Source organism: Bradyrhizobium sp. MI1.4 (assembly GCF_055811315.1).
Window position 1 is genome coordinate 1 of sequence record NZ_JBVVPP010000025.1, and the last position, 92,893, is coordinate 92,893.

At 65.4% G+C, this 92,893-nt stretch carries 80 protein-coding genes and 3 riboswitches; of the genes, 52 read left to right on the forward strand and 28 right to left on the reverse strand.

The features are described from left to right. The first annotated feature begins 208 nt into the window (after positions 1-208). The 7 genes from AC0L23_RS24225 to AC0L23_RS24255 all read left to right on the forward strand — a co-directional run bounded on the left by AC0L23_RS24225 (position 209) and on the right by AC0L23_RS24255 (position 8,469). Complete coding sequence (locus AC0L23_RS24225; RefSeq protein ID WP_026233627.1) at positions 209-1,630, forward strand: amidase; 1,422 nt, start codon at positions 209-211, stop codon at positions 1,628-1,630. A 99-nt stretch (positions 1,631-1,729) separates the two neighbouring features. Next, positions 1,730-2,680 carry an ABC transporter permease gene (locus AC0L23_RS24230; protein WP_026233628.1) on the forward strand — a complete coding sequence of 317 codons (951 nt, stop codon included), beginning with the start codon at positions 1,730-1,732 and terminating at the stop codon, positions 2,678-2,680. Beyond that, on the forward strand, positions 2,677-3,570 hold the full coding sequence (locus AC0L23_RS24235) for an ABC transporter permease (RefSeq protein ID WP_018458640.1): 894 nt from the start codon (positions 2,677-2,679) through the stop codon (positions 3,568-3,570). Before AC0L23_RS24230 ends, AC0L23_RS24235 begins: the two co-directional genes overlap by 4 nt. 2 nt (positions 3,571-3,572) lie before the next feature. Further along, positions 3,573-4,586 carry an ABC transporter ATP-binding protein gene (locus tag AC0L23_RS24240; RefSeq protein ID WP_473357453.1) on the forward strand — a complete coding sequence of 338 codons (1,014 nt, stop codon included), beginning with the start codon at positions 3,573-3,575 and terminating at the stop codon, positions 4,584-4,586. After that, positions 4,583-5,587 carry an ABC transporter ATP-binding protein gene (locus AC0L23_RS24245; protein ID WP_473357454.1) on the forward strand — a complete coding sequence of 335 codons (1,005 nt, stop codon included), beginning with the start codon at positions 4,583-4,585 and terminating at the stop codon, positions 5,585-5,587. Before AC0L23_RS24240 ends, AC0L23_RS24245 begins: the two co-directional genes overlap by 4 nt. A 55-nt stretch (positions 5,588-5,642) precedes the next feature. After that, the gene (locus AC0L23_RS24250; RefSeq protein ID WP_247394413.1) at positions 5,643-7,139 is read left to right on the forward strand and encodes an ABC transporter substrate-binding protein; all 1,497 of its coding nucleotides are present in this window, start codon (positions 5,643-5,645) and stop codon (positions 7,137-7,139) included. Between the two features lie 355 nt (positions 7,140-7,494). After that, positions 7,495-8,469 carry a magnesium transporter CorA family protein gene (locus AC0L23_RS24255; protein ID WP_085352356.1) on the forward strand — a complete coding sequence of 325 codons (975 nt, stop codon included), beginning with the start codon at positions 7,495-7,497 and terminating at the stop codon, positions 8,467-8,469. A 42-nt stretch (positions 8,470-8,511) separates the two neighbouring features. Here AC0L23_RS24255 and AC0L23_RS24260 read toward each other — a convergent pair whose 3' ends face one another. Together AC0L23_RS24260 and AC0L23_RS24265 are read right to left on the reverse strand one after the other, a co-directional pair. Next, the gene (locus tag AC0L23_RS24260; RefSeq protein ID WP_247393837.1) at positions 8,512-9,138 is read right to left on the reverse strand and encodes an alpha/beta hydrolase; all 627 of its coding nucleotides are present in this window, start codon (positions 9,136-9,138) and stop codon (positions 8,512-8,514) included. After that, a complete protein-coding gene (locus AC0L23_RS24265) occupies positions 9,135-10,073 on the reverse strand; it encodes a ring-cleaving dioxygenase (protein ID WP_247455606.1) in 939 nt (312 codons plus the stop codon). Before AC0L23_RS24265 ends, AC0L23_RS24260 begins: the two co-directional genes overlap by 4 nt. A gap of 130 nt (positions 10,074-10,203) precedes the next feature. On the opposite strand from AC0L23_RS24265, the gene AC0L23_RS24270 reads away from it, so the two are divergent. Next, entirely contained in the window at positions 10,204-11,115 is a 912-nt protein-coding gene (locus tag AC0L23_RS24270; RefSeq protein WP_018458647.1) for a LysR family transcriptional regulator, read from the forward strand. Between the two features lie 52 nt (positions 11,116-11,167). Here the strand turns inward: AC0L23_RS24270 and AC0L23_RS24275 are convergent, their stop codons facing one another. The 6 genes from AC0L23_RS24275 to cobU all read right to left on the reverse strand — a co-directional run bounded on the left by AC0L23_RS24275 (position 11,168) and on the right by cobU (position 17,926). Next, positions 11,168-12,049: an alpha/beta fold hydrolase gene (locus AC0L23_RS24275; protein WP_018458648.1), complete on the reverse strand. Its 882-nt coding sequence runs from the start codon at positions 12,047-12,049 to the stop codon at positions 11,168-11,170. Positions 12,050-12,125: 76 nt separating this feature from the next. Continuing rightward, on the reverse strand, positions 12,126-14,801 hold the full coding sequence (locus AC0L23_RS24280) for a hybrid sensor histidine kinase/response regulator (protein WP_247370818.1): 2,676 nt from the start codon (positions 14,799-14,801) through the stop codon (positions 12,126-12,128). Beyond that, entirely contained in the window at positions 14,798-15,829 is a 1,032-nt protein-coding gene (locus AC0L23_RS24285; RefSeq protein ID WP_204510761.1) for an ABC transporter substrate-binding protein, read from the reverse strand. Before AC0L23_RS24285 ends, AC0L23_RS24280 begins: the two co-directional genes overlap by 4 nt. Positions 15,830-16,006: 177 nt before the next feature. Further along, entirely contained in the window at positions 16,007-16,639 is a 633-nt protein-coding gene (gene bluB / locus AC0L23_RS24290) for a 5,6-dimethylbenzimidazole synthase (protein ID WP_204510762.1), read from the reverse strand. Positions 16,640-16,643: 4 nt separating this feature from the next. After that, positions 16,644-17,426 (reverse strand): adenosylcobinamide-GDP ribazoletransferase, encoded by a 783-nt coding sequence (gene cobS, locus AC0L23_RS24295; RefSeq protein WP_473357455.1) that lies wholly within the window; start codon positions 17,424-17,426, stop codon positions 16,644-16,646. Further along, on the reverse strand, positions 17,423-17,926 hold the full coding sequence (gene cobU, locus AC0L23_RS24300; RefSeq protein WP_018458653.1) for a bifunctional adenosylcobinamide kinase/adenosylcobinamide-phosphate guanylyltransferase: 504 nt from the start codon (positions 17,924-17,926) through the stop codon (positions 17,423-17,425). The genes cobS and cobU overlap by 4 nt, the downstream gene beginning before the upstream one ends. Positions 17,927-18,047: 121 nt before the next feature. On the opposite strand from cobU, the gene cbiB reads away from it, so the two are divergent. Continuing rightward, positions 18,048-18,989, forward strand: a complete 942-nt coding sequence (gene cbiB / locus AC0L23_RS24305) for an adenosylcobinamide-phosphate synthase CbiB (RefSeq protein ID WP_026233631.1) — start codon at positions 18,048-18,050, stop codon at positions 18,987-18,989. An 11-nt stretch (positions 18,990-19,000) separates the two neighbouring features. Further along, on the forward strand, positions 19,001-19,963 hold the full coding sequence (gene cobD / locus AC0L23_RS24310; protein ID WP_446481939.1) for a threonine-phosphate decarboxylase CobD: 963 nt from the start codon (positions 19,001-19,003) through the stop codon (positions 19,961-19,963). Here cobD and AC0L23_RS24315 read toward each other — a convergent pair. Both AC0L23_RS24315 and cobO read right to left on the reverse strand, forming a co-directional pair. Then, entirely contained in the window at positions 19,952-21,400 is a 1,449-nt protein-coding gene (locus tag AC0L23_RS24315) for a cobyric acid synthase (RefSeq protein WP_377827570.1), read from the reverse strand. The genes cobD and AC0L23_RS24315 overlap by 12 nt on opposite strands. 10 nt (positions 21,401-21,410) lie before the next feature. After that, complete coding sequence (gene cobO, locus AC0L23_RS24320; RefSeq protein WP_247338640.1) at positions 21,411-22,046, reverse strand: cob(I)yrinic acid a,c-diamide adenosyltransferase; 636 nt, start codon at positions 22,044-22,046, stop codon at positions 21,411-21,413. A 40-nt stretch (positions 22,047-22,086) separates the two neighbouring features. Next, a riboswitch (cobalamin riboswitch) is annotated at positions 22,087-22,304 on the forward strand. Positions 22,305-22,399: 95 nt separating this feature from the next. On the opposite strand from cobO, the gene AC0L23_RS24325 reads away from it, so the two are divergent. Genes AC0L23_RS24325 through cobJ form a run of 7 tightly spaced genes read left to right on the forward strand, consistent with a single transcriptional unit; the run spans position 22,400 to position 30,331 of the window. Continuing rightward, positions 22,400-22,783 carry a DUF1636 family protein gene (locus tag AC0L23_RS24325; protein WP_018458658.1) on the forward strand — a complete coding sequence of 128 codons (384 nt, stop codon included), beginning with the start codon at positions 22,400-22,402 and terminating at the stop codon, positions 22,781-22,783. Next, a complete protein-coding gene (gene cobW / locus AC0L23_RS24330) occupies positions 22,780-23,829 on the forward strand; it encodes a cobalamin biosynthesis protein CobW (RefSeq protein WP_085352367.1) in 1,050 nt (349 codons plus the stop codon). Before AC0L23_RS24325 ends, cobW begins: the two co-directional genes overlap by 4 nt. Next, on the forward strand, positions 23,829-27,077 hold the full coding sequence (cobN, locus tag AC0L23_RS24335; protein WP_473357456.1) for a cobaltochelatase subunit CobN: 3,249 nt from the start codon (positions 23,829-23,831) through the stop codon (positions 27,075-27,077). Before cobW ends, cobN begins: the two co-directional genes overlap by 1 nt. After that, positions 27,074-28,237, forward strand: a complete 1,164-nt coding sequence (cobG, locus tag AC0L23_RS24340; RefSeq protein WP_377827567.1) for a precorrin-3B synthase — start codon at positions 27,074-27,076, stop codon at positions 28,235-28,237. Before cobN ends, cobG begins: the two co-directional genes overlap by 4 nt. Next, the gene (locus AC0L23_RS24345; RefSeq protein ID WP_018458662.1) at positions 28,237-28,866 is read left to right on the forward strand and encodes a precorrin-8X methylmutase; all 630 of its coding nucleotides are present in this window, start codon (positions 28,237-28,239) and stop codon (positions 28,864-28,866) included. Before cobG ends, AC0L23_RS24345 begins: the two co-directional genes overlap by 1 nt. A 2-nt stretch (positions 28,867-28,868) precedes the next feature. Then, on the forward strand, positions 28,869-29,600 hold the full coding sequence (locus AC0L23_RS24350) for a precorrin-2 C(20)-methyltransferase (RefSeq protein WP_026233633.1): 732 nt from the start codon (positions 28,869-28,871) through the stop codon (positions 29,598-29,600). Next, complete coding sequence (cobJ, locus tag AC0L23_RS24355) at positions 29,597-30,331, forward strand: precorrin-3B C(17)-methyltransferase (RefSeq protein WP_018458664.1); 735 nt, start codon at positions 29,597-29,599, stop codon at positions 30,329-30,331. Before AC0L23_RS24350 ends, cobJ begins: the two co-directional genes overlap by 4 nt. Here cobJ and AC0L23_RS24360 read toward each other — a convergent pair. After that, positions 30,307-31,053, reverse strand: a complete 747-nt coding sequence (locus AC0L23_RS24360; RefSeq protein WP_473357457.1) for a cobalt-precorrin-6A reductase — start codon at positions 31,051-31,053, stop codon at positions 30,307-30,309. The two genes, cobJ and AC0L23_RS24360, sit on opposite strands and share 25 nt — an antisense overlap. Here AC0L23_RS24360 and cbiE point away from each other — a divergent pair. From cbiE to cobT, 8 genes are all read left to right on the forward strand, one after another. Next, the gene (gene cbiE, locus AC0L23_RS24365) at positions 31,052-32,233 is read left to right on the forward strand and encodes a precorrin-6y C5,15-methyltransferase (decarboxylating) subunit CbiE (RefSeq protein WP_473357458.1); all 1,182 of its coding nucleotides are present in this window, start codon (positions 31,052-31,054) and stop codon (positions 32,231-32,233) included. The two genes, AC0L23_RS24360 and cbiE, sit on opposite strands and share 2 nt — an antisense overlap. After that, entirely contained in the window at positions 32,230-32,598 is a 369-nt protein-coding gene (locus AC0L23_RS24370; RefSeq protein ID WP_162496360.1) for a cobalamin biosynthesis protein, read from the forward strand. The genes cbiE and AC0L23_RS24370 overlap by 4 nt, the downstream gene beginning before the upstream one ends. After that, the gene (gene cobM, locus AC0L23_RS24375; RefSeq protein WP_018458668.1) at positions 32,595-33,377 is read left to right on the forward strand and encodes a precorrin-4 C(11)-methyltransferase; all 783 of its coding nucleotides are present in this window, start codon (positions 32,595-32,597) and stop codon (positions 33,375-33,377) included. Before AC0L23_RS24370 ends, cobM begins: the two co-directional genes overlap by 4 nt. Continuing rightward, positions 33,377-34,687, forward strand: coding sequence for a cobyrinate a,c-diamide synthase (locus AC0L23_RS24380; protein WP_018458669.1), 1,311 nt, complete (start codon positions 33,377-33,379; stop codon positions 34,685-34,687). Before cobM ends, AC0L23_RS24380 begins: the two co-directional genes overlap by 1 nt. Then, the gene (gene cobA / locus AC0L23_RS24385) at positions 34,684-35,415 is read left to right on the forward strand and encodes a uroporphyrinogen-III C-methyltransferase (RefSeq protein ID WP_018458670.1); all 732 of its coding nucleotides are present in this window, start codon (positions 34,684-34,686) and stop codon (positions 35,413-35,415) included. The genes AC0L23_RS24380 and cobA overlap by 4 nt, the downstream gene beginning before the upstream one ends. Before the next feature lie 45 nt (positions 35,416-35,460). Beyond that, positions 35,461-35,680: riboswitch (cobalamin riboswitch) on the forward strand. Between the two features lie 37 nt (positions 35,681-35,717). After that, positions 35,718-36,395, forward strand: coding sequence for an energy-coupling factor ABC transporter permease (locus AC0L23_RS24390; RefSeq protein WP_085395464.1), 678 nt, complete (start codon positions 35,718-35,720; stop codon positions 36,393-36,395). 45 nt (positions 36,396-36,440) lie between these two features. Further along, positions 36,441-37,190 (forward strand): precorrin-6A synthase (deacetylating), encoded by a 750-nt coding sequence (gene cobF, locus AC0L23_RS24395; protein WP_085395463.1) that lies wholly within the window; start codon positions 36,441-36,443, stop codon positions 37,188-37,190. A gap of 15 nt (positions 37,191-37,205) precedes the next feature. Further along, on the forward strand, positions 37,206-38,258 hold the full coding sequence (gene cobT / locus AC0L23_RS24400) for a nicotinate-nucleotide--dimethylbenzimidazole phosphoribosyltransferase (protein ID WP_473357459.1): 1,053 nt from the start codon (positions 37,206-37,208) through the stop codon (positions 38,256-38,258). Here the strand turns inward: cobT and AC0L23_RS24405 are convergent, their stop codons facing one another. Beyond that, entirely contained in the window at positions 38,259-38,831 is a 573-nt protein-coding gene (locus AC0L23_RS24405) for a histidine phosphatase family protein (protein ID WP_162496359.1), read from the reverse strand. Between the two features lie 72 nt (positions 38,832-38,903). Further along, positions 38,904-39,105: riboswitch (cobalamin riboswitch) on the forward strand. 117 nt (positions 39,106-39,222) lie between these two features. Between AC0L23_RS24405 and AC0L23_RS24410 the strand changes: the two genes are divergently transcribed. From AC0L23_RS24410 to AC0L23_RS24440, 7 genes are all read left to right on the forward strand, one after another. Beyond that, positions 39,223-41,580, forward strand: a complete 2,358-nt coding sequence (locus AC0L23_RS24410; RefSeq protein ID WP_473357460.1) for a TonB-dependent receptor — start codon at positions 39,223-39,225, stop codon at positions 41,578-41,580. Between the two features lie 11 nt (positions 41,581-41,591). Further along, on the forward strand, positions 41,592-43,028 hold the full coding sequence (locus tag AC0L23_RS24415) for a PepSY domain-containing protein (protein WP_473357461.1): 1,437 nt from the start codon (positions 41,592-41,594) through the stop codon (positions 43,026-43,028). A 469-nt stretch (positions 43,029-43,497) separates the two neighbouring features. After that, complete coding sequence (locus tag AC0L23_RS24420; protein ID WP_473357462.1) at positions 43,498-45,507, forward strand: hydantoinase/oxoprolinase family protein; 2,010 nt, start codon at positions 43,498-43,500, stop codon at positions 45,505-45,507. Further along, entirely contained in the window at positions 45,504-47,084 is a 1,581-nt protein-coding gene (locus AC0L23_RS24425) for a hydantoinase B/oxoprolinase family protein (protein WP_473357463.1), read from the forward strand. Before AC0L23_RS24420 ends, AC0L23_RS24425 begins: the two co-directional genes overlap by 4 nt. A 10-nt stretch (positions 47,085-47,094) precedes the next feature. Then, the gene (locus tag AC0L23_RS24430; protein ID WP_473357464.1) at positions 47,095-48,390 is read left to right on the forward strand and encodes an aminotransferase class III-fold pyridoxal phosphate-dependent enzyme; all 1,296 of its coding nucleotides are present in this window, start codon (positions 47,095-47,097) and stop codon (positions 48,388-48,390) included. A gap of 137 nt (positions 48,391-48,527) precedes the next feature. Beyond that, positions 48,528-49,460 (forward strand): N-carbamoyl-D-amino-acid hydrolase, encoded by a 933-nt coding sequence (locus AC0L23_RS24435; RefSeq protein WP_085395456.1) that lies wholly within the window; start codon positions 48,528-48,530, stop codon positions 49,458-49,460. A 5-nt stretch (positions 49,461-49,465) separates the two neighbouring features. Next, on the forward strand, positions 49,466-50,134 hold the full coding sequence (locus AC0L23_RS24440; RefSeq protein ID WP_201263835.1) for a flavin reductase family protein: 669 nt from the start codon (positions 49,466-49,468) through the stop codon (positions 50,132-50,134). On the opposite strand, the gene AC0L23_RS24445 is transcribed toward AC0L23_RS24440, so the two are convergent. Further along, positions 50,131-50,793 carry an aspartate/glutamate racemase family protein gene (locus AC0L23_RS24445; RefSeq protein ID WP_473357465.1) on the reverse strand — a complete coding sequence of 221 codons (663 nt, stop codon included), beginning with the start codon at positions 50,791-50,793 and terminating at the stop codon, positions 50,131-50,133. The genes AC0L23_RS24440 and AC0L23_RS24445 overlap by 4 nt on opposite strands. A 56-nt stretch (positions 50,794-50,849) precedes the next feature. Here AC0L23_RS24445 and hydA point away from each other — a divergent pair, with 56 nt between their 5' ends. From hydA to AC0L23_RS24510, 13 genes are all read left to right on the forward strand, one after another. Beyond that, complete coding sequence (gene hydA, locus AC0L23_RS24450) at positions 50,850-52,319, forward strand: dihydropyrimidinase (protein ID WP_473357466.1); 1,470 nt, start codon at positions 50,850-50,852, stop codon at positions 52,317-52,319. Positions 52,320-52,335: 16 nt separating this feature from the next. Next, on the forward strand, positions 52,336-53,310 hold the full coding sequence (locus AC0L23_RS24455; RefSeq protein ID WP_473357467.1) for an NAD-dependent epimerase/dehydratase family protein: 975 nt from the start codon (positions 52,336-52,338) through the stop codon (positions 53,308-53,310). 1 nt (position 53,311) lies between these two features. Further along, positions 53,312-54,061 (forward strand): SDR family oxidoreductase, encoded by a 750-nt coding sequence (locus AC0L23_RS24460; RefSeq protein ID WP_247404347.1) that lies wholly within the window; start codon positions 53,312-53,314, stop codon positions 54,059-54,061. Further along, positions 54,058-55,494, forward strand: coding sequence for an NAD(P)-binding domain-containing protein (locus AC0L23_RS24465; RefSeq protein ID WP_473357468.1), 1,437 nt, complete (start codon positions 54,058-54,060; stop codon positions 55,492-55,494). Before AC0L23_RS24460 ends, AC0L23_RS24465 begins: the two co-directional genes overlap by 4 nt. A gap of 119 nt (positions 55,495-55,613) precedes the next feature. Next, complete coding sequence (locus AC0L23_RS24470) at positions 55,614-57,233, forward strand: ABC transporter substrate-binding protein (RefSeq protein ID WP_473357469.1); 1,620 nt, start codon at positions 55,614-55,616, stop codon at positions 57,231-57,233. Between the two features lie 55 nt (positions 57,234-57,288). Continuing rightward, positions 57,289-58,323, forward strand: coding sequence for an ABC transporter permease (locus tag AC0L23_RS24475; protein WP_473357475.1), 1,035 nt, complete (start codon positions 57,289-57,291; stop codon positions 58,321-58,323). Next, positions 58,320-59,168: an ABC transporter permease gene (locus AC0L23_RS24480; RefSeq protein WP_377827554.1), complete on the forward strand. Its 849-nt coding sequence runs from the start codon at positions 58,320-58,322 to the stop codon at positions 59,166-59,168. Before AC0L23_RS24475 ends, AC0L23_RS24480 begins: the two co-directional genes overlap by 4 nt. Next, positions 59,165-60,835, forward strand: a complete 1,671-nt coding sequence (gene nikE / locus AC0L23_RS24485; RefSeq protein WP_473357470.1) for a nickel ABC transporter ATP-binding protein NikE — start codon at positions 59,165-59,167, stop codon at positions 60,833-60,835. The genes AC0L23_RS24480 and nikE overlap by 4 nt, the downstream gene beginning before the upstream one ends. A 141-nt stretch (positions 60,836-60,976) precedes the next feature. Continuing rightward, the gene (locus tag AC0L23_RS24490) at positions 60,977-62,578 is read left to right on the forward strand and encodes an ABC transporter substrate-binding protein (RefSeq protein ID WP_473357471.1); all 1,602 of its coding nucleotides are present in this window, start codon (positions 60,977-60,979) and stop codon (positions 62,576-62,578) included. 17 nt (positions 62,579-62,595) lie between these two features. Further along, positions 62,596-63,537 (forward strand): ABC transporter permease, encoded by a 942-nt coding sequence (locus tag AC0L23_RS24495; protein WP_085352392.1) that lies wholly within the window; start codon positions 62,596-62,598, stop codon positions 63,535-63,537. Further along, entirely contained in the window at positions 63,534-64,457 is a 924-nt protein-coding gene (locus AC0L23_RS24500; protein ID WP_018458693.1) for an ABC transporter permease, read from the forward strand. The genes AC0L23_RS24495 and AC0L23_RS24500 overlap by 4 nt, the downstream gene beginning before the upstream one ends. Positions 64,458-64,476: 19 nt before the next feature. Then, entirely contained in the window at positions 64,477-65,466 is a 990-nt protein-coding gene (locus AC0L23_RS24505; protein ID WP_247338679.1) for an ABC transporter ATP-binding protein, read from the forward strand. Beyond that, on the forward strand, positions 65,463-66,455 hold the full coding sequence (locus tag AC0L23_RS24510) for an ABC transporter ATP-binding protein (RefSeq protein WP_247474388.1): 993 nt from the start codon (positions 65,463-65,465) through the stop codon (positions 66,453-66,455). The genes AC0L23_RS24505 and AC0L23_RS24510 overlap by 4 nt, the downstream gene beginning before the upstream one ends. A gap of 179 nt (positions 66,456-66,634) precedes the next feature. Here the strand turns inward: AC0L23_RS24510 and AC0L23_RS24515 are convergent, their stop codons facing one another. The 11 genes from AC0L23_RS24515 to AC0L23_RS24565 all read right to left on the reverse strand — a co-directional run bounded on the left by AC0L23_RS24515 (position 66,635) and on the right by AC0L23_RS24565 (position 77,509). Beyond that, complete coding sequence (locus tag AC0L23_RS24515) at positions 66,635-66,922, reverse strand: YciI family protein (RefSeq protein WP_018458696.1); 288 nt, start codon at positions 66,920-66,922, stop codon at positions 66,635-66,637. An 80-nt stretch (positions 66,923-67,002) separates the two neighbouring features. Beyond that, positions 67,003-67,977 (reverse strand): sugar ABC transporter substrate-binding protein, encoded by a 975-nt coding sequence (locus AC0L23_RS24520; RefSeq protein WP_247393767.1) that lies wholly within the window; start codon positions 67,975-67,977, stop codon positions 67,003-67,005. Positions 67,978-68,019: 42 nt separating this feature from the next. After that, a complete protein-coding gene (locus AC0L23_RS24525) occupies positions 68,020-68,997 on the reverse strand; it encodes an ABC transporter permease (protein ID WP_204510789.1) in 978 nt (325 codons plus the stop codon). Then, positions 68,994-69,944, reverse strand: coding sequence for an ABC transporter permease (locus tag AC0L23_RS24530; RefSeq protein ID WP_018458699.1), 951 nt, complete (start codon positions 69,942-69,944; stop codon positions 68,994-68,996). The genes AC0L23_RS24525 and AC0L23_RS24530 overlap by 4 nt, the downstream gene beginning before the upstream one ends. Further along, positions 69,937-71,463 (reverse strand): sugar ABC transporter ATP-binding protein, encoded by a 1,527-nt coding sequence (locus AC0L23_RS24535; protein WP_018458700.1) that lies wholly within the window; start codon positions 71,461-71,463, stop codon positions 69,937-69,939. Before AC0L23_RS24535 ends, AC0L23_RS24530 begins: the two co-directional genes overlap by 8 nt. Then, positions 71,460-72,854 (reverse strand): FAD-linked oxidase C-terminal domain-containing protein, encoded by a 1,395-nt coding sequence (locus AC0L23_RS24540; RefSeq protein WP_026233640.1) that lies wholly within the window; start codon positions 72,852-72,854, stop codon positions 71,460-71,462. Before AC0L23_RS24540 ends, AC0L23_RS24535 begins: the two co-directional genes overlap by 4 nt. Positions 72,855-72,911: 57 nt before the next feature. Continuing rightward, positions 72,912-73,796: an intradiol ring-cleavage dioxygenase gene (locus AC0L23_RS24545; RefSeq protein ID WP_446481957.1), complete on the reverse strand. Its 885-nt coding sequence runs from the start codon at positions 73,794-73,796 to the stop codon at positions 72,912-72,914. A gap of 15 nt (positions 73,797-73,811) precedes the next feature. Then, entirely contained in the window at positions 73,812-74,714 is a 903-nt protein-coding gene (locus AC0L23_RS24550; RefSeq protein ID WP_377827547.1) for an NAD(P)-dependent oxidoreductase, read from the reverse strand. A 20-nt stretch (positions 74,715-74,734) separates the two neighbouring features. Beyond that, positions 74,735-76,105 (reverse strand): amidohydrolase family protein, encoded by a 1,371-nt coding sequence (locus AC0L23_RS24555; protein ID WP_473357472.1) that lies wholly within the window; start codon positions 76,103-76,105, stop codon positions 74,735-74,737. A 4-nt stretch (positions 76,106-76,109) separates the two neighbouring features. After that, complete coding sequence (locus tag AC0L23_RS24560) at positions 76,110-77,189, reverse strand: maleylacetate reductase (protein ID WP_085395449.1); 1,080 nt, start codon at positions 77,187-77,189, stop codon at positions 76,110-76,112. Beyond that, on the reverse strand, positions 77,186-77,509 hold the full coding sequence (locus AC0L23_RS24565; protein ID WP_018458706.1) for a Dabb family protein: 324 nt from the start codon (positions 77,507-77,509) through the stop codon (positions 77,186-77,188). Before AC0L23_RS24565 ends, AC0L23_RS24560 begins: the two co-directional genes overlap by 4 nt. A 108-nt stretch (positions 77,510-77,617) precedes the next feature. On the opposite strand from AC0L23_RS24565, the gene AC0L23_RS24570 reads away from it, so the two are divergent. From AC0L23_RS24570 to mdlC, 6 genes are all read left to right on the forward strand, one after another. Further along, positions 77,618-78,541 (forward strand): LysR family transcriptional regulator, encoded by a 924-nt coding sequence (locus AC0L23_RS24570; protein ID WP_018458707.1) that lies wholly within the window; start codon positions 77,618-77,620, stop codon positions 78,539-78,541. Positions 78,542-78,584: 43 nt separating this feature from the next. Then, positions 78,585-79,052 (forward strand): MarR family winged helix-turn-helix transcriptional regulator, encoded by a 468-nt coding sequence (locus AC0L23_RS24575; protein WP_018458708.1) that lies wholly within the window; start codon positions 78,585-78,587, stop codon positions 79,050-79,052. Positions 79,053-79,098: 46 nt separating this feature from the next. Continuing rightward, positions 79,099-80,808 (forward strand): FAD-dependent oxidoreductase, encoded by a 1,710-nt coding sequence (locus AC0L23_RS24580; protein WP_456652378.1) that lies wholly within the window; start codon positions 79,099-79,101, stop codon positions 80,806-80,808. Positions 80,809-80,896: 88 nt separating this feature from the next. After that, positions 80,897-82,222, forward strand: a complete 1,326-nt coding sequence (locus AC0L23_RS24585; RefSeq protein WP_456652377.1) for an MFS transporter — start codon at positions 80,897-80,899, stop codon at positions 82,220-82,222. A gap of 34 nt (positions 82,223-82,256) precedes the next feature. Then, entirely contained in the window at positions 82,257-83,705 is a 1,449-nt protein-coding gene (locus AC0L23_RS24590) for an aldehyde dehydrogenase (RefSeq protein WP_473357473.1), read from the forward strand. Between the two features lie 35 nt (positions 83,706-83,740). After that, positions 83,741-85,348 carry a benzoylformate decarboxylase gene (mdlC, locus tag AC0L23_RS24595; RefSeq protein WP_473357474.1) on the forward strand — a complete coding sequence of 536 codons (1,608 nt, stop codon included), beginning with the start codon at positions 83,741-83,743 and terminating at the stop codon, positions 85,346-85,348. On the opposite strand, the gene AC0L23_RS24600 is transcribed toward mdlC, so the two are convergent. The 3 genes from AC0L23_RS24600 to AC0L23_RS24610 form a co-directional block, all read right to left on the reverse strand. Next, on the reverse strand, positions 85,345-86,880 hold the full coding sequence (locus AC0L23_RS24600; RefSeq protein ID WP_473297385.1) for a glucosamine inositolphosphorylceramide transferase family protein: 1,536 nt from the start codon (positions 86,878-86,880) through the stop codon (positions 85,345-85,347). The genes mdlC and AC0L23_RS24600 overlap by 4 nt on opposite strands. Before the next feature lie 30 nt (positions 86,881-86,910). Next, on the reverse strand, positions 86,911-88,086 hold the full coding sequence (locus AC0L23_RS24605) for a glycosyltransferase family 4 protein (RefSeq protein WP_456652374.1): 1,176 nt from the start codon (positions 88,084-88,086) through the stop codon (positions 86,911-86,913). A 309-nt stretch (positions 88,087-88,395) separates the two neighbouring features. Then, positions 88,396-89,742 carry a lipopolysaccharide biosynthesis protein gene (locus AC0L23_RS24610; RefSeq protein ID WP_446481964.1) on the reverse strand — a complete coding sequence of 449 codons (1,347 nt, stop codon included), beginning with the start codon at positions 89,740-89,742 and terminating at the stop codon, positions 88,396-88,398. A gap of 433 nt (positions 89,743-90,175) precedes the next feature. Between AC0L23_RS24610 and AC0L23_RS24615 the strand changes: the two genes are divergently transcribed. Beyond that, positions 90,176-91,399 (forward strand): FAD-dependent oxidoreductase, encoded by a 1,224-nt coding sequence (locus tag AC0L23_RS24615; RefSeq protein WP_018458716.1) that lies wholly within the window; start codon positions 90,176-90,178, stop codon positions 91,397-91,399. Positions 91,400-91,429: 30 nt separating this feature from the next. On the opposite strand, the gene AC0L23_RS24620 is transcribed toward AC0L23_RS24615, so the two are convergent. Then, positions 91,430-92,566 carry a GNAT family N-acetyltransferase gene (locus tag AC0L23_RS24620; protein ID WP_204510800.1) on the reverse strand — a complete coding sequence of 379 codons (1,137 nt, stop codon included), beginning with the start codon at positions 92,564-92,566 and terminating at the stop codon, positions 91,430-91,432. Positions 92,567-92,893: the final 327 nt, after the last annotated feature.

Here is a 92,893-nt window from a genome sequence, read left to right on the forward strand (position 1 = left end):
CGCTGCTGGCGCGCGCCGGCGAGGCGCTGGCGCTGGCGGCCGACGGCATCGAGGCCGCGCGCGCGGTCGCGGCCGGCGAAGATCCATTGGCATACCGAAATCGTATGGGTTGGTGCTCAAAATCGTATTGGACGGCGAGTTAACAAAACTGTCATCCTGGCTGTCAATGCTATCGGCCAACGGCGGCCCGCTTCGGAGCGATGTGACGATGAACGGCGATCCTTGCCTGCTATCCGCAACCGTGCTGCGCGGTCTCATCGCGACAAAGCAGATCTCGCCCGTCGAGCTCACCCGCGCGGTGCTCGCCCGCGCCGAAGCGCTCCAGCCCGAGCTGAACTGCTTCATCACGATCTGCGGCGACGAGGCGCTTGCCGCCGCGCGCGAAGCCGAGCGCAAGCTGATGGCGGGCGAGCCGCTCGGCCTGCTGCACGGCATCCCCGCAACCGTCAAGGACATCGTCAACACCAGGGGTGTCACGACCAGTTTCGGCGCCATTCCCTACAAGGATAATGTTCCGAACGAGGATGCCGTCGCGGTTGCAAGGCTGCGTGCGGAAGGCGCCATTCTGATCGGCAAGACCACGACGCCCGAATTCGGCAGCAAATGCCTGACCGACTCGCCGCTGTTCGGCCGCACCCGCAATGCGTGGAGCGCCGAGCGCTCGTCGGGCGGCTCCAGTGGCGGCGCGGCGGTGGCGGTGGCGAGCGGCATCGCGCCGCTTGCGATCGCAACCGATGGCGGCGGCTCGACGCGGATTCCCGCCGCTTGCAACGGCGTGGTCGGGCTGAAGCAGAGCAATGGCGTCATCCCGCATAGCCAGGCGCTGGACGTGTTCGGCAACCAGACCTATGTCACGCCGATGACGCGGTCCGTCCCCGACACCGCGCTGATGATGCAGGCGATGGCCGGCGAGGATTCTTGCGATCCCTGGTCGATCGGCGTTCCCGTGCCCGACTTCATCGGCACGGCCGCCCCGCGTGGCGATCTGCGTGGGCAGAAAATCCTGTATTGCCTGTCGCCACCCGGACGCCCGGTATCTGTCGACGTCGAGGCCGGCTTCAAGGCGAGCCTCGATCGACTCGCGGGCCTAGGTGCCGAGCTCGAAGAGTTTTCGGGCGAGGGGTTCGACATCGAGCCGATCTGGCGCGCCATCAATCACACGGTCTGGCGGACGCGCTTTGCAAAATTCGCGGCCGAGCATGGGGACGCGCTGAGCGAGGCCTTCCTCAGGCAGCTTGCGCTCGCCACCGACTTCAGCGGCGTTGCCTATCAGGAGGCGATGTTCGCGCGCACGGCGCTGTTCCGCCGGGTGCAGTCCCTGCTTGCGCATGGGCATCTGCTGGCGATGCCGACCCTCACCCGCACCGCCCTGCCGATCGATCAGGACCTGTTCGGCACCATCGAGATCGACGGCAAGCAGTTTGACAGCGTCCGGCCGCACTGGTTCCCCTGGACCATGCCGTTCAACATGACCGGACACCCCGCGCTCAGTCTGCCCTGCGGCTTCGGCCGCGACGGCCTGCCGATCGGCTTGCAACTCGTCGGCCGCTTCCGCGCTGATGCGGACTTGCTGCGCGTGAGCGCGCTGTTCGAGGCGTCGCATGACCTCCTGTCCCGCTGGCCCGGCTGAGGTGAGGCACATGCCGCAAGGGACTTGTTTGCAAAGCACTTGCCTCCGATGCCCGGACATGTTGATCGTGCTGCGGATGAGCCCTGAATCCGAGCGCGCATGAGCGTATTTGTCCTCCGACGTGTGCTGACCCTGCTGGCGACGCTGGTCGGCGCGTCCGTGATCATTTTCCTGGTGCTGGATGCGCTTCCGGGCAACGCCGCGCAGATGCTGATGGGCGCCGACGCCTCGCCAGATGCGGTCCGCGCGCTCACCGTCAAGCTCGGGCTCGACCAGCCGCTGGCGGTTCGCTATCTGCATTGGATCAAAGGGCTGCTCGTCGGCGATCTCGGCAACTCCTATGTCTACGGCACACCGGTCGCCAGCCTGATCGTGGAGCGGCTGGTGTTGACCATTCCGCTCGCGATGATGTCCATGCTGATCACGGTGACGCTGGCGCTCTCGGCCGGCATCTACACCGCCGCCAACCACAACAAGCTCGGCGACGTCGGCGTGATGTCGCTGACGCAGATCGGCATCGCGCTGCCGAATTTCTGGTTCGCAATCCTGCTGGTGCTACTGTTCTCGGTACGGCTGCAATGGCTCTCCGCGGGCGGCTTTCCCGGTTGGGAGGACGGCGTCTGGCTCGGCATCAAGTCGCTGCTGCTGCCGGCGGTGTCGCTTGCGGTCGTGCAGGCCGCGATCCTCGCACGCGTCACGCGCTCGGCTGTGCTGGAAGTGCTGCGCGAAGACTTCGTCCGCACGGCGCGCGCGAAGGGCCTCGGCAAGCGCGAGGTACTGTGGAGTCATGTGCTGCGCAACGCCATGATCCCTGTGATGACGGTCATGGGCCTGCAATTCGCCAATCTGCTCGCCGGCACCATCGTGATCGAGAACGTGTTCTATCTGCCGGGGCTCGGCCGCCTGATCTTTCAGTCGATCGCCAACCGCGACCTCATCGTGGTGCGCAACTGCGTGATGCTGCTCGCGACCATGGTGGTCATCGTCAATTTCGTGGTCGACGTGCTCTATGCCTTCGTCGATCCCCGCATCAAGGTCCACGATCTGTGAGCGCGCCGTTGACCACCCTCGTCGACGCGCCGGCCGTAGCGCGCCCTCTGCCGGCCCGGACCTTCTGGCGCCGCGCGCTGCGTCATCGCAGCTTCGTGCTCGGCGGCGCGCTGAGCCTGCTGGTTCTCGCCTCGGCGCTGCTGTCGCTGGTGTGGACGCCCTGGTCGCCCTATGAGATCGACATCGCGTCAAAGCTCCGGCCGCCCTCGGCCGCGCACTGGCTCGGCACCGACGTCTTCGGCCGCGACATCGTTTCGCTGCTGCTCGCCGGCGCCCGCTCCACCATCATGGTCGGCATCATCGCGGTCAGCATCGGCCTCACCTTCGGCGTCTGTCTCGGCCTCATCGCGTCGGCCAGGCGCGGCTGGACCGAAGAGATCATCATGCGCTTCTCCGATTTCACCTTCGCCTTTCCGGCCGTGCTCTCGGCGATCATGCTCGCCGCGGTCGTGGGGCCCGGCATGGTGACCTCGATCGTCGCCATCGGCATCTTCCAGATCCCGACGCTGATCCGGCTGACGCGCGGCTCGGCCAACGCGATCTGGGCGCGCGAATTCGTGCTGGCCGCGCGCGCCGCGGGGAAAGGGCGCTTTCGCATCACCATCGAGCACGTGCTGCCCAACATCATGTCGATTCTGATCGTACAGGCGACGATCCAGTTTGCGCTCGCGATCCTTGCCGAAGCCGCCTTGTCGTATCTCGGTCTCGGCACGCAGCCGCCGCAGCCGTCCTGGGGACGGATGCTGAACGACGCGCAGTCGCTGCTGTTCCAGTCGCCGATGCTCGCCGTCTACCCGGGTGCTGCGATTGCAATCGCGGTGCTCGGCCTCAATCTGCTCGGCGACGGACTGCGCGATCTGCTCGACCCTCGACTGGCGCGGGAGCGATGATGATGAGCGAGCGCTCGTCCATGCCGTTGATCGAGGTTGTCAATCTCGGCGTGCGCCTCAACACCAGCCGCGGGCCGGCGCAGGCCGTGCGCGGCGTCAGCTTTGCGCTGAAGCGCGGCGAGACGCTCGGGCTCGTCGGCGAATCCGGCTGCGGCAAGTCGGTCACCGCGTTGTCGCTGATGGGGCTGCTGCCGGATAGCGCGTCCGTCACCGGCAGCATCAAGCTGGATGGCGGCGAACTCGCTGGTTTGTCGGACGCGGAATATTGTCGGCTGCGCGGCAATCGCATCAGCATGATCTTCCAGGAGCCGATGACTGCGCTCGATCCGATGCACACGATCGGCAACCAGGTCGCCGAGCCGCTGCGGCGTCACAGGAAATTTTCGGCATCGCAGGCGCGGCGAGAGGCGATCGCCTTGCTCGACCGCGTCGGGTTGCCTGATCCGGCCAGGCGCGTCGACGCTTATCCGCACCAGTTTTCCGGCGGCCAGCGTCAGCGCGTCACGATCGCGATGGCGCTCGCCTGCGAGCCCGACCTTCTGATCGCGGACGAGCCGACCACGGCGCTCGACGTCACCATCCAGGGCCAGATCCTCGACCTCATCGCCGATCTCATCGAGGAGCGCGGCATGTCGATGATCCTGATCTCGCACGATCTCGGCGTCATCGCCGAGAACGTGCAGCGCATGATGGTGATGTACGGCGGCACGATCATCGAGAGCGGACCGACCGACGAGGTGTTCCGCCGGATGGGCCATCCCTACACGCAGGGCCTGTTCCGCGCCCGACCGAAACTCGGCGCACGCAAGGGGACGCGGCTGACGACGATATCGGGCACGGTGCCGGAGCTCGCCGATCTGCCTTCCGGTTGCACCTTCGCCGATCGGTGTCCGCTCGTGATCGAGCAGTGCCGGGCTGCGCTTCCAGCAATGGTGGACGTCGGACCGGGCCATTTCGTGCGCTGCATCCGGACGGACGTGTCGATGGCCGAACGCGTCGGAGCGCTGACCGTATGAGCACGGCGCCTCTTCTCGACGTGAAGGATCTCGAGCAGCGCTACACGTTGCCGCGCGAAAGCGTGTTCCGCCCGCCCGGGCAGGTGCGCGCGCTCAACGGTGTCAGCGTGCGGGTCGACGCCGGCAAGAGCCTCGGCATCGTCGGCGAATCCGGCTCCGGCAAGTCGACATTCGCGCGGGTGGTGATGGCGCTGGAGCGGCCGACATCGGGGCAGGTCGCGCTGCTCGGCCGCGACCTCAACCGCATCTCCGCGGACGAGTTGCGCCGCGCCCGCCGCGATTTCCAGATGGTGTTCCAGGATCCCTACGGATCGCTCGACCCGCGCCAGACCATCGCGCGCATCGTCGCCGAACCGCTCACCGTGCTGGAGGGGATTGATCGCACGACGCTACGTGCCCGCGTCTCCGCAGTGCTACGGCAGGTGGGTCTGCGCGATGCCGACATGGACAAATATCCACACGAGTTCTCCGGCGGCCAGCGCCAGCGCATCGCCATTGCGCGCGCGCTGATCACCCAGCCGAAGCTGATCGTCGCCGACGAGCCGGTCTCCGCGCTCGACGTTTCCGTGCAGGCGCAAGTCTTGAACCTGATGCAGGACCTCCAGGAGCAGTTCGGCCTCAGTTACGTCCTGATCAGCCACGACCTGGCCGTCGTCGACTATCTCTGCGACGAGGTCGCGGTGATGTATCTGGGCCGGATCGTCGAACAGGGCAGGCCTGAGGATTTGTTCGAGCGTTGCGCCCATCCCTATACGCGAGCGCTGCTGGAGGCCGTGCCGCGGCTGCGCGCCGGCGGAGGCCGGCGGCGGCGCGGAGCCCAGGCGATCGCCTCGCAATCGGCGGCCGCGACCGGCTGCCCCTATGTCTCGCGGTGCGCGCTAGCCGACCAGCATTGCCGCGAGGTTCTGCCTGAGCTACGCAAGGTGGGCGAGACGCATCTGGCCGCTTGCCACAAGGCGGAAGCCGTGATGGCGTTGCCGCAATTGCCCGTGGAAGGTTAGCGTCCGCGGCAGGATTGGCGTAGGCTTGAGACAAGACAAGGCCGGGGAGTTACGCATGTTCAGGAAACTATCGATCGTCGCATTCGCCGCCGCACTTGCCGCTGCTCCGTTGCCGGTGCTGGCTCAGAGCAAGAAGGACAGCGTCGTCATGGCGATGGCGCTGGAACCGCCGGGGCTCGATCCCACCAACGCCGCCGCCGCCGCGATCGCCGAGGTCACGCTCTACAACATCTATGAGACCCTGACCAAGATCAACGAGGACGGCACCACCTCGCCCCTGCTGGCGGAGAGCTGGACTGCATCGCCCGATCTGAAGACCTATACGTTCAAGCTGCGCAAGGGCGTCAAGTTCCACAACGGCGAGCCGTTCGACTCCGCAGCCGTGAAGTTCTCGTTCGAGCGCAACGCGGTCCCCACCAGCACCAACAAGGACAAGAGCCTGTTCCAGAGCTTCGAGAAGGTCGATGCGCCCGACGCCGACACGGTCGTGATCAGCCTGAAAAATTCCGAGCCGAACCTGCCGTTCCTGCTGGGGCAGGCGAGCGGCTCGATCGTCGAGCCGAAGAGCGCTGCCACCAATATCACGCAGCCGGTCGGGACCGGGCCCTATCAGCTGGGCGCCTGGGCCAAGGGCTCCTCGATGACCCTGACCAAATGGGCTGACTATCGCAACGCCGCCGCGATCAAGCTCGCGAAGGTGACGATCCGCTTCATCTCCGATCCGTCCGCACAGACGGCGGCGCTGCTGTCGGGCGACGTCGACGCGTTTCCCCGGGTGTCGGCCCAGCGCACCATCGCGCAGTTCAAGGCGGATCCGCGCTTCAACGTTATGGTCGGCGGCTCCAGGGCCAAGACCATCGTCGGTATCAACCATCGCAAAAAGCCGCTCGACGATGTTCGCGTGCGCCGTGCCATCCTCGCCGCGATCGATCGCAAGGCGATGATCGACGGTGCGGTCGACGGTTTCGGCACGCCGATCGGAAGCTTCTACGTGCCGGGCGCGCTCGGCTATGTCGACACGACAGGCATCAACCCCTACGATCCCGAGAAGGCCAAGAAGCTGCTAGCCGAAGCCGGCGTTACCACCCCGCTCGAGCTGTCGTTGAAGCTGCCGCCGCCGTCCTATGCGCGCCAGGGCGGCGAGGTCCTCGCGGCCCAGCTTGCCAAGGTCGGCATCATCGCCAAGATCGAGAACGTCGAATGGGCGCAATGGCTGTCGCAGGTGTTCGCCGGCAATGGTCCGCATAATTTCGACCTCACCATCGTCAGCCATGTCGAGCCGTTCGATCTCGTCAAGATCACCGAGCCGGACTACTATCTCGGCTACAACAACGACGCCTTCAACGCGCTCTACAAGCAGATCGTGTCGACGCCGGATGAAGCCGCCCGTGCCAAGCTTCTCGGCGACGCCCAGCGCATGCTGGCCACCGATGCAGTCTCGGGCTATTTGTACCAGCCGCAGCTGATCACCATCACCAACAAGAAGCTGAAGGGCGTCTGGAAGGACGTACCCCAATACGAGAACGATTTCTCGACATGGGCGTGGGAGTAGGGCGCGCATGTCGATTGCGCGATGTCGGTGACGATCTCTCCCAACGGAAGAGATCGTCACGAGACCCGGTCCAAACAAAAAACCTGAAGAACAACCCCATGCACAGTAGCCGAGGGTAGTGATTTCAATGACTTGCGCGCGACGCGATTGATGAGTTGCGCGTCGCGCGATGCCGTTGACGCGTCGGGCAAAACACTGGCATGATGGCATCATCGAAGAAGGCCGCGCCCGCTTGGTTTGATTGGGTCGCTCGATGCTCCCCCGACTTTGAACGTTCGGAACCCTCATGCGTTAGCTCGGCGCAGGATGGCCGCAGGCCGTGCGATCCGGCGCGAGGGTATGCGGAGTTCGGTTCTTGCTCAAACTATACAGGTGGCCATCCGACGACTGGCAGAAGATCGGCGCGGAGATGCCCTCCGAGATCATCTGGGCTGATCTATTGGACGCAACCGCGGAGGAAAAGCAGTTCGTCGAACGATTGCTCGGGATACGCGTTCCGTCCGAGGATTCGCTCAGCGAGATCGAAGCGTCGAGCCGCCTGATCCTCGACAACGGCACGCTCTATCTCAGCTCGCCGGCGGTCCGGCTCAACGAGAACGACGAGGCCGAGATCACGCCGGTGGGATTCGTCATCGGACCGCACGTGCTGGTGACGGTGCGTTTCGCGCAGCTGCCGATCTTCGAGGACATCGGCAAGCGCATCGGTTCCGATGACAGCCTGGAGAACGGCATGTGCGTGTTCACCAGCCTGATCGAGGCCATGGTCGACCGCGGCGCCGATGTCCTTGAGCATCTCGGCGCGAAGGTCGACAGGCTCTCGCGGGACGTCTTCAAGGGCGGGCTCGTTCGCAGCAAGCGGCCGGTCCGCTCCAGCCGGCGGATGCGCGAGGCGCTGGAAAACATCGGCGAGTTGGCGGATCGGCTCGCCAAGGCGCGCGATGTCCTGCTTGGTGTTGGCCGCATCGCTTCATTCGCCGGCGATGTCGGGGGTGAATGGATCACCGCCGCGTCGAAGAAGCGGCTCGAAGCCGTCTCCAAGGATGTCGCTTCGCTCGGCGATTACGAGACGCGATTGTCGGACAAGATCCAGCTTCTGCTCGATGCCGTGCTCGGCTTCATCAACATCCAGCAGAACGAGCTGTTCAAGATCTTGACGATCGTCTCGGTCGTCGGCGTGCCGCCCACGATTCTGGTCGGCATCTGGGGCATGAACTTCAAGCACATGCCGGAGCTGGACTGGACCTTCGGCTATCCGCTGGCGTGGCTCGCCATCATTGCCAGCGGCGTGCTGCCGCTGATCTGGTTCAAGCGGCGCGGCTGGTTCGAATGAAGCCGCGGCGCACCGTTCGAAATCGATGCGCCGCTTCTTCTGTCAGGCGACTTCGGCGGCGAATTTGCCGATCCAGTCGCGGGCAAGCGTCACGTCGGCCTGCGATAATTGATGGCCCGCCGGCAGGACCTTGTGACCGACCTGCGCGCCCGCTTCGGAAAGCAGTGATGCGAGCCGGGCCGAATTGCTCGCCGGCACGATCGGATCAGCCTGCCCGGACAACAGCAGGATCGGCTTGCCTGCGAGGTTGACCTTGGGCGGATCCGACAGCGGCACCATGGCGCGGAGCAGGATCGCACCAGCAAGCGCGTCCGGCTTCAGCAACAACAGCGCGGCTGCGATGTTGGCGCCGTTGGAGAAGCCGACCGCGACCGGCGCGGCGAGGCCATATCGCTGCCGCGCTTCCGCAACGAAGTCGCCGAGCTCAAGGGCGCGGCGGCGCACGTCGTCCTCGTCGAACACGCCCTCAGTGAGGCGGCGGAAGAAGCGCGGCATGCCGTGTTCGAGCACGCGGCCGCGCGGCGATAGCAGGGCCGAGCCGGGCGAGATCATCTTGCCGAGCCCGAGCAGGTCGTTCTCGTCGCCGCCGGTGCCGTGCAGCAGCAGGAGAGGAGGAGAGCCCGCGTCACGCGCGGGCTCGAAACGATGGATGAATGAACTCTCGGTCACGACACCCTCTCTTCCAGGTTCGGCAACACGCCCTCGATCTGCTTGCGCTGTGCTTCGAGGAAGCTCGGCAGCTTCAGGTCGTGTCCCAGCGTTGCCACGGGCTCGTCGACGGCGAAGCCTGGGATGTCGGTCGCGATCTCGAACAGCACGCCGCCGGGCTCGCGGAAGTAGATCGAGCGGAAGTAGTTGCGGTCGCGCTGTTCGGTCGGGTGCAGGCCGTGATTGCTCACGAGCCTTTGCGCCATCTTGCCCTGCTCGGCGTCATCGGCCGCGCGGAAGGCGATGTGATGCACGGAGCCGCCACCTTGGTGTCCGCGCAGGAAGCCCTTGGCTTCGTAGATGTCGACGACGCTGCCTTCGGCATCGCCCGGTGCCTTGAAGCGGATCACCGAGCCTTCGCGCGCCGTCCCCTTGAAGCCGAACACGTCGGTGAGGACGGCAGCCGTTTTTGCCGCGCTGTCGAGCAGCAAGGTCACGCCATGGAAGCCGCGGATCGCATGCTCGGCCGGCACCTCGCCATTGCTCCAGCCGGGCTCGCTCTCGGCGCCGGGGATACCGACGAGCGCGAGCGCCATGCCATCAGGGTCTGTGAACGGCAGCACGGACTCGCCAAAACGCTTCTCCAGCGCCTCATAAGCGATGCCCTTCTCGACGAAGCGTTGCGTCCAATAGCCGAGCGAGCTTTGCGGCACGCGGAAGGCGGTCTGGTGCGTCTCGCCGACGCCGCGGCGCCCGGCCGGCACGCCGGCCCAAGGAAAGAACGTCAGGATGGTGCCGGGGCGGCCGGTCTCGTCGCCATAATAGAAGTGATAGGTGCCGGGATCGTCGAAATTGACCGTCTTCTTGACGAAGCGCAGACCGAGATCACGGGTGTAAAAGCCGAAATTCCTGATGGGGTCGCCCGCGATCGCGGTCACATGGTGCAGTCCAGACATTGTCGGTCCTCCAAAGCTCGGGGAGCGGTCTTGCTCTGCAGGGAAATATCGTTCCGCTTTGGATTGGAGACAATCCATGCAAATATGACGGCTATGTCTACGATTTGGAAACAATCGCCGGCGCCAGCCCGTGGATAAGGTCGCCAGCCTGCGAGCCTTCGTAAAGGTGGTCGAAAGCGGCAGTTTTGCCGAGGCGGGCCGGCAGTTGCGGCTGTCACGCTCGGCGATCAGCAAATACATCGCCGACCTCGAAGAAAGCCTCGGCGTGCAGCTCCTGAACCGGACCACGCGCCATGCGAGCCCGACCGAGAACGGCCAGCGCTATTTCGAGCGCGCGGTCGTGATCCTGTCGGAGATCGAGGCGGCCGACCAGGCCGTGGCGCAAGCGCAATCGGCGCCGCGCGGCCTGTTGCGCGTCAACGCGCCGATGTCGTTCGGCACCCTGCGGCTCGGGCCGGTGCTTGCCGATTTCATGGCGCGATATCCGGAGCTGCAGCTCCAGCTCGTGCTCAGCGACGACCTGCTCGATCCCGTGCAGGACGGTTTTGACGTGACCTTGCGCATCGCGGAATTGGAATCGTCGAGTTTGATCGCGCGAAAGATCATCCCGGTGGCGCGCATGATCTGCGCTTCGCCCGATTATCTGGCGCGTCACGGCACCCCAAAACATCCGCAGGATCTGCGCGAACATGTCTCGCTGACCTACGGCTTCCTGCTCACTGGCAATCAGTGGAAGCTCACGGGAGCGGGCGGCGACCACTGGATCCAGCCGGCCTGGTCGCTCTGCGTCAACAATGCCGAGGTGCTGCGCGATGTCGCGATCAAGGGCAGGGGGCTCGCGCTGCTCCCGGAGTTCATCGCCGCCGACGCCTTGAGGACAGGCGAGCTGCGGACGGTGCTGGACAAGTATTCTGCGCCGCCGCTTGCGCTCTATGCGGTCTATCCGCCGACCCGACATCTGTCGGTGAAAGTGCGGCTGTTCATTGATTTCCTGGTCGAGCGCTTTGGCCGGGAGGGCGAGGCGTCAACCCGATCAAAATGACCCGCGCGGAAGGGCTGAGCCGAGATATGTCGGCTCCGCGCGGCTCGCTGCTCTATTTTTTGGTATCGAGGAATTGGCGTAACGCCTTCACGGTCACCGCCGGTTGCTCTTCCATCAGCCAATGACCGGCGTCCGGAATGACCAATTCGGTGACGTCAGTCGCGGCGTTTCGCATCACGACCGCCTCTGTCGCACCGAAGGATTTTTCGCCCCCGACAGCCAGCACGGGAATGGTCAACTTGGTCGCGATCGCCTTCTTGTTGTCCTCGGCGTCGGTTCGGATCGACCTGAACTGGGCGAACGCAGCACGCATGGCGCCCGGCCGCGCATAGAGCGCTGCGTAATGACGGCGTGTTGCGTCCGCGATCCTGGAAGGCGTCCCCGCGAAGTCATTCCAGAAGCGGTCGAGGTAGATGCGCTCGCGGCCCTTGACCAGCCGCTCCATGTCCGGGCCTCCGAGATCAAAATGCCAAAGCTGCGGGCTGCGAACCACCTCGTCCCATGGCGGCACCCCAGGCACTGGGGCATCCATCACGATCAGCTTCTCGGCCAGGTCGCGATAACGGGCCGCGTAGGCATAGGCCACCATGGTTCCGATGTCGTGGCCGACGACGACGGCCTTTTCGATGCCGAGCGCTGCGAGAACGGCCCGCATGTCGGCAGCCTGGGTCCATTTGTCGTAGCCATTGTCGGGCTTGCTCGAGAGGCCCATACCGCGAAGATCGGGCACGACAACGGTGTGGTCGCGCGCGATATCAGCGGCGAGCTTGACCCACATGTCGCCGGTATCACCAAAACCGTGGATCAGGATCACGACAGGCCCCTGACCGCCGACGCGAACATGAATCTGCGTGCCGTTGGCCGCGATGGTTTTGGTCTTGAAGCCGGACGGAAACTGTTCGACCTCGGCGCGCGCGGCAGGGGCGAGCAGCATGAGAAGAATGGCGAGACATCTTGCGCGCACCGGCGCCTCCGATCATCTTGTATCTCAGTCCAGTGACTGAACGCTGTTAGGCCGGCCGGAGCAGATCGTCCAGCGCGCTCATCGAGGCCTCTCGAAGCGCGGCGAGTTCGCGGGCGGCTCTCTCGCATTCGGGCCGGGACATCGTGACTGCCGCCAGCTCGACCTCACGGCAGAATTCGAAAAGGCGGACGAGGCCGAGCGCACTCGCGCCGCTGCCGAGCTGGTGCGCGCAGCGCGCGAGCTGCGCGGGATCGTCAGTCGCCGCAGCCTTGGCAATCTCCTCGACCAGCTTTTCGCTCGTCAGTTCCAGCAGGTCGTGGAGTTTTGCGATCTGCGCCGCGCCCAGCAGCTCCTTCTGGTCATCAAGGAAATGCCGGTCGATCAATGCGCCTGCGGCGAGTTGCGGCGCGGCCGGCTGGTTCTGGGCATCGTCCTCGATCGCCTCGCGCAGCGCATTGATCAGGATCGGCTTGCTGACGATCCTGGCAATGCCTGCCCCCGCGAGCCGCTCGCGGGCGCGGCCCGACATGTCCGCGGTTACCGCGATGATGCGCGGCATGGTCGGCAGACCGAGCTTGCGGATCCGCGATGCCGCCTCGACGCCGTCCATGTCGGGCATGTGCAGATCCATCAGGATGATGTCGAACGCCTGATCGCGGGGGAGCGCGACGGCCGACGCGCCGTTCGTGGCGATGGTGGCGTGGTGGCCGAGCCTCTTCAACATCGCTTCACCGACCTCGCAATTGACGGGGTCGTCGTCGACCAGCAGCACGCGAAGCTGCCGTGATGGCGGCTGAACCGCGCCTTGCGCGATGTCGGTGGTGGCGAGGCCAAGCGGTACCTCAAGCATGAAGGAGCTGCCCGTACCCGGCGTGCTCGCCACCGTCAGCTCGCCGCGCATCAGGCGGGTGAGGCGCCGCGCGATCGCCAGTCCAAGGCCGGTGCCGCCGAACCGCCGCGCGATACTGTCGTCAGCCTGGACGAAATCCTCGAAAATCCGCTCGTGCATGTCGGGCGCGATGCCGATGCCGGTATCGCGCACGGTGATGCGCAGCAGGACATGATCGTCATGTCTCTCGGCGGCCGCGCTCAAGCCGATGCCGCCGCGCGGGGTGAACTTGATCGCGTTGCCGATCAGATTGAGCAGGATGCGATTGAGCCGCACCGGATCGCCGTGCACGGAGGTATTGACCGTCGCATCGCAGGCGAGATCGAAAGTCAGGCCCTTGTCAGAGGCCTGCGGACGCATCAGATCGGCGGCCGTCTCGATGAGCTGGTCGAGGCGGAAATCGCGGGTCTCCAGAGTCTCGGCGCTGGCCTCCAGGCGCGCATATTCGAGGATGCCGTCGACCAGCGCGATCAGCGTTTCGCCCGACGCGGCCGCGGTCGTGAGGTGGCGCCGCTGCGCTTCGCCGAGACTGCCGTCGTCGAGCAGTTGCAGCACGCCCATGACGCCGTTCAGCGGCGTGCGCAGCTCGTGGCTGACGACCGCGAGAAAGCGCGATTTGGTCTCGTTGGCCGCGACCGCCGCGCTGCGCGCACGCTCGGCGGCATCGTGCTCGGCAAGGGCCTGGTCGCGGGTCTTTTCCAGTTCGGAGGTGCGCTCGATCACCTTGCGCTCGAGCGTCGCATAGGATTCGCGCAAGTGAGCGGCCATCCGGTTGAATTGATCGCCGAGCGCCTCCAGCTCGTCGCCGGTCTTGATCGCGAGCCGCAGGCTGAGGTCGCCGCTGCCGATCCGCCGCGCGCCCTGCGTCAGGATCTGGATCGGCACGGTCATGCGCCGGCTCAGAAAGAGAGAGACCAGCACCGCACATGCCAGCAGGATGACCAGGAGAAAAGTCGAGCGCCCGATCGACGCATAGATCGGCGCATAGGCCTCGGTGAGCGGCAGCTCGACGAACACCAGCCAGCCCAACGAGGGGACCGTCGCATAGGTCGACAGCACGCGTTGACCGGACAGATCCTCCTTGACCAGGCCGCCGGAGGGCGGCCCGATGCCATCGAGCGCGGCTCGGACGTCGGGATGGCCGGAGAGATCGCTGCGGCGCAGCGCCCGCCACAAATCGGGATGCGCGATCAGGATACCCATGCGATCGACCACATAGGCCTTGCCGGTGTTGCCGACCCTGATTCCGGCGACGAGGTCCCAGATGAAGCGAAGATTGACCTCGGCGACAATCACATCCGGCGCCAGGCCCGTTCCGCGCGTGGCGAGTGTCATGAACGGCTCGGTGTCGCCGAGGAAGTAGACCGGCCCGTAATATGCGCGGCTTTCGTTGGCGCCGCGGAAGGCCTGCGAGGCGGAGAGGTCGGTCTTGCTGCCGATCCTGTCCGCGACACGGCGCGACACGCGCACCTGCTCGCGGCCTTGGGCGTCGAGCTCGGCGATGTCCGCAATCGCAGGCGAGAGGCGCAGGAGGCGGATGGCGTTCAGGCGCTGGTCCTCGTTCGTGGACAGCTCGGGGGGCAGGCGCGAGAGCCATCTGATCTGGTTTTCGATCTGGCCAATGAACTGGCCGATCTGGACGGCGGCGCTTGCTGCCTGCTCGCGCTGGGTCGCCGCCAGGAGTTGCTTCTGCTCGCGATAGGAGAACCAGACGTCGAAGCCGGTGTTGATGGCGAGCGCGGCGAAAGCGAGCGCGACGATCGAGTAGAGGTATTTGCGGAACAGCCGGCCGGGAGGTGGCCGCAAATCTCCCTGGTCGATCGTCTCGTTCACTCGCGGATCTCGTCGGCGCGCGCGAGCAGTGTGAATGGTATCGTCAAATCCAGCGTGCGAGCGACCGTGCGGTTGATCAGGAGCTCGTATTTTCGCGGCGATTGCACCGGCAGATCTCCGGCCTTGGTACCGCGCAGGATGAGATCGACATAGTCGGCCGAGCGCACTTCGAGCGTCGGCCCGTAGCTCATCAGCCCGCCCGCATCCATGAAATAATAGAACGGGTAAATCGCAGGGACGCGATATTTGGCCGCCGCCGCCACCGCCGCCTGCCGGTGGACCACCAGGAAGCTGTCGACCAGCGCAATCATTGCCGCCTTGGGGGGAGCGGAAAAGGGCCTGACGGCTTCGTCGATCTCCGTTGGCGCGCTGACGGGGGCGGGGATCACGGACACGCCGGCCAGTGCTGCCTCTTGCTCGATGGAATCGAGGAAGAAACGGCCGCCGCGAGGAGTGGTCGCCGGGTTGTACAGGATACCGACGCGCGCAAGATCCGGCACGGCCTCCCGGATGAGCTGAAGCCATTTGCCGCCCATCTCGGCGGTGCTGTTGGTGAAGCCGGTCACGTTGCCGCCGGGATGAGCAAGGCTTTCGACGAAGCCGTTGCCGACGGGATCGTTGGCGGTCGCGAACACGATCGGGATGGTTTTTGTGGCTTCCAGGACGGCCGCGGTTTCGACCGTCGAGCCGGTCAGGATCACATCCGGCTTGAGCGCCAGCAATTCCTGAACCGCGGTCTTCAGCCGATCCGGCGCGCCGAAGGTCGATCGGAGCTCGAGGCGGAAATTGACGCCTTCGACCCAGCCTCGCTGCCTCAAGCCCACGATGAGGCCACCCAGGCGGGAGGTCGGGCTGTCGATCATGCTCCTTCTGGTCAGCTCGTCGTCGAGCGGCAACGCCGTCAGCGATCCCACGACCCGCACGCGATCAGATGTTGCGCCGAGCGCCAGCCACCCCGCGGCGGTCGTGCTGGCAAGGCGAATGAACCCGCGGCGATCGACCGCGAGAGCGGAAGGCCGTTCGGTCATGACATTCTTTGCATGGTGGCTAGCCCCAGGCGCATGCTTAGCGCGAACGGCCGGCATCCACAATTGACGAAAAAATGCGCTTGTGACTGCTCATTCGCAGCGTTTGGCAGTCCGATACCGTATTCCTACGTCGGCAGTCGCTCGCAACACGGAAGATGGATATCCGGCGTGGCCTGATTAACGCTGCAGCGTGAATTCCTCTGCCCCCCGCCGCTGCTCCCACTTCGCCTGTTCCAGCTCGGGCCGGTCGCATTCGACTTCCGGATAGCCGATACAGAGATAGGCGATGAATTTCCAGGTGTCGGGCACGTCGAGAATGGCGTGGATGCGATTCGGATGGAGGATCGATACCCAGCCAAGCCCGATGCCCTCGGCGCGCGCGGCCAGCCACATCGCGGTGATCGCCGCAACCACGGAATATTCCGTCGTCTCCGGCATCGTCGCGCGGCCGAGGCCGTGACCGGTGTCGCTGGCCTTGTCCGCGAACACGGCGAGGTGGCCGGGGGCCTGTTCGAGACCCGACAGTTTCAGCGTGGCATAGCGTGCTGCGCGCTCACCGGCATAGGAATTCAGCGCGTCCGCGTTGCACGCTTTGAAGTCGTCGATCACGGCGCGACGCCGTGCGGCCTCATCGACGATGACGAAGCGCCAGGGCTGGCTGAGGCCGACCGAGGGTGAGAGACAGGCCGTCTCGATCAGGCGATCGATGGCGCCGTCCGGCAACGGATCGGCGCGAAAGCGGCGCACGTCGCGGCGCCACACGAACAGCTCGCGCAAGTGCTGGCGGAAGGTGTCGTCGAATTCGACCATTGCGTCACCCTCCGATCTGGAAAGCTGCGGCAACCAGCAGGATCAGAATCTCGCCGGTCTGCTCGAACGCGCCGAGGATGTCGCCGGTCTGCCCGCCGATCTGGCGGATGGCAAGTCGCGCCAGCATCAGGCCGGAGAGAGCGAGCAGGATCAGGCTCACCAGCGCCTTGCCCGGCCCAAGCGCGAGCACGAGCGCGAGGATTCCAACAGCGAATGCGATCGCAACGCTGCGGCCCGGCGGTGATCCCGCACTCGCCGACAGGCCGTCAGGTCGCGCAGGCGCGACCTGACACATGAAGGCCGGCAAGCCCGCGCGGGCCGCAGTGTGCGCAGCGCACAGTGCGAGCGCGACGACCCACGGATTGGCGATCGTCGCGAGCGCGCTCCAGCGCAGGCCGAACGACAGGATCAGCGCGCAGACGCCATAGGTGCCGATCCGGCTGTCGCGCATGATCTCGAGCTTGCGCTCGCGGGTGCGGCCGCCGCCGAGCCCGTCGGCGGTATCGGCAAGGCCGTCCTCGTGCAGCGCGCCGGTGACGAGGGCGGTCGCGGCCAGCGCGAGCAGGGCGGCAAGGTTCGGCGACAGACCCAACAGGCTCGCGACCTTGTAGACCAAGGCGCCGGCAAGGCCGACCAGCAGTCCCGCGACTGGAAGAGCCCAGGTCGCGCGTGCGACGGCGCCGTCAGCTGCGGGCTTCGACAATGCGACGGGGAGGATTGTCACGAACGATGCCGCCATCCTGAGATCGGCGATGACGTCTCGCAAAAATTGGTCGCGCGGCATCATTTCAGTTTCATCGGCAGGCCGGCGACGACGAACTCGGCCTCGTCCGCAACGGCCGCGATGGCCTGGTTCATGAAGCCGGCGGCGTCGCGGAAGCTCCGCGCCAGCGCATTGTCGGGGACGATGCCGAGGCCGACTTCGTTGGTGACGAAGACGACGGGGCTCTTCTGGCCGCGCAGGAAGAGGGCGAGCTTCATGACTTCGTGATCCCAGTTGCGCTGCGCAAGCATCATGTTGGAGAGCCACAGGGTCAGGCAGTCCACCAGTCTAGGCCCGCCGCCATCGGTCTCGATCAGCGCCTGCAGAAGATCGAGCGGTACCTCCCGCTCGATCCAATCGGTTGAGCGGCGTCTGCGATGCTTTTCGATGCGTGCTTCCATTTCCGCGTCGAGCGCCTCGGCCGTCGCGATGTAGACGGGTCGGCCCGGAAAGCTGCGTGCGCGTTTTTCCGCATGGGCGCTCTTGCCCGATCGCGCTCCGCCCGTGATCAAGATGACGGCCATAAAAATCTCCTGTGGGTCTGACTAATCACCAAACGCGGCCAAAAACAAAGCCGAAATCCGCCAGCCGGGGGCTTGCGCTCCGGCCGTCGTTTGCGCAACAGGGGCGGGACAGGAGGCGGGTGTGGGTTTTGCGGGTGCGATGGCGGTGGCGATGGTGGTGGATGCCCTGTTGGGCTGGCCGTTGTGGTTGTTCGCGCGGATCGGCCATCCCGTCACCTGGCTGGGCGGGCTGATCTCTGCCATCGACACCTCGTGGAATCGACCGTCCGATCCGCCGGCATTTCGCCGCGCCGCGGGTCTTGCCGGAGCACTCGTCGTGATCGCGCTCGCTGTCGCGCTCGGCTGGGTGCTGCAGTCTCTGCTTCCCTTGGGATTGATCCAGCTCGTGCTGGTCGGGGTTCTGGCCTGGCCGCTGATCGCCTTGCGCTCGTTGCACGACCACGTTGCTGCCGTCGCAAATCCCATGCGGGCCGGTGATATCGCCGCCGCACGCGAGGCGGTCTCGCGCATCGTCGGCCGCGATCCCGCCGCGCTTGACGAGGCCGGGATCGCGCGCGCTGCGATCGAGAGCCTCGCCGAGAATGCGTCCGACGGCATCGTCGCACCGGTGTTCTGGGGCGCGCTGTTCGGTCTGCCCGGCATTTTGGGCTACAAGGCGATCAACACGCTGGACTCCATGATCGGCCATCGCTCTGAACGCCACGAAGCCTTCGGCTGGGCCGCGGCGCGCATCGACGATGTCGCCAATTTCATTCCGGCGCGGCTGACCGGACTTCTGTTCGTGCTGCTGGCGCCACGGCGATCAGAGGCGCTGTCGTGCATGACGCGGGATGCACGCCGTCACCGTTCGCCCAATGCCGGCTGGCCGGAAGCGGCCATGGCGGGCGCGCTTAGTGTGCGGCTCAGCGGTCCGCGGATCTATCACGGCAGCATCACGAACGAGCCATGGCTGAATGAAGCTGCGCGCGATCCGCTTGCCGCCGACATCGATCGAGGTTTGACGGTTTACCGCCGCACCATGCTGCTGCTCGCCGGCATCCTTGCGATCCTGGCCTTCGCGTGAAAGAACAGCGCATGCGCGAGCACGGTGGAAATCTCGATCAGGCCCAGCAGCGCTTCGGCGGTCGCGCGGAGGACTGGATCGATCTGTCGACCGGTATCAACCGCCTGCCTTATCCCGTGGGCGAGGTGAGTTCGCGCGCGTGGAGCGCGTTGCCGTCGCGCGCCGAGATCGAGGCGCTGCATCAGGCGGCGCGGCACGCTTACCGCACGAGCGCGGCGGTTGTCGCGCTCGGCGGCGCACAGGCGGCGATTCAACTGCTGCCGCAACTTGCGCCACCCGGCCGCGCGCGCATCCTCGCCCCGACCTACAACGAATATGCCGGGGTCCTCTCGGCCGCCGGCTGGGAGGTCCAGGAGGTCGGGGACTTCGACGCATTGGCGGGCGCGGACCTCGCCATAGTCGTCAATCCCAACAATCCCGACGGCCGATGCCACCCACCAAGGGATTTGCTGACGCTGCTGCCGCGCGTCGGTCGTCTCGTCGTCGACGAGAGTTTCGCCGATGTAGCCCCGCAGCTATCGCTTGCATCCGGGGACCGGCCGGGGCTGCTGATCCTGCGCTCCTTCGGAAAGTTCTATGGCCTTGCCGGCCTGCGGCTAGGCTTCGCGCTCGGCAATTCGTCCGACATCGCCAGGGTCGCGGCGATATCGGGACCTTGGCCGGTCTCGGGAGCGGCGATCGCGATCGGCTGCCGCGCTCTGCGTGACGATGCCTGGGCCGAGGCCACGTCCGCGCGGCTCGCGCGAGACTGCGTTCGCCTCGACGGCATGGTGCAGTCGCAAGGCTGGACGCTCGTTGGCGGGACGCAGCTGTTTCGTCTCTACGAGACGCCTGACGCGCCTGCCGCGCAGGAGAAGCTGGCGCGTCGCCATATCTGGTCTCGCGTGTTCGCGCGAGAGCCGACATGGCTGCGCCTCGGGCTTCCGGGCAGCGAATCCGAATGGACCCGCCTGGCCGACACTCTAGCGCGCTAGAGCGAGCAGGCCGTCGACATCGAGATGGGCTTCGATGTGATCGGCGAGCGCATCGAGCGCGCTCTCGACCCTTGCGTGATAGGGCTCGTCGCCGGCGGGAATGTCGAGCTTCGCCAAAAAGGCCTTGCGGAAATCATCCGACGTGAACAGGCCGTGCAGATAGCTGCCCTGCACGCGTCCGTCGCGCGAGATCGCGCCTTCCGGTTCGCCATTCAGCCTTGCGAATGGCCGCGCGCGATCCGGCCCATCAGTGCGGCCGATGTGGATTTCATAAGCCTCGATCGGCTGATTGGTGGCGGCATGCAGCGCCGCGACGCGTGTCAACGTCTTCTCCGAGCTCATCACCGTTTCCACATCCAGAAGTCCGAGACCCGGTGTGTCGCCGGCGGGGCCCTCGATCCCCTCGGGATCAGCGACGCTGCGTCCGAGCATCTGATAGCCGCCGCAGAGGCCGAGCACATGGCCGCCTCTGCGGTAATGCGCCAGGAGATCGATGTCCCAGCCCTGCGCGCGCAGAAAGGCGAGGTCGCCACGAGTGGATTTCGAGCCGGGAATGATGACGAGGCGCACGTCGCCGGGAATGGCCTCGCCCGGCCGCACCATCACGAGATCGACGCCAGGCTCGAGCTTGAGCGGATCGAGATCGTCGAAATTGGCGATTCGCGACAGCGCGAGACAGGCGATCTTGCATTGGCCCGGTTTGCGCGCATCGCTCAGGCCCAGCGCATCCTCGGCCGGCAGCTCGCCGGCGCGCGCGAACCAGGGCAGCACGCCGAGGCCGCGCCATGCGGTCTTTTCTTCGATTAGTCTGTAGCCGTCGTCGAACAATGTGGGATCGCCGCGGAACTTGTTGATGACAAATCCCTGGATCATCGCGGCATCGTCCGGGTCGATCACCGTCTTGATGCCGACGAGTTGCGCGATGACACCGCCGCGGTTGATGTCGCCAACCAGCACGACCGGCACGTCGGCCTTGCGCGCAAAACCCATATTGGCGATGTCGGCCTTGCGCAGGTTCACTTCGGCCGGACTGCCGGCACCCTCCACCAGAACGAGATCGGCGCGCGCCTTCAGCCGCTCGAAGCTCTCCAGCACGGCGCCCATCAATGACGGTTTCATCGCCGCATATTCACGCGCACGCGCGGTCGCGATGCGTTTTCCTTGCACGATCACCTGCGCGCCGACATCGGTCTCGGGCTTGAGCAGCACCGGGTTCATGTCGGTGTGCGGCTCGACGCCGGCGGCGAGCGCCTGGAGTGCCTGGGCGCGGCCGATCTCGCCGCCGTCAACGGTGACGGCTGCATTGTTCGACATGTTCTGCGGCTTGAACGGGACCACGCGCAGGCCGCGTCGCACAAAGGCGCGTGCGAGGCCGGCAACGATGAGCGACTTGCCCACGTCCGAGCCGGCTCCCTGGATCATCAATGCGCGCGCCATCGCGAGTTTCTTAGAACTCGACGCCGGCTTGCGCCTTGATGCCCGAGCGGAAGGGATGCTTGACCAGCGTCATCTCGGTGACGAGATCGGCGATCTCGATCAGCTCGTCCTTGGCGTTGCGGCCGGTGAGCACGACATGCGTCATCGGCGGCTTCTGCGTCGTGAGGAATTCGACGACCTCCGCGATGTCAAGATAGTCGTAGCGCAGCGCGATGTTGATCTCGTCGAGCACGACCATGCGGAGATTCTGGTCGAGGATCAGCTCCTTGGCCTTCTCCCAGCCGGCGCGCGCGGCGGCGATGTCGCGGGCGCGGTCCTGCGTCTCCCAGGTAAAACCCTCGCCCATGGCGTGGAATTGGCATAGGTCGCCGAAATGGCCGGTCAGCATGCGGCGCTCGCCGGTGTCCCAGGCGCCCTTGATGAACTGCACGACCGCGCAGGGGAAGCCATGGGCGACGCAGCGGACGATCATGCCGAAGGCCGAAGAGGACTTGCCCTTGCCGGCCCCGGTGTGGACGATGATCAGGCCCTTTTCGCCGCTCTTGGTCGCCATGATCTTGTCGCGGGCGACCTTCTTCTTCGCCATTTTCGAGGCGTGGCGGGCGTCGGTTTCGTCGGCCGTCTGGGTATCCGGTTCGGGCGTCATCGGACGGGGTCCTTCGGCTTGACAAGAGGCGGTCGGGGGCAAATGGTGGCCCGGCGTTGGTTCCTGTCCTACGACAGGCGAAGAGGGAATGCGATAGGGTCCGAATCGGCAAGATTTGGTTCCAAAATGCAGCCGCCCCCGCGACCGTGACCGGAGAGATGCCCGAAGCCACTGATCCCCTGGGGATCGGGAAGGCGGGGATCGAAGGGGAAACCCTGCTCCGCAAGCCGGGAGACCTGCCAACGCGGACGATTTTGGACCGGCGGACGGGGTGTTCCGCGACGGGGAAACGGGCCTTCGCAAGAACGGTTCGTGGGCCTCATCGCTTCCCGCTGTTTATTCTGGAAGAAGCGATGACCGTCACACTTCATGTCTGCATTACCTGCCGCGCCGGCGAGACACTTGGCGAAGGCGAGACGACGCCCGGCAAGCGCCTGCATGGCGCGATCCTCGAGGCCGGCGTGCCCGACGGCGTCAGCGTGGTTCCCGTCGAATGCCTGTCTGCATGCAACCAGGGTTGCTCCGTCGCGCTCAGCGCGCCCGGCCGCTGGTCCTATGTCTATGGCCGTCTGTCGGATGCGAATGCGAGCGATGTGGTCGCGGGCGCCGCGGCCTATGCGGCCGCGCCCGACGGCCTCGTGCCCTGGCGCAGCCGCCCGGAGATATTCCGCAAGCAATCGCTTGCCCGCATTCCCCCCATTTCCCCCTTGGCCGTCGTGCCGGAGGCCGCCGAATGAATTCGCTCGCAAAAGTCCCGGTCACGGTCGTCACGGGCTTTCTCGGCTCCGGCAAGACCACGCTGATCCAGCATCTGCTTGCCAATGCCAACGGCAAGAAGCTCGCGGTGCTCGTCAACGAGTTCGGCAGCGAGGGCGTCGATGGCGAGATTCTGAAATCCTGCGCCGATGCGAATTGCCCGGAAGAGAACATCATCGAGCTCGCCAATGGCTGCATCTGCTGCACCGTCGCCGACGATTTTATTCCGACCATGGAGAAGCTGCTGTCGCGGGCCGTCAAGCCCGATCACATCCTGATCGAGACCTCGGGCCTGGCGCTGCCCAAGCCGTTGCTCAAGGCGTTCGATTGGCCGGAGATCCGTTCGCGCATCACGGTCGACGGCGTGATCGCGCTGGCCGACGCCGAAGCTGTCGCCGCGGGCCGTTTTGCGCCCGACCCTGACGCCGTCGAAGCGCAGCGCGCGGCGGACGGCAATCTCGACCATGAGACGCCACTGTCGGAAGTGTTTGAGGACCAGATCGCCTGCGCCGACATCGTGCTGCTGACCAAGGCCGATCTTGCGGGCGCGGCAGGCCTCGAAGCAGCCAAGGCGGCGATCACCGCCGAGATGTCGCGCCGCGTGCCGATGCTGGCGATCACCGACGGCGCGATCGACGCGCGCCTCATCCTCGGCCTCGGTGCTGCCGCCGAGAACGATCTCGCCGCGCGTCCCTCGCATCACGACGGCGAAGAGGATCACGAGCACGACGATTTTGCGTCCGTCGTGATCGATCTTCCTGAGGTCACCGATATCGAAGCGCTGGTTGCATCCGTTCAGCGTCTGGCGCGCGAGCAGAATGTGCTGCGCGTCAAGGGTTACATCGCGGTGCAAGGCAAGCCGATGCGCCTCTTGCTGCAAGCGGTGGGCGAGCGCGTGCGCCACCAGTTCGACCAGCCCTGGGGCGCGGGTGCGAGGCAGTCAAAGCTGGTCGTGATCGGCGAGCACGGCGATATCGACGAGGCCGCGATCAAGGCGGGACTCGGTCTTTCAGGATCCGGTATCTGATGCACGTCGTCTTCCGCGAGAGCCGCGGTCTCGAGGAGACCGCGATACCAAGGGACATTGGCCAGGACCCGGCCGATCTCGTGGTGCTCTCGTATTCGGATTCCGATCTTGCCGCGTTCGCGGCCGGCTGGCGCCGTGGCCGCGACAGCCTGCCGTCGCTGCGGCTCGTCAATCTCGCAGAACTTCGTCATCCGCTCTCGGTCGACACCTATGTCGAACGCACGCTTGCGCACGCGCGCGGCATTCTCGTGCGTTTGATCGGCGGGGAATCCTATTGGCCGTATGGGCTCGCGGCCCTGCAGCAGCTGGCGAAGGAGCGCGGCATCGTGCTGGCCGTGCTGCCGGCCGACGGCCGCGACGATACGCGGCTGGACGCGTATTCGACCCTGCCGGTCTCGACGTTGCGGCGGCTCAAGGTGCTCTGCGACACCGGCGGCCCCGTCCCATCGCAAGCCGCGATCGCGCAGCTTGCGCTGGCTTCGGGCCTCTATGCGGGACCTGTTATCGGCGACATGACCGTGCCCGAGATGGGCTTTTACGATCCCGCGCGCGGCGTCATTGCCGCGCCGGCGTCGGGTGAGGGCAGGCCGCGCGCGCTCGTGGCCTTCTATCGCTCCTATCTCACCGCTGCCGACACCGGCCCGGTCGATGCCCTGATCGCCGCATTGCGCGAGAAGGGGTTCGACGCGTTTGGTGTCTTCGTTACCTCGCTGAAGGCTCCAGGCGTTGCAGATTGGTTGCGCGGATATCTCGCGCAAAATCCTCCGGCCGCGATCGTCAATGCGACCGCGTTCTCGGCGATGGGCGACGACGGCACGACGCCGTTCGACGCCGCATCCTGCCCCGTGTTCCAGGTCGCGCTCTCCACGGCCCGCCGCGAGGACTGGGCGAGCTCGCTCCGCGGCCTGTCGCCCGGCGACCTCGCGATGCATGTGGTGCTGCCCGAGGTCGACGGCCGCCTGTTCGCGGGCGTGGTGAGCTTCAAGTCTGCCGCGATGCGGGATCCCGATTTGCAATTTTCGCATCTGGCACACAGGCCTGACGAGGAGCGCGTGAAGGCCGTCGCCGCGCGCGTTGCGGCCTGGCGGCGCCTTGCGGAGACGCCGGCCGCTGACAAGCGGATGGCACTCGTGCTCTCCAACTATCCGGGCCGTCCGCATCAGATCGCGCACGCGGTGGGTCTCGATGCGCTGGCGTCGGTCGAGGCTTTGGTGTCCGACTTCGCGGAGGCCGGATTTGATCTCGATCCGGTCCATGCCCTCGGCGAGACGCTGCTCGAGCGGACCTTGAGCTGGAGCGTCGCCGATTACCGTGCTGCACTCTCGCGCCTTCCGCAAGTGTTGCAGGATGATCTCGCGCAAGCCTGGGGCGCGCTGGAGACCGATCCGGATTGTCGCGACGGCGCGTTCCATTTCGCTGCGATTCAATGCGGCCGGTCGATCATCGCGGTTCAGCCGGAGCGTGGCGATGCGACCGCGCGCGATGCCGACTATCACGATCTCGCCCGCACGCCGCGCCATGCCTATGTCGCGTTCTATCTCTGGCTCCGCGAGCAGGGCTGTGATGCCGTCGTGCACATGGGCGCGCACGGCACGCTGGAATGGCTGCCCGGAAAATCCGTGGCGCTGTCGCAGGCGTGCTGGCCGGAAGCCCTGATCGGCGATTTGCCCGTCATCTATCCCTTCATCGTCAACGACCCCGGCGAGGCTGCGCAGGCCAAGCGGCGCCTGGGGGCCGTCACCATCGGCCATCTGCCGCCGCAGCTCGCAATATCAGCGGTGCCGGACGGATTGCGCAGGCTTGAACAGCTCCTCGACGAGTACTCGACGGCCGATGGTCTCGATCCCGTCCGCCGCCAGCGTCTGATCGCCGCGATCCGCGATGAGGCACGAGCGGCTGGCCTCGAAGACGATCTTGGCCTCGATGCAGCGGCCGCTCCGGCCGAAGCGATCCCGCGGATCGACCGCTTCGTCTGCGATCTCAAGGAAAGCCAGTTCGGCGACGGCCTGCACGTGTTCGGCCGCGGCGCCTGCGGTGAAGCAGAGCGCGACGCTTTGCGGGCCGCGCTTGCAGGCCGCCGCGTCGCGCCGGGGCCGTCAGGTTCGCCCTATCGCGGCCGCCAGGACGTGCTGCCCACGGGACGCAACCTTTTCGCCGTCGATCCGCGCGCGGTGCCGACGCCGTCGGCGCACGCGCAAGGCATCAAGCTCGCCGAAGAACTGCTACGTCGTCATTTGCAGGATCATGGCGACTGGCCAAAGGGCCTTGTCGTCGATCTCTGGGGCTCGGCGACGATGCGCACCGCGGGCGAAGAGTTTGCCATGGCGCTGCATCTGGCTGGCCTCGCACCGCGCTGGGATCATGCTTCCGGCCGTGTGACCGGCTACGACATCATCGCGCCCGCCGAGCTTGGCCGACCCCGCATCGACGTCACGCTGCGCGTCTCGGGCCTGTTTCGCGACGTCTTCTCAGGCCTTGCGCAATTGTTCCAGGCGGCAGCCGAGGCGCTGTCGGCCCGCGAGGACGAGGGCGACGAAAATCCCTATCGCCATCGCACATCGCGCGTGTTCGCGCCGCGTCCCGGGCAATACGGCGTGGGCCTCTCGGCAATCCCGGACGCCTTCACGCCCGAGACGCGCGAAGCCGCCGGCGAAGCGTGGCTCTCGGCATCGTCATGGGCGTTCTCGGCCGATGGCGAGGTCAAGCCCGATCGCGCCGGCATCGAGAAGCGGCTCTTGTCGGCCGATGCTTTTGTTCACGTGCAGGATCTGCCGGAAACCGATCTTCTGCTCGCGGCCGACTATGCCGCGCATGAGGCCGGCATTGCGGCCGCCGCAGCACATCTCGGCGCGGCAGGACCATCGCTCTATCATCTCGACGCGACGCGCCCCGAGCAGCCGCATGCGCGTACGCTGACCGAGGAAATCTCCCGTGTCGTCCGCGCGCGCGCGGCCAACCCGGCCTGGATCGCGGGCATGATGCGCCACGGTTTTCGCGGGGCGGCCGAGATCACCGCGACGCTCGAGCACATGGCCGCCTTCGCGCATCTGGCCGGCGCCGTGCCGCCGCATCTGTTCGACCTCTACTACGATGCGACGCTCGGCCATGACGACGTCCACGCCTTCATGGCCCGCGAAAATCCGGCGGCACTCGCCGCGATGGAAACGTGTTTCACGCGCCTGCATGAAGCCTCGCTCTGGCGAACGCGCCGCAACTCGATTGCGGCTGCGCTGCGGGAGGCCTCATGAGTGCTTCCGTGGTCAAGGGCTGGTGTCCCGGCGCGCTGCGCCCGATGCAATCGGGCGACGGGCTGGTGGCTCGCGTGCGTCCGTTCGGCGGACGGCTCGACGCGGCGCAGATCTCCGGACTGGCTCATCTCGCCGAACGCCATGGCAATGGCCTGATCGACGTGACCAGCCGGGCCAATCTCCAGATCAGGGGCGTCAACGAGACCAGCCACAGGCTGCTGCTCGATGGCCTCTCCCAACTGGCGCTGCTCGACCCGGATGCGGAGACCGAATCCCGTCGCAACATCCTCGTGACGCCGTTCTGGCGTAGCGGCGACGCGACCCAATCGCTCGCCGCCGAACTCGAGGAGGCGCTTGCCGACAGCCGGCTCGAACTTCCAACCAAGTTCGGCTTCGCCATCGATGACGGCACCTCACGCGTGCTGGCGGGCGCTTCCGCGGACGTGCGGATCGAGCGCGATCGTTCCGGCGGACTGCTGGTGCGGGCTGATGGCGACAAACTCGGCCGCTCCGTCGCCCGTGGCGAGGCCGTGAGCACCGCGCTCGCATTCGCCGGCTGGTTCGTGACCTCAGGCGGCGCGAGAGGCGGGCGAGGGCGGATGGCGGCGCATCTTGCGGCCGGTGCAATCCTGCCGGCGGAATTGCGCGGCGAGGCCGAGCCGGCGCCGATCATGGCCGCGGCGCGTCCCGGCCTCTATGCGCAAGGTGCGATGGTCGGGGTCGCCTTCGGACAGATGGCGCATGCAACGCTCAACCAGTTCGCCGGTTGCGGACATGCGCTGCGCATGACGCCGTGGCGAATGGTTTTGAGCGAAGGCAAGCGCGTGATGCCGAACGCGACCGGCCTGATCACCGAGGCCTACGACCCTGCGCTGCGCGTCATCGCCTGTAGCGGTGCGCCACGCTGTCGCGAGGCGCATGCCGATACCCGTGGCCTTGCCGCGGCCCTGGCGCCGAACATCGGCGCGGCCGCACGGCTACACGTCTCCGGCTGTGCCAAGGGCTGCGCCCATTCTGGTCCCGCCGCCATCACTCTGGTCGCGACCGGCGCAGGCTTCGATCTCGTGCGCGCCGGGTCGACGCGCGATGAGCCCATCCTGCGCGGGCTGAATCGCGACGACATCGTCAAAGATCCCTCCATCCTGATGGGAGGGCACTGATGCCGCACACGTACGAGACCGACGGCGCTGCGATCTACCGGCAGTCCTTTGCCACCATCCGGGCCGAAGCCGATCTTGCGCGCTTCACGCCGGACGAGGAGCAGGTGGTGGTGCGGATGATCCATGCCGCCGGCATGGTGGGCCTCGAAGCGCATATCCGCTTCACATCAGGCATGGCGGTCGCCGCACGCGCGGCCTTGCAGAAGGGCGCACCGATCCTGTGCGACGCGCGCATGGTCTCTGAAGGAATTACGCGGGCGCGGCTTCCCGCCGCCAACGCCGTCATCTGCACGCTGGGCGACGAGACCGTTCCCGCGCTCGCGCAGTCCATGCGCAACACCCGTTCGGCCGCGGCCCTGGAGCTGTGGCGGCCGCATCTCGACGGCGCGATCGTGGCGATCGGCAATGCGCCGACCGCGCTGTTCCATCTCCTCAACATGCTGGAGGACCGGGACTGCCCACGGCCCGCGGCAATCATCGGCTGTCCGGTCGGCTTCGTCGGCGCGGCCGAATCCAAGGCTGCGCTGATGGCCGTTTCCCCGGTGCCGGCGCTGACGGTCGAGGGCCGCCTTGGCGGTTCCGCGATCACGGTCGCCGCCGTGAACGCGCTGGCGAGCCGGAGCGAATAGCGATGGGACGCATCATCTGCTGCGGTCTCGGCCCCGGTGACCCTGATATGATGAGCGTGCGCGCCGATCGCACGGTGCGCGGCGCGAGGCATGTCGCCTATTTCCGCAAAAAGGGCCGGCCCGGCCAGGCGCGCCGCATCGTCGAGGGCATGCTGGCTGCCGACGTCACCGAATATCCGATGGAATATCCTGTTACGACCGAGATCGCCTTCGACACGCCTGAATATGTCCAGTTGCTTGCCGGCTTCTACGACGAATGGGCGGAGCGACTGGCGCGGCTGGCGCGCGCGGTCGACGTCGTCGTGCTCTGCGAGGGCGATCCTTACTTCTACGGCTCCTTCATGCATCTGCACATGCGCCTGCAGGGCCGCGTCGAGATCGAGGTGATCGCCGGCATTCCCGGCATGGTCGGCTGCTGGAATGGCGTGGGACAGCCGATTGCGCTCGGCGACGACGTGACGACGGTGCTCATGGGCACGCTCGCCGAGGACGAGCTCGAACGCCGCATGCGCGATTCCGATGCGCTCGTGATCATGAAGACTGGGCGCAATCTCGCGAAAGTGCGCCGCGCGCTCGCTGCCGCCGGACGGCTGGACGATGCGTGGCTGGTCGAGCGCGGCACCATGCCGGGCGAGCGCGTGGTGCGGCTTGCGGAGATCGACGCCGCCGACTGCCCCTATTTTGCGATCGTGCTCGTGCACGGCAAGGGCCGGCATCCGGACGCCGCCGAATGACGGGCACGCTGACCATCGCTGGCCTCGGCCCGGGCAGCGCTGCGCTGGTGACGCCCGAGGTCTCCGCCGCGCTTGCCGCCGCGACCGACATTCTGGGCTACGCGCCCTATGTCGCGCGCGTGCCAGCGCGGGCAGGGCTCACTTTGCATCCTTCCGACAATCGCGAAGAGCTGCAGCGCGCGAGCGAGGCGCTGCGGCTCGCGGCCGAAGGCGGCCAAGTCGTCATCGTGTCCTCCGGCGACCCCGGCGTCTTCGCGATGGCGTCCGCCGTGTTCGAGGCGCTCGAACAGGCGCCGCAATGGCAGGAGCTGCCGATCCGCGTGCTGCCCGGCGTCACTGCGATGCTGGCGGCTGCCGCGCGCGCCGGCGCACCGCTCGGCCATGATTTCTGCGCGATCAATCTCTCCGATAATCTCAAGCCGTGGGCGGTGATCGAGAAGCGCCTGCGGCTCGCCGCGGAAGCCGATTTTGCCATCGCGATGTACAATCCGCGCTCGGCGAGCCGGCCGGAAGGATTTGGCCGTGCGCTCGCGGTGCTGAACGAGGCCGGCTGTGGCGACCGTCTTGTGATTTTCGCGCGCGCGATCAGCGCCGCCGACGAAAAGATCGAGACCGTCAGGCTGAACGAAGCCCGGCCCGAGATGGCCGACATGCGCACGCTGGTGATCGTCGGCAACTCGCAGACACGCCGCGTCGGCCGCTGGGTCTATGCGCCGAGGCAGGCCCGATGACCGAGCCACTGCATGATCTCGGCCACGCTCTCGACCCGCAAGCGTTCCGGCAGTTGCGGCCGCGAGATCATGATCACGGGCAGGCCGAGCCTGCGGGCGGCGTCGATCTTGGCGCGCGCGCCGTCGCCGCCGGAATTGCGGGCGACGATCCGGGTGATGCCTCGCGCGCGCAGCATCTCCAGTTCGCCCTCAAGCGTAAACGGCCCACGCGACACGATGACGTCCGCGGCGAAGGGCAGCGGCGCATCGGGCGGATCGACGAATCTCAGCGTGTAGGCGTGCTGCGGCTTGGTCGCGAACGGCGCGATGTGCTGGCGGCCGATGGCGAGGAACACATTTGCCGGCATTTCAGGCAGTGCGGCGACCGCGGCGTCGACATCAGGTATTTCGATCCAGTTGTCGCCGGGCGCTTTGGTCCAGGGCGCTCGCTCGAGAGCGATCAGCGGCGTGCCGGTTTCCGCACATGCCGCGACCGCATTGCGGCTCATCTCGGCGGCAAAGGGATGCGTCGCGTCGATTACATGCGTGATGTGTTCCCGACCAATGTAATCGACAAGTCCGCTTGCGCCGCCAAAACCGCCGATCCGCGTCGGCAACGGCTGACCGGCGGGCGCACGGGTGCGGCCGCCATAGGAATACACGGCATCGACGCCGGCGCGCGCGATCTCCGCCGCGAGCAGGCTCGCGTCGGCCGTTCCGCCCAGAATGAGGGCGCGCGTCATGGCTGATCCCTGGCTGACCATCATCGGTATCGGCGAAGATGGCCTTGCCGGGCTGTCCCAGGCAAGCCGAAAGGCGCTCGATGATGCCGAAACTGTCTTTGGCGGTGAACGGCATCTTGCACTCGCCGGCATAACCGGGCGCGGCCGTCCATGGCCGGTGCCGTTCGATGCAGAAATCGTGTTGAGCTGCCGTGGTCGCCCGACGGCGGTGCTCGCCTCCGGCGATCCGTTCTGGCACGGGGCCGGCGCGAGCCTCGCCGAGAAGCTCCATGGCGACGAATGGATCGCGTATGCGGCTCCCTCGACATTCTCGCTCGTTGCTGCGCGGCTTGGCTGGCGTCTGGAATCCGTTGCCTGTCTCGGTCTCCACGCCGCGCCATTCGAGCGTCTCGTGCCACACCTGGCGCGAGGGGCACGCATCATTTGTCTCGTGCGCGACGCAAAGGCGGCAGGCGATCTCGCGAAATGGCTGACGGCGCGCGGATGGGGTGCCTCGGCATTCTGGACACTCGCTGCGCTTGGCGGGCCGCGCGAAAGGATCAACGCGCATCGCGCCGACAGCTTCGCAGGCGATCTTGCCGGAAATCTGGTCGCGGTAGCCGTTGAGGCGGCGGGCGCGCAGGGCATCCCCCACAGCTCGGGACTATCGGACGAACTCTTCGTCCATGACGGCCAGATCACCAAGCGTCCGGTCCGTGCGCTCGCGCTTTCGGCGCTGGCGCCGCGTCCCGGTGAACGGCTATGGGACATCGGTGCGGGCTCGGGCTCGATCTCGGTCGAGTGGACGCTGTGCGGGGGCACCGCGATCGCCGTCGAGGCGCGCGAGGATCGCGCAGCGAACATTCGCAGCAATGCGACGGCGTTCGGGTTGGCACATCGGATCACAGTCATCGCGGGAAAAGCGCCTGAAACCCTTGCTACGCTGGACGGGCCTGACGCCGTGTTCATCGGCGGCGGTCTCGACATCGCGATGTTCGACGCCATCTGGCCGCGGCTCTCGCCCGGTACGCGGCTGGTCGCGCATTCAGTAACGTTGGAGACGGAAGCGTTGCTCGGTGAGCTGCACCAGCGCCACGGCGGCGAATTGATGCGGGTCGAGATTGCGCATGCCGCTTCGCTCGGCCGCTACCGGTCCTGGGAGGCCGTGCGGCCCGTGGTGCAATGGAGCGCGGTCCGATGAAGGTCGCCGGGCTCGGATTCAAGCGGGACGTCACGCTGGCCTCGCTGCGTGAGGCGCTTCTGGCGGCCGGTGGTCCCGAAGGCCTCGCAGCAGTGGCGACGGTCAGCGATAAGGCCGACGAGGAGGTGTTGAAGCAGCTCGCGCGCGAATGCGGCTTGCCGATCAAGGCGGTTGCCGCCGAAGTGCTTGTTGGCATCGACACGCCGACGCAGTCAAAGCTCGTCGTGGAAAAGTTCGGGACGGGATCGGTTGCCGAGGCGGCGGCGCTCGCAGCGGCCGGACCTCGCGCGCGATTGATTGCGACGCGGGTGGTCTCGCAGGATCGCACCGCGACCGCGGCGATCGCGGAAGGAGACGGCGCATGACGGTGCATTTCATCGGGGCAGGGCCAGGCGCTCCTGACTTGCTGACGTTGCGCGGCCGCGATCTCATCGCCGCCTGTCCGGTCTGCCTCTATGCTGGCTCACTTGTGCCCGAGGGCGTCTTGGCGCATTGCCCGCCCGGGGCGCGGATCGTCAACACCGCGCCGCTGTCGCTCGATGAGATCGTCGCGGAGATCGCCGCCGCCCATGCCGATGGCAAGGACGTTGCGCGGCTGCATTCCGGTGATCTCTCGATCTGGTCGGCGATGGGCGAACAGCTCCGCCGCCTGCGCACGCTCGACATTCCCTACACGGTCACGCCCGGCGTTCCCTCTTTCTCGGCCGCCGCGGCTGCGCTGGAGGCCGAGCTGACGCTGCCCGGCCTTGCCCAGACCGTGGTGCTGACGCGCACGCCGGGCCGCGCCAGCGCGATGCCCGAAGGCGAGAAGCTTGCCGCCTTCGCCGCCACCGGCGCGGTGCTCGCCATCCATCTGTCGATTCATCTGCTCGACAAGGTCGTCGCTGAGCTGACGCCGCATTATGGCGCGGATTGCCCGGTCGCGATCGTCTGGCGTGCGAGCTGGCCCGAGCAGCGCATCATCCGCGCCACGCTCGCAACACTCGACGCTGCGGTCGGGGGCGAGATGGAGCGCACCGCGTTGATCCTGGTCGGCAAGACGCTGGGCTCGGCGGATTTTTCCGAGAGCCGTCTCTATGCTGCCGACTATGACCGCCGCTATCGGCCGGTCGGCGCCGAGCCGCGCTTTCCGGAGGTGTCGTGATGGCGGCAGGGCTCGTTATCTCCGCGCCGGCCTCCGGCGTCGGCAAGACCACACTGACGCTGGCGCTTGCTCGCGCCTGGCGCAACAGCGGATTGCGGGTGCAGTGCTTCAAGAGCGGCCCCGATTACATCGATCCCGCGTTTCATGCCGCCGCGACGGGACGCGCCTCGGTTAATGTCGACAGTTGGGCGATGGATCGCGGGACAATCTCGCATCTCGTCAGTCGCGGCATTGACGCCGATGTCGTGCTGGCCGAAGGCTCGATGGGTCTGTTCGACGGCGTCGCCGCGCGTGGCGTCTGCGGCACCGGGGCGACCGCCGACATCGCGGAGATGCTGGACTGGCCGGTGCTGCTGGTGATCGATCCCTCAGGACAGGCACAAACGGCGGCCGCGATCGCGGCGGGCCTTCGCGACTACCGCCCCGGTGTGCGCCTTGCAGGCGTCGTGCTCAATCGCGTTGCCAGCCCGCGCCACGAAGCCCTCGTGCGGCGCGCGCTGCTGGATGCCGGCATCGCCGTATTCGGCGCGCTGCCGCGCCATGCCGAGATCAGCCTGCCGAAGCGGCATCTCGGACTGGTGCAGGCCGAGGAGCAGGCGGAAATCGGCAAGCTGATCGACGAGGCCGCGCGCTTCGTTGCCGAGCATGTCGATCTCGACGCGGTGCTGCGTTCGGCGGCCACCTGGTCGCCGCAACCTGCCGCAAGCGGCGTCAACGTGACGCCGCCCGGCCAGCGCATTGCGCTTGCCCGTGATGCCGCGTTCTCCTTCGTCTATCCGCACATGCTGGAAGCGTGGCGCGCGGCGGGTGCGGAGATCTCGACATTCTCGCCGCTCGCCGATGAAGCCCCTGATCCGGTCGCCGATGTGTGCTGGCTGCCTGGCGGCTATCCCGAGCTGCAGGCCGGCAGGATCGCTGCCAATGCGCGCTTCCGCAGCGGATTGCGCGCCTTCGCCGAGACGCGCCCGGTGCACGGCGAATGCGGGGGCTATATGGTGCTGGGCACCGCTTTGACCGACGCCGATGGCATCAGCCACGAGATGACGGGCCTGCTCGGCCTGGAGACGAGCTTTGCCAAGCGCCGCATGCATCTGGGCTATCGTCTGGCCGAGCTCGCCGCGCCGATGCCGGGTCATCAGGCGGGTGCACGCCTGCGTGGCCATGAATTCCACTATTCGACCATAGTCGCGCAGCCCGACACGGCGCTGGCGGTCGTGCACGACGCGACAGGTGCGGTCATTGCCGAGACCGGCTCGCGGCGGGGACAAGCCACCGGCACGTTCTTCCATCTGATCGCGGAGGACCGGTGAGCGGTTTTGTCTCCTTTGTCTCCGCCGGGCCCGGCGATCCCGAGCTGCTCACGCTCAAGGGTGCAGCGCGGCTGCGCGAGGCCGACGTTGTGCTCTATGACGATCTTGCTTCAGGCGCGATCCTCGATCTGGCCCGGCCCGGCGCCAATCTCGTCGCGGTGGGAAAGCGGGCAGGGCGGGCCTCGACCAAGCAGCACCATGTCAACCGCCTGCTGGTCGACTATGCCGTGACAGGCGCGCGCGTGGTGCGATTGAAGTCGGGCGATGCCGGCATCTTTGGCCGGCTTGAGGAGGAGCTCGAGACGCTGCGCGAAGCGGGCATCGGCTACGAGATCATTCCCGGCGTCACCTCGGCCTGTGTCGCCGCCGCGCAAGCCGGCATTCCGCTGACCCGGCGTCACACCTCGCGCCGCGTGCAGTTCGTGACCGGGGCGGACGTCACCGGCGAGCTGCCGCCAGATCTCAATTGGGCGGCGCTGGCCGATCCGGAGGCGACAACCGTGGTCTATATGGGCCGGCGGACGTTTCCGGCGTTGGTCGTCAAATTGATCGAGCACGGGCTCGCCCCAACCACGCCGGCGTTGTTTGCCGAATCGCTCGGCCGTCCCGATGAGCGGCTGGTCCGCACCACCATTTCGGAACTTGCCGAGCAGCTTGCGCGGGGCGGAGCGGCCTCCACGGCGGCCGTCATCCTGTTCGGCGCGCTGGCGGGGAATTATCCGTCATGACTGCCTCGTCCGCCCGTTGCCCCTTGACGCCCGGCCGGCGAAAGAGGCACACAGGAGACGCATGGTGCTCGACGCGGCGCAAAGCGCCGGAGCATAATCGGGAATGGGGATGGGCGGACCCAGTTGCGGCGCCCAAAACCCCAGCCGCCCCCGCGACTGTAAGCGGTGAGGGACTTCGATCAGCCACTGGGCCGCGAGGCCCGGGAAGGCCGGAGACTCCCAGTGAACCGCGAGCCAGGAGACCGGCCGTGCATGTTTTGAGGCCAAGGCCGTCGGGTGTGACGGCAAGAAGGATCTGAGCCATGCATATCGAACCCGGACTAGTCTCGGACGCCAAGCTCGTGCTGAGTTATGCAACCGGCATTGCCGTCGGCGGCGTTGCCTTGAAGCTCGCGGTTGAGACCGTGCGCGAGCAGGGCATCACGTCGTTCGCGGCGCGGACGCTCGCCACCACGGGACTTGTGTTTATCTTCTTCGAGATCCTGCCGCACTTCCCGGTCGGCGTCTCCGAAGTGCACTTCATCCTCGGCTCGACCTTGTTCCTGCTGTTTGGCGCGGCGCCTGCGGCCTTCGGCCTCGCGTTTGGCCTGCTGTTCCAGGGCATCTTCTTCGAGCCGCCCGACTTGCCCCAATATGGCATGAACGTCACCACGCTATTGGTGCCGCTGTTCGGAATCCAGGCGATCGCCACGCGGATCATTTCGAGCAACACGGCCTATGTCGATCTGAAGTACCGCCAGGCGCTGGCGCTTTCGACGACCTATCAGGCGGGCGTCATCGCCTGGGTGGCGTTCTGGGCGATTTATGGCTCCGGCTTCGGCGCGACCAACCTCGCCAACATCGCGACCTTCGCGGCGTCCTATGCGCTGGTCATCGTGATTGAGCCGCTCGCCGATCTCGGCGTGCTGGCGCTGGCAAAGTCGCTGCGCGGCGTCACCGCGCCCGGCCTCGTCACGCCGCGTTTGCACAACGCGGCCTAGAGACAAGCGAACGGGCGGCCATGATGGCCGCCCTTCGCAGCCACCATGCTCACGCTCTCTCTGATAGGCATCGGTTGCGGCGATCCCGAGCAGCTCACGCGTGCCGCGATTACTGCCATCAACGCGGCCGATCTCGTCCTGATCCCCCGCAAGGGGACGGCCAAGTCCGACCTCGCCGATCTCAGGCGGACGATCTGCGCCGATGTGCTCACCAGCGACACGACCCGCATTGCCGAGTTCGATCTGCCCGTGCGGGACGCCGCTGAAGCGGACTATCGCAAGGGCGTGGACGATTGGCATGATGCCGTGGCCGCCGTCTGGTCGCAGACGATCGGGGATCATCTCGAAGGAGAGGGCAAGGTCGCGCTGCTGATCTGGGGCGATCCCTCGCTTTATGATTCCTCGCTGCGCATTGCGCGGCGGCTCAATCCCTCGCCAAAGATCGAGGTCGTGCCCGGCATCACCTCGATCCAGGCGCTGTGTGCGGCGCATGCGTTGCCGCTCAACGACATCGGCGAGCCCTTTCTAGTTTCGACCGGACGCCGCTTGCGCGATGGCGGCTGGCCGCAAGGTGTCGATACCGTGGTGGTGATGCTCGACGGCGGCACGGCATTCGAGTCGCTTGATCCGGCGGGCCTGCACATCTGGTGGGGGGCCTATCTCGGCATGCCCGATCAGATCGTCATGTCCGGCGCGCTGGCCGAGATCGGCCCGCGCATCGTCGCCGTGCGGCAAGAGGCGCGCGAACGGCACGGCTGGATCATGGACAGTTACATCCTCAAGCGCAGGCTGTGAGGCAAGCGAGGCAGCATGCTCCCCGAATGGGTCACCCAACAATGCCCCGACATCTCCGCAGTCCACCGCGAGGCGGCGGTGGCGCGGCAGGCGCAACTGACGAAACCGACCGGCGCGCTCGGCCTGCTCGAGCAGCTCGCGATCGAGCTTGCGGGCCTGCAAGCAACCGAGCAGCCGCGCGCGGCGCGGGTGCCGATCATCATCTTCGCCGGCGATCACGGCATCGTCGCGCAGGGCGTCTCGGCCTATCCGCAGGAAGTGACGATCGCGATGCTGGCGAACTTCGCCTCCGGCGGTGCCGCAATCTCGGTGCTGGCGCGTGAGCTGGGCTCCAGCCTGGAGGTCGTCGACGCCGGCACGCTGGCGCAGGAGGAGATGGCTGGAATCGTGACCGACAAGCCGCGCAGCGGTACGCGCGATTTCAGCGTCGAAGCTGCGCTCACCCCCACGGAGCTGGCATTTGCGTTCGAAGCCGGCCGACGTGCGGTGACGCGCGCACAGGCCGGGCAGCCCGATCTTCTGATCTTCGGCGAGATGGGCATCGGCAACACCACGACATCGGCGGCGATCGCGGCCGGCTTGCTCGGCGTGAGCGCCGCGGAGATCGCGGGCAGCGGTACCGGCATCGACGCGGCCGGCCGTGTGCACAAGGCGCGGGTGATCGACGCTGCAATCGCACGCCATGACGTTGCGGGCGCTGCGCCCGAAAAGATCCTGTGCGCCGTCGGCGGTCTCGAGATCGCCGCCATCTGCGGTGCCGTTATCGCGGCTGCACAGCACCGCATCCCCGTGTTGATCGACGGCTTCATCGTGTCGGTCGCGGCGCTGGCGGCGGTGCGGCTCAACCCTTCGTGCCAGCTGTTCCTGCTGGCCTCGCACCAGTCGGCGGAGCAGGGGCATCGGCTGGTGCTGCGCGCGCTGAACGTGCAGCCGCTGATCAGCCTGGATCTCAGGCTCGGCGAAGGATCGGGCGCGGCCATCGCGCTGCCGCTGGTGCGGTCGGCCTGCGCGCTCCACAACGGCATGGCGACCTTTGCGCAGGCCAATGTGCCTGATCGTCCGGCCTGATCAAATCGTCCGCTGATTGACGGAGACGACGCGCCAGCCGGTCGCGAGCCGGTCAATCCTGGTCAGCGACAGCGGATCGATCATGAAGCGCAGGGCCGCTTGTGGCGTCAGGTCGAGCGCGATGCACAGCGCCGCCCGGATCGTGCCGGAATGCACGACGAGCGTTGCGGCCCCGGTGCCGATCTTCGACAAACCCAGGCGGACCCGCGCGACCTGTTCCTCAAAGCTTTCGCCGCCGGGCGGCCGTCCGCGCGCCGGATCGCTCCAGAACCGTGCATAGGCCTCGCCACCGGTCGCGGCGAGTTCGTCATGCCGACGGCCGGTCCAGTCGCCAAAGTCTTGCTCGCTGAATTCGTCCAGCTGCAGCGGCTCGAGTCCCAGCGCGCGGGCCGTTTCGACGGTGCGCCGCGACGGGCTCGCATAGCTCGCGGCGTCCCGCGGCAAGCGCTGGCGCAGCGCCTCCAGCTGCGCGCGAGCACCGAGATCGGCCGGCGCGTCGGCTGCATGGATGATCCCCGAAACGCCATCGACAGGCGCGTGCCGTATCAGCCAGAGGAAGGTCTCGCCTTCCATGCTTTTCTCCAAGGAAACTGGTCGTTGTGGCAATAGCGCCGCAACTGGCACATTGACTCTGTCTGGATCGTAATCCTAGATGCTCGCGACGGTTTCCCCGAGAGGGGATGAAAAGGGAATGCGGTGCGGGGACGTTGTCCCCAATGCCGTGGCTGCCCCCGCAACTGTAAGCGGCGAATCTTGCGTCACGAGCCACTGGGTATCTCGGTCCCGGGAAGGCGATGCAAGGTACTGACCCGCAAGCCAGGAGACCTGCCGTCAGCCGTGGTCACACGCGAAGATGTCGGTCGGGGAGTACAGACATTCGGCTTCACCGGAAGGCTGACAAGCCGGACGATGGAACCCTGGTTCGCGGTGACGTGCCACTGACGTCACTCCGAGGTCCAAGACCGTGTATTCCCTTCGTATTGTACGACCACGCCGTTTCCTACTGGCATCCGCCGCTCTCACATCTTTCGTCGCCATCGACATGCCAGCGGCCTTGGCGCAGCAGGCCCGCGAGCCACTGCCGCCCGTCGAGGTGTCGGCGCCACAATCCCGCAGGCAGGCCAAGCCGGCCGGACGGGACGCGCAGCGCTCACGCCGCGCAGCAGCGCGCCGGCCGGAGACTGCATCCGCAGTGCCCAAGCCCGTCGCGCCGACCACGGCGGCACAGACGCCGCTCAACACCAATGCCGTCGCCGAAAGCGCTTCGCGCCTCGGCCTGACCGTGCGAGAAACGCCCGCGACCGTGGAGGTGATCTCGGCCGCAACCATGCGCGAGCAGGGCTACCGCACCGTGTCCGACGTTGCGCAGGGAGCGGTGGGCGTCACAGCCGGCGACAATCCGGCCGAGCCTTCGGCTTTCTCCATGCGCGGCTTCACCAACAGCCAGATCAACACGCTCTATAACGGCATCAAGATCGGTCCGCAGAACATGACCTCGCGGATCATGGACACGGCCAATCTGGAGGCAGTCGAATTCCTGAAGGGTCCGGCGTCGCTGATGTCGGGCGAGGGCGCCGCCGGCGGCACGATCAACTTCGTCACCAAGCAGCCGCACACCGGTCCGATCCGGAACGAGGCAGATTTCTCCTGGGACTCGCTGAACTCGTTCCGGGCGCATTACGGCTCGGGCGGCAGCACCAATGTGCAGGGGCTGGACTACCGCTTCGACGTCAGCCGTTCCTCGCTCAACGGCTTTGCCGACGACACCAACACCAAGACGGTCGATGTCTCCGGCCAGCTCAACTACCGCATCTCCGACAGCCTCAAGGTCTGGGGCGCGATCGAGTATCGCGAAGATCGCTCGAAAGCCTATTGGGGTGCGCCGCTGGTGCCGATTGCCTTCAGCGGCTCGCATGCGACGACGGGGATCGTTTCCGGCAATTACGTCTCGAACTACAACAAAACCGATCTCGGTGCGGTCACGATCGACGACCGCACCTTCAATACCAACTACAACGTCCTCGACAACAAGAACGTGGCGAAGGAGGTGTGGCTGCGCGGCGGTTTCGAGCTGAATCTGGCGCCCGACCTGACGCTGAAAAGTCAAGCCTATGCTTACGGAGCTGAGCGCACATGGTTCAACAATGAGATCGAGGCGTTCAATTCCGGGACCAACATGGTCGATCGTGAGCGCTTCTATGTCGCGCACAGCCAACGCTTGGTCGGCAACGTCACCGATTTGATCTGGGATGCGAATATCGCCGGCTTTGACAACCGTTTGGTCACGACGCTTTCCTCAAGCTACCTTGATTTCGTGAGGCCGGGCGCCGCAAATTTCCCCGGCGATTCCGTTCCGCTGGTCGATCCGCCTCGCGGCTATTACGGCCTGCTCACCATTCAGCAGCAGACCGCGCGCATCGACAATGAGGCGCTGTCATTCGAGGACCGGCTGAAGTTCACGCGCAGCTTTGCGCTGGTCGGCGGCCTGCGCGTCGAGCATATCGGGCTCGACCGCAATTCGACCGACAAGTTCGGTCTGGAGAAGGCGAACTTCCCGTTCTCGCAATCCTGGGTCCCGACCACAGGCCGTATCGGCTACACCTGGGAAGCCGTACCGGGCCTGACCTTTTTCAGCCAATACGCCACCGGCGCCGACATCTCGGCCAACAACATCTTCCTGCTCAATCCGACCGATCCGCTGAACCTGACCACCGCGCGCACCTACGAGACCGGCGTCAAGCACCTGTTCTGGGACAACCGGGCGGAGTGGTCGTTCTCGGCCTACGACATCCTGCGCAAGAACGTCTATGCCGCGGCCGGCGGCATGCAGCTCAACCTTGCCGGACGGCAGGAATCGAAGGGCGTCGAGCTTGCCGCGTCCGTGCGTCCGATCGATCCCCTGCGTCTCTGGGGCAACATCGCCTATGTCGATGCGCGCTACGCCGACTTTAATTTTGTCGGCGGCTCGTTCTCCGGCAACACGCCGCCGAACGTGCCGCGCGTCGTGGCGAATGCCGGAGCGTCGTATCGGTTCTTCACGCCGTGGCCCGTGGAAGTCGGCGTCACCGGCCGTCACGTCGGCGACCGCTACAACACCGATGCGAATGTCGTGACGATGAAGGCCCACACTGTCGCGGACGTCTATGCCTTCGTCGACATCCCGAAGACGGTGTTCAACGCGGTCGACCAGGCTCGCCTGACTTTCCGGGTGCGCAACATCGCCGACAAGCGCTATGCGATCTGGGGTGATCCGTTCTATCCCGACCAGATCCTCTTGGGTGCACCGCGCACCTATGAACTCTCGGCCGCATTCAAATGGTAGGATGCTGATCGATGATGCGCGCGATCGTCCTGCTGCATCGATGGCTCGGGATTGCGTTCTGCCTGCTGTTCGCGATGTGGTTCGCGACGGGAATCGTGATGCACTTCGTTCCGTTTCCGTCTCTGACGGAAGCGGAACGCTTCGCCGGGCTTGGGCCGCTGGATGGCGCCGAGACGAGGCAGCTTGCGGTCGCCGATGCCGTGGCCGCGAGCGGCATTGCTGATGCGACTCGCGTTCGCCTGATCCAGCGCAGTGACGGACCGGTCTATGTCGTCTCGGGGCCGTCGCGCGCGGGCGCAGTGCGTGCCTCCGACGGAGCCGGCGCCTCGGTCGCATCTTCCGACGTCGCGCAGGCCATCGCGCGAGACCACGCGCGCAGCCGCGGGCTGGATGCCGCGCGGGCCGCAATCCTTGCGCGCGCGGACTATGACCAATGGAGCGTGCCGAACGGCTTTGACCGCCACCGGCCCTTGTTTCGGGTTGCCCTGGGCGACGCCGCTGGAACGGAGGTCTATGTCTCCTCGCTCACCGGCGAGATCGTCCTGGATACGACGCGCAGCGAGCGGACCTGGAATCTCGTCGGCAGCGTGCTGCACTGGATCTATCCAACGATCCTGCGAAGCAACTGGTCGCTGTGGGATCGCGTGGTCTGGACCTTGTCGCTGCTGGCCCTGATCGCGGCCTTGCTGGGCGCTGTGCTCGGCCTTGCGCGGATCAAACCTCGAAGCGGTCTGATCGGCTCGCCCTATCGCGGCTGGCATGCGCTGCATCATCTCATCGGCCTCGCGGCGATGGTGTTCGTGCTGACCTGGATTTTCAGCGGCTGGCTCTCCATGGATCACGGGCGGCTGTTCTCGCGTGGGCAATTGATCTCCGCTGAATCACGCGTGATGAACGCCTCACCGAACTGGACGACGGCTCCATCGTTCGATCGGCAGCCTATATCGCCGTCGGCCCGTGAGATCGAATGGTTTGCCTTCAACGGCAATCTCTATCGGCGGGATCGGATCGCCCTTGCCGGTCAGACCTTGATCGAGGCAGGGGATGCGCCCCGCGATGGACCAACGAGATCTCTGGATGTGCACGAGGTCCAGGGGCTGACCGCGCGCCTCGCGGCCGGCTGCGGCGGTCCGTCTGTACTTGCCGAGGACGACAACTATCCCGCGCGGTCCACTGTCCCGGGCGCCCCGGTCTACCGCTCGTATTGCGGTGACCTCTGGTTCGACATCGACGGCGCCGACGGCAATTTGCTGCAAAGGCTGGATTCATCGCGGCGGGCTTATCGCTGGTTCTACGGCGCGCTGCATACGTTGGATTTTCCGGTTCTCGTCGCGCATCCGTTGCTGCGCGACGGCTTGGTCGTCGGGCTCTGCTCCCTTGGCTTTCTCTTCTCCATCACGGGCATCCTCATCGGCTGGCGCCGCCTGCGTCCGTCCTTCGCGGCCTGAGAGCCGGAGCGGGCAAAACCACCGCTTACTGATCGTACAATAAAGAGAGGCTGAGCCGACTGCCATGCATAGCTCATAAGCAATCGGATGGTCCGTAGGGCCGGTCGATCGCCTGCAAATTAGACAGTGCGTGCGGGGCGCGTGGATTGCGCTGCAGCGGATGTGGTGTTTCGTCCGGGAAAATTCGTGGTGCGCCGCACTTATGTCGCGTCGAACGATCCACACCGACGTGCTCTCCATGCGGGCAGGGCTGCACTAAAATGTGCCTCGCCGCGCCGCGCCGGTCGCGGGCTGGTCCAGTGCATTGCGACAACTCTGGCCCTATCCCGAGGCCATCGCTCTGTCGCACGCTCGCCAGCGGTGGCTTGACAGGGGATGATGATGAGCGCTCTCGGTTTGCGATTGAACCTCGCGAAGGACGGTAACCACCCGGCGTCCGGTTCGAATGTCGTCCGCAGCTGACCCACACATGAGCACTAACGAAAACCACTGGGAAGTCGGCACCGATATCGGCGGCACCTTCACCGACATCATCGCGATCCGACACTCCCCCGCGGAGGCACGGATCGCGAAGGTGCCGTCGCGACCTCAAGCTCCTGTTCAGGCGATGCTGGAGGCGATCGAGGCGGTCTGCCTGCGCAAGAGCGAGGTCAAGCGCTTCGTCCATGGCACCACGCGCGTGACCAACGCCATTGTCGAAGGACGGCTGCCGAAAGTGGCGCTGGTGGCGACCGAAGGCTTTGCCGACGTGCTGGAGATCGCGCGCTATCGCCGCCGCGATCTCTATCGTCTCGACGTCCCACCAAAATCGCTGCCGCTGGTGCCGCCGGAACGATGCTTCGGGCTTGCTGAGCGCCTCGATCACGAGGGCCGGGTGCTGAAGGCGCTGGATGACGCGGAGATCGAGCGTCTGGTGGCCTGGCTGAAGGGGACCGGCGTGCAGAGTGTCGCGGTCGCGCTGCTGCATGCCTATGCCAATCCGGTGCACGAGAAGATGCTCGGCGAGCGGCTCAAGGGCGTCGTTGCCCACGTCTCGCTGTCGCACGAGGTCAATCCCGAGGCGCGCGAATACGAGCGGACTTCGGCGACCGTGTTCAACGCCGCGGCGATGCCGATTGCGGTGGAATATCTCAGCGAACTGGAGCTGCGGCTGCCGATCGGTCCCGGCCTGCAGGTGTTTCACTCGGCCGGCGCCATGGTGCCGATCTCGGCCGTGAAGCGGCGGCCGCTGGTGATGGCGATGTCGGGCCCCGCGGCCGGCGTCTCCGCATCGGTCAGCATCGCGCGCCAGCTCGGCACGTCCCGGATGCTGACGTTCGATATGGGCGGCACCACGACCGACGTGTGCCTGATCGTCGACGGTCAGGCCGAGATGACCGACGGCCGCATGCTCGGCGACAAGCCGCTGCGCCAGCCGATGCTCGCGGTGCACTCGATCGGGGCGGGCGGCGGCTCGATCGTGCGCAACGGCTCCGGTGGCCTGACGGTCGGACCGGAAAGCGCCGGCTCCGAGCCTGGACCGGCCTGCTACGGCCGCGGCGGTACCGAGCCGACCATCACCGATGCCAACGCCGTGCTCGGCTATCTCAATCCCGAAACCAAACTCGGCGACCGGATCGGAATCGATATCAAGGCAGCGACTGATGTCATCGCACCGATCGCGGGCACTCTGGGTCTGAGCCTGACCGACACCGCGCTCGGCATCATCAAGGTCGCGAACGCGACAATGGCGCGCGCCCTCCGCCGCGTCACCGTCGAGCGCGGCATCGACGGGCGCGACTGCACGCTGCTCGCCTTTGGCGGTGGCGGCCCGATGCACGCCGCGGGCCTAGCCGATCTCTACGGGATTGCCGAGGTCGTCGTTCCCAGTGCATCGAGCGCGTTCTCGGCGCTGGGCTGTCTCACCGCCGATTTCAGCTTCCTCCAGCAGCAAACCCTGCGCGCGGCGCTTGACGGCATCGACCTCGCCCGTGTGTCGGAGCGGATCGGGGTGCTGATCGACGATGCCTCGGCGCCGCTGATCGCCAACGGGGTTGCCGCGACCGAGATTCAGATCGAGCTGGTGGCCTTGATGCGCTACGCGGCGCAGAACGACGCCATTCCGGTGCCGTTCGCGCGACCGCTCGACGTCATCACGCTGAAGAAGGATTTTCTGGCCCGGCACCACGAGCTGTTCGGCTATGCGACGGGCGAGAGCTGCGTCATCGAGTCCGTGCGGGTGCAGGCGCGCCGTCCATCGACGACCGTCGTGAGCCGGCCGGCCATCGCGGTCAGAACGGTCTCCAAAGGCGAGCGCATCTGCTCGTTCGATGGCTTTCACGACATCGCCACAAGCATCATCAACCGTGCCTCGCTGACCGAAATCGTCAGCGGCCCGGCCATCATTGAAGACGCATGGTCGACCGTGGTGGTCCCGCCCGGCTGGCAGGCGAGGCCTGATGTTTCAGGCAATCTGTTCCTGACGCGGGGGGCCGCATGAAGCTCGATCCGTTCGTCGTCGAAGTCATCCGGCACGGGCTTTCGGCCGCCGCCGAGGAAATGAGCCTGGTGATGACGCGCTCGGCGCGCTCGCCGCTGCTGCGCGAGGCCGGCGACCTGTCGTCGGCGATCACGGACGCCCGCGGCGACCTGGTCGGGCAGGGCCGCGACATCCCGATCCATCTCGGCGCGATGGCCTACACGGTCCTCGAATTGCTGAAAGTGGTGCCGCGCGACAGCCTGAACGACGGCGACGCATTGATCTACAATGTCGGCCCGCTCGGCGGCAATCATCTCAACGACGTCAAGGTCGTGCGGCCCGTCTTCGTCGATGGCGAGATCGTCGCGTTCGCGGTCAGCCTCGCGCATTGGCCCGATATCGGCGGCACCTGGCCCGGCAGCTATTTTGCGAAAGCCATCGACACCTTCCAGGAGGCGATGCGCATTCCGCCGGTTCTGATCGCCACGGCAAGCGGCGTCAATACGTCGATCGTGCAGCTGCTCAAGGCCAATGTTCGCGATCCCGAATCCTGCGAGGGCGATCTTCTCGTACAGATCGCCGCAACGAAAGCCGGCGAGAAGCGCATCGTCGAGCTTTGCCGCGAGCACGGCAAGGCGGTCTTCACGGCGGCGCAGTCGCGCCTGCACGATCTCTCCGAAATCGAGATACGCGAGGCGTTGCGCGATCTGCCTGATGGCGTCTACGAGGGTGAGGACTATCTGGACGACGGCGGCGTCGACGACGCGCCCGCGCGCATTCATGTCAAGATCACCATCGCCGGCAACGAAGCGACCTTCGATCTTTCAGGAAGCTGCGACCGCGTCTCGAATTTCTGCAACACGACGCCGTTCATGGCGCGCTCGGCGGTGGCCTATGCCGCGCGCATCATGAGCGGGCGCGACATGAACCAGAACGCGGGCGCGTTGCGGCCGCTGACCATCATCACGCGCCCTGGCTCGATCCTGGAGCCGGGCTGGAATGCCTCGGTTGCTGCCGGCAATCATGAGACCTCGATGCGCATCGTCGATGCGATTTTTCGGGCAATGCAGGACACTATTCCGGAGCGCCTGTCTGCGGGCGGGGCGACCACGGCGGGCGTCCTCTTCTTCGCCGAACCGCGGCAGAACGGTTCGTGGAAGATGCTTTACGAGGTGCACGGCGGTGGCGAGGGCGCGCGGCATGATCGCGACGGCATCTCGGCGACGCGGGTGCATCTGTCCAACACCTCAAACACGCCGGTCGAGGTGATCGAGGCGAATTACGCGATCCAAATCGAGCAGCAGGCCATTCGCTGGCAGTCCGGCGGCGCGGGCGCCCATCGCGGCGGGGACGGCGTCATTCGTAGCTATCGCATCCTGGCACCCTCAATGCATCTGACCACCTGCATCGAGCGCATGGTGATGGCGCCGTTCGGCATGCAGGGCGGTAAGCCCGGCAAGGCCTGCCGCATCTCGCTGATCCGGCAGGGCGCGAACGTCGCGATCGACGGCAAGTCGAACCTGGTGCTGCAGCAAGGCGATCTCGTCACGATCGAGACCTGTGGTGGCGGTGGCTACGGCGCCGAGGCTGCGGAATGAGGGGATTGCAATGAGCAGATTGTTGCGAACCGGGCTGAATGCCGGCGACAGCGCGCCCATGGACGTGGTCGGCGGCGAGGGCGTCTATTTTCATCTCTCGGATGGTCGCAAGCTCATCGACGGCAGCAACACCGGCGGCGGTCTCGGACATCGTCATCCCGCGATGGTGGAGGCGATCCGCCGCGCCGCGGATACGCCCGTCGTGAACGAGGGCTGGACCTGGGTCGGCCGCGAGCAGGCGGCTGACGACTTGATGGCCACCGCGTTCAAGGGCGAAGACGATTGGGTCGGTGCGGTGCGCTTCTGCATCAGCGGCAGCGAGGCCAATGACATGGCGCTGTCGCTCTGTCAGGCCCTGACGCAGCGGTCCGCGCTGGCGACGCGCGAACGCGCCTATCACGGCATTACGGGCCTGTCGCGCAGCATGACCGTGCAGCCGCAATGGCATGACGGCCTCGCGGTGCACTCAGGCGGCTCGAAGCTGCCGGCGCCGATGGCGCCGGTGCGGATATTGCCGGCGCCGCAGGGCGCGATCTACGGCGCGCCGGCCAACAATGTTCCCCCCAGCGAATATCTGGCCGATGCCACGCGCCTGCTTTCGGATACGGCAGCGACGATCATCGACTACACGCAAGGCGGCATCTACTACGATGGCGCCTATCAGGACGAGGTGGCGCGGTGCGCGCGGCAGGCCGGCTCCTACTGGATCGCCGACGAAGTGGTGACTGGTGCGGGCCGTGCCGGGCGCTGGTTCGCGTTCCAGGGAGCCGAAAGTCGTCCCGATATCGTGACGCTCGGAAAATCGCTCGGCGGTGGCGCGGCGGCGGTTGCCGCGGTCGTGGTGTCGAAAGACATCGTCGAGCGGCTCAAGGGCACGAGCTGGCAGAATTACGGCACGTTGCGCGGGCATCCCATCAGCATGGCTGCCGTCAGCGCCTATCTGAAAGTCATCAGCGATGACGAGATTTTGGAGCACGTCAGGGGTCTCGAAAAGCTGTTCACCCGCCGCCTTCTGGCCATCGCGCAGAAACATCCAAGCGTGCAGCGCCTGGCGGGGCAGGGGCTGCACTGGACCGTGGAGTTGCACGGGCCGGACTGGCGCTCCTGGCATGCCGACACCACCGAGGTGCCGATTGCCTCGCGCGTCGCGGAGCGGGCGCTGGAGGCGGGCGCCGTGATCGGGACCAGCGGCGAGCAGACTTCCCTGTTCCTCGCGCCGCCACTCGTGATTTCCGAGCATGAGGCCGGGCAGCTTCTGGACGCGCTGGACCACGGTCTCGATATTGCGGATGAGGAGCAGACATGAGGATGGAGCGTGCAGCGCACACGATGCCGATGTGCAGGCGCCGGCTGGCAAGTCCGGGCGATGCTGCGTTATGCTGCGCGCGCCGGCACGTGCTTGAAACTGTAGCTTAGCTCAAAGACATCACCAGGAAATCGCTGATGCGTATCGTCAATGTTGCCGCCGCCCAGATGGGCCCGATCCAGAAAGCGGACAGCCGCGAGGCCGTGGTCAAGCGCATGATCGCGCTGATGGATGAGGCCAAGAGCAAGGGCGCCGACCTAATCGTCTATCCGGAACTGGCGCTCACCACCTTCTTTCCGCGTTGGTACGTGGAGGACCGGGCCGAGTTCGACAATTGGTTCGAGCGCGAGATGCCGAACGCGGCGACGAAACCGTTGTTCGAGCGCGCGGCGCAGCACCAGATGGCGATGAATTTCGGCTATGCGGAGCTGACGCCGGACGGGCATCATTTCAACACTGCTGTTCTCACCGACAAATCCGGCAAGATCGTCGGCAAATATCGCAAGATCCATTTGCCGGGCCATGTGGAATACGACACCAAGCGCTCGCACCAGCATCTGGAGAAGCGCTATTTCGAGCCGGGCGATCTCGGCTTTAATGTCTGGCGCGAGCTGGGCGGCATCATCGGCATGGCCATCTGCAACGACCGGCGCTGGCCCGAGACCTATCGCGTGATGGGCCTGCAGGGCGTCGAGATGGTGCTGATCGGCTACAACACCCCGTCGGTGAATGCGGAGAGGAGCGATGAAGGCGTCGAGAAACGGTTGTTCCATAACCGCCTCTCGGCGCAGGCCGGCGCCTATCAGAACGCGACCTGGGTTGTCGCGGTGGCCAAGGCCGGTAACGAGGACGGACACCCGCTGTTCGGCGGCAGCCTGATCGTCGATCCCAATGGCGAAATCGTCGCCGAAGCGAAGACGGAGGAGGACGAGCTGCTGGTCCACCCTTGCGATCTCGATGCCACCACATTCGGCAAGACCACGATCTTCAATTTCGCGCAGCACCGCCGCATCGAGCATTACGGCCTGATCACCAGCCAGACCGGCGCGGTGCCACCGCCGGAGAAGTGATGTCGATGGCGGACAAGGGCACATCAGGTATTCCCTTGCGCGAGCTCGATCCGCGCGACCGCTACAAGCTGCTTTGCGGCGTGGTGGTGCCACGGCCGATTGCGCTGGTGACGACGCTCGATGCCAACGGGGCGGTCAACGCCGCGCCCTTCAGCTTCTTCAACGTGTTCTCGGAGAGCCCGGCGCTGATCGTACTCGGGCTTCAGCACAAGCCGGATCACAGCCCGAAGGACACCACCCGCAACATCCATCGCGACGGCGAGTTCGTCGTTCACATGGTGGACGAGGCGCTGTCGGTGGCGATGAACGACTGCGCGGTTGATTTTCCGTCCGGCGACAGCGAGGTCGCCGCGGCCGGGCTGGCGACGCTTCCCTCAATCGAAGTGAAGGTGCCGCGCCTCGCCGCGGCCCCCTTTGCGCTCGAATGCCGGCGCCATGTCGCGTTGACCTTCTCGCCCGATCGCGAGCTGCTGGTCGGCGAGGTGCTCCGGGTTCACGCCCGCGAGGGCCTCGTCGATGAGGCCAACATGTATGTCGACCTCGACGCCTACCGGCCGATCGGCCGCATGTTCGGCAATCTCTACACGACGCAGCGGGACACGTTCGCGCTAGTCCGCGAGAGCCACGCGCAATGGCTCGCGCGGCAGGACGCCAAAGAGCTGAAGGACGCCTAGTGGTTCGAGAACTGCACCGTACCCAGCGCCATGGTGACGGCCGCCTGTGTCGGGTCGATCACGGCAATGCCGAGCGCCTCTTCCAGCGGGCGGCGGTGCCGTGCCATGCCGGCGCAGCCCATCACGATGGCACGGGCGCCGTCCTCGTCGCGCAGCGCGCGGCCGATTTCGATCATTTTGGCCAGCGTGCCTTCGCCCGAGGCGGTTTCCGCGACGCTCATGTTGAGCGGCCGCTCGCCGGCAAGACGTTCGGTCAGTCCCATCTGCCTGAGATAGCGCATGTGACGCGGGATCGAGCGCTGGGCGATCGCGATGACGCCAAAGGTCTCGGCGCGGGCCATCGCGGTCAGCACGCCGCACTCGGCAATGCCGAACACGGGCCGGTCGGTGCCTTCGCGACAGACCTGAAGCCCGGGATCGCTGTAGCAGGCGATGACAAAGGCCGCCGAGCTGTTGTCGCCCTCGACCAGCCGGCGCAGCGGCATGGCGACGCCATCGACATCGGCCTGGCTTTCGATGCCGAAGGGACCCTCGGCCAGCGTCTGGCAGACCAGTTCCGGCCCGCCCTCGAAACCGAGCGGCTTCAGCGCGTCCTCCAGCCCTTGGGTAACGACAGGGTTGGAGTTCGGATTGATGACGAGAATGCGCGGTCGGGACATGCTGGTCTTCCTGCAAAATTTCGATCACTTGCCTTAAGCCTATCATGGAGTGCCTCATGACTGAACCCGCTTACGACCTGATCATTCGCGGTGGGCGCGTCGCGACGACGACCGACGTCTTTGAAGCCGATGTCGCCATCTCCGGCGAGACCATCGCCGCTATCGGGCGCGGGCTTCCGTCCGCGAAGCGCGAGATTGATGCCCGCGGCAAGCTGGTGCTGCCAGGCGGCGTCGACAGCCACGCCCATATCGAGCAATTGTCCGCTGCCGGCATCATGAACGCCGACACCTTCGAGAGCGCGACCGTCTCGGCCGCGTTCGGCGGCACCACCACAGTGATCCCGTTTGCGGCCCAGCATGTCGGCATGAACCTGCCGCAGGTGGTGGAGGATTATCACGCCTTGGCGAAGAAGGGGGCGGTGATCGACTACGCCTTTCACATGATCATCGCGGATGCGACCAAGGAAACGGTCGAGGAGCATATTCCGGCGCTGGTGAAGCAGGGCCATGCCTCGATCAAGATTTTCATGACCTATGACCGGCTCAAGGTGGATGATGAGCCGCTGCTGGACATCCTTCTTGCCGCGCGCCAGTCCGGCGCGATGTTGTGCGCCCATGCCGAAAACCACGGCATCATCGCCTGGATGGTGAAGCGCCTGCTCGCGCGCGGCTACACAATGCCGAAATATCACGCCGTCAGCCACGCCCGCGTGTCGGAGGCGGAAGCCTTTACCCGGTTGATCGGCATGGCTGCGCTGATCGACCAGCCCATCATGATCTTCCACGTCTCCACCGCCGAAGGCGCCAAGGTGATCCGCGATTCGCGCGGGCTGGGATTGAAGGTGTTTGCCGAGACCTGTCCGCAATACCTGTTCCTCACCGCAGCCGATCTCGACAAGCCCGGGGTGGAAGGGGCCAAGTGGATGTGCAGCCCGCCGCCGCGGACGCATTCAGACCAGGAGGCGCTGTGGCAGGCGCTGTCGCTCGGCGATCTCCAGACCATCTCGTCGGATCACGCGCCGTATCGCTACGACGAGACCGGCAAGCTGCGCGCCGGCCCCAATCCGAACTTCAAGCAGGTCGCGAATGGCCTGCCGGGATTGGAGCTGCGGTTGCCGCTGCTGTTCGACGCGATGGTGTCGAACGGGCGGCTGGGCCTGGAAAAGTTCGTCGAACTGACGTCGACGGCGCCGGCCAAGATTTACAATCTGCATCCGCGCAAGGGCTCGATCGCGGTCGGCGCCGATGCCGATATTGCAATCTGGGACCCCGATCGCGAGACCGTGATCGCCGACGAGATGATGCACGACCTTGCCGGCTACACGCCGTTTGCAGGCCGCAAGCTGAAGGGCTGGCCGGTGTCGGTGCTGTCGCGTGGTCGGGTGATCATCGACCGAAACAAGTGCCTCGCGAGCGCCGGCAGCGGCCAGTTCCTGGCACGCAACGGCGGCGAGGCGGCCATGCCCACCGGCCGGCTCGTGGCCGACATGGATCCCGAGCGCAATTTCGGAGCGAAGCTACTGTGACGGTGGATCGCGCGCGATGAAGATCGTCATCTTCGGCGGCACGGGGTTTGTCGGCCTCAATGTTGCGGAGGCGCTGCTCGCGCGCGGGCATGACGTCACGCTGTATGACCGTGCAGAGTTGCCGCCAGCCGCGCGGCGGTCTCTTGCCAAATACGGCGCACGGCTCCAAGCCGTACAGGGCGATATCACCGACGCAGAGGCCATCGATGCCCTCATCGCCGAAGGCGTTGATGCGATCATGCTCGGCGCGGCCATCACCGCCGGTGATGAACTGGAGAGGGCATCGACCGCGCGCGTTCTCGAAATTAATGTGATGGCGCAGATCCCGATCCTGCTCTCCGCGATCCGGCATGGCGTGCGCCGGGTCGTCAATCTCTCCTCGGCATCGGCCTATGGCGCCGCGGGCGCGCGGGTCGAGATTCTGGACGAGGACACGCCTTGCGATCCGGTCTCGTTCTACGCGATCAGCAAGTTCACATCGGAGCGATCGGTTGCGCGTCACGCCAAGCTCTTCGGCGGTGATTTCCTAAATGTGCGGCTGAGCGCGCTATTCGGACCGTGGGAGCGACCGAGTTCCGTGCGCGACACGCCAAGCCTCCAGTTCCAGATCTTGGCCGCGTTCGCGCGCGGCGAGCCGGCGATCATGCCTGAAGCGGGCATGCGGGATTGGATCTACGCGCCGGATGCGGCCGAGGCCGTCGCACTGCTGATCGAAGCCGAGCGGCCGCGCCACCGGCTCTACAACATCTCCCGCGGAGAACTTTGGCCTGCGCTGCAATGGGGCGAGGCCTTTGCGGCGTTGCATCCCGGCCTGGAGTGCCGGGTCGCGGCGCCCGGCGAGAAAACCGTCATCAAGCTGCATGGGCCCTATCGCGCGCCGCTGTCGGTGAACCGGATGGCGGATGAATTCGGCTGGCGCGCGCAGTTCGGCTGCGCCGAGTCGGGGGCCGCGATGAGTGCCTGGTTGACGCAGCACAAGGAGTGGATCTGACATGCGGCTGCAGGGGCGCACGGCCATCATCACGGGCGCAGGCTCCGGCATCGGCCGCGCCAGTGCAAAGCTGTTCGCGGAAGAGGGCGCACGTCTTGCTCTGGTCGATCGCGATCCAGCCGGACTTCAGGAAACGTTGAGCTTGGTCGGCGAGGCAACGACGCATATTGGCGACGTCGGCGATGCCGATTTCGCCGAGGCGGTGGCAAATGATGTGGTAGCACGGCACGGCCAGCTCGATATCCTGATGACTGCCGCTGGCTTCTCCTGTGGCGGCACCGTGTTGACAACGGACCCCGCCGATTGGGATGCGGTGTTCCGCACCAATGTCGGCGGCACCTGGCTGTGGGCGAGGGCAGCCGTGCCGCAGATGCAGCGGCAGAACAGCGGTTCGATCATCACGCTGACGTCGCAGCTTGCGATTGCCGGCGGCAAGGGCAACAGTGCCTATATCGCCGCCAAGGGCGCGATTGTCAGCCTGACCCGGACGATGGCGGTGGATTTCGCGGCGGACGGCATTCGCGTCAACGCCATCGCGCCCGGTGCGATCGACACGCCGATGCTTCGCCGCAGCTTTGCGCGCCACGCCAATGCGGACGAGGTGCGCGAAGCCTCCCGCGACCGCCATGCCATGAAGCGGTTCGGCCAGGCCGATGAGATCGCGCAGGCCGCGCTCCACCTCGCAAGCGATGCCTCCTCGTTTACGACCGGGACCGTGATGGTGGTCGACGGAGGCTGGCTCGCGGCATGAGTGATGCGCTGACAGAGCTGGAAGCGAACGTTCGCGCCGATCTCGCGCGGATCGCGCATCCCGGTGCCGCCTGGCTCGAACCGAAGACGGGACCGGATGGCAAGCCGGCGCTGGATGTGCTCGTGATCGGCGCCGGCCAATCCGGCATCGCCATCGGCTTCGGCCTGCTGCGCTCCCGCGTCAGCAACATCCTGCTGCTGGACAAGGCCGAGGAGGGGAAGGAGGGGCCATGGCTCACCTATGCCCGCATGCCGACGCTGCGCAGCCCGAAGGACTATACGGGACCTGACCTCGACATCCCCAGCCTGACCTATCAATCCTGGCATGAGGCCCGCTTCGGCACGGAGAGCTGGCAGACACTCGACCTGATCCCGCGCGGCCACTGGGCTGAGTATCTGCTCTGGCTGCGGCGCACAGTCGGCTTGCCGGTGCGCAACGGGAGCGAGCTTCTGGAAATCCGGCCGGCGCGGGATGGTTTGCTGGCCGCACGCGTGAAACGTGGCGATGGCGTCGAGACACTCCATGCGCGCAAGATCGTGCTTGCGACGGGGCAGGAGGGGATGGGGAACTGGATGATCCCCGAGCCGCTGAGCCATCTGCCCATGAGCTCGGTCGCAACCGTCGCCGACGACATCGACTTCGAAAACCTTCGCGGCAAGCGCGTCGCCGTGATCGGTGCCGGCGCATCTGCCTTCGACAACGCAGCAACCGCGCTGGAAGCGGGCGCGGCGGAGGTGCACCTGCTGTGTCGTCGTGCGCAGATCCAGCTGATCCAGCCCTATCGCTGGCTGACTTTCCGCGGCTTCCTCCGCCATCTCAGCGATCTCGACGACGCCTGGCGGTGGCGCTTCATGCGCACCATCCTCGACATGCGCGAAGGCTTTCCGCAGGCAACTTACGATCGCTGCGCAAATCACGCCAATTTCACATTGCACGAGGGCGCCCCGATCGAGGCGGCCCGCGAGACCGATCGTGGTGTGGAATTGCAGACGCCGCGCGGCGCCATACCTGCGGATTTCGTCATCTGCGGCACCGGCATCGACATGGATTTTTCCGGCCGTGGCGAGTTGCGCGCATTTGCCGGCAATATCGCAACCTGGGCCGACCGCTACCAGCCCCCGGAGAGCGAGCGCAGCGCGCGGCTCGGTCGCTTTCCCTATCTCGCCGACGATTATGCCTTCACCGAGCGTGTCGCGGGCGATACGCCGTGGATCTCGAATATCCATCTCTTCGCCATCGCCTCCACCATGAGTTTCGGTCCGTCGGGATCGTCGATCAACGCGATGACGACCGCGGCGCCGAAGCTAGTGAATGGCCTGACGCGCGGCCTGTTTCGTGCCGATGTCGAACGGCATTGGGCCTCGCTTCGCGCCTATGACGTGCCGCAGGCCGTGGTGACGCGGCCAGCGCGAAAAATGAAAGAATCGCGATGATCGTCCATGCGCCGCCGCGACAAAGCGTCCGCAAGAGCGCATCATGAGACTGGCGCGCAACTTGCTTCTTTCTTAACCTGTCCTATCGGCGTTCTTGTCGAGATTTTTGGGGAAAACCAATGCGTTTTGTGTCTTTCAGGTCGGCATCCTCCGTGCTCGCCACCACCGCGTTGTTGCTCATCGCCACCGCGCCCTCGCAAGCGCAGACCAGGGCCGAGACGTTGCGCTATGTCACCGGCGCATCCGTCAACACGCTCGATCCCAACATCCCCGGCTCGACGCGCGAATCCTTCGCGCTGAGCATGAGCACCTACGACCGCCTGGTGGCGTTCGGCCGCAAGCAGCTCAACGGCAAATGGGTGTTCGATCTCGACAAGATCACCGGCGAGCTCGCCGAATCCTATGACGTGAGCCCGGATGGACTGAAGCTGACGTTCCATCTGCGCAAGGATGCCAAGTTCCAGGACGGCTCGCCCGTGACCGCCGAGGACGTGAAATGGTCGCTCGATCGCTGCGTCACCGCGCCGATCCTCGGCAAGGCACAATTGCTGACGGGATCGCTGACGTCGGCCGACCAGTTCAAGGTGATCGATCCCCTCACGATCGAGGTGACGCTGCCGAAACCCGACAAGCTCGCGCTGCCGAATCTCGCGACGGTCTACCCGCTGATCATCAATTCGAAAGTGGCCAAGGAACACGCGACCCCGGAAGATCCCTGGGCCACCGCCTGGCTGAAGGAGAACACCGCCGGCAGCGGCGCTTATGTGCTCGAGACTTTCAAGCCCGGCGAGCAGGCCATCATCAAGCGCAACGAGGCGTGGAACCGCGGCTCGCCCGACAAGCCCGCCTTCTTCAAGCGTGTGATCATCCAGTCGGTGCCGGAGCCGGCCACCCGCGCCAACCTAGTCGAGCGCGGCGACGCCGATCTCGTCGTCGATCTCCAGGCCAGCGACGTGCAGTCGCTCGAGGCCAAGGGCAAGCTCAAGGTGATCTCGACGCCGCAATACAATTCGATCACCTTCGTCTCGATGAACAACCAGATCCCGCCCTTCGACAACGTCAATGTCCGCAGAGCCGTCGCATTCGCGCTGCCCTATGAGGACATGTTCAAGGCTGCCCTGTTTGGCCGCGGCGCCCCGCTGTTCGGCGCGACCTGGCCCGATGGCAAGCCACTGAACGGCATCTATCCGTTCCAGGCGCCGGTAAAGACCGATCTCGACAAGGCCCGTGAATATCTGAAGGCCGCTGGACTCGCGGAGGGTTTTTCGACCACCTTCAGTTTCAACGTCGGCCAGGCCTCGACCGCGGAGCCGATGGCGGCGCTCGTGAAGGAATCGCTCGCCAAGATCGGGATCAAGGTCGACATCCAGAAGCTGCCGGATGCGCAGATGTCGACGCAGATCAACGAGAAGAAGCTGCCCTTGTTCACGGAAGGCATCGTGGCCTGGCTGCCCTCGACCGATTACTTCTATCGCAATTTCTACACCGGCAATCAGCGCTGGAATTACAGCTCGATCAACAATCCGGAGCTGGCGACCATCGCGCAGGAAGCGCGCTTCGAGCCCGACAAGGCCAAGTACGAGGAAGCCGGCCGCAAGCTCAACGCGATCCATTTCAGCGAGATGCCGCAGATCCCGCTGTGGCAGCCCAACCAGGACGCCGTGATGGCCTCGTCGATCGAGGGCTACACCTATGAATTCCATCGTCAGGTCGACTATCGCGACGTCAGCCGCAAGTGACTTCAAAAAGTAACTTGAGCAAGAAATCATGTCTGCAAACCAGAGGCTCTGAATGGTGATGACAGGTCTTGGTGCGACGGTGGCGCGGGCGGGGAGGCGGCTTCTGTCATCGCTGCCGGCGTTGTTCGGCGTGCTGGTCTTCACCTTTCTGCTGATGCGGGTCCTCCCCGGAGATCCCGCGGTGTTCTTCGCCTCGGGGCCCAATGCCGGCAAGGAAGAGATCGAGCAGATCCGCAAGCAGATGGGGCTCGACAAGTCGGTGCCGGAGCAGCTCGTGTTCTATCTGTCCGATATCGGCCGCGGCAATCTCGGCCGCTCCATGATGACCGGACAGCCGGTCCTGAAGGACCTTCGCGAACGGCTGCCGGCCTCGCTGGAGCTCACCTTCACGGCGCTGCTGATCGCGCTGATCGCGGCGGTCCCGCTCGGCGTGGTCGCAGCCTTGAAACCGGGATCGCTGGTCGATCACGGCGTGCGGCTGTTCTGTGCGCTCGGCGTCTGCGTGCCGACCTTCGTCTCGGGCCTGCTGCTGATCTATGTGTTCTACTATCTGCTCGGTCTTGCGCCTGATCCGACCGGGCGGATCGACGTCTTCACCTCACTGCCGCCGCAGCGCACTGGGTTCCTGTCGATCGATTTCTTGCTCGCGGGGGACATCGAAGGCTGGTGGGCGGCCTGCAAGCAGTTGATCCTGCCGGCGCTGAGCATGGCCCTGTTCGTCATCGCGCCGCTGGCGCGGATCACACGTGCCTCGATGCTGGTCTCGCTCGGTAGCGATTTCGTGCGCACCGCGCGCTCCGTCGGATTGTCCTGGCAGAAGGTCGTCGTCACCTATGCGCTGCGCAATGCGATCCTTCCCGTCATCACCATTGCAGGCATCGTGTTCTCGACCATGCTTGGCGCGAATGTCCTGGTGGAGAAGGTGTTCTCCTGGCCGGGCGTCGCCTCCTACGCGCTCGATGCGCTGCTGTCGTCCGACTATGCGCCGGTGCAGGGTTTTGTGCTGCTGATGGCTGGCATCTTCGTGCTGGTCAATCTGGTCGTCGATATCTGCTACGGCATCGCCGATCCCAGGGTGGCGATCGGATGACCAGCGCAACCTTCCGCCATTCGGTCTGGATTTTGCGCGGCAACCCGCTGACCGGCGTCGCCGCGGCCGGTGTCCTGCTGTTCGTCCTGGTCGCGATCTTCGGACCGTGGCTCGTGCCCTATGATCCCATCGTCTCCAATGTCTCGGAGGCCTTGCAGCCGCCGAGCGCGGCGCACCTTGCCGGCACCGACCAGCTCGGGCGCGACGTGTTCAGCCGCCTCGTCGTTGCGGCACGGCTCGACCTGGCCATCGCGGTCTCGGCGGTCGGCATCTCCTTCGTCATCGGCGCCGTCGTGGGCTCGTTCTGCGGCTATGCCGGCGGCAGGCTCGACCGCTCGGTCGGCCGCTTCGTCGATGTCATGATGGCCTTTCCGCTGTTTGTGCTGGCGATGGCGATGGTTGCGGCGCTCGGCAACCGGATCGAGAACATCGTGATTGCGACCGCGATCATCAATCTGCCCTTCTACATCCGCTTCGCCCGTGCCGAGGTCAACGTCCGGCGCAATGTCGGCTGGGTGGAGGCGGCGCGTTCCTGCGGCGAGAGTCATTTCTCGGTGGTGCTGCGCTTCCTGTTGCCGAACATCCTGCCGGCGATGGCGGTGCAAATCTCACTCAACCTCGGCTGGGCGATCCTGAACGCCGCCGGTCTTTCCTTCATCGGCCTTGGCGTCAAGCCGCCGACCCCGGAATGGGGCATCATGGTCGCGGAGGGGGCGCGCTTCATCTCGACGGGGCGGTGGTGGCTGGTGGCCTTTCCGGGCCTCGCGTTGATGATGGCCGTGCTGTGCTTCAACCTCCTCGGTGACGGGATGCGGGACATTCTCGATCCGCGCATGCGCACATGAGCGAGGAATTGCTCAGGATCGACGACCTCCACGTCGAATTCTCGACGCGACGAGGGATGGTCGAGGCCGTGCGCGGTGTGACGCTCACGGTCGAAGCCGGCGAGATGCTTGGCCTCGTCGGCGAAAGCGGCTCTGGTAAGTCGGTCACCGGTTTTGCCACGACGCGGCTGCTCGATGCGGCCGGCCGCGTCACCGCAGGCAAGATACTGTTTCGCGGGCAGGACGTCACAAAACTCAGGGGTGACGATCTCCGGCAGCTCCAGGGCGCCGCAATGTCGATGATCTTCCAGAACCCGCGGGCGGCGCTCAATCCGATCCGCGCGATCGGTTTGCAGATCGCGGACGCGATCCTCACGCACAAGCGGATATCGAAGGATGCCGCCCGCGCCGAAGCGCTGGAGCTGTTGCGCGCCGTCCAGATCCGCGACCCCGAGACGCGGATGAACGCCTATCCGCACGAACTTTCCGGCGGCATGTGCCAGCGCGTCATGATCGCGATCGCGATTTCCTGCAATCCCGCGCTCTTGATTGCCGATGAGCCGACGACCGGACTCGATGTCACCACGCAGAAGGTGGTGATGGACCTCCTGGCGGAGATTGCCGCCGCGCGCGGCATGGCGACGATCCTGATCACGCACGATCTCGGGTTAGCGGCGCGATATTGCCGCCGTATCGCGGTGATGGAACGCGGCCGCATCGTCGAAGAGGCAAGCCCCAGGACGCTCTTCGGCGCGCCGCAGCACGCCTATACCAGGCGGCTGGTGGCGGCGTCGCCAACCGCGACCTCCGGGATCGCGGACCTCGTGACGGAAGAGGAGCGGGAAGGCTACGCGGCTGTCATCGGCAGGCCCAGACGGGAGCCCGTCCACGGGACTCCGCCGCTGCTGGAGGTGCGCAAGCTCGCAAAACGCTTCGACGAGGGCGCTGCGGCGGTGGCGGACTTCTCGATGACGATGGCCGGCGGCGAGAGCGTCGGCCTCGTCGGTGAATCCGGCTCCGGCAAGAGCACGACGTCGCGCATGATCTGCCGCCTGATCGACCCGAGCGAGGGCGAGATCGTGTTCGACGGCCAGGCGATCGGCCATGTGGCGTCGCGCGACTTTCACCGCTCGCAGTTCCGCAAAGATATCCAGATGGTGTTCCAGGACCCGAACGAGAGCCTCAATCCGCGCTTCACCGCCTTCGACTGCATCGCCCATCCCCTGATGCGGCTCGATCGTATGCGTGGGGGCGATGCGCTGCGCAAGCGGGTGGAAGACTGCGCCGATCGCGTGGGGCTGCCGCTGGATCTGTTGCCGCGCTTTCCGCATCAGCTCTCCGGCGGCCAGAAGGCGCGCGTCGGCATCGCCCGTGCCATCGCCTGCCGGCCGCGCCTTCTGGTGCTGGACGAGCCGACCGCTGCGCTCGACGTCTCCGTTCAGGCCGTGGTGCTGCAACTGCTCGACCGCCTGCGGCGCGAGAACGACATCGCGCTGCTGTTCGTCAGCCACGATCTCAACGTGGTGCGGATGCTCTGCGACCGCACCATCGTGCTGCGCAATGGCGGCATCGTGGAGCAGGGCGAGAGCCGGGCGTTGTTCGACAATCCCAAGACCGACTACACGCGCAAGCTGATCGAGGCGATCCCGCATATCGAGAACGGCCCGGTGCTGGCGGCCGCGCTTTGAGGTCTCGACTGGCCCAGCTAGTGCGGATATCGCGCTGGCGAAGGTCTGGTTAGTGGCATACCATTTGCACGCCAATGAGCTCTGGTTTCACCTGTTCTTGGCCAACGATGGCCGGCATCACGGCACTATTGGGAGGATTTCATGGATCGCAGGACCGTATTGAAGGGACTGGCCGGCGCGGGCGGTCTGGCATTGAGCGGCCTCTCGGCCCCGGCGATCGCACAAGGCGCCTCCGCGCGCACCCTGCGCTTCGTGCCGCAAGCAAACCTTGCCAATTTCGACCCGATCTGGGGCACGCAATATGTCGTGCGCAATGCCGCCGCGCTGGTCTGGGATACGCTCTACGGCGTCGATTCCGCGCTGCAGCCGCAGCGGCAGATGGTCGAGGCCGAGGAAGTGACCGACGACGGCACCACCTGGACGTTCAAATTGCGGCCGGGGCTCAAATTCCACGACGGCGAGCCGGTGCTGAGCAAGGACGTCGTTGCGAGTCTCACTCGCTGGGCGGCACGCGATCCGATGGGGCTGATGCTCAAGGCGCTGCAGCAGGAACTCACCGCTGTCGACGACCGCACCTTCAAATGGGTGCTGAAGCAGCCGTTCCCGAAGATGCTCTATGCGCTCGGCAAGAACAACTCGCCTTGCGCCTTCATCATGCCGGAGCGCATCGCGCAGACGGACCCGTTCAAGCAGATCGGCGATTATGTCGGCTCGGGGCCGATGAAGTTCGCCAAGGGTGAGTGGGTCCCGGGCGCCAAAGCCGTGTTCGAAAAATTCGCCGACTATGTGCCGCGGCAGGAGAAGGCATCGTGGCTCGCCGGCGGCAAGCAGATGCTGCTCGACCGCGTCGAATGGATCGTGATGCCGGATCCGGCGACCGCCGCGGCCGCGTTGCAAAACGGCGAGATCGACTGGTGGGAGAACCCCATCGCGGACCTCGTCCCGGTCCTGAAGAAGAACAAGAACATCAGCGTCGACATCGGCGATCCCCTCGGCAATGTCGGCTCGTTCCGCATGAACTTCCTGTATCCGCCTTTCAACGACGTGCGGGCGCGGCGCGCAGTGCTGATGGCGATGAGCCAGGAAGACTATATGCGTGCGCTCGTCGGCGACGACAATTCGCTGTGGAAGTCGCTGCCGGGCTTCTTCACGCCCGATACGCCGCTCTACACCGAGGCGGGCGGCGAAGTCTTGAAGGGCAAGCGCGATCTCGACGCCGCCAAGAAGCTGCTCGCGGAGAGCGGCTATTCCGGCCAGCCGGTGACGTGCCTGGTGGCGCAGGATCAGCCGATCACCAAGGCGTTCGGCGATGTGACCGCCGATCTCCTGAAGAAGCTCGGCATGAATGTCGACTTCGTCGCGACCGATTGGGGCACCGTCGGCTCCCGCCGCGCGCAGAAGACACCGCCCGGGCAGGGCGGCTGGAACATGTTCCACACCTGGCATGCAGGTTCGGACTGCATCAATCCGGCGCCCTACACCGCCATTCGCGCCAACGGCGACAAGGCGTGGTTCGGCTGGCCGAGCAGCCCCGGCACCGAGAAGGAGGTCACGTCCTGGTTCGAGGCCAAGAACCTCGACGAGGAGAAGGCCGCGGTCGCTCGCCTCAACAAGGTCGCGCTCGAGGACGTCGTCTACGCGCCGACCGGCTTCTTCCTCAGCTACACGGCCTGGCGCAAGAACGTCTCCGGCATCACGAAAGGGCCGCTGCCGTTCTTCTGGGGCGTGTCGAAATCCGCATGACCCTGCGCTGAAGCCAGATGCTCTCCTACATCCTCCGGCGTATCGCCTCGACCTTGCCCGTGATGGCGATCGTCGCGCTGTTCGTGTTCAGCCTGCTCTACATCGCGCCGGGGGATCCCGCCGTGGTGATCGCGGGCGATCAGGCAAGTCCGGAGGATGTGGAGCGCATCCGTCAGAGCCTCGGGCTCGACCGACCCTTCCTGATCCAGTTCGGCAGCTGGGTCTGGCGCATTCTGCACGGCGATCTCGGCACCTCGATCTTCACCAATCTGCCGGTCTCGACCATGATCGGCCAGCGTCTCGGGCCGACGCTGTCGCTGATGATGGTCACGCTCCTGCTCACGATCGTGGTCGCGGTGCCGCTCGGCGTGCTGGCGGCCTGGAAGGCGGGAAGCCTGATCGACCGGGCCATCATGGCCTTTGCCGTGTTCGGCTTCTCCCTGCCGGTCTTCGTCGTCGGCTATGTCCTCGCCTACGTCTTTGCGCTGGAGCTCGAATGGCTTCCCGTGCAGGGCTATACGCCGCTCGCCCAGGGCCTCTGGCCCTGGCTGCAAAACCTGATCCTGCCGTCGATCGCACTCGGCTGTGTCTACATCGCGCTGATCGCGCGTATCACGCGCGCCACCATGCTCGAAGTGCTGCAACAGGATTATATCCGCACCGCGCGCGCCAAGGGCCTCGGGCAGGGCGGCATCCTGTTCGTCCACGCGCTGAAGAACGCGGCAGTGCCGATCGTCACGGTGATCGGGATCGGCATTGCGCTTCTGATCGGCGGCGCGGTCGTCACGGAAAGCGTGTTCGCGATTCCCGGCCTCGGCCGGCTCACGATCGACGCGATCCTGCGCCGCGATTATCCCGTCATCCAGGGCATCGTGCTGCTGTTCAGCTTCGTCTACGTCCTCGTCAATCTGATGATCGACGTCGTTTATACGCTCGTTGACCCGAGGATCCGCTATTGACCGACACGACCGTCAATCCGCAAGCGCTGCCGGCGGGCTTCGTCCTCGCGCCGCAACTGCCGGAGATTCTTCGGCCCGTCGTGATCCGGCGCGGCTTCATCGGCCTGCTGCGGGGCCATCCCACCGTCGCCATCGGTGGCACGTTGCTGCTGATACTCGTCCTGATCGCGATTTTTGCGCCTTATCTTGGCACGGTGGATCCGACCGCACTTGCGCCGGCCAAGCGCACCCGCGCGCCGTCGGCGCTTTACTGGTTTGGCTCCGACGTGCTCGGTCGCGACATCTATTCACGCGTGCTGTTCGGCGCGCGCGTCTCGCTCACGGTCGGCTTGTCCGTTGCGATCTTCGCCTCCGCGGCCGGTCTCGCCATCGGCATCGTCTCCGGCTTCATCCGCTGGGCCGACGGCATCTTGATGCGCTTCATGGACGGCCTGATGTCGATCCCGCCGATCCTGCTGGCGATCGCGCTGATGGCGCTGACACGCGGCAGCGTCGGCAACGTCATTCTGGCGATTACGGTTGCCGAAATCCCGCGGGTTTCCCGTCTTGTCCGTAGTGTGGTGCTGTCGCTGCGCGAGCAGCCTTACGTGGATGCAGCGGTAGCCTGCGGCACGCGCACACCGATGATCATCCTGCGCCACATCCTGCCGAACACGCTGGCGCCGATGCTGATCCAGGCGACTTACATTTGCGCCAGTGCGATGATCACGGAAGCGATCCTGTCCTTCATCGGCGCGGGAACGCCGCCGACCATTCCGTCCTGGGGCAACATCATGGCCGAGGGGCGGGCGCTGTGGCAGGTCAAGCCCTACATCGTGTTCTTTCCGGCGGCGTTTCTGTCCGTCACCGTGCTCGCCGTGAATTTGCTCGGCGATGGCCTTCGCGATGCGCTCGATCCGCGCATGGCCAAGAGCCTGTGATGGCGAGGGGTTGATCGCGATGGCACTGCTTGAAGTCGAAAATCTCCAGACCCACTTCCGCACGCCCAGCGGCATCAACCGCGCGGTGGAAGGCGTGTCGTTCCATGTCAACGAGGGCGAGACGCTCGCCATCGTCGGTGAGTCCGGTTGCGGCAAGTCGGTGACCTCGATGTCGCTGATGCGGCTGATTCCGGAACCACCGGGAAGGATCGCCGGCAGCATCCGCTTCGCGGGCAAGGACCTGCTGCAAATGTCGGATCGCGAGATGCGCGCGATCCGCGGCAACGACATCTCGATGATTTTTCAGGAGCCGATGACCAGCCTCAATCCGGTCCTGACTGTCGGCCGCCAGATCCGCGAGACGCTGATGATCCACCAGGGCCTGGACAAGCAGGCCGCGGAGGCGCACGCCATTGAGATGTTGATTCTGGTCGGCATTCCCGAGCCGACGCGTCGCGTGCGTGAATATCCGCATCAGCTCTCCGGCGGCATGCGCCAGCGCGTCATGATCGCCATTGCACTCGCCTGCAATCCAAAGCTTCTCATTGCGGACGAGCCGACCACCGCCCTCGACGTGACGATCCAGGCGCAGATCCTGAAATTGATGCTGGATCTCAAGCACCGGGTTGGCGCAGCCATCATCCTGATCACCCACGATCTCGGTGTCGTCGCCGAGATCGCCGAACGCGTCATGGTCATGTATGCCGGCCGCAAGGTCGAGGAGGCGCCGGTGGCGGAACTGTTCCGTTCGCCGCGTCATCCGTATACGCAAGGCCTGCTCGGCGCAGTGCCGCGGCTCGGCTCGTCGCTGACCGGCACGGCGAGACGGCTGGCGGAGATCCCCGGGCAGGTGCCTGATCTGCGCAAGCCCATCGTCGGCTGCGTCTTCGCCGGACGTTGCGCGCTCGCGACCGATCTCTGCCGGCAGTATGCGCCGGGGCTCGAAGAGAAGGGCCCACGTCACGTCGCGGCCTGCCATTATGCGGCCAAGGGAGCGGTCGCGGCATGAGTCCTCCGCTGCTCCAGGTCAACGACCTCAAGAAGCACTTCCCGGTCAAAAAAGGCCTGTTCAGCCGCAAGTCCGAATGGGTCTATGCGGTGGACGGTGTGTCGTTCGAGATCGCGCGCGGCGAGACGCTCTCGCTGGTCGGCGAGTCCGGCTGCGGCAAATCGACGGTCGGCCGTGCGATCCTGCGCCTGTTCGACATCACGGCAGGGCAGGTCATCCTCGACGGCCAGCGTATCGACGACGCTCATCCGAGCACGATGCGTCAGATGCGCCGCCGCGTGCAGGTGGTGTTCCAGGACCCGTTCTCGAGCCTCAATCCGCGCATGCGCGTGCGCGACATCCTGGCCGAGCCGATCCGCAATTTCGGCCTCGCCAAATCCGCGATCGATCTCGAGACACGCGTGGCGGCGCTGATGGACACCGTGCGCCTGCCGCGCGAGGCGCTGAACCGCAGGCCGCACGAATTCTCCGGGGGCCAGCGCCAGCGCATCGGCATCGCGCGTGCGCTCGCCGCCGAGCCCGAGCTGATCGTCTGCGACGAGGCGGTGTCGGCGCTCGACGTCTCGGTAAAGGCCCAGATCGTCAATCTGCTGCAGGATCTGCAGCGCGAGTTCGGCCTGGCGCTGCTGTTCATCAGCCATGACCTCGCGATCGTCGAGCACATGACCCATCGCGTCGCGGTGATGTATCTCGGCAAGATCGTCGAGGTGGCGCCGCGCTACGAGATCTTCGCCGCGCCAAAGCATCCTTACACCAAGGCGCTGCTCTCGGCGGTGCCGCTGCCCGAGCCTGGCGCTCAGCGCAATCCCATCATCCTCAAGGGAGACGTGCCGAGTCCGATCAACCCGCCGAGCGGGTGCCGCTTCCACACCCGTTGCCCATGCGTATTCGATCGCTGCCGGACCGAGGAGCCGACATTGCGCGCGGCTGGACCCGAGCAGTGGGTGGCCTGTCATCTCGAAGAAGGTGCGACGGTGACGAGCGGCTAGCCGTCTGGGCGGTCGCAAAGCTCTGGATCGAGGCGCAGGGGCGTCAACCGGGCGAGGATGACACTCTGCTCCTGTTTTGCCCGACGAGTCAAAAACGTTTGCGACGAAAATTCATGTGTAAAAACAACCTCATTCTACTGTGCATGGGGTTGTTTTCGCGTTTTTTGTTTTAGCCGCCTTCAACCCTGGCGGCGCAGGAAGCCCGTGATCGTCACCTTTTCCCAGATGTCGGCCGCGGCAAACGGATCGGCTTGGTTGAAAGCCTCGACCTCGCTGCGGCCGGGCGCCTCGATCAGGAACAGGCTGCCAATCATCCTCTCGCCGTCGTCGGAGACCAGCGGCCCTGACATCACGATCTTGACGCCGAAGCGCGAGGTGTCGCTCAGGAAAGCCTTGTGGGCGTCGTAATTGGCGAGCCGGATCGGCAGCGCGCCGGCGCGGTCGAGGGCGTGAATGGCGAACAGCATGATGGTCTCCGTTTATATCACGTTTTCTTGGGACGGCCGCGGCTGCGGCCGTCCGGGCTTGTCGTGATGGCGGCGGTTGGTTACTTGCCGCCGAGCTTGCTGGCTTCTTCGAAAGTCGGGCAGCTCCGTTGCTCCAGCGGCACGTCGAACGGCTGGTAATTGTCCTTGGTGATCACGGTCGGCTTCAGCACGATCTCAGCAATGACGGGCTGGTTGCGCAAGGAGCGGATCGCCATCATGGTGCCGAGGCAGCCTTGAAAGAATCCGTTGTAATCGCCGCTCGCGAGCAGCTTGCCGGACTTGATCGCGTCGATCGCTTCCTTGGTGCCGTTGATGCCGATCACCTGCGCCTTGCGGTTGGCGCCGTCGAGGGCCTCGATCGCGCCGACCGCCATGGCGTCGTTGGCGGCGAGCACGCCGTCGATCTGCGCGTTCGACTGCATCAGATTCTCCATCACCTGGAGCGCCTGGAGCCGCTGGTAATTGCCGGGCTGCGAGGCCAGCAGCTTCGCACCGGCATTTTCCTTCAGCGCGTCGTTGAAACCGCGGACGCGGTCGACATTGGTCAGTGAGCCCTTGACGCCCTCGATGATGACGATGTTGCCCTTGCCGCCGAGCCTCTTGAGCAGGAAGCGCGCGGTCTCGAGCCCGAGGCTGTAATCGTCGGCGCCGACGAAAGACAGGAACTTGCCGCCGGCCGAGCGATCGGTGATGTTGACGACGGGGATCTTGGCCTCGTTGATCTTCTCCACGCCCGGCACCATCGCCTTGTAGTCGACCGGCGTGAAGACGATGGCGCTAGGCTTCTTCACCACGACGTCCTCGATCTGGCTGAGCTGCTCGGGAATGCTGTCGGGCTTGGTCGGGATGTATTGCAGCGTCTTCGCGTTCAGCGTCTTCGCCATGTTGTCCGCGCCGACCCGCACCGTCTGGAAGAACGGATTGGTCTGGTTCTTGGTAAAGACGGCGATGGTCTCGCCATCGGCTCGCGCTTGCGTGGTGAGCGCGGCCGCCATCAGCAGCGGCAGCGCCAAATAACCCAGTGTCTGTTTCATGTTGCCTCCATCCCTCATTTTGCTTGTTGGTCGTTCAAGAGCTCATTGCGCGCGGCGGCGGGTCTTCATGTCGAGCCAGACCGCGAGAATGACGATGATGCCTGTCACCAGCGGCTGCCAGTTGGCGCTGACCGACAAGAGGTTCATGCCGTTCAGCACCAGCGTCAGGATCAGCGCACCGATGAAAGTGCCGAACACGGTGCCGACGCCGCCGAACAGGGAGGTGCCGCCGATCAGCACCGCGGCGATCGCGGGCAGCGTCAGGCTTTCGCCGATGTCGGCCTCGGCCGAATTGAGCCGCGACAGGAAGATGATCGAGGCGAGCCCCGCCATGGTGCCGGAGACGGCGTAGACCAGCAGCAGGCGTCGGGCGACCGGAATGCCGGAGAGCCGCGCCGCGACCGGATTGGCGCCGATCGCGTAGATCTCCTGGCCCCAGATCGTTCGCTGCGCAAACAGCGTTCCGATCCCGAGGAACACCAGCAGCAGATAGACCGGGATCGGCAGGCCGAATAGATAGCCGCTGCCGATCTGGCGGAACCCGGCCGGGAAGCCGTGAAGGGTTTCACCCGCCATGTACCAATAGGTGAGGCCGTTCAGCACCCAGAGCATGCCGTAAGTGGCGATGAAGGAGGGGATGCGCAGCGCGGTGACCATGACGCCGTTGAGGAGCCCAACGATGCCGCCGCAGGCAAGCCCGGTGAGGATGCCGAGCGCCGGCGAGCCGGTCTTGTGGATCACGGTCCCGGCGATGCAGGCGGACAGCGCGACATTGGCGCCGACGGAGAGATCGAGGCCCGCGGTCAGCACCACCAGGGTCAGGCCGGAGGCGATGAAGAAGGTCAGGCTCGCCTGCCTGAGCACATTGAGAATGTTGCCGAGGCTCAGGAAGGAATCGCTGAGCACGGCGAGCACCGCACAAATCAGCAGCGCCGCAAGCAGGCGATAGAACATTTGGATCGCGTCCTGCGACAGGAACGAGCGGGGCGGCGCGATGGCGTCTTTGCTGATGTCGGTCATGCGCGGCTCCGCAGGCCGTCAAGGAAGAGGGCAACGATGACGAGGACGCCGACGCTTGCGACCTGCACCGAGGACGGCAGCGAGATCAGGTTCAGCCCGTTGCGCAGCACGCCGACCGAGAGCACCCCGAGCAGCGTGCCGAGCAGCCAGCCATTGCCGCGCTCGAACGACGTGCCGCCGACGGCGACGGCCGCGATCGCATCGAATTCGAGACCGAGGCCCGCGGTTGGATGCCCGGAATTCATCCGCGCAGTCATCAAGAGGCCGGCGATGCCGGCCATGGCGCCGCCGATCGCATAGACCGCGATCAGCAGCTTGTTCGGTGAGAGGCCGGCGTAGCGCAGCGCCTCGCGGTTGCCGCCGAGCGCGAAGATGTAGGTGCCGAAGCGGGTGTGATAGAGCAGGCCGTGGAAGACCGCGTAGGTCACGAGTGCCATCACGATCGGCACGGGAATTCCCAAAAGCGTCGCCGAATAGATGTCGCGCACGCTGTGGGGGATGCCGACCACGCTCTGGCCGTCGCTGACGATCAGCGATAGGCCCTGCGCCATGCCGAGCGTGCCCAAGGTCGCAACGAAGGGCGGGATGCCCACGATGGCGACCAGCCAGCCATTGGCGAAGCCGAAGGCCGCGCCGACGAGGAGCCCGGCACCGAGGCCGAGCAACATCGAGTGGGTGGTGAGCGAGACGATGGCGACGCAGAGCGAGGTCAGCGTCAGCACCGCGCCCATCGACAGGTCCAGCCCCTCGGTCATGATGATCAAGGTCATCGGCAGCGCGAGCATGGTCAGGATCGTCGACTGCACCAGCACGTTGGAGAGGTTGGCGACCGACAGGAAGCCGGGCGCGATCGTGCTGAACAGCGCGATCAGCAGCACCAGCACGATGGCAACGCCGGGAATCCGTTGCAGCGGATTCGGTTGAGAGACGACCGCGGCCTCACGCATGATGCATCCCCAGTCGCACTATGTTCTCCTCGGTCAGCTCGCTACGCGCGAGATGCCCGGCGATGCGCCCTTCGCGCATCACATAGGCGCGGTCGCAGACGTGGCAGATCTCGACCTGTTCGGACGAGATCATCAGCGCCGCCGCGCCTTCCGCGACAAGGCGGTCGATCAGGGCGAAGATTTCGGCCTTGGCGCCGATGTCGATGCCCCGGGTCGGCTCGTCGAAGATGAAAAGTTTCGAGCCGGCGGCGAGCCACTTGCCGATCACGACCTTCTGCTGATTGCCGCCTGAAAGCAGGCCGACGGTCTGCCGTGCGCTAGGCGTCGCAATGCGTAGCTGACGGATCAGGCCGTCGGCAGTGCGCTGCGCACTGCGCTGGTCGAACAACCCGCTCGGGAACAGTTTTCGCAGCGCCGACACTACCAGATTGTCGCTCACCGATCGCAGCAGCGCGAGACCTTCGCTCTTGCGGCTCTCCGGGATCAGCGCAATGCCGCGGCGGGCGGCGAGGTCGGGCTCACCGGAAATGACTTTGCCGTCGAACACGATCTCGCCTGATGTCACGGGATCGGCACCGAAGATCGCGCGCGCGACTTCGCTGCGACCGGAGCCGACCAGGCCACACAGGCCGACAATCTCACCGCGGCGCACCTCGATGTTGATGTCGGCGATCCCCGTCGATGAACTCAAGGCCTTGACCTCGAGCAGCAGCTCGCCGGGCTTGTCGGCAAAATTGCGCGGGTAGGTCATGTCGACGTTGCGACCGACCATCATGCGGACGAGCTGGTCCGGCGTGACGTCAGCAGGTTTGACGCCGTCGATGCGGCGGCCGTCACGCAGCACGGTGATGCGGTCGCCGAGCGCGAACACCTCCGCCATGCGGTGCGAGATGTAGACGATCGAGACGCCGTCGGCCTTCAGCCGCGCGATCAGCGCGAACAGCAGCTCGGTCTCGCGATCGGATAGCGCCGCAGTCGGCTCGTCCATCACCAGGATGCGGGCGTTCTGGCTGATCGCCTTCGCGATCTCGACCATCTGCTGCTGCGCCACCCCCAGCTTGTCAACGATGGTGGAGGGATCGATGTCAAAGCCGATCGTGCCGAGCACGCGCGCCGCGTCGGCCAAAATCTTGCGGCGATCGATCGTGCCGGGGATGCGGCCCTTCGGCTCGCGGCCGAGAAAAATGTTCTGGGCGATATCGAGATGGGGGACGAGGGAGAATTCCTGGAAGATCACGGCAATGCCGAGCTTCTGCGCGTCCGCGGCCGAGTGGATCGCGACCGGCTCGCCTCTGTAGTAGAACTCGCCGGCATCGGCGCGATAGGCGCCGCACAGCACCTTCATCAGGCTCGACTTGCCGGCGCCGTTCTCGCCCAGCAGCATGTGGACTTCGCCGGGGAAGACGGCAAAGGAGACGTCGTCCAGCGCCTTGACGCCGGGAAACTCCTTACTGATGCCGCGCAGCTCAAGGAGCGGGACAGGTGAGGCGGGCTCGACGGCTAATGCGGCGGTGCTCATGCCTGCGCTCCGCCTGCAAAGATCTTTCCGGGGTTCATCAGTCCGTCAGGGTCGAGCGCGCTCTTGATCGACCGCATCACATCGACGGCCTCGCCGAGCTCGTCGGTGAGATAATCGATCTTGCCGAGCCCAATGCCGTGCTCGCCGGTGCAGGTGCCGTCCATGGCAATCGCGCGGGCGACCATGCGGGCCTGCAGCGCCTTGGCGCCTTCGGCTTCCTCGGGCCTGGCCGGGTCGACCAGGATCAGCATGTGAAAGTTGCCGTCGCCGACATGGCCGACGATCGGCGCGGTGAAGCCGTGCGCGTCCGCGTCGCGCCGCGTTTCGGTCAAGCATTCGGCGAGCCGCGAGATCGGCACGCAGACATCGGTGATCACTGCGCGCGCGCCGGGTCGCAGGCCCAGGCCGGCATAGAGCGTATTGTCGCGGGCGTGCCAGAGCCGACTGCGATCCTCCGGCGCCTTGGCCCAGGCAAAACCGTGGCCGCCATGGTCGGCGGCGATCGCCTCTGCGGCCTCGGCCTGTTCGGCAACAGAGGCCTCGGAGCCGTGGAATTCGAAGAACAGCGTCGGGGCTTCGCGATAGCCGAGCTTCGCATAGGCGTTGATGCCGCGCATCATGACGTCGTCGAGCAGCTCGATACGCGCCACGGGGATCGCGGACTGGATCATCGAGATCGCGCTGTCCACGGCGTTGGGCAGGGTGTCGAAGCTGCAAACCGCGGCCGAGATCGCCTGCGGCACGGGATGCACCTTCAGCGTGATTTCGGTGATTAAACCGAGCGTGCCCTCGGCGCCGACGAACATGCGCGTCAGGTCGTAACCGGCGGCTGACTTGCGCGCGCGTCTGGCGGTCCGGATCACGCGGCCGTCGGCCAGAACCACCTCCAGCGCCATGACGTTGTCCTTCATGGTGCCGTAGCGCACCGCCATCGTGCCGGAAGCTCGCGTGGACGTCATGCCGCCGATCGAGGCGTCGGCGCCGGGATCGATCGGAAAGAAAAGCCCAGTGCCGCGCAGCTCCGCATTGAGCTGCTTTCGGGTGATGCCGGGCTGCACGACGACGTCCATGTCGCTATCGTGCACCGTCAGCACCTTGTTCATGCGTGCGAAGTCGAAGCAGACGCCGCCCGCGACCGCGGCCGCATTGCCTTCGAGCGAGGTCCCGGCGCCGAACGGAACGATGGGCATATTCGCGCCGGCGCACAGTTTGACGATCTCCGCGACCTCCTGCGTGGTTTCAGGGAAGACGACGATGTCGGGCGGCAGGTTGCGATAATGCGACTCGCTCTGCCCATGCTGATCGAGCACGCCACGCGCGACGCTCGCGCGCGGGCCGATCATGCCTGTGAGGCGATCGGCCAATATGCTCGTGCTGACTCGCGGTCCCATTCTTACTCCCTGTCTGGCCCTGTTGTCGGACTCTTGTCTGGTCCGCCGTCGTTCAGCTTAAGCGGCTCTTGCGCTGCTAGCGACCTGCTTCAGGCCGAAATCATAGTTGAGGTGAAAATACTCGATGTCTACCATGCGACCATCGGGCGCACGGCCGGGCGGGCACTGCACAAATTCGCGGATCAGGCTGTCCTTGACGCCGAACACCACGTCGCTGTCGAGATACTGGTCGCCGGCCACGAACACATGGGTCACGAGTTGCTCGAAGCCGGGCGCCGAGATCATGAAATGCACGTGCGCCGGGCGCCAGGGATGGCGGCCCTGGACCGCCAGCATGTCCCCAACTGTGCCGTCATGTGGGATCGGATAGGCAGCCGGCTTGATCGACCAGAAATTGAAGCGGCCGTTCTGGTCGGTGTGGAAGCGCGCTCGCATCGCAAGGTCGCCGATCTTGTCGAGCTGCTGCACGTCGTAATAGCCATCATCGTCGGAATGCCAGACATCCACGACGGCGCCGGCGAGCGGCCGTCCGTCGACGGTCGACACCGAGCCGGTGACGAGCATCGGATCGCCTTCCATCGGGCCGGAGATGTCAGCGCCGTTGTCTTTCTCGGGCGACGCCTGCACGAAGAACGGACCGAGCACCGTGGTTTCGGTGGCGCCTTCCGGCACGGGATGATTGATCGCGTCGACCAGCATGGAGACGCCGAGCGCGTCCGACAGCAGGATGAACTCCTGGCGCTTGTCGTCGCACATGTGGCCGGTGCGGGTCAGGAACTCGATGCCGTATTCCCATTCCTTCTGGGTCGGTCGCACCTCGCGGACGAAGGCATGAAGGTGGCGCACCAGCGCTTCGCTGACCTGCTTGATCCGCGGATCGGTCGCGCCTGCGATCCGCTCCAGCACCGCGTCCGTGATCGTGTTCTCGTTGAAATTTCGCATAGGTGCCTCCGTGAATCAGAGTTTGGGCTCGCCGAGGCCGGACAGCCGCTCGAGGTGCTTGACGGTCGCGATGAAGTCGGCGTCGCCGTCGCCCTGCGCGACCAGCGAGCCATAGGTCTCGCGCACCTGGGCTGCGAGCTGAAGCGGCACGCCGATGGCGTGGCCGGCACCGAGGATCAGATCGAGATCCTTGGCCATCTGCCTGCAGGAGAAGGTCGAGCCGAAATCGCGGTTACGCAGCGGCGCGGTCTTGTATTTCACCATCGGCGAGGCGACCGCGCTGTCGTCGAGGACTTTCAGAATGTCCTGCCAGCCGATGCCGCCCTTGCGCGCCAGCGCCAGGCTCTCCGCCATCATCGCGGCCGACACCGCGATCATCAGATTGACCGCAAGCTTCGCATATCGCGCTTCCTCGCCAGGCCCGAGATAGGTCTGGGCGCGGGTGAAGGCGGCGAGCAGCGGCTTTGCGTTTTCGTAGGTGTCCTCCGGGCCGGAGACGAAGCAGCTCAGCGCGCCGGTGTGGACGATACTGGCATTGCCCGAGACCGGCGTACGCAGGTAGAAGACACCGCGCGCCTGGGCGGCGGCGTCGACCTCTGCCGACGCCTCGACGCTCACGGTGCTGGTCTCGATCAGGACAGATCCGGCAGCCATCGCGGCGATGAGGCCGGTGGAGCCGAGCAATGCGCCGCGCAAGGCAGCGTCATCGGGCAAGGACGTGACGATCGCGGCCTTGCCATCCACGGCCTCGGCCGGTGAAGCGGCAATCGAAATGCCTTGCGTGCGAGCCTCCTCGAGCCGTGCGGCGCTCCGGTCGAACGCGGTCACGGCATAACCGGCCTTGGCGACGAGCACCGACATTGGCAGGCCCATCTTGCCGATCCCGATGAAAGCGATGTGTTTCGAAGCGTCCGTCATCGTTGTTGTCCTTGACGCCCTCAGGCGGCGTGTCCCTGTCGTTCGATGTCGTGCACCAGTCGCCGGCCGGATTGCACGAGCAGTTCCTTCTTCGCCCCCAGGCCCTCGGCCAGCAGCCGACCATTCCGCTTCTTCCACACGCCGCCGATCATCACGGCCTCGATATTGGCAAGGCTCGTCTGCATCACCACGGTGGAAACGGGATCGTGCACCGGGACGAGGTTGAGATCGGAGCAATTGATGATGACGAGGTCGGCGAGCTTGCCCGGTGTCAGCGAGCCGATCTGGTCCTCGCGGCCGAGCATGCGGGCGCCTTCCGTCGTGATCCAGCGCAGCGCCTCGCGGACGGGGATCGTGGTCGTCGTTGGAATGGTGCCGCTGGCCTTGCGCGACTCGGCGTTGTCGAGCGCCCGCTGCATCGAGAGCGCAACGCGCGCGGCGGAGAAGAGGTCGCCCGCCAGTACGGATTCCAGATCGATGCCGATGGTCGGCCGCACGCCGCGCTTGAGCAGCCGTCCGGTGATCGGAAAGCCGTGGCCCTGGATCATTTCGTTCTCCGGCGTCACCGAGAAGGAGACGCCGAGATCGACCATCCGGTCCAGCAGTGGGTCAGGCAGGTCGTTGCCGTGGACGATGTTGATTCCGGCGCCCACGAGACCCGCCTCGATCAGCTTCTCCCAGCCACCGGGCGTCTTCGCAGGACCACCGCCCTGATGCATCGATGCGATCAGCTTGAGTTCCCGCGCCATGCGAAAATCGTGCATGGCGACGTCCAGCGTCGAATAGTGCGGGCCGAGGATCGCGAGTCCAAGCGTGACGAGGCCGTCGCGGTCGGCGAGGGGCCCCGCCAGCAGTCGCTCGACCTCACGGCGTGGATGCGGGATCTCCGAGAAATGCGGTTCGCCCGGTTTCGGTTCGGGCTTGGGCGAGCCGTGGAAGAAGGCCGCCCGGATACCGCTTTCGATCAGGCCACGCACCGCGGCGTCGGTATGATCGGGCGTCGGATTGTTGTGGCACCAGTCGACCAGCGTGGTGGTGCCGTGATTGATCTGGTTCAGCACACCCACCAAGGTCGCGATATAAATGTCCTCGGGCCTGAAGACCGTAGCGAGACCAGCATGCATGCGGCGGAAATATTCCAGCAGCGTCCAGTTGGCGGCATAACCGCGCAAGCCCGTCTGCCAGGTGTGCATATGGGCGTTGATCAGGCCGGGGATGACGATGCGGCCGGTGCCATCGACGATCTCGGTCTCGGTCGCGCCGCCGACGTCGATCGATGGACGCACATCAACGATGCGGCTGCCCTCGATCAGCACGTCGCCGCCAGGTAAATCGCCGATCGTGTCATCCATGCTGATGATGACGGCGGATTTGATGAGCGTGCGCCGCATCGAATCAAACTGCCGTTTTGATGGCGCCGGGCGGCTCGCCGGCCCAGGCGCGCGCGATCAGGTCGCGAATGGCGTTGCGATCAAGCGGGCGCGGGTTCCAGTAGGCGTTGGTGACGGCGAGATCCGCAGCCTTGTCGATGCCGCCTTCGGGCATGCCGATGTCGCGCAATGCGACCTTCGCACCCAGCCGCTTCGCGAGCTCGAAAAGTCCTTGCGGTGCATCGGCGGCGCCGATTGCGCGTGAGATCCGCGCCATCGCATCGGGCACGGCCGGCGCGTTATAGGCCAGCGCGTGCGGCAGCACGATGGTGTGGGTCTCGGCATGCGGCAGGTCGAAGGTGCCGCCGAGCGTGTGGCAGAGCTTGTGATGCAGCGCCATGCCGACGGTACCAAGGCAGACGCCGCACAGCCAGGCGCCATAGAGCGCCTCGCTGCGAGCCTCGCGATCGTCGCCCTTGGCGGCGATGGCGGGCAGGGCACATGCCAACGCGCGAATGCCCTCTTCTGCCGTCAGCGACGTGACAGGATTGGTGTCGCGCGCGTAGAGCGCTTCGGCCGCATGCGCGATCGCATTGATGCCCGATGTCGCGGCCAGGCTCGCCGGCAGCGTCAGGGTCAAATCGACATCGTAGATCACCGTTTCCGGCAGGATGGCGGCGTCGCGGACCGTGGTCTTCAACCCGTTCTCGGTCTGGCCAACGATCGGCGTCATCTCCGAGCCGGCATAGGTGGTGGGAATGCAGAGCTGGTTGACGCCTGTACGCAAGGCGAGCGCCTTGCTGAGGCCCGTCGTGGATCCGCCACCGAGGGAAATGACGCAGTCGGCCTCGCACGCCTTCATCGCCGCGAGCGCCCGCTCCGTGACCTCGACCGGCGTGTGCATGGTCGCGCCCGGAAAGATGCCGGCGTAGAGCGGGCCGAGCGCCGCGCCCAAACTTTTGCCTTGCGCCTCCTGCTGCGGCGTCGTCAGCACCAGGGCGCGCTTGCCACCGAGCCGCTCGACCTCGGCCTTGGCCGAGGCCAAAGTTCCGCTGCCGAACACGACGCGGCAGGGCAGGTTTTCAAAGGTGAACGTACCGATCATGCGCCGGTCTCTTTGATGGGATAATCGACCTGGAAGCGTCCGATCCGCAAGTCGCCCAGCGCCTCGCGCACGCGCAGATGTTCCGGGTGGGTGGCATAGGCCGCGAGCGCAGCGTGGTCGGTGAATTCGGAGAACAGAACGACGTCGCAGGCGTAGTCGACATCGCTGACATCGAGACCGACTTCGATATGGGTGAGGCCGTCGATCCGGCCGCGCAGCCCCTCGAACAGGGTCTTGACCTTGACCCGGGCGGCAGAACGCTCCGCCGGCGTCTCGCCGCGCAGCCGCCACATCACGATGTGCCTGATCGGGCCCGACATTTCCCTGTTTCCTCGCCTGCTATCTTGCTTGTGTTTAGGCCATTTTGACTTGCGGGATACGGAAATAAAGCTCAATAATCGTAAGTCTCTTTTCCTGTTTGCGAAAAAATGGACCGCCTGCTCCAGTTGGAAGTATTCGCCAAGACGGCCGAGCTCGGCAGCATGTCCAAAGCTGCCGAAGCCCTACGCATGTCGAATGCTGCCGCGAGCCGCCATCTCAGCGCTCTCGAGGAGCGCCTTGCAGTCCGGCTGATCGAGCGCAACACCCGTCGGCTGTGGTTGACTGAGGCGGGGCAGGAGCTGCTGGAGCGCTCGAGCCGGGTTTTGAGCGAGTTGGCGGAGGCCGAGGACATCGTCAGCGATCGGGCGCTGTCGCCGCAAGGCATGCTGCGGGTCACGAGCTCGCTGTCCTTTGCGGTGATCTATCTGGCGCCGATGCTGCCAGCCTTCCGCGCGCGCTATCCGAAGCTCAACATGCAGATCACCACCGCCAACCGGTACTCCGATTTCATCGAGGCCGGCATCGACGTGGCGATCAGGACGCGCGAGCAGGAGCCGGATTCCAACATCATCGTCCGCCGCATCGGCCAGATGCGGCGGGTGCTCGCTGCTGCGCCGTCCTACCTCGCAAGCTGCGGCGAGCCGGAGCAGCCCGCCGATCTCGCGCGCCACAACATGCTGATCTACAATCTCGCCAACGATCCCTATTCGCTGCGCCTGCGCAAGGGCAATGGCGCGCAGACTGTTCGCATCACGTCGACGCTCGACAGCAATGACGGCCAGGTCATCCGCGGCGCCGCGCTGGCGGGGCTCGGCATCCTCATCCAGCCGCTCTATATCGTGCAAAGCGATATCGCTGCGGGCCGCCTCGTCCCCGTTCTGATGGACTGGGAGCTGCCGCTGCTCACGATGAACATCGCCTACCAGAACCGTGCCGGACTGCCTGCCAAGATCAGGGTCTTTTCCGACTTCCTGGTCACCCACATCCGCGAGCATTCGCAGCCGGGGATCTGGATCGACGCGGCGAAGTGAGCGACATTTTCGAATTCAGGCGGCTTTGTAGAAGGCACATCCATTGAAAGCCAGGACATCCGGCACCGCATGGCGGCATGCCAACATCGGTCGGCTGCTCAACAACGCGGTGCGGCGCTTCGAAGGTCGTGTGCTCGAACTGATGAGCGAGAAGGGGCATGGCGAAACGAGGATCGCGCATGTCGGCCTCACACGTAATCTCGACGTGGAGGGGACCAGACTGACGGAGCTCGCCCGCCGCGCCTCCATGAGCAAGCAGGCGATGGGCGAGCTGGTCGATCAATGCGCCGAGCTCGGCTTGGTCGATCGGATCGCCGATCCGACCGATCGCCGCGCGCGCATCGTCATGTTCACGCCGGCCGGGCGCAAATGGCTCGATGCGTTCCGCGACGCGGTCGACGTCGCCGAGCAGGAGATGCGCGCCGAACTCGGCAAGGCCACGATGGATGCGATCCTGAAGGGACTGGCGGTCTATGGCGCGACGTTCGATACGCTCGATGACGCCAAGTAGTCAGGCTACTTGACGATATCGTCAGGCGACCTTACCATGCGGAATAATGCTGGTTGGGAGAAGCGCCTTGGAAACATGTCTGACGGCCTCGGTGCTCATCGTGGGTGGGGGGCCCTGCGGCCTGATGCTCGCCAACGAGCTCGGCCGGCGCGGCGTGTCCGCGATCCTGGTCGATGAAAAGCCGGGCACAGCATTCAATCCGCAAGCCAATGCGACGCAAGCGCGCTCGATGGAGCACTATCGGCGGCTGGGTTTTGCCGACGAGATCCGACGCCAAGGTCTGCCTGCGGATTACCCGACCGACGTTGCGTATTTCACGCGCTACACCGGTTACGAGCTGGCCCGATTTAAGTTGCCGTCATCGTCACGCGCGGGCGAGCTCGTCAAGGGCATGTCGGGCTCCTGGAGCGCCGCCGAGCTGCCGCATCGGGTCTCGCAAAAATACGTCGAGGCGGTGCTGCGCCGCCACGCCGAACGGCTTCCCGGAATACGGCTCAGCTACGGTCATCGTCTGATCAGCTACGTCGAGAGCGATGACGGCGTTATCGCCGAGATCGAATGTCTCGATGACAACAGCCGCTTTCAGGTCCGGGCCGACTTCCTGGTCGGAGCCGACGGGCCGCGCTCGATGGTCCGGCAATCGCTCGGGATCGTCTACGGCGGCGAAACCGGAACGCAGCGCGATTTCATGGGCGGCCGCATGCTGGCGGTCTATCTCCGTTCGCCTGGCTTCTACGCGAGCATCCCGCATGCCAAGGCGTGGATGTACAATTGCTTCAACGGCGACCGCCGCGCCTTCATGGCATCGGTGAATGGGCGCGACGAGTTTGCGTTTCACACGCAGCTTCGGCCCGATGAGAACGAAAATGCGATCACGATCGACGAAGCCAAAGCAGCGTTCCAGCGCGCTTGCGGCGCGCCGATCGACTGCGAAGTGCTGTCGTTCCTGACCTGGACCGCCGGCCACGCGCTGGTCGCGAACGGAATGCAGCGGGGCAGGGTCTTCCTCGGCGGCGACGCGGCGCATCTGTTCACGCCGACCGGCGGGCTTGGCTACAACACCGCGATCGAGGATGCGGTCAATCTCGGCTGGAAGCTCGCAAGCGTCATCAAAGGTGTGAGCCCGGCGGAGCTGCTCGACAGCTACGAGGTGGAGCGGCGTCCGGTGGCGCTTCGCAACACCGATTATGCGCGTCGCTTTGCCGACTCGCTCGGTCTGTTCGCTCCCGCGCCTGAGATCGAGGACGCCACCGATGCCGGCGACGAGGCGCGGCGGATCGCGGGCGTCTATCTCGAACAGCACGCCCGCGCCGAATTCAACATTCCCGGTGTCACCTTCGGCGGGCGCTACGACGCCTCGCCGATCATCGTCTCCGACGGCAGCCAGCCGCCGCCCGATGCCGCGAACGTCTACGTTCCGAGCGCCTGTCCCGGCGGCCGCGCCCCGCATGCGTGGCTGGAAGACGGCGTCTCCCTGTACGACCTGTTCGGGTTCGAGTGGACGCTGCTCCAGTTTGGCGAAGTCATGTCCGCGCATTCGTCATTCGCCGAGACCATCCGGGCGATCGGGGTCGATGTGAAACTCGTCACGCTGCCGAAATCGCTGCGCGATCTCTACGAGGCGGATCTGGCTTTGATACGCCCCGACCAGATCGTGGCCTGGCGTGGCAGCGCATCACAGGCTGGTACGATCGGGCGCGTCCTTGCCCGAGCACTCGGACACGACGCGAGCGACGGCGCACGGCTGGCCAGCTGATCGACTCTTGCCGTCGCATCCGACCAGCGGCTGCGCGGCCAATAACAACAAAACGACAAAACGACAAATGACACCGGAGGAGGAAACCGTGACGATAAGAGCATTGGAGGACTACGACGATCATGTTCCGACCGTCGCCGCGGCCGAGCAGACGGCGAGCAGCCGCCGGCGTATCCTGATTGCCGGCACCATCGGCACCGCGATCGAATGGTACGACTTCTTCATCTACGGCCTGATCGCGCCGCTGGTGTTCGATCAGCTGTTCTTTCCGAAATTCGACCAGCTCACGGCGACCATTGCGGTGTTCGCGACGTTTGCCGTCGGATTTTTGGCGCGTCCTCTCGGCGGGCTTGTATTCGGCCATTTCGGTGACCGTCTCGGCCGAAAGTCCGTCTTGCTGTGTACGCTGCTCATGATGGGACTTGCGACCATGTCGATCGGATTGTTGCCGACCTACGCCAGTGCAGGCGTGGCTGCGACCGTCGCGCTCGTGGCGTTGCGCTTCGTTCAGGGGTTTGCGCTCGGCGGCGAATCGACTGCGGCGATCCTTATGGCGATCGAGACGGCGCCCGGACACCGGCGCGGCTTCTCGGCCGCGGTGATCCAGGCCGCAGGACCCGTCGGTGTCGTGCTCGCCTCGTTTGCGGCGCTCACGATCGCGCGGCTGCCGGAAGCGGACCTGCTGTCATGGGGCTGGCGCGTGCCGTTCCTGATCAGCGCGGTTCTGGTCGCGCTCGGCGTCTATATGCGCCTGCGCATCGAGGAGAGCGCGATATTCCGAAAGGCGATGGTGACGGAAGTAGCGCCTGTGGTCGAAGCGCTGCGGGAACATTGGCGGCCGATCCTCATCGTATTCTTCGCCGAGATGGCGCAGACGTCCTATTTCTATCTGACAGCCATCTTCACCATCTCCTTCGCGACCCGTCAGCTCGGCGTCCAGAAAGACGTCATCACGCAGGCCGTGCTGTTCGCCAATCTCGTCGGGCTCGTTGCTATGCCACTCATCGGAGCCTGGTCCGACCGTATCGGACGAAAGCGTCTGTTCTTGGCCGGCGTGGTGCTTGCAGCCATCTCGATGTTTGCATTCTACGGTGTGGTCGCGAGCCGCGACACGGTGCTGGTGACGGGCGCGGTGATCCTCGCCGCGGGGGTGATCCATCCGCTGATGTTCGGCAGCGAAGGAAGCTATTTTCCGGAATTGTTTCCGACCCGCATTCGCTTCACCGGCGTGTCGATCGGAAAGCAGCTCGGGACGGTGCTCGGCGGCGGCATTGCGCCGCTGGTCGCCACCAGCCTGTTTGCGCAGACGGGCTCCACCTACGCGATCACAGGATACTACGTTGCGCTCGCGCTCGCGGCGATGATTGCGCTCGGCTTTGCGCGTGAAACCGGAAAATCGCGGCTGCTCGGCTAGAGCGAGCGCCATTATCAATCCCAGGGAGGTTTTCATGGACGTCAGTCTTCTCATCAACGGGCAGGATCAGGCCGCTTCCAGCGGCAAGGTGTTCGAGCGGCGCAATCCGCTGTCGCAGGAGGTCGCAAGCCGCGCGGCCGCCGCGACCGCTTCCGATGCCGACGCCGCGGTGGCGGCGGCCTCCGCCGCGTTTGCCGCATGGTCGGCGCTCGGCCCGAATGCGAGGCGAGCCCTGTTGCTGAAGGCCGCAGATGCGCTTGAGGCCAAGCGCGACGCCTTCGTCCGGATCATGATGGCCGAGATCGGCACGACGGAGATCTGGTCGGCCTTCAACGTCAAGCTCGCGACCGGCATGCTGCGCGAAGCGGCGTCGCTCACCACGCAGATCGCCGGCGAGGTGATCCCGTCGGACAAGCCGGGATGCCTCGCGATGTCCATTCGACAGCCCGCCGGCGTGTGCCTCGGCATCGCCCCGTGGAATGCGCCGATCATACTCGGCGTTCGCGCCGTGGCGACGGCGCTCGCCTGCGGCAATTCCGTCGTGCTCAAGGCCTCCGAGATATGCCCGGGGACGCACCGGTTGATCGGCGAGGTCTTCAAGGACGCAGGCTTTCCGCCCGGTGTCGTAAATGTTCTGACCAACGCACCGGCCGATGCGCCCGCTCTGGTCGAGCGCCTGATCGCCAATCCGGCCGTGCGGCGGATCAATTTCACCGGCTCGACCCGCGTCGGGCGCGTCATCGCCGAGCTCGCCGGGCGCCACCTCAAACCGGTGCTGCTCGAGCTTGGCGGCAAGGCGCCTCTTGTCGTGCTCGACGATGCCGACCTCGATGCCGCCGTCGCGGCGGTCGCATTCGGCGCCTTCATCAATCAGGACCAGGTCTGCATGTCGACCGAGCGGGTGATCGTCGACGAGGCGGTAGCGGCGTCCTTTGTCGACAAGCTCGCGAAGAAGACAGCTGCGCTTCCGGCCGGCGACCCGCGCTCCGGACCGGTCGTCATCGGCTCGATGATCGACGAAGCGCCGGCCAAGCATGTCGTTGCACTGATCGACGACGCGATCGCCAAAGGCGCCGTCAAGCTCGCGGGCGGCGACCGGGTTGGCACGGTCGTCCCGGCCACCGTGCTCGACCGCGTGGTGCCCGGCATGCGCATCTATACCGAGGAGAGCTTTGGTCCCGTCGTCTCGGTGATCCGGGCAAGTGGCGTGGATGACGCGGTGCGGCTTGCCAACGATACCGAGTACGGCCTCTCGGCCGCCGTGTTCGGCCGCGACGTCGCGCGTGCGCTGACGGTGGCGCAGCGTATCGAAAGCGGCATCTGCCACGTCAACGGCCCGACCGTGCATGACGAGGCGCAGATGCCGTTCGGCGGCATGAAGGGATCGGGCTACGGCCGCTTCGGAGGTCAGGCCGGGATCGCCGAGTTCACCGATCTGCGCTGGATCACCATCGAGACCCAGCCGCAGCACTATCCCTTCTGACCGCGCAACAAGCGAAGCCCATCAGGACGCTATTCATGAATTCGAAAGTTCTCACGGTTCGGGAAGCGACCCTCGGTGTGCTTCGCTCCTTTGGCGTCGATCGCGTTTTCGGCAACCCCGGCTCGACCGAGCTTGCCTTCCTTGGCGACTGGCCCGACGACATCGACTACGTGCTCGGATTGCAGGAAGCCTGCGCCGTCGGCATGGCAGACGGCTATGCGCAGGCCACGGGACGAGCGGCGTTCGTCAATCTGCACTCGGCGGCTGGGCTCGGTCATGCCCTCGGCAATCTCTTCACCGCATTCCGCAACAAGACACCGATGGTCGTGACAGCCGGGCAGCAGGCGCGCAGCCTATTGCGGATGCGACCCTATCTCTTCTCCGAGGACGCCGCACAGTTTCCAAAGCCGTATGTGAAATGGAGCGCCGAACCGGCCCGCGCCGAAGATGTTCCGGCGGCGATTGCGCAGGCCTTCCTCACTGCTATGCAGCATCCGCGCGGTCCGACATTCGTGTCAGTGCCGTCGGATGATTGGGCGCGGCCCGCAGTCGCTCCGCCGGTCCGCCATATCGCGACGGAATTTGCGCCGGATTCCGCGGCGATCGTTCGGCTCGGCGCGGCGATCAGAGCCGCCAAGAGACCTATCTTCGTTGTCGGGCCGGAAATCGATCGCAACGGCTGCGCCGACGCGATGGTCGCTGTGGCCGAACAGGCGAGGGCGGCCGTTTGGGCCAGCCCGATGTCGAGCCGTTCGAGCTTTCCGGAACTGCATCCGCTGTTCGCCGGCTTCCTTCCGGCAGCACCGGGAGGGCTCGCCCGCGCATTGCGCGGCGCCGATCTGATCGTCGTGGTCGGCGCGCCGGTGTTTACTTTCCATGTCGAAGGACAATGCGAATTGCTCGACGATGAAACGCCGGTCTGGCAGATCACGGATGATCCGACGGAAGCCGCATCCGCTTCTGTCGGTGACACCATCATCAGCACGCTCCCGAAGGCGCTGGCTGGGCTGCTGTCGGTGATGCCTGACATCGCGGAGCGCGAGGTGCCGGCCGCGCGGTTGCGGCCTGCCGCTCCTGCCGCGCAAAATCCGATTCCGCCGGGCTATGCGCTCGCCCGGCTCTCGGCGTTGATGCCGGGCGATGCGATCGTGGTCGAGGAGGCGCCGTCGCATCGCCCCGCCATTCAGCAATTCCTGCCTCGGCCCGGCGCGGACAGCTTCTACACGATGGCGAGCGGCGGACTTGGTTATAGCCTGCCGGCCTCGGTCGGCGTGGCGCTGGCGCGGCCGGGCCGCCGCATCGTCGCCCTGATCGGTGACGGATCGGCGATGTATTGCATCCAGGCAATCTGGACCGCGGTGCAACGCCGCCTGCCGATCACTTTCGTGATCATGAACAATTCAGGCTATGGCGCGATGCGCGCCTTCAGCCAGCTGATGCAGGCGCATCGCCCGCCCGGGATCGACCTGCCCGGGCTCGACTTCGTGGCGCTCGCAAGGGGAATGGGTTGTCCGGGGCAGCGCATGACCGATGTCGGCGACGTCGACGCCATCTTGACCGAAGCGTTGGCATCAAGCGGTCCCGCGCTGGTCGATATCGCCGTCGACGACGCCACGACGGACCTGTTCAGCCATCCGCGCTAGCTGGCGGCAGAGGGGCTGGTCCGCGGCGACAAGACAGCCGATGGAAATTTGCCTCCGAAGGCACGGGTCTTGGGTTGGACACGCGACCCGTCGATCACCTCGAGTTGTCCGCAGCGATTCAAGGTATGCAACTTCCTGCCGGGCCATGCTGGCCCTGGCCGCAGAGAGTGGCGGATAATCTGCTTGAACGTCGTCGGCGACAGTTCGACGATTTCCGCCAGGGCGAGCGCTGCCCCATATCCGCCGGCACAATCCTGGACCGGGCGCCACAATTTGTCATTGATGGTGACGAAATTCCCCGCAGGCCGCGTGCTCGCGCGGTCGATCAGGACCGGGTTGCTGGCATGCGGCAACCACGGGCCCATGAGGTGCTCGGCGTGATAGATCGCCAACGAATCCGAATACCCGCCAGTGCCATCGCGCCAGGCTCCGAACAGATAGTGCAGGCCGTTGTGCCGCGTGATCGTCACATCGGCGAGTTCAAGTCCTGAAAGCAGCGTCGCGTGGCGCTCCCATTTGTCCGGGAACCGAACGCATTTATAGATGGCGACGTCCCCATTGGTCGAGCTCTCCGGGATCATCCACAATGCGCCATCGTCCTCGATCAGGAACGGATAGGAGAGGTGCCAGGGCTCGTCCAATACGGGCACGACCGCTCCGACCGGGCCCTTATCGTCGAACTCGATCGCGGAAATGATTCCTTTTCCAATCCGGTGATCGAGATCCTCAAAGAAGACGAATGTTCTTCCCTGCCACGTGATGGGGAAAGGATCGGCGTAGAAGTGGTTTCCGGGATCGGCAAGGACGTTCCAGCGAGGCCCTGACAGGTCTCCGGTCTGCCAGACGCCTGCGCCCTTGTTGATGCGCCATCCGACATGCCAATGCGGGGCATAGCAGCAGAGGCGATAGATCTCCTTGGCGATCGATATGGTGAGGCCGCGCGCGACATAAGCCGTTGGCGGGCGGCCGTTGTCCGCTCGGGCCGGTCGTGCCAGCTGCGGCACGATGCGCGGTCGTCCCGACAGGATGGCGGCCACCATGGTCAGGGTTCGCGCCATGACCGTTTCCAGGCCCCCGCTCAGACCGGCCGCGATTTCGGCGGAGGGATGGCCACGATCGAGGACTGCACCGTCGACCTCGTCGACGATTTCGATCACCGGCAGATCGCCGGCGAGAATGGCGGCAAGAGCTGCGTTTTCGCCTGCCACTCCATTGAACAGCGGGCGGAGATACTGCCGGGCGGAGCAGTTCGGATCCCGCGCGCCACCGGTGAAATCGACGATGACGTCTGCCGTGCCGGCGCGAGCCTGCATCCGGGCCGGACTGATCTTCAGCCTTTCGGTGCCGCTGTGTTTGCCCTTGTGCAACACCAAACGTTCGAGCTCGAACAGCATGTCGAGACCCGCCGGCCGCGGCTCCGCCGTTGCCGTCCACGCGATCTGGACCGGTACATCCCGCCCGTCGATCGACAGCGTCTCGCGGCCCATCCACCGCCGCGCATTCTCAATTTCACAGCGAAACTCGATGGTCATGTCGAGCCGATCCGTTTCCATGCGCCCCGATCAAATGACCTGGCCGAGAATTCGAACGTATTCCTCCACCATGGCGTCCACTGAATAGCGCAGCTTCAGGCCTTTGGCGTTTTGCCGCAGTTCGTCGCTCAGTTTTTGGTCCGTCAGGAGCCTGGAGACGGCGGCCGACAACTTGGTATGATCGGAGGCATCGACGAACAGCGCTGTCGGCTTCCCTTCGACGGACAACACTTCGCGCAAGACCGGAAGATCGGTGACGACCGAGGGAACGCCGGCGTTTGCAGCCTCCACAGCGGCGAGGCCGAAGGTCTCCGCCTGCGTCGGAAATACGAACACGTCGAGAGCGGCGAGAAACTCCGCCATCTGGCGTGGGGTGATTTCGCCGAGCAGATGCAGCCTGTCCGATACTTTCAAGTCATCCGCCAACTGCCGCAGCCGGGCCTCGTCGGCTCCCTGCCCGGCCAGTGCGAGGTGCCAGGAGGGTTGATCCGGCAACAGACGTATCGCCGCGTCGAGCCGCTTGTGCGGGTGCAATCTTGCTGCGCAGCCGAGCAGGGGGCTATCCGGCGGGAGATTGAACTTCTGTCGCGCAGCTTGCTTCGACAGGGTGAGCGCCTTGTCGTCGAAGCCGTGCGGGACATGCACCATGCGCGCGCGATAAGCCCTGGGGTAGCGCGAATACTCGCGCTGCATGTCCAGCGAGTTGAGCGTGATGCGGTCGAAGAAGCCGAGGCTGCCCATGACGATGTCGGCCGTACGGACCGGCCAGCTCATCGACAGCGCGGATGAAACCTGATTGGCGATGACAGGTGCGCGGCAGATCAGGCGCGCCACACCGGCGCCGATGACATTGCCGAAGTGCTGAAAGGTCAGAACGGCGTCAGGCCTGGTGGCCCTGATATGGCGGCCGAGCGTCCACAGCATTTGCAGCAGCGCCAGCGGATTTCCCGGCCGGCTCGACGCGCAATAGACCGTGTGGGGCGGCTCATCGAACGAATCCGACTTGCGGAAGAAGAAAAGATTGGTGACGCGATAGCCGCGGGCGGTCAGCCCGGCGCCAAGCAGGCGCGAGATCTCCTGCGCACCGGCGTTCTCAGCCTGGGTCTGTACGAGCAGCACGTGCGGCTTGCGTCCGCCACCGTTGGGCGACGGGAGTGCTGTCGCAGTCGTCTCGCCCAACGCCTTGTTTGGCTGGTAATGCAGCACGGATCCCGACCCATTAGAGAAGCGAATTTTTCACCTTCTTAACTCCGTATCTACCATGCGGGCATCGCGCGGACACCGACTAGCAATAAACGGAGTTAATGCGCCCTGCCGCAAGGGCATCGTTCGTGAGGGAATTCCGCTGGTTCCCGACGAAGTGCAGAGGACGCGGGCAACCGCCGATTAACCATCGATATTTGGGTTGGAGCGGGCCCACTAAAGCATACGAAAACGACGCACATTCTACCGGTGCGCCGACGGCTGCTGGTGCGCTCTCCTTCATGCGGGACACGCGCGACATATGCTGACGCTCTATTCGCCGGAGTCCGCGCCACGGACCGCGTAGGCGCTGCGCTTCGATGCCGAGAAACGCAGAAGCCCCAGAATCGAAGGATCGACGCCGGTTCGTCGGCGACAGAGGATGTTGAGGACGATGGTCGCGAGCGCCAGCGACACAGTGGCCGAGATCGCTGCGCCAAGAACGCCGAGCCAGGGAATGAGGACGAGAAATCCAACCAGCCGTAGCGCTACGTTCCCGGCAATCACGGGGACATACTCGCGCTCATGGCCGGTCAGTTGCAATATCGCCGCAGACGGACCGCCCGCCGCCTGGACCGCCGTTCCGATCGCGAGCACGATCAGGACCCAGTGCTGCGCAGCGAAATGTGGCCCAAACAAGTTGAGTAGATGGGGACCTCCAACCCAGATCAGGAGGAGTCCGCTGACCACGCACACCGCGGTCACTTCCGCCATGAGCCGCAACGTTCGCTCGAATTCCTGATGGTTCTTGCTGAAGTACAGCGAGGGGAGCCGACGTGCGCCAAAGCTGTACAATGCGGCCGACAGCATGGCGAAGATGTTGGCCAGGCGCGAAGCGGCAAAATAAATTCCGGCGGTTGCCGGGTCCAGCATCCAGTAGACCAGAATGACGTCGAAATATTGGTTCGCGGCTTCGAGAATGGATGCGACCCAGAAATGAAGCGCGCTCGATCTCCAGCGCGACGGCTCGGAACGCACCGCCGTGCCGCGGAAATCCGGTAGAACTCGCGCAATCGCGATGATCTGTGCGACCAGCCCGACCGACATGGCAATCGTCATCACGGCGATCAATTCGGCGGGATCAAGCTGCCGATGGCCGAACATGATTGCGAGCAGAAACAGTACCACGCTGACTCGCCAGAAGAACTCCCTGTTTCCTTCCCCCATGAGAATGCTGACCAGCGAGCGTGCGATCTGGCTGCCAAGCATCAGTCCGGCATTCACGGCTGTGTAGGCCGACACCGCGACAACCAGCAGCCACGAGGCGCCTTTGATGTTCGCGCCGATCGCGATTGCGCCGATCGCAATCAGCATCGCGACGGAGGAAATCTTGAAGCTCGATAGCAGCACGCCCTTGGTGAGATCAGGCTGATTTCCCACCCGATACTCGTTCAGAAATCGCACCAGCAGCGATTCCTGGCCCACCAGACCGACGACCGCTGCCATCTGGGCGACCGAAAGCCAGGTCGCAAAGATGCCAAACCCATTGGGCGACATCGTTCGTGCCGCAAGCGAGAACAACGCGAACGCAAGCGCGCCGCTACCAACCTTGAGAAGGATGGTTCCGGCAACACCGCGTGTCACGTCGCGCCGCATGAACTGGACGATGGATTCGATCATGGAGATTTAAGGGGCAACTTCCCCTGAAGAGACATTTTCCGATTACCTGCGACAGCCTAGCATGCCGAAAAACCGCGAGTGTTAATGGACGGCCTCCATGATCCCGCCGGCCGCGGCGACGTCGCGGCCATGCCTGTTGCTTCACTATGGAACATCGCTGACCCCATTGTCCCAGATAGAGCAAAGTGCGGCCCGGTCGCGTGGCGGCAGAGCGCCGCATCGACGGCCGATGAGGCGAGATGAGCCGTTGGAATGCGGACCGGCTCGGCGGGAATGGCCATCCCGAGCAAGGCGCGTGCCGGATCTCATCGGGCCGGGCAGGTCTCCGCTGCGTTAACCGAGATATCGAGAAATGATCGCGTTTGGTCCTACGATGCGACATCAGGCGAGAGAATTGCACGGGCAACCATCGTTGACCGTGGGAGCCTGGACCATGACGGCGGATAGCAACGTGACCGAGCCGAGCGCTGGATCTGCGACCGCGGCGATCGTCGTCGACATCGCGATCGTCGGCGGCGGCCTTGCGGGCTCGCTCGCGGCGGCCGTGCTCGCGCGGGCAGGGCATCGTGTCGCTCTCGTCGACAAGCGCGCGGTCCATCCGGACGAGTTTCGGGTCGAAAAAATAGGCGGCCGTCAGCTGGAGATGTTGCGCAAGCTGGGCTTCCTCGATGCGCTCGACAACGTGGCCTGTCGATATGATCAGGTGCTCAACATCAGGGAAGGCAAGGTGGTCGATGTCAGCGTCGGCCGGGCTTACGGGCTTCCATATGCCGATCTCGTCGCCATGGCGCGCAGCCAGCTGCCTGATCCGTCCAGCCTCATTGTCGATGAGGTCACTGCGGTCAATTGTCGCGACGATCTCCAACATGTCGAGCTCGCGTCAGGGGGGCGCATAACTGCGCGCCTCGTCGTGCTGGCCACGGGCATGGCGGGCGTGCTCGGCTACAAGCTCGGCATCAAGCGGCGCGTGCTGGCCGAGCGCCATTCGGTTTCGTTCGGCTTCACGATCGCCCGCCGCGACCACGCGCCGTTCGATTTCGAGGCGTTGACCTGTTATGGGGAGCGCACAGCGGACGGCATCGATTATCTCAGCCTGTTTCCCGTGCGTGCCGGCATGCGGGCAAATCTCTTCATGTTCCGAGACCCGACCGATCCGATCATGCGCGAGCTGCGCCGTGAACCGGAGGCGACGGTCTTGCGCTTGCTTCCGGGATTGCGGCCCTACCTTGGCGATTTCCACGTGATCGACCGGGTGCAGAATTGGGTGATGCACCTGTCCGTCGTGGAAGGACATCTCCAGCCCGGAGTCGTGCTCATCGGTGATGCGTTCCAAACGAATTGTCCGGCCGCCGGCACGGGCGTCGCCCGTCTGCTGGTCGACGTCGAGCGCCTCTGCACCGAATATGCGCCGCGTTGGCTCGGGACCGAGGGCATGGGCCGGGAGAAGATTTCTGAATTCTATTCCGATCCCGACAAGGTCGCGGCGGACCAGCAGTCACTGAAGATGGCGCGCTTCCGGCAGGCCCTGACGTCCCGCAACGATATTGGCTGGGACGTGCGGCGGCGGCTGCACTTCCTGCGACGCAGTATCACCCACCGGCTCGATCAGATGCGGCCCGGCTGGCTCGCGCAGGTTCGAAGCGCGCTACGCGCCTGAGAGCGGCACCCGGTCGGCCCCTCGCACCGGTCAGCGCGTCGGCGTTGAGGTCCGGGTCGGCAGGAACCTGAACTCCGACATCCGCTTGGCGGCCAGCTTGAGCCAAGGCGCCTGTTTCAGTGCGAACAAGGAGATGGCGCCCGTGGTGCTGCCCGCCTGCGTGACCGTCCACATCGGTGAAGGCTGAGCGCCGAACTGCTTCTTGTAGGGCTCGTCGCCGATGGTGAAATCGAGCATCTGATCTCCGCGCTCGATGCAATCCTTCGCCACCTGCTCGAACATCAGCGCGCCCAAGGACTGGCTTTTGTATCCGGCAATGTCGAAGGCGCCCATGATCACGAGGAAGCTGCCGTGATGGCTGAGTCCGAGCACGGCTGCGATGACCTCGCCGTTCATCTTCATCGCATAGAGCCGGACAAAGGAGCCGAGGCCGCGCTGCGCCACGTCGGAATAGAAGCCGTAATATTCGGGGCGCTGGAGCAGATCTCCGTCGCCGTGTGCCTGAAAGCGCGGCCCGCGAAATTTCTTCATCACGTCCAGCACCTCCAAGACAGCGGCACTGTCGCGGCAGCATGAAAAACTCAAGTCCCCCTTCTTCTGGAGCTGCCGGGCTTTCTTTGCGAGCTCCTTCTGGTAGGAACGGTCCAGCGCACTGGCGCGCCATTGCTCGAACGGCGCGACCAGAACGGTCGCATAGGCATTGGTGTCCATCGCTATGCGGCGGGGCGCAGCCAGCAGGTTCTCGATCGGAAGCCGTCCATCCGGCAGCTTGGTCATCCGGAGCAGATCGAACGGGCGGACGAGGCACCGGATTTCTGCGCAGGCACTCTCGTCCTTGAGCAGCTCGGAAAATACCTGCGGGCTGCATACGGGCGCGAGGTAGTCGGAAACGCGGAGGTCGGCGAATTCGACGGTCCGTATCGGGCCGCGCCGGATCCGCAGCAAGGGCAACACCATCGCAAGGGCGCCCGTCGCGCGGTGGCGGACCACGACAACCAGAGGAGTTGCGCCCACATGAGACGCGAGCCTGGTGTAGAGGGTGTCGAGCCAGAGCGGATGCTGGAACGCGGTGGCGGCCGAGTTGTCGAACAGCTCCGCGTAGTCCGGCGACAGGAAGTCGAATCCCTGCTCGATGGCGATGTCGAATGTGTTGCTAGGTCTGTTCATACGCAACCAAGAAAGCAGATGGCTCGGGACGATTGATGGAGCCGGATCTACGCTCTATAGCAGGGTCGTTACGGGGGAGACACCGGCGGCGTATGATTTGCATTAATCCTTCGAGCGAGGCGCGTATGGTTACCAAACCGCTAATTCCTCATCGAGCGGCCTCGCAGCCGAAACAGCCACGACCGCGTCAACCCCCCTCGTCAGAAATATTCCACTTTACCGAAATTCGGTTTTAGCGTATGTGTCGTCGATCCCGGCTCATCCTTGAGGGGCGATCTTGTGGTCGTCATGTTCGCGAGCCGGGCTTGCGGTGGACGCGGCAGCGTT

What these genes read in the sequence shown, in the direction of transcription:
- AC0L23_RS24225 (WP_026233627.1), top strand. Translation starts at nt 209, where the DNA reads ATGAACGGCGATCCTTGCCTGCTATCCGCAACCGTGCTGCGCGGTCTC.
- AC0L23_RS24230 (WP_026233628.1), top strand. Translation starts at nt 1,730, where the DNA reads ATGAGCGTATTTGTCCTCCGACGTGTGCTGACCCTGCTGGCGACGCTG.
- AC0L23_RS24240 (WP_473357453.1), top strand. Translation starts at nt 3,573, where the DNA reads ATGAGCGAGCGCTCGTCCATGCCGTTGATCGAGGTTGTCAATCTCGGC.
- AC0L23_RS24245 (WP_473357454.1), top strand. Translation starts at nt 4,583, where the DNA reads ATGAGCACGGCGCCTCTTCTCGACGTGAAGGATCTCGAGCAGCGCTAC.
- AC0L23_RS24250 (WP_247394413.1), top strand. Translation starts at nt 5,643, where the DNA reads ATGTTCAGGAAACTATCGATCGTCGCATTCGCCGCCGCACTTGCCGCT.
- AC0L23_RS24265 (WP_247455606.1), bottom strand. Translation starts at nt 10,073, where the DNA reads ATGTCTGGACTGCACCATGTGACCGCGATCGCGGGCGACCCCATCAGG.
- AC0L23_RS24275 (WP_018458648.1), bottom strand. Translation starts at nt 12,049, where the DNA reads ATGCTGCTCGCCCCTGCCGCGCGCGCCGAGGTCGAACAGTTTCCGTCC.
- AC0L23_RS24285 (WP_204510761.1), bottom strand. Translation starts at nt 15,829, where the DNA reads ATGACCGAACGGCCTTCCGCTCTCGCGGTCGATCGCCGCGGGTTCATT.
- bluB (WP_204510762.1), bottom strand. Translation starts at nt 16,639, where the DNA reads ATGGTCGAATTCGACGACACCTTCCGCCAGCACTTGCGCGAGCTGTTC.
- cobS (WP_473357455.1), bottom strand. Translation starts at nt 17,426, where the DNA reads ATGATGCCGCGCGACCAATTTTTGCGAGACGTCATCGCCGATCTCAGG.
- cobU (WP_018458653.1), bottom strand. Translation starts at nt 17,926, where the DNA reads ATGGCCGTCATCTTGATCACGGGCGGAGCGCGATCGGGCAAGAGCGCC.
- cobD (WP_446481939.1), top strand. Translation starts at nt 19,001, where the DNA reads ATGCGCGAGCACGGTGGAAATCTCGATCAGGCCCAGCAGCGCTTCGGC.
- AC0L23_RS24315 (WP_377827570.1), bottom strand. Translation starts at nt 21,400, where the DNA reads ATGGCGCGCGCATTGATGATCCAGGGAGCCGGCTCGGACGTGGGCAAG.
- cobO (WP_247338640.1), bottom strand. Translation starts at nt 22,046, where the DNA reads ATGACGCCCGAACCGGATACCCAGACGGCCGACGAAACCGACGCCCGC.
- AC0L23_RS24325 (WP_018458658.1), top strand. Translation starts at nt 22,400, where the DNA reads ATGACCGTCACACTTCATGTCTGCATTACCTGCCGCGCCGGCGAGACA.
- cobW (WP_085352367.1), top strand. Translation starts at nt 22,780, where the DNA reads ATGAATTCGCTCGCAAAAGTCCCGGTCACGGTCGTCACGGGCTTTCTC.
- cobN (WP_473357456.1), top strand. Translation starts at nt 23,829, where the DNA reads ATGCACGTCGTCTTCCGCGAGAGCCGCGGTCTCGAGGAGACCGCGATA.
- cobG (WP_377827567.1), top strand. Translation starts at nt 27,074, where the DNA reads ATGAGTGCTTCCGTGGTCAAGGGCTGGTGTCCCGGCGCGCTGCGCCCG.
- AC0L23_RS24345 (WP_018458662.1), top strand. Translation starts at nt 28,237, where the DNA reads ATGCCGCACACGTACGAGACCGACGGCGCTGCGATCTACCGGCAGTCC.
- AC0L23_RS24350 (WP_026233633.1), top strand. Translation starts at nt 28,869, where the DNA reads ATGGGACGCATCATCTGCTGCGGTCTCGGCCCCGGTGACCCTGATATG.
- cobJ (WP_018458664.1), top strand. Translation starts at nt 29,597, where the DNA reads ATGACGGGCACGCTGACCATCGCTGGCCTCGGCCCGGGCAGCGCTGCG.
- cbiE (WP_473357458.1), top strand. Translation starts at nt 31,052, where the DNA reads ATGGCTGATCCCTGGCTGACCATCATCGGTATCGGCGAAGATGGCCTT.
- AC0L23_RS24360 (WP_473357457.1), bottom strand. Translation starts at nt 31,053, where the DNA reads ATGACGCGCGCCCTCATTCTGGGCGGAACGGCCGACGCGAGCCTGCTC.
- AC0L23_RS24370 (WP_162496360.1), top strand. Translation starts at nt 32,230, where the DNA reads ATGAAGGTCGCCGGGCTCGGATTCAAGCGGGACGTCACGCTGGCCTCG.
- cobM (WP_018458668.1), top strand. Translation starts at nt 32,595, where the DNA reads ATGACGGTGCATTTCATCGGGGCAGGGCCAGGCGCTCCTGACTTGCTG.
- AC0L23_RS24380 (WP_018458669.1), top strand. Translation starts at nt 33,377, where the DNA reads ATGGCGGCAGGGCTCGTTATCTCCGCGCCGGCCTCCGGCGTCGGCAAG.
- AC0L23_RS24390 (WP_085395464.1), top strand. Translation starts at nt 35,718, where the DNA reads ATGCATATCGAACCCGGACTAGTCTCGGACGCCAAGCTCGTGCTGAGT.
- cobF (WP_085395463.1), top strand. Translation starts at nt 36,441, where the DNA reads ATGCTCACGCTCTCTCTGATAGGCATCGGTTGCGGCGATCCCGAGCAG.
- cobT (WP_473357459.1), top strand. Translation starts at nt 37,206, where the DNA reads ATGCTCCCCGAATGGGTCACCCAACAATGCCCCGACATCTCCGCAGTC.
- AC0L23_RS24405 (WP_162496359.1), bottom strand. Translation starts at nt 38,831, where the DNA reads ATGGAAGGCGAGACCTTCCTCTGGCTGATACGGCACGCGCCTGTCGAT.
- AC0L23_RS24415 (WP_473357461.1), top strand. Translation starts at nt 41,592, where the DNA reads ATGATGCGCGCGATCGTCCTGCTGCATCGATGGCTCGGGATTGCGTTC.
- AC0L23_RS24420 (WP_473357462.1), top strand. Translation starts at nt 43,498, where the DNA reads ATGAGCACTAACGAAAACCACTGGGAAGTCGGCACCGATATCGGCGGC.
- AC0L23_RS24425 (WP_473357463.1), top strand. Translation starts at nt 45,504, where the DNA reads ATGAAGCTCGATCCGTTCGTCGTCGAAGTCATCCGGCACGGGCTTTCG.
- AC0L23_RS24430 (WP_473357464.1), top strand. Translation starts at nt 47,095, where the DNA reads ATGAGCAGATTGTTGCGAACCGGGCTGAATGCCGGCGACAGCGCGCCC.
- AC0L23_RS24435 (WP_085395456.1), top strand. Translation starts at nt 48,528, where the DNA reads ATGCGTATCGTCAATGTTGCCGCCGCCCAGATGGGCCCGATCCAGAAA.
- AC0L23_RS24440 (WP_201263835.1), top strand. Translation starts at nt 49,466, where the DNA reads ATGGCGGACAAGGGCACATCAGGTATTCCCTTGCGCGAGCTCGATCCG.
- AC0L23_RS24445 (WP_473357465.1), bottom strand. Translation starts at nt 50,793, where the DNA reads ATGTCCCGACCGCGCATTCTCGTCATCAATCCGAACTCCAACCCTGTC.
- hydA (WP_473357466.1), top strand. Translation starts at nt 50,850, where the DNA reads ATGACTGAACCCGCTTACGACCTGATCATTCGCGGTGGGCGCGTCGCG.
- AC0L23_RS24455 (WP_473357467.1), top strand. Translation starts at nt 52,336, where the DNA reads ATGAAGATCGTCATCTTCGGCGGCACGGGGTTTGTCGGCCTCAATGTT.
- AC0L23_RS24460 (WP_247404347.1), top strand. Translation starts at nt 53,312, where the DNA reads ATGCGGCTGCAGGGGCGCACGGCCATCATCACGGGCGCAGGCTCCGGC.
- AC0L23_RS24465 (WP_473357468.1), top strand. Translation starts at nt 54,058, where the DNA reads ATGAGTGATGCGCTGACAGAGCTGGAAGCGAACGTTCGCGCCGATCTC.
- AC0L23_RS24470 (WP_473357469.1), top strand. Translation starts at nt 55,614, where the DNA reads ATGCGTTTTGTGTCTTTCAGGTCGGCATCCTCCGTGCTCGCCACCACC.
- AC0L23_RS24480 (WP_377827554.1), top strand. Translation starts at nt 58,320, where the DNA reads ATGACCAGCGCAACCTTCCGCCATTCGGTCTGGATTTTGCGCGGCAAC.
- nikE (WP_473357470.1), top strand. Translation starts at nt 59,165, where the DNA reads ATGAGCGAGGAATTGCTCAGGATCGACGACCTCCACGTCGAATTCTCG.
- AC0L23_RS24490 (WP_473357471.1), top strand. Translation starts at nt 60,977, where the DNA reads ATGGATCGCAGGACCGTATTGAAGGGACTGGCCGGCGCGGGCGGTCTG.
- AC0L23_RS24495 (WP_085352392.1), top strand. Translation starts at nt 62,596, where the DNA reads ATGCTCTCCTACATCCTCCGGCGTATCGCCTCGACCTTGCCCGTGATG.
- AC0L23_RS24505 (WP_247338679.1), top strand. Translation starts at nt 64,477, where the DNA reads ATGGCACTGCTTGAAGTCGAAAATCTCCAGACCCACTTCCGCACGCCC.
- AC0L23_RS24510 (WP_247474388.1), top strand. Translation starts at nt 65,463, where the DNA reads ATGAGTCCTCCGCTGCTCCAGGTCAACGACCTCAAGAAGCACTTCCCG.
- AC0L23_RS24515 (WP_018458696.1), bottom strand. Translation starts at nt 66,922, where the DNA reads ATGCTGTTCGCCATTCACGCCCTCGACCGCGCCGGCGCGCTGCCGATC.
- AC0L23_RS24520 (WP_247393767.1), bottom strand. Translation starts at nt 67,977, where the DNA reads ATGAAACAGACACTGGGTTATTTGGCGCTGCCGCTGCTGATGGCGGCC.
- AC0L23_RS24525 (WP_204510789.1), bottom strand. Translation starts at nt 68,997, where the DNA reads ATGACCGACATCAGCAAAGACGCCATCGCGCCGCCCCGCTCGTTCCTG.
- AC0L23_RS24530 (WP_018458699.1), bottom strand. Translation starts at nt 69,944, where the DNA reads ATGCGTGAGGCCGCGGTCGTCTCTCAACCGAATCCGCTGCAACGGATT.
- AC0L23_RS24535 (WP_018458700.1), bottom strand. Translation starts at nt 71,463, where the DNA reads ATGAGCACCGCCGCATTAGCCGTCGAGCCCGCCTCACCTGTCCCGCTC.
- AC0L23_RS24540 (WP_026233640.1), bottom strand. Translation starts at nt 72,854, where the DNA reads ATGGGACCGCGAGTCAGCACGAGCATATTGGCCGATCGCCTCACAGGC.
- AC0L23_RS24545 (WP_446481957.1), bottom strand. Translation starts at nt 73,796, where the DNA reads ATGCGAAATTTCAACGAGAACACGATCACGGACGCGGTGCTGGAGCGG.
- AC0L23_RS24550 (WP_377827547.1), bottom strand. Translation starts at nt 74,714, where the DNA reads ATGACGGACGCTTCGAAACACATCGCTTTCATCGGGATCGGCAAGATG.
- AC0L23_RS24555 (WP_473357472.1), bottom strand. Translation starts at nt 76,105, where the DNA reads ATGCGGCGCACGCTCATCAAATCCGCCGTCATCATCAGCATGGATGAC.
- AC0L23_RS24560 (WP_085395449.1), bottom strand. Translation starts at nt 77,189, where the DNA reads ATGATCGGTACGTTCACCTTTGAAAACCTGCCCTGCCGCGTCGTGTTC.
- AC0L23_RS24565 (WP_018458706.1), bottom strand. Translation starts at nt 77,509, where the DNA reads ATGTCGGGCCCGATCAGGCACATCGTGATGTGGCGGCTGCGCGGCGAG.
- AC0L23_RS24570 (WP_018458707.1), top strand. Translation starts at nt 77,618, where the DNA reads ATGGACCGCCTGCTCCAGTTGGAAGTATTCGCCAAGACGGCCGAGCTC.
- AC0L23_RS24580 (WP_456652378.1), top strand. Translation starts at nt 79,099, where the DNA reads ATGCTGGTTGGGAGAAGCGCCTTGGAAACATGTCTGACGGCCTCGGTG.
- AC0L23_RS24590 (WP_473357473.1), top strand. Translation starts at nt 82,257, where the DNA reads ATGGACGTCAGTCTTCTCATCAACGGGCAGGATCAGGCCGCTTCCAGC.
- mdlC (WP_473357474.1), top strand. Translation starts at nt 83,741, where the DNA reads ATGAATTCGAAAGTTCTCACGGTTCGGGAAGCGACCCTCGGTGTGCTT.
- AC0L23_RS24600 (WP_473297385.1), bottom strand. Translation starts at nt 86,880, where the DNA reads ATGACCATCGAGTTTCGCTGTGAAATTGAGAATGCGCGGCGGTGGATG.
- AC0L23_RS24610 (WP_446481964.1), bottom strand. Translation starts at nt 89,742, where the DNA reads ATGATCGAATCCATCGTCCAGTTCATGCGGCGCGACGTGACACGCGGT.
- AC0L23_RS24615 (WP_018458716.1), top strand. Translation starts at nt 90,176, where the DNA reads ATGACGGCGGATAGCAACGTGACCGAGCCGAGCGCTGGATCTGCGACC.
- AC0L23_RS24620 (WP_204510800.1), bottom strand. Translation starts at nt 92,566, where the DNA reads ATGAACAGACCTAGCAACACATTCGACATCGCCATCGAGCAGGGATTC.